Source organism: Arenibacter aquaticus, assembly GCF_003957295.1.
Classification (GTDB): domain Bacteria; phylum Bacteroidota; class Bacteroidia; order Flavobacteriales; family Flavobacteriaceae; genus Arenibacter; species Arenibacter aquaticus.
Map to the genome: position 1 here is coordinate 749,729 of NZ_RQPJ01000002.1, position 115,343 is coordinate 865,071.

At 40.8% G+C, this 115,343-nt stretch carries 77 protein-coding genes (2 of these 77 running past the window's edge); 30 read left to right on the forward strand and 47 right to left on the reverse strand.

The genetic code is table 11. The features are described from left to right. The 4 genes from EHW67_RS06035 to EHW67_RS06045 form a co-directional block, all read left to right on the forward strand. Positions 1–57: the 3' portion of a sulfite exporter TauE/SafE family protein gene (locus tag EHW67_RS06035; RefSeq protein ID WP_126161455.1), read on the forward strand. 699 nt of this gene lie to the left of the window's left edge; the window shows 57 of its 756 coding nt (coding positions 700–756); its start codon lies off the left edge, out of view; the stop codon is at positions 55–57. Between the two features lie 354 nt (positions 58–411). Next, positions 412–2,220, forward strand: a complete 1,809-nt coding sequence (locus tag EHW67_RS06040; RefSeq protein WP_126161456.1) for a hypothetical protein — start codon at positions 412–414, stop codon at positions 2,218–2,220. Between the two features lie 133 nt (positions 2,221–2,353). Beyond that, positions 2,354–2,494 carry a ribbon-helix-helix domain-containing protein gene (locus EHW67_RS20340; protein WP_158285080.1) on the forward strand — a complete coding sequence of 47 codons (141 nt, stop codon included), beginning with the start codon at positions 2,354–2,356 and terminating at the stop codon, positions 2,492–2,494. Between the two features lie 31 nt (positions 2,495–2,525). Beyond that, positions 2,526–2,813 carry a type II toxin-antitoxin system RelE/ParE family toxin gene (locus tag EHW67_RS06045; protein ID WP_126161457.1) on the forward strand — a complete coding sequence of 96 codons (288 nt, stop codon included), beginning with the start codon at positions 2,526–2,528 and terminating at the stop codon, positions 2,811–2,813. A gap of 307 nt (positions 2,814–3,120) precedes the next feature. On the opposite strand, the gene EHW67_RS06050 is transcribed toward EHW67_RS06045, so the two are convergent. The 6 genes from EHW67_RS06050 to EHW67_RS06075 form a co-directional block, all read right to left on the reverse strand. Further along, positions 3,121–4,212 (reverse strand): alkaline phosphatase family protein, encoded by a 1,092-nt coding sequence (locus EHW67_RS06050; protein WP_126161458.1) that lies wholly within the window; start codon positions 4,210–4,212, stop codon positions 3,121–3,123. Between the two features lie 24 nt (positions 4,213–4,236). Beyond that, a complete protein-coding gene (locus EHW67_RS06055; RefSeq protein WP_126161459.1) occupies positions 4,237–5,832 on the reverse strand; it encodes a fibronectin type III domain-containing protein in 1,596 nt (531 codons plus the stop codon). A gap of 58 nt (positions 5,833–5,890) precedes the next feature. Further along, on the reverse strand, positions 5,891–7,255 hold the full coding sequence (gene pbfA / locus EHW67_RS06060; protein WP_126161460.1) for a (R)-1-hydroxy-2-aminoethylphosphonate ammonia-lyase: 1,365 nt from the start codon (positions 7,253–7,255) through the stop codon (positions 5,891–5,893). A gap of 93 nt (positions 7,256–7,348) precedes the next feature. Then, positions 7,349–9,064, reverse strand: coding sequence for an alkaline phosphatase family protein (locus tag EHW67_RS06065; RefSeq protein WP_126161461.1), 1,716 nt, complete (start codon positions 9,062–9,064; stop codon positions 7,349–7,351). Positions 9,065–9,320: 256 nt separating this feature from the next. Further along, on the reverse strand, positions 9,321–10,802 hold the full coding sequence (locus EHW67_RS06070; RefSeq protein ID WP_126161462.1) for a SusD/RagB family nutrient-binding outer membrane lipoprotein: 1,482 nt from the start codon (positions 10,800–10,802) through the stop codon (positions 9,321–9,323). A 13-nt stretch (positions 10,803–10,815) separates the two neighbouring features. Then, entirely contained in the window at positions 10,816–13,959 is a 3,144-nt protein-coding gene (locus tag EHW67_RS06075; protein ID WP_126161463.1) for a SusC/RagA family TonB-linked outer membrane protein, read from the reverse strand. A 100-nt stretch (positions 13,960–14,059) separates the two neighbouring features. On the opposite strand from EHW67_RS06075, the gene EHW67_RS20345 reads away from it, so the two are divergent. Then, the gene (locus EHW67_RS20345) at positions 14,060–14,233 is read left to right on the forward strand and encodes a hypothetical protein (protein ID WP_158285081.1); all 174 of its coding nucleotides are present in this window, start codon (positions 14,060–14,062) and stop codon (positions 14,231–14,233) included. 356 nt (positions 14,234–14,589) lie between these two features. Here EHW67_RS20345 and EHW67_RS06080 read toward each other — a convergent pair whose 3' ends face one another. The 13 genes from EHW67_RS06080 to EHW67_RS06140 all read right to left on the reverse strand — a co-directional run bounded on the left by EHW67_RS06080 (position 14,590) and on the right by EHW67_RS06140 (position 29,755). Next, positions 14,590–15,870 carry a DUF5690 family protein gene (locus EHW67_RS06080; protein ID WP_126161464.1) on the reverse strand — a complete coding sequence of 427 codons (1,281 nt, stop codon included), beginning with the start codon at positions 15,868–15,870 and terminating at the stop codon, positions 14,590–14,592. Between the two features lie 190 nt (positions 15,871–16,060). Next, complete coding sequence (locus tag EHW67_RS06085) at positions 16,061–18,559, reverse strand: heavy metal translocating P-type ATPase (protein ID WP_126161465.1); 2,499 nt, start codon at positions 18,557–18,559, stop codon at positions 16,061–16,063. 74 nt (positions 18,560–18,633) lie between these two features. Beyond that, complete coding sequence (locus EHW67_RS06090) at positions 18,634–19,197, reverse strand: helix-turn-helix domain-containing protein (protein ID WP_238389854.1); 564 nt, start codon at positions 19,195–19,197, stop codon at positions 18,634–18,636. 128 nt (positions 19,198–19,325) lie between these two features. After that, positions 19,326–19,973, reverse strand: a complete 648-nt coding sequence (locus EHW67_RS06095; protein WP_158285082.1) for a carbohydrate-binding family 9-like protein — start codon at positions 19,971–19,973, stop codon at positions 19,326–19,328. A gap of 161 nt (positions 19,974–20,134) precedes the next feature. Continuing rightward, positions 20,135–21,148, reverse strand: a complete 1,014-nt coding sequence (locus tag EHW67_RS06100; protein WP_126161467.1) for an LLM class flavin-dependent oxidoreductase — start codon at positions 21,146–21,148, stop codon at positions 20,135–20,137. Positions 21,149–21,243: 95 nt separating this feature from the next. Then, on the reverse strand, positions 21,244–21,882 hold the full coding sequence (locus tag EHW67_RS06105) for an HAD family hydrolase (RefSeq protein ID WP_126161468.1): 639 nt from the start codon (positions 21,880–21,882) through the stop codon (positions 21,244–21,246). Positions 21,883–21,913: 31 nt separating this feature from the next. Then, positions 21,914–22,921 carry a Gfo/Idh/MocA family protein gene (locus EHW67_RS06110; RefSeq protein WP_126161469.1) on the reverse strand — a complete coding sequence of 336 codons (1,008 nt, stop codon included), beginning with the start codon at positions 22,919–22,921 and terminating at the stop codon, positions 21,914–21,916. 42 nt (positions 22,922–22,963) lie between these two features. Next, positions 22,964–23,803, reverse strand: a complete 840-nt coding sequence (locus EHW67_RS06115) for a glycerophosphodiester phosphodiesterase (protein ID WP_158285083.1) — start codon at positions 23,801–23,803, stop codon at positions 22,964–22,966. 54 nt (positions 23,804–23,857) lie between these two features. Then, on the reverse strand, positions 23,858–25,144 hold the full coding sequence (locus EHW67_RS06120; RefSeq protein ID WP_126161471.1) for a DegT/DnrJ/EryC1/StrS family aminotransferase: 1,287 nt from the start codon (positions 25,142–25,144) through the stop codon (positions 23,858–23,860). A 49-nt stretch (positions 25,145–25,193) separates the two neighbouring features. Further along, positions 25,194–27,767 (reverse strand): glycoside hydrolase family 2 protein, encoded by a 2,574-nt coding sequence (locus tag EHW67_RS06125; RefSeq protein ID WP_126161472.1) that lies wholly within the window; start codon positions 27,765–27,767, stop codon positions 25,194–25,196. Between the two features lie 11 nt (positions 27,768–27,778). Continuing rightward, on the reverse strand, positions 27,779–28,012 hold the full coding sequence (locus EHW67_RS06130; RefSeq protein WP_126161473.1) for an uS11 family ribosomal protein: 234 nt from the start codon (positions 28,010–28,012) through the stop codon (positions 27,779–27,781). A gap of 17 nt (positions 28,013–28,029) precedes the next feature. Further along, positions 28,030–28,245: a hypothetical protein gene (locus EHW67_RS06135; protein WP_126161474.1), complete on the reverse strand. Its 216-nt coding sequence runs from the start codon at positions 28,243–28,245 to the stop codon at positions 28,030–28,032. Between the two features lies 1 nt (position 28,246). Then, a complete protein-coding gene (locus EHW67_RS06140; RefSeq protein ID WP_126161475.1) occupies positions 28,247–29,755 on the reverse strand; it encodes a sodium:solute symporter family protein in 1,509 nt (502 codons plus the stop codon). Positions 29,756–30,223: 468 nt separating this feature from the next. On the opposite strand from EHW67_RS06140, the gene EHW67_RS06145 reads away from it, so the two are divergent. Together EHW67_RS06145 and EHW67_RS06150 are read left to right on the forward strand one after the other, a co-directional pair. Further along, entirely contained in the window at positions 30,224–33,583 is a 3,360-nt protein-coding gene (locus tag EHW67_RS06145; protein ID WP_202911911.1) for a SusC/RagA family TonB-linked outer membrane protein, read from the forward strand. Positions 33,584–33,604: 21 nt separating this feature from the next. Further along, entirely contained in the window at positions 33,605–35,308 is a 1,704-nt protein-coding gene (locus EHW67_RS06150; protein ID WP_126161476.1) for a SusD/RagB family nutrient-binding outer membrane lipoprotein, read from the forward strand. A 104-nt stretch (positions 35,309–35,412) separates the two neighbouring features. On the opposite strand, the gene EHW67_RS06155 is transcribed toward EHW67_RS06150, so the two are convergent. From EHW67_RS06155 to EHW67_RS06190, 8 genes are all read right to left on the reverse strand, one after another. Then, positions 35,413–35,619 (reverse strand): YgaP family membrane protein, encoded by a 207-nt coding sequence (locus tag EHW67_RS06155; protein ID WP_126161477.1) that lies wholly within the window; start codon positions 35,617–35,619, stop codon positions 35,413–35,415. Between the two features lie 19 nt (positions 35,620–35,638). Then, positions 35,639–35,944 (reverse strand): carbohydrate kinase family protein, encoded by a 306-nt coding sequence (locus EHW67_RS06160; RefSeq protein ID WP_126161478.1) that lies wholly within the window; start codon positions 35,942–35,944, stop codon positions 35,639–35,641. Between the two features lie 116 nt (positions 35,945–36,060). Further along, a complete protein-coding gene (locus EHW67_RS06165) occupies positions 36,061–39,258 on the reverse strand; it encodes an efflux RND transporter permease subunit (protein ID WP_126161479.1) in 3,198 nt (1,065 codons plus the stop codon). A gap of 305 nt (positions 39,259–39,563) precedes the next feature. Next, the gene (locus EHW67_RS06170) at positions 39,564–40,643 is read right to left on the reverse strand and encodes an efflux RND transporter periplasmic adaptor subunit (protein ID WP_126161480.1); all 1,080 of its coding nucleotides are present in this window, start codon (positions 40,641–40,643) and stop codon (positions 39,564–39,566) included. 72 nt (positions 40,644–40,715) lie between these two features. Further along, complete coding sequence (locus tag EHW67_RS06175) at positions 40,716–42,020, reverse strand: TolC family protein (RefSeq protein ID WP_126161481.1); 1,305 nt, start codon at positions 42,018–42,020, stop codon at positions 40,716–40,718. A gap of 588 nt (positions 42,021–42,608) precedes the next feature. After that, positions 42,609–43,613 carry a Tll0287-like domain-containing protein gene (locus tag EHW67_RS06180; protein ID WP_126161482.1) on the reverse strand — a complete coding sequence of 335 codons (1,005 nt, stop codon included), beginning with the start codon at positions 43,611–43,613 and terminating at the stop codon, positions 42,609–42,611. A gap of 18 nt (positions 43,614–43,631) precedes the next feature. Next, positions 43,632–43,904, reverse strand: a complete 273-nt coding sequence (locus tag EHW67_RS06185) for a heavy-metal-associated domain-containing protein (RefSeq protein WP_126161483.1) — start codon at positions 43,902–43,904, stop codon at positions 43,632–43,634. 46 nt (positions 43,905–43,950) lie between these two features. Next, positions 43,951–44,376, reverse strand: a complete 426-nt coding sequence (locus EHW67_RS06190) for a rhodanese-like domain-containing protein (protein WP_317126850.1) — start codon at positions 44,374–44,376, stop codon at positions 43,951–43,953. Between the two features lie 482 nt (positions 44,377–44,858). On the opposite strand from EHW67_RS06190, the gene EHW67_RS06195 reads away from it, so the two are divergent. The 6 genes from EHW67_RS06195 to EHW67_RS06220 all read left to right on the forward strand — a co-directional run bounded on the left by EHW67_RS06195 (position 44,859) and on the right by EHW67_RS06220 (position 52,226). Then, a complete protein-coding gene (locus EHW67_RS06195) occupies positions 44,859–46,082 on the forward strand; it encodes a hypothetical protein (RefSeq protein ID WP_158285084.1) in 1,224 nt (407 codons plus the stop codon). Between the two features lie 20 nt (positions 46,083–46,102). Further along, complete coding sequence (locus EHW67_RS06200) at positions 46,103–46,798, forward strand: formylglycine-generating enzyme family protein (protein ID WP_158285085.1); 696 nt, start codon at positions 46,103–46,105, stop codon at positions 46,796–46,798. 33 nt (positions 46,799–46,831) lie between these two features. Next, a complete protein-coding gene (locus tag EHW67_RS06205; RefSeq protein ID WP_126161486.1) occupies positions 46,832–49,174 on the forward strand; it encodes an alpha-glucuronidase family glycosyl hydrolase in 2,343 nt (780 codons plus the stop codon). A gap of 1 nt (position 49,175) precedes the next feature. Further along, entirely contained in the window at positions 49,176–50,108 is a 933-nt protein-coding gene (locus EHW67_RS06210) for a dihydrodipicolinate synthase family protein (protein ID WP_126161487.1), read from the forward strand. A gap of 155 nt (positions 50,109–50,263) precedes the next feature. After that, a complete protein-coding gene (locus EHW67_RS06215) occupies positions 50,264–51,172 on the forward strand; it encodes a dihydrodipicolinate synthase family protein (RefSeq protein ID WP_126161488.1) in 909 nt (302 codons plus the stop codon). A 61-nt stretch (positions 51,173–51,233) separates the two neighbouring features. Beyond that, complete coding sequence (locus EHW67_RS06220; protein ID WP_126161489.1) at positions 51,234–52,226, forward strand: Gfo/Idh/MocA family protein; 993 nt, start codon at positions 51,234–51,236, stop codon at positions 52,224–52,226. A gap of 37 nt (positions 52,227–52,263) precedes the next feature. Here the strand turns inward: EHW67_RS06220 and EHW67_RS06225 are convergent, their stop codons facing one another. The 14 genes from EHW67_RS06225 to EHW67_RS06290 form a co-directional block, all read right to left on the reverse strand. Further along, positions 52,264–53,709, reverse strand: coding sequence for an SLC13 family permease (locus tag EHW67_RS06225; RefSeq protein ID WP_126161490.1), 1,446 nt, complete (start codon positions 53,707–53,709; stop codon positions 52,264–52,266). Between the two features lie 2 nt (positions 53,710–53,711). Then, a complete protein-coding gene (locus EHW67_RS06230; RefSeq protein ID WP_126161491.1) occupies positions 53,712–54,515 on the reverse strand; it encodes an aspartate/glutamate racemase family protein in 804 nt (267 codons plus the stop codon). A 93-nt stretch (positions 54,516–54,608) separates the two neighbouring features. Beyond that, positions 54,609–55,502, reverse strand: a complete 894-nt coding sequence (locus EHW67_RS06235) for a BPSS1187 family protein (protein WP_126161492.1) — start codon at positions 55,500–55,502, stop codon at positions 54,609–54,611. Positions 55,503–55,570: 68 nt separating this feature from the next. After that, positions 55,571–56,434 carry a creatininase family protein gene (locus tag EHW67_RS06240; protein ID WP_126161493.1) on the reverse strand — a complete coding sequence of 288 codons (864 nt, stop codon included), beginning with the start codon at positions 56,432–56,434 and terminating at the stop codon, positions 55,571–55,573. A gap of 55 nt (positions 56,435–56,489) precedes the next feature. Continuing rightward, on the reverse strand, positions 56,490–57,428 hold the full coding sequence (locus tag EHW67_RS06245) for an MBL fold metallo-hydrolase (protein ID WP_126161494.1): 939 nt from the start codon (positions 57,426–57,428) through the stop codon (positions 56,490–56,492). Positions 57,429–57,602: 174 nt separating this feature from the next. After that, positions 57,603–59,633 carry an amidohydrolase family protein gene (locus EHW67_RS06250; protein WP_126161495.1) on the reverse strand — a complete coding sequence of 677 codons (2,031 nt, stop codon included), beginning with the start codon at positions 59,631–59,633 and terminating at the stop codon, positions 57,603–57,605. Positions 59,634–59,655: 22 nt separating this feature from the next. After that, positions 59,656–60,798, reverse strand: a complete 1,143-nt coding sequence (locus EHW67_RS06255; RefSeq protein ID WP_126161496.1) for an FG-GAP repeat domain-containing protein — start codon at positions 60,796–60,798, stop codon at positions 59,656–59,658. A gap of 84 nt (positions 60,799–60,882) precedes the next feature. Beyond that, a complete protein-coding gene (locus tag EHW67_RS06260; protein WP_126161497.1) occupies positions 60,883–62,883 on the reverse strand; it encodes an amidohydrolase family protein in 2,001 nt (666 codons plus the stop codon). Between the two features lie 58 nt (positions 62,884–62,941). Next, on the reverse strand, positions 62,942–64,090 hold the full coding sequence (locus tag EHW67_RS06265; RefSeq protein ID WP_126161498.1) for a dipeptidase: 1,149 nt from the start codon (positions 64,088–64,090) through the stop codon (positions 62,942–62,944). Between the two features lie 168 nt (positions 64,091–64,258). Then, on the reverse strand, positions 64,259–65,659 hold the full coding sequence (locus tag EHW67_RS06270; protein ID WP_126161499.1) for a RagB/SusD family nutrient uptake outer membrane protein: 1,401 nt from the start codon (positions 65,657–65,659) through the stop codon (positions 64,259–64,261). 15 nt (positions 65,660–65,674) lie between these two features. Next, complete coding sequence (locus tag EHW67_RS06275; RefSeq protein WP_126161500.1) at positions 65,675–69,013, reverse strand: TonB-dependent receptor; 3,339 nt, start codon at positions 69,011–69,013, stop codon at positions 65,675–65,677. Positions 69,014–69,135: 122 nt separating this feature from the next. After that, on the reverse strand, positions 69,136–70,203 hold the full coding sequence (locus EHW67_RS06280; protein ID WP_126161501.1) for a FecR family protein: 1,068 nt from the start codon (positions 70,201–70,203) through the stop codon (positions 69,136–69,138). Positions 70,204–70,336: 133 nt separating this feature from the next. Beyond that, positions 70,337–71,002: an RNA polymerase sigma factor gene (locus EHW67_RS06285; RefSeq protein WP_126161502.1), complete on the reverse strand. Its 666-nt coding sequence runs from the start codon at positions 71,000–71,002 to the stop codon at positions 70,337–70,339. 413 nt (positions 71,003–71,415) lie between these two features. Continuing rightward, the gene (locus EHW67_RS06290; RefSeq protein WP_126161503.1) at positions 71,416–73,632 is read right to left on the reverse strand and encodes a DUF7133 domain-containing protein; all 2,217 of its coding nucleotides are present in this window, start codon (positions 73,630–73,632) and stop codon (positions 71,416–71,418) included. Positions 73,633–74,091: 459 nt separating this feature from the next. Between EHW67_RS06290 and EHW67_RS06295 the strand changes: the two genes are divergently transcribed. After that, entirely contained in the window at positions 74,092–78,270 is a 4,179-nt protein-coding gene (locus EHW67_RS06295) for a hybrid sensor histidine kinase/response regulator transcription factor (RefSeq protein ID WP_126161504.1), read from the forward strand. Positions 78,271–78,406: 136 nt separating this feature from the next. Here EHW67_RS06295 and EHW67_RS06300 read toward each other — a convergent pair whose 3' ends face one another. Further along, entirely contained in the window at positions 78,407–80,191 is a 1,785-nt protein-coding gene (locus tag EHW67_RS06300; RefSeq protein WP_158285086.1) for a RagB/SusD family nutrient uptake outer membrane protein, read from the reverse strand. 38 nt (positions 80,192–80,229) lie between these two features. Next, positions 80,230–83,472, reverse strand: coding sequence for a SusC/RagA family TonB-linked outer membrane protein (locus EHW67_RS06305; protein WP_126161506.1), 3,243 nt, complete (start codon positions 83,470–83,472; stop codon positions 80,230–80,232). Between the two features lie 846 nt (positions 83,473–84,318). On the opposite strand from EHW67_RS06305, the gene EHW67_RS06310 reads away from it, so the two are divergent. The 16 genes from EHW67_RS06310 to EHW67_RS06385 all read left to right on the forward strand — a co-directional run bounded on the left by EHW67_RS06310 (position 84,319) and on the right by EHW67_RS06385 (position 111,423). Then, complete coding sequence (locus EHW67_RS06310; RefSeq protein ID WP_126161507.1) at positions 84,319–85,791, forward strand: sulfatase-like hydrolase/transferase; 1,473 nt, start codon at positions 84,319–84,321, stop codon at positions 85,789–85,791. A gap of 126 nt (positions 85,792–85,917) precedes the next feature. After that, a complete protein-coding gene (locus EHW67_RS06315; RefSeq protein ID WP_126161508.1) occupies positions 85,918–87,903 on the forward strand; it encodes a glycoside hydrolase family 97 protein in 1,986 nt (661 codons plus the stop codon). A gap of 14 nt (positions 87,904–87,917) precedes the next feature. Then, positions 87,918–89,585: a sulfatase family protein gene (locus EHW67_RS06320; RefSeq protein ID WP_126161509.1), complete on the forward strand. Its 1,668-nt coding sequence runs from the start codon at positions 87,918–87,920 to the stop codon at positions 89,583–89,585. Between the two features lie 345 nt (positions 89,586–89,930). Next, complete coding sequence (locus EHW67_RS06325; protein ID WP_126161510.1) at positions 89,931–92,732, forward strand: heparinase II/III domain-containing protein; 2,802 nt, start codon at positions 89,931–89,933, stop codon at positions 92,730–92,732. Positions 92,733–93,497: 765 nt separating this feature from the next. Next, the gene (locus EHW67_RS06330) at positions 93,498–95,159 is read left to right on the forward strand and encodes a metallophosphoesterase family protein (protein WP_126161511.1); all 1,662 of its coding nucleotides are present in this window, start codon (positions 93,498–93,500) and stop codon (positions 95,157–95,159) included. A gap of 11 nt (positions 95,160–95,170) precedes the next feature. Then, positions 95,171–96,334, forward strand: coding sequence for a Mur ligase family protein (locus EHW67_RS06335; protein WP_126161512.1), 1,164 nt, complete (start codon positions 95,171–95,173; stop codon positions 96,332–96,334). Between the two features lie 32 nt (positions 96,335–96,366). Beyond that, positions 96,367–97,176 carry a tail fiber domain-containing protein gene (locus EHW67_RS06340; protein ID WP_126161513.1) on the forward strand — a complete coding sequence of 270 codons (810 nt, stop codon included), beginning with the start codon at positions 96,367–96,369 and terminating at the stop codon, positions 97,174–97,176. Beyond that, entirely contained in the window at positions 97,169–98,680 is a 1,512-nt protein-coding gene (locus EHW67_RS06345) for an SGNH/GDSL hydrolase family protein (protein ID WP_126161514.1), read from the forward strand. Before EHW67_RS06340 ends, EHW67_RS06345 begins: the two co-directional genes overlap by 8 nt. Positions 98,681–99,677: 997 nt before the next feature. Further along, a complete protein-coding gene (locus EHW67_RS06350) occupies positions 99,678–100,880 on the forward strand; it encodes a DUF4861 family protein (RefSeq protein ID WP_238389855.1) in 1,203 nt (400 codons plus the stop codon). Between the two features lie 74 nt (positions 100,881–100,954). After that, positions 100,955–102,208 (forward strand): glycoside hydrolase family 88 protein, encoded by a 1,254-nt coding sequence (locus EHW67_RS06355; protein ID WP_126161515.1) that lies wholly within the window; start codon positions 100,955–100,957, stop codon positions 102,206–102,208. 9 nt (positions 102,209–102,217) lie between these two features. Beyond that, entirely contained in the window at positions 102,218–103,531 is a 1,314-nt protein-coding gene (locus tag EHW67_RS06360) for a sugar porter family MFS transporter (protein ID WP_126161516.1), read from the forward strand. Between the two features lie 24 nt (positions 103,532–103,555). Next, positions 103,556–104,917, forward strand: a complete 1,362-nt coding sequence (locus EHW67_RS06365) for an alpha-L-fucosidase (RefSeq protein WP_126161517.1) — start codon at positions 103,556–103,558, stop codon at positions 104,915–104,917. A 169-nt stretch (positions 104,918–105,086) separates the two neighbouring features. After that, positions 105,087–106,463 (forward strand): right-handed parallel beta-helix repeat-containing protein, encoded by a 1,377-nt coding sequence (locus EHW67_RS06370; RefSeq protein WP_126161518.1) that lies wholly within the window; start codon positions 105,087–105,089, stop codon positions 106,461–106,463. 101 nt (positions 106,464–106,564) lie between these two features. Continuing rightward, positions 106,565–109,339 carry a heparinase II/III family protein gene (locus EHW67_RS06375; RefSeq protein WP_202911912.1) on the forward strand — a complete coding sequence of 925 codons (2,775 nt, stop codon included), beginning with the start codon at positions 106,565–106,567 and terminating at the stop codon, positions 109,337–109,339. A gap of 15 nt (positions 109,340–109,354) precedes the next feature. Further along, positions 109,355–110,578, forward strand: coding sequence for a putative glycoside hydrolase (locus EHW67_RS06380; protein ID WP_126161519.1), 1,224 nt, complete (start codon positions 109,355–109,357; stop codon positions 110,576–110,578). Between the two features lie 110 nt (positions 110,579–110,688). Continuing rightward, the gene (locus EHW67_RS06385; protein WP_126161520.1) at positions 110,689–111,423 is read left to right on the forward strand and encodes a DUF6250 domain-containing protein; all 735 of its coding nucleotides are present in this window, start codon (positions 110,689–110,691) and stop codon (positions 111,421–111,423) included. Positions 111,424–111,613: 190 nt separating this feature from the next. Here EHW67_RS06385 and EHW67_RS06390 read toward each other — a convergent pair whose 3' ends face one another. The 4 genes from EHW67_RS06390 to EHW67_RS06405 form a co-directional block, all read right to left on the reverse strand. Then, positions 111,614–112,690 carry an ABC transporter permease gene (locus tag EHW67_RS06390; RefSeq protein WP_126161521.1) on the reverse strand — a complete coding sequence of 359 codons (1,077 nt, stop codon included), beginning with the start codon at positions 112,688–112,690 and terminating at the stop codon, positions 111,614–111,616. Beyond that, entirely contained in the window at positions 112,680–113,660 is a 981-nt protein-coding gene (locus tag EHW67_RS06395) for an ABC transporter ATP-binding protein (RefSeq protein ID WP_126161522.1), read from the reverse strand. The genes EHW67_RS06390 and EHW67_RS06395 overlap by 11 nt, the downstream gene beginning before the upstream one ends. Next, the gene (locus EHW67_RS06400; protein WP_126161523.1) at positions 113,660–114,808 is read right to left on the reverse strand and encodes an NEW3 domain-containing protein; all 1,149 of its coding nucleotides are present in this window, start codon (positions 114,806–114,808) and stop codon (positions 113,660–113,662) included. The genes EHW67_RS06395 and EHW67_RS06400 overlap by 1 nt, the downstream gene beginning before the upstream one ends. Positions 114,809–114,872: 64 nt before the next feature. Beyond that, positions 114,873–115,343, reverse strand: the 3' end of a protein-coding gene (locus EHW67_RS06405) for a DUF4340 domain-containing protein (protein WP_126161524.1). The gene runs 495 nt beyond the window's last position; only the last 471 of its 966 coding nucleotides appear in the window; its start codon lies beyond the right edge, outside the window — the gene reads right to left on this strand; its stop codon occupies positions 114,873–114,875.

Consider the following 115,343-nt stretch of genomic DNA (forward strand, 5'->3'; position numbering starts at 1 on the left):
CGTAAAATGATCTTGGTCCTAACTGCACTGGGGGCATTTCTCATTTTGTTTAGGTAGGGAATAAAAAAAAGCTGATGCAATGCACCAGCTTTTCAACTAGACTAACTCAAACTAATACTAACTCAAACTTTTCACCACAAAAATGGCAATTAAAAAGTGCCTGGAAGTTAACTAAACTTGATGTTAACATTACCAAAAATAAAAGCCACCACCCCAGAAGCATTGGAACCCTTCCCCAACAGCCCAAAAGCTGTTTAAATTTTTCTCCATTTCCTGATAATTATCATATTCTAAGAACGCATTTCGTATAAAATTTGCCGATTCATAAGCGGGCCCAGGTTAAAAGTAGTTACCCACAATTTTCTATTTCCTAGAACGACTACTGCCTAGGGTCTCTCAAAAAATGATAACATGACACAACATAGCTTTCATATCCCGGTAATGGGAATTGGGTTTACCATAGACACCCCCCTAAAAGTATCACATCTTGGTATTGATTCGGTTATTTCATTGGTTGATGACATCCTAATTGAAAAATTAAGGAAAATGTACTGCGAAAAATTAGAGCTCCCCTACCAAGAGATTTCGGACAAGATTGAAGATTTTAGGGCCAAAAGAATTAGCAGTTACCTCAACCTGGTCAATGATGCGGCACACAAAAAATTTGAGGAGCTGGTTAATTCTGCCCATAACAGAGGTAAAGAAATAAAAGAATATTTAAGCCTCCTACCCAATACCTCCCATTTAAAAGTAGAATTTGAGAAACTGACATCCAAGGATTTTAATGCCAATGAAATTAAGAAATGGGCCAAGGAGAATTTGTCCATGGGTAGTATAGATGTCAATATTATGACCAAGGTGGACAAGGACAACTATACAAAAAATGACAAATTACCAACCGAATTTAATGATGCCCATGCCGCTTTGCGCGGATATGCTATGAGCAACCTCAATTCCTCCGTTATTCTTTCTGCTGGAATGAACCCAAGACTATACAGTTATCTGGAGAATTTTGAGGATTTCTTTCCGGATGAAAACGGCAATATAAAAAAGAAAATAGTCTTAAAGGTCAGCGACTATAGGTCTGCCCTGATCCAAGGTAAGTTTTTGGCCAAAAAGGGAATTTGGGTATCAGAGTACCGTATAGAATCCGGACTAAATTGCGGGGGACATGCCTTTGCCACGGATGGCTACTTAATGGGCCCCATCATGGCCGAGTTTCGGGACAACAAAAAAGCGTATATAGAAGAAATTCACGACATTTTAATTCCCGCACTTGCCCAGAAGGGCAGAAGTTTGCCCAAGCATAATCTATCCTTAAAAATAACTGCCCAAGGAGGTGTTGGTACGGCTGAGGAACACCAATTTTTAATAGATCATTACAAGGTAGATTCCGTGGGCTGGGGAACCCCATTTCTTTTGGTTCCGGAGGCCACTACCGTAGACAAGGCTACCTTGGAAAAATTGGTAGAAGCAAAAGAGAAAGATCTTTACTTAAGTGATATATCACCCTTGGGCGTACCCTTCCATAACCTACGTGGAAACACCAAGGACATGGAAAAATTAAAAAATATAGACAAGGACAGACCCGGAAGTTCCTGTCCAAAGAAATTTGTGGCCCTGAACAAGGATTACACGGACAAAGGGCTGTGTACTGCATCCAGACAGTACCAACATTTAAAACTAAAAGAACTGGATGAAATGGGCTTGGCTGAAAAAGACTACACTGACAAATTCAATAAAATAACGGAGAAATCCTGTACCTGTGTGGGGCTAGGCACCTCTGCGCTCCTAGCCTATGGCCTGGATACCAAGACCGAAGGTCCAGGGGTATCTATCTGTCCCGGCCCCAATATGGCCTATTATTCCAAAATAATGACACTTAAAGAAATGACAGACCACATCTACGGCCGTGCTAATGTTATTGTCAGAACCGATAGACCCCATATGTTTATGAAGGAACTTGGAATTTATCTGGAATACCTTAAAAACAGAATTGCCGAATCCCAAGAAAGCATGAATAGAAAACAAGAAAAATACTTGTCAAAATTCATACATAATTTAGAGAATGGCATTACCTATTACCAAGGTTTATTTAACAACCTTAATGGGCAATTTAAAAATGCAAAGGATACTGTTTTGTCTGAATTGTCCAACAGTTTAAAAACCTTGGAAGGTTTTAAACAAGATGTAGAGGCGCATTCTTTGTCAGAGGTGTAACATTGCCCTTTAAAAATCAATACAGCAGAATCGTGATTTTTAATTGTAAAATCAAAGAGTCATCACTTGTCGATGCCACTTCACAGCTATAACCGATACTTTATCTTTGTTGAAAATATAATAAACAATTGTATTGGATTATTGTAAATTAATAAAACTAATATCCGTCATAGTTGTATGGAACCTAAACATGGTTGAAAAGGGAAGCTTTGCCAATGATAGCGAATATATGCGGCATCTAATACGTATGGACGAGGAGCGCAATAGGGAATAATTAATTACCAATGTAGCTATACAGGAAGGTTATGATAGTGGCCTTAGCCCCAAGATCAGATCAGTTGACGAGATTATCCAAGCTGCAAAATATAGACGATCGGACAAAGCCTAAGGAAAACAGCATGCGTAGATATGCTTTATCCTACAGGGCTGACAATGATCTGGATGATATAACTGATTATTCATTAGAAATTTGGGGCGAAAACCAGACACGTGATTATCTTTCCGGATTGGCACAATGTTTTCAAGCTTTAGCAGACAAACCAGATCTTGGTAGAAGTACTGCTGAATACGCCTCGCCCCTAAAAAGATACTAATATAAATCCCATACAATACGGAAACGGGCATTTTAGGTCAGAGACAGGATTTTGAGCGCCATCTATAAACCTTCTTACTGCGTTGATTTTTCTAGATGGAGATAGAGATTTAGTACTATCCCATAATCATGTCTACTTTAAACTTGATTGGCCGTAACAATAATGGTTGTAATCCATTTGCTCTAATTCAAATTTTAATCACGGTGCCGCACCCACCAAAAACAGGGGCTATCAGTTTTAAACTATTGGGTTCCTCTCCCCTAAAATTATTGATCCTTTTGCCTGTATTCCTGGTACTACCCATATTTCAATTAAGTGGAACTGCTTGAGCACTAAACTCGGGCTTTTTTAGTCTCACCCCCAATTTTTCAATAACTGTAGGGGCTACTTGATTGGTATACAACTGTTCCTGGGAAGTGATCTCCCCCTGGGCGCCAACACCTTTACCAAATGCTACCAACCAAACCTCATCAGCACCTTTAATATCTCCCCCATGGCTTTTCCAGGTTTTCAAGGGTTGGGTACCACGTCCGTGGTCTGTAGTAATTATAAAGGTGGTATTGTCTTTGTAAAAATCATCCCCCTGTACAAACTGCCACAATTCCTTGATCAATCCGTCCGTATTATGGGCCGATTTTAAATAGGCCTCATAGTCCCCATCATGGGCAAAATCATCGGTTTCCCCGTAGGAAATATAAAGCAATTTAGGTCGACTCTTTTTCATATGCTCAAGGGCATAGTGATGTGTAAATGCATCCAACCTTACCGATCCCCATGGGCTGGGTATTTGGGGCTGTAGCTGGTTTAAAAATTCCTCACGAGGAGTCAGGTTAGTGCCCTCGGCCAGATCAAATCCGGCATTTACCGGCACTCCTGAACGCTCTTCGTTAACGATAAACGGAAATACGTCCCAACTGCCAAAAGCGGCCACTTTACCCTTATAGGCCGATAAGTTGTTCACCCTTTCCAATATGGTCTTATTGGGATTGTTTATTTTGCTATTACTGCTAATACGTTTATCGTCTGCACTACCGCTTAGAATTTCATTATATCCAGGGTATGAGAACCACATACTATTGGTTAAATTTACTTTGCTACCCTTTGTCCTATTACCGTGCAATTGGCCTATTTTGGAAACTTTATTCCAAAAAAATGGCATTAAAAGCGCCCGGCGTTTTTCGGGATCATTATCCCAGAAATGGGATTTTAAGACGGTAGTATCCCCAACATAGGTCTTATTGGCCACCAACAAAGGATCGGCCCCGGAAAAGAGTTCTTGCCACCGGAAACCATCCAAAGTAATCAATATTACATTGGGAGCCTCCTTGGTCTGGGCCAAAAGTGGGCCAAAAAGACCAAAAAGCATTACACATAGAAAGGTGTGCACAGTATTCTTCATTTCTAGACTATTTAGGAATAATAATTAATTGTTGGTTTTAAAGGTGGCTGTATTGGACCAGTTGCTCCAATTTAGGTTTTGATCCCGGTACCGCACCCGCCAATAATAGGTGGTATTGGGCTTTAGCCTATTGGATTCTTCATCCGTTAGATCATCATCTTTTTGTCTATTTTCCTTGTAGTACCAATTTTCATATTGTTTCCAGCTATCAAAAATGGGCTTTTTAAAATCTGGACTCATACTTATCTGCCAATGTGAAGCAGCATGGAAAGCATTGCTAAAGTCGCTATTAAACTCTCCTGCCTTCAGAGTTGCACCCGTAAAACTTACCGTTTCGTTATTTGGTGAGATGGCCTTGGGTGAACTTGGCTTTCTTTCATTTTTGAAGATTACGATACTATCCCTAATCTCGTTGTTTCGCTCCATTTTTCTATTGCCCTGACTTATTCTCTTGATGGTGAACTTGGGATCTTCCTGACTGGCATCAACTTCCACCATAACAAAGCCGTATTCGTCCTGGGTCACGGTAAATTCGTCATAGTCCCTACCTTCAAATTCGCCCCAATTATCAATGGCGCCACCTGCCGAGGCCACATTGATCCACAAGTGCTTATGGTCTTTGGACTGCCCTCTGGAATAACCGTGGGTATGCCCAAAAAAGTGAATACTGGGCTTGCCAGTCTTGGTCGTAAAGGCCTCTAAAAGGGCCACTACTTTTCCTGTAAAGTCTTCCTCTCCAGGAATCCACAATTCTGACTTATGGGGGTGGTGCAGTTGTGCGAACACAAAATCTACCTCCTCATTTTCTGCCGTTTCATCCAAAAGTTTTTTCAACCATTCATACTGATCCCTACTGTTATTATAGCCATCATTGGAGTTGAGCCCAATTATCCTGGTATTGCCATAATCCTTGAACCACCAGTGCTCGGCATAGGCCGGGGTACCATTTTCGGGAAGGCTGAAGTATTTAAAATAAAAGACAGAATTTTTCTCATGGTTCCCCAGTACGGGATATACGGGCACCTGGGAAAACAATTTTTCGGCTGGGTTAAAAAAATGTTCCTTCCACTGATAGTACTTGGTACCGTTCTCTACCAAGTCGCCCGGTATCATAACCATGGCTAGGTTGCTAGGCAGATTACCCCCAAACTCCTTTTCCATATATTTCAATATTCCGTCATTGACCACTTCGGAGAATTTATTGGGATTATTATGGTCTATTTGCATATCGCTCATGGCCACTATTTTGAAAGACTCATTATCACTGGCGAATGGAGGGGTCTTAAATTGGAATATGTCCGACCTTATCTTGCCAGTTTTTACCCGATAGTAGTATTCCGTAAAGCGTTCCAAATCCTGTATTTTCACCTCATGGATCCTGGAATCGCTAAAATTGACATCGTAGGCAATTCCCTTGCTCTTTTTACCCAATTTTGGGGTTGTTCCCCACTCCACAATACTTTCCTCACCCTTGGAGGTTTCCCACATCACCTTAATGGAATGGGGCTCTGCATCCTGTAGATAGGGTTGAACCAATAGTTCTCCTTGAACACTTTGGGCCAGCCCTATAAAATGATATGTCACGGCCCAACATAATACTACTGCACTTTTTATTTTCATTTATTTATATTTTGTGTTTCTCTAAAAATCTAATCAATATAATTTGCTGCTTAAGTTATCAGGAATGTATAGCTGCCAAACTTTCATCCAAAATATTTAAGGCTTTATTCAGCTCCTTTCTGCTAATGGTAAGCGCTGGTGATAATTGCAGTACATTCCCTGCCGACACCTTAAAACTAAGTCCGCGTTTTAAACATTCATACATTACCTTTTCGGCCTCTTCAATGGCTTTTTCCTTTGTTTTCCTGTCCTTCACCAGTTCCACACCCCATAACAGCCCCATACCCCTGACCTCTCCAATAAGCGGATACTTGAGTTGCATGGCATCCAATGCCTTTTTTAGGAACGCCTCATCGGCCTTTACCTTCTCCAAAAGTCCTTCTTCCTCAATAAAGGTTATGGTAGCCAATCCTGCCACGGCCCCAATCGGACTTTTTTCATGGGTGTAGTGCCCCAGGGAAATATCGGCAAACCTGTTGTACTCATCCCTAGTAATCATTGCGGCCTGGGGAAATAGACCTCCTCCCAATCCTTTTCCGATACACAGAATATCCGGCTCAATCTTATAATGCTCAAAAGCGAACATTTTACCAGTTCTTCCCAAGGCAATTGGTATTTCATCCAGTATCAACAAAACACCGTACCGGTTACAAAGCTCCCTCGCTTTTTTCCAAAATGATTTTGATGGCAATTGAACGTCCGTATTGCGAATGGTTTCGGCAATAAAAGCTCCTATATCGCCTTCTTTGGAAAAGACATACTCTAGGTATTCCAAGCATTTTTTCTCATTCCCCTCAAAGATCCCCCTGTAGGTAACGGGTGGTGGTATACGCTCCACCCCGGGCATCAATGGACCCATAGACTCCCTAAAAACAGCCTCGCCACCAACGCTAATAGCGTCTAAGGAAGCTCCGTGGAAAGAATCCCAAAAAGATACCACCTTGAATTTTCCGGTCACGGCCCTAGCCAATTTTAAGGCAATGCCTATAGCCGAACTACCATTGGGCGTTAACAAAACCCGATTTAAATCTGAAGGCGCCAAGGATGCCAATTTTTCGGCAAAATTGATAGCCTGGACATTGGTGTATCGACGCGGTGAAAAAGGTAGGGTTTGCAATTGCTGCACTATATTCGCAATAAGACTAGGATTGGCGTACCCCACCTGGTGTACATTGTTCCCGTGAAAATCCAGGTATTTTTTTCCGGATATATTTTCAATATAGGGCCCTGAGCAAGACTGCAAAACATCTAAACAAGGGGTGCTCATGGATTGGTGCAGAAAAAACCGTGCATCCCTATCCAATATATGTTTGGTATCCTCATTGATCTCAGAACGTAACCACGCCTCCCTTGCCGGAGAGGCATTTATATCCCCTTCGGTCTTTTTGTTCTCATCCATATTGTTTAATTCATATTGCTCCATAAGGTTTATGACATTCTACAAATTACCTTTTTCTTCCTCTTTTAGTTTACCAAATAAAAAAAATTAAGGTTTCGAGAGCTGGCTTCATACCATCTATTTGAGTATTGTGGTGGGTAAAACTTGTTTGGGAAGGGAACTGGATTTATAATCAACATTTAACCAGCCACTACCTCCACCATTGAACCACACCACCTCTAAGGGATATGTACCTGCTTGTAACAAAATACTGCCATCCCTTTCCATTACGCCATGATCTCCATCGTTATCAACCACCAACTCCTTATTGATCCATAATTTACTGCCATCATCAGAATTGGTATAGAACGTATACCTATCCTCCTCCTTAATTTGGATCGTAGTACTAAACTTTACTACCGTATTGGCTTTTATTTCTTCCTTTACCTCATCGGAAGTAATTTCAAAACAAGTTCCCCTTGCATCCGGTCTTTTATTGGCCAAACTGGGAATACTCTTTAGGTTATCAAGGTAATACACCTCATAGGAAATAGGAGGGTCTTTGTCCTTTTCCTTAATTCTAAAAAAAGCTTCTGATACCGTGCTTATAATATTTCCGTCTTTGAAAATGGCACTTTTAACAACCCCATTTTTGGTTGTATTGATGGGTTGGGTGTACAGCGCAGCGCTATTATTGGGCATGGAACCGTCCAAGGTATACCTTATTTCACCTGATGGGTTGGGGTTCTCCATCCTTATTGTCGCCTGTCTATCAAAAAGTCCGCCTGCCTTTTTGTTCAACACTGGCTTTGGATATATGGTTGGTGGATATACCCGTATGGTCAAAGGGTAATCATCCTTAACTTCAAAACCTTCAAAGGCATCCTTAACAGGCTTGCCAATACAAGCCAAAGGAAGATCTATCCCCAAGGCATAGGCAACTGTAGCTGCATTGTCATATTGATACACCGGATATTTAAGCACATGGTTCTTCTTTACTGATTTTCCCCATAGAATAAATGGAATTTCTATTTCCTGTAAAGATTCCCCTCCATGTCCTTTGCCCAGTCCACCGTGATCGGCACTTATGATGACCAGGGTCTCTTCTTGCATTCCAGAGGCCTTGATAGCTTGCATTACTTCGGCTAGCTTGGCGTCTGCTTTTTCAACGGACTTATAGTATTCCGGACTCCCGTGACCGTACTCATGTCCGGCGTGATCTATATGGTCAAAATGCACAAAAGTGAAACTGGGCTTTTTCTCTTTTACATAGGCACTGGCCAAGGTAGCTGTTTCATCTTCGGTTGCTGCATTTATGTCATAATCCAAAGCTGATTTTTCAAACAGTCTTCCAAATCCGCCCCAATCATAAATGGCTCCTATTTCCGCATTCTCTATTTGATCATCTATCAAACGAAAAATAGTAGGAAACAAAAAGTCCTCGCCTTGGGTAACGGTTGGCAATACAAAATTGTTTTTTTCCCAACTATTGGAGGTAATCCCATGCTGTTCCGGACCGGCACCCATAATCATGGATGCCCAGTTGGTACTGGAGCTTGTTGGTAGAACCGCCCTGGCATGCAGGGTGGAGGCCCCTTCAGACCTAATTTTGTCGAAGGTTGGCGTATTGGCCTTTGCCAATCCGTCTGGACTCAATCCGTCAAAACCAATAACCACCACATGCTTTGCATTGGGCGTATTTTCCTGGTGTTTTGTTCCGCAGGAAACTATTAGCACCGTCACCATAAAGATCAAGGCTAGTCTTGGCCACACCTTTTTTGGGAAATGTCCCAAATAAAGGCATGTTACACCTTTAAAATACCTGCCGCAATACGCTAGATTGATTCCTTTCATTTGTTAAACACTTATTTATTTTTCACCAAGGGATTTTACGCTAATATAGTGAGCCTAAGGTAAGTTAAATATTTATTAATATTAAATATTTGTAACTATAACTATAATTTTAATCATAAAATTCCTAGTCTAATTTAAGGCTTGGAACTAGACCCATGGAGCTTACGGGTAAAGGAAAACAAGCCGATTAAAAAATATAGATATACTTTTTAATCGGCTTACCTAAGATCCTAAACTTTTCCCATTATGCACGGGGTTATTGCAACCACCATGTTATTTCCCTGATCTTATCGTTACCGGTACCAAACTGGGATTCAATAGCCGCGGCCACGTTGGCCGTGTTATTTTCGTATTCAGAGTTTGGATATATCCATCTTGTTGGAGGCGTAGCATCTGGAAGTTGCACAAAAGCCGGATAACCTGTTCTTAGGTGATCAAAATACGCCCTCCATCCAGTTTGTAAGAAGGAGGTAAGGTATTTTTGGGTCAAAATAAGTTCTAGTTTTTCCTCTGTGGAAAGTGAATTATCAAAAGCTACCAAAGGCCCAGCAAGGTAAGTCTCCGCATCACTTTCTTCTACATATACCTCATAGTTCTTGGCATAATCGTTATAAAAGCTAAAGGAGGCCTTAACACCATTTTCATAATGAACCATGGCATCGGAGCTTATCCATCCGCGAACCGCAGCTTCTGCCAAAATAAATTCCAGTTCCCAATACCCCATAAGGTTATGTGGTTCGTTGGTCGGATCGGTGGTATATCTCAAATTCACCTTGGAAACATCCCCGGCAGCAGCCTTGTCGTTCACTTCTGCATAAGGTGCTATAGGGTCACCCCCTTCGTAAGCCGAAAAATCATCTATTGCCAATCCGCCCTCCTTGGCGTTCTTGGTCTGGCCACAGTAAATAAACAATCTAGGATCCTCTCTGTCCTGCAACCTTTCTATAAAAGTTGCGGAGACATACATACCGGAACCATAGCTACTGGAGTTAAATTCTGAATACCTACTACCCTCTTCATCCAAAAAGACCAACTGACCGTTATCCTCATTGGACTCCATTATAGGCTCATTGTTGTAGATGCTTGCGAAGGTACTTATGATATTAAGGTCGGCATCACCTTCCTTTTTGGAAAGCGTCATAAGTATCTTTAACCTAAAGGAATTGATCAATTTTTGCCATTTTACCGTATTACCACCGTAAATAACATCCCCGGCAATGATATTGGTATTCCCCTCCAAAAGATCATTGGCTTCGGACAATTCCTGTAAAATGCCCATAAAAACCTCCTTTTGGGTGTCATATTTAGGCAAATACTTCTCCTCTGTCTCACCTTTTAGGGCTTCACTATAGGGAATATCACCAAAGGTAAGGGTAAGGTTATAAAAGTAATAGGCCCTAAAAAATTTGGACAAGGCCACATATTCATCGCTCCCGATACGTTCTGCTTCCTGCATCATTTTGGTAACCTCTCCAAGCATATTATAGTCATCAAAACTTGCACGGTTCCAGTTGTAATATTGGTTATTGTTTTCCCCATCGGTCTGTACCAGCATACGGGTGGCGTACAATGCCCCTGTTCCCTGCACCTGAAAAGCACTACTTGCAATATTGGTCAATAATAATTGCGGATGGGTTTCACTAACATTATTCGGATTATCGTTTAATTCCGTAAGGTCCTGACATCCCCAAAGGACTGCCAATACGACTAGGCTGTATAAAATTCCTATTTTTTTCATTTTATATCTATTTCTAAAATTTAACATTAGCTCCGATACCAATATATCGGGTAGAGGGGTCTTGCAAATTATTATCATTCCCAAAATCCGGATCAATAATATCAGCTTTCTTCCATGCCAATAAGTTATATCCACTTAGGGTGACATCCAGGCTTTTAACACCATCAATATTGGCCAATTCGGTGATATCGTATTTAAAGGATAGCGTTCTCAATTTAAAGAAACTCCTGTCAAAGATATTGGCAAACTTTTCACTTTCCTTATAGGTCACTGCCGCTCTGTACGGATAGTTTTGTGACCATGTCTGCCAGCTTACGGCGGTGGTATTTTGTGAATAGGTCCTGGTGTCGGAGATTACGTCTCCATTAACGTCCTGAACCAATTCTCCCCCGGTAACCTGAACCCCGTTGGGAACGTAAACCGGTTCTCCGGCCGCATATTCTGCGTCCCTGTACTCGGTAGAATTTGGATGTTTACCACCCCACCACATTTTCTCCACGGTCAAGGAGCGGATTAATCCTCCCCATACGCCGTCTATACCTATGTTTACGGTAAGGTTCTTATACTTAAAACTATTCTGAAGGCCTAGGGTCCAGCTTGGATCATTATGTCCCAAAAGTTGTGGGTAATTATCTCTAATGGGCAGTCCGTTGGAACCCAAAATCAAATCCCCGTCGGCCGACTTCTGCCATACGGTGGCATAATAACTGTCTGCCCTATCATTGAGCCTAAGGTTATTATAGGTAGTATTGTCTCCGTATATTTCTGTGATTTTCTGTACTTTTCTACTCCAGTTGGCCGTAAGGTTCCATTTAAAGTCGTCCAAAACTATCGGTTTGGCATTAAGCACTAATTCCAATCCATTGGTGGTATATTCATTCCCATTTACCTTTCGGTTTTCAAAGCCCGAAGTATTGGAGATGGGAAGGTCAATGATCTGATTGGTATCAACCACATTATAATAGGTAAGGTCCAAAGCCAACCTATTTTTTAAGAAGGCTGAGCTAAGCCCCAATTCGAAGGAATTGGATGTTTCCGGCTCAATATTGGCATTTACCAGGCCATTGGGATACTGCAGCTTAACATTACCTCCAAAAACACCATTATTGGTATAGTAGGCCTCTGTTCTATAGGGGTCCAGATCACTGGATACCTGTGCCCATGAACCATATAACTTTAGATAATCTATAGCTTTTGGCATGGTAACAAAATTGGATACTACGGTACTGGCCGAAACCGAAGGATAGAAGTAAGATCTATTCTCTACGGGCAGGGTAGAAGACCAGTCGTTCCTGGCTGCAGCCGTTAAGAACACAGCATTATAAAGGTCTACACCCAAGGTGGCGTAAACACTATTGGTTGCCCTTTCCTGTAAGTAGGTAGTTGCCGCCACATTGCCACTGGTATTGTTAAGGCTATAAACAAAGGGTACCACCAATCCATCTGTGGAATTGTACTCCTGTTGGTATTTTCTATAAAAAGTGGAGGCTCCGGCGTTGACATCAAAGGAGAGGTCATCACTCAACTCCTTTGTATATGAGGCCAAGACATCATAGTCTACGGTGAGCCTTTTGGAATTCCATGTTTTGTAATCCCCTTCCCTGGCATCACCATAATTTAAGTAGGTCTTAGGACTTTGTCTGTCCTCAAAAATATCCTGTATTACCGCAGAACCCCTTCCCTGCAAGTTTAGGCCTTCGGCTATATTGTATTTCAGAACCATTTGCGCATTAATAAGATCGGCATCATATTTCTGGTTCAGTTCGTTTGCAGCAAAGTATACGTTATTGTACCAGGCATAGTTAAAGTTAGCCTGTCTATATCCCTCCTGTCCGGGAACATACATATGCTCTTCCAATTCCTTGCCGTTAACATCATCGCCCATCCATATTAATATGGTATACATATGGTTTTTTGGACCGTAGCCATGACGAGGATAATTGGGAGAATACACTTTGTTATAGGATAACTTACTGTCCAAGGTAAGCGATTTGGACAGGTTAGTGGTCGATTTAAAGGTTAACCCCCCTGTTTTAAGACCAGAATTGGGAACCCTGTCCTTTTGATCGGAATAGTTTCCGGACAAACGGAAAGAACCTTTTTCTGATTTGCTGGATACCGAAAAGTCGGTTGTGGATATATACCCTGTACCCAAGAAATCCTTTAGGTTGTTGTGATATTCCCAAGGAATTGGAACTCTGGAATAACGCGATTTATCATCATATTGGGTTCCGTAAACATCACCCCACCAAGGAATAGTTTCCCCAGTTTCACTATCCAATATGGGACTGTTCCATTGTGATACCATTACCCCAGGCTCAAACTTTGGACCCCAGATCATATCTCCATCGGAAATACCTCCATCCTTACCGTCCCAGAACTCATATTTTCCATTGGAACCATTACCGTACTCGGTCTGTGTTTCCGGGAATACGGTAAACCCAGCCGAAACCATGGTATTGTGGGAAACACTAATTTCCAAGCCGTCTACCTTGGCATTTTTAGTAGTAATCAAAATAGCTCCATTTCTACCTCTAGACCCGTAAAGTGCCGATGCAGTTGTCCCTTTTAATACGTTTACATTCGCAATGTTATTGGCCGACACATCAAAGAAGTCGGTTTCAACGGGTATCCCGTCAATTACGATCAGTGGCGATTTTCCCCTGAGGGAAAAGCTGGGCTTCTGAAATAATCCAGTGGGGTTACTCACTGTAAGACCTGCAACCTGACCGGTAAAAAGGTTCCCAACATTGGGGGCACTGATTTCCTCAATTACCTCAACATCCATTTTCTGGGTAGCATAACCAATCTTTTTCTCTGCCCTGGTTATCCCCAAGGCCGTAACTACCACTTCATCCAGTTTTTGATTGTCCGGAAGAAGGGTTATTTCTGCCGAGGTTTTGTTGGCAGTAGAAATCTCTGTGGGAATATAGCCTATATAAGAAACCACTAGAATTTCATTTCCTGTGGTCAAATTTATTTGAAAATTTCCATCAAAATCCGTAGCCACTCCGTTTGCACTACCTTTAACAACAACCGATGCACCGGGTAAAGGCACTTTGTTCTCATCCAATACCGTCCCCGAAAAAATTCCCTGGGAATGGCCCATGACAAATGCAAAAAATGCAAATATCATAACAATACTAGTTTTGTTCATTTTTTAGTGTTTGTAAAATTTTTTGATTTTTTTGATAAGCGCAAATATCCCTTGGGCAGGTTAACAGAACCATCATTAAACATTAAATGATTGCAATGAAATGCCTTTATCTGTTAACAAAATGTTAGCGGTAGATGTAAAGGCGCAAAAAGTAGGAAAATGCATTCGTTCTGATTTTTCCCAAGAAAATGACCTTCCTCTGGGCCAAGGTGTCAAGGCATTCCTGAATCAATTGAATTTCAACCTCGAAACAACTCCCGGTACTATCATGTAGACCAATGATGAAAAGAACCACAGCTACACAATAAATTTTCAATACTTCTGTGTATAGCTTCTACATAGACATATAATTTATTTGGTTAGGTTATTTGGTCATTAAATATATGTCAACTTTCTATAGGAAACCTACGGTTATTTATACCAATACTATAATATTTTAACCTTTTGTAGCCAAACTTTAGGTATTGGGCTGTTATACCCCATAGTCTTAGGAATTGAGAACTTTTTAAATGCAATGGTTAAAAAATAAACAGCAGCATTCATTTTCCATCCGCTGATGAAAACAGAACAATAGGTATAAAACAACAATTTAAAAAATAATGGGAGTTGGGGAGGAGGGTGAAGGTATTGCTATACCAACTGTATGTCCGATTCTTTTAATCTGGTTTTCCTGTATTTCCTTTTAAAATAAAATAAGGAAACCAGGCAGATAATTGCACCCACTACTGCGATCAAATAAGTGCTGACCATGAAGAAATTGAGCCATGAAAGTTGACTCTGGCCAAAGTTCTTATACAGCAGCACGCCCATACTCCCCAAATAGCCAAAAGCGTCCGCAATATAAATAAGGTAACCGGCATTGCCCCTAATATTAAAGGTAGCTATCATCCTATCAAAAAAGATACAATTGAAAGGCACATAGCAGATATAAAGTCCAAAACCAACGCTAACCATCCACACTAAGGGGGACATAAAGGCCATTTGGAACAACCAGGTGGACAACCCTATAAAAATAGTGCCGAAAAGCAATAAATAATGATAGGACACAAAGGCCTTGTAGTTATTTTTTATCAACCCAAACAGACCAACAATCAGCAATACCAATACAGCAATGGGAACTTCCGATACCGTATACACGGCCGCATCGCCCTGAAATCCCAAGGCATCCCAGATTTCACGTGAAAAATTATCCCTGAAATCGCGCAGGGCCGTTAAAAAGGTATAGAACAAAACCAATACTACAAGTGGAAAAAGGTAGTTTAGAAAAACTCTTTTTCGGTCTTTTCCGGTCATTGGGACCCGTTCTGTTCTCAGCTCCTTGTCCTCTTGTGAAGGTGGAGGCAGTTTATTTAGTAACCAGGCAAAGAAAACAAAGGGAACAATAAAGATAGCTCCGGTAACCGATGGCATCCAAAATTGGGAGACCCCTACGTATTCCAGAACCAACAATCCAACAGATTTCACCGCCCCGCTGGATACTATAAAACTGGAGCATAGCGCCACGCCTAAAAATTCGGTAAATTTTCTTCCTTCCAAGTAGGAAAAGACAATTCCCCAGACCATTCCCAAGGGGATCCCGTTAAGGAACATAAAAATCAAATTATAGGGGGCAGGAGTAAGGGCAAATAAAACAAGGCTGGCCTCTGCTAAAAATATAAGCCCCATCAAATAATATATCCTTTTGTTGGGCTGCAGCTCAGAAATAATTTTTATTCCAATAAACTTGGAAAGCATATATCCCAGCACTTGGGCAATAATCAAAACTATCTTATAGTCCACACCTGCAAAGGAAAGTCCTTCAAAGGTTGCCACGGTAAAAGGCTTGCGAAAGGCGTACATACAAAAGTAAGTGCCAAAGGATGCAAAGGCGCCATACAGCAAAAACGAAATATCTCTTTTTCCTAGCTTCAAAAAATTGGTTGGTTTGGTCGGTAAATTTTTATAAAAGGTAAATATTCTAAACCAAAATTCCCACTTTTTGAGTTGTAAATGAACTATTAAGGGTTATATCATGTTTATCTAAAGATTAAATAAAGGTAATATAGCTGTTGAAGCCATATATAGTCTGTCCACAATTTTGGTTTTCACCATATAAAGAACCCTAAATACTTGCCTTCCTTAACCTAAGGGCATTACCAATGACCGAAACCGAACTAAAACTCATTGCCAGGGCGGCTATCATGGGGGACAGTAACAATCCAAAAAACGGATATAGTACCCCGGCGGCGATAGGTACACCAAGGGTGTTGTATACTAGAGCAAAGAATAAATTTTGCTTAATATTCCCCATCACCTTATCACTCAGGTTGCGGGCCTTCACTATCCCCTGTAGGTCTCCTTTTACCAAGGTAATGGCGGCGCTTTCAATAGCTACATCGGTTCCCGTTCCCATAGCGATGCCCACATCACTTTTTGCCAATGCAGGGGCATCGTTGATTCCATCTCCGGCCACAGCAACAATTCTTCCTTCTTCCTGTAGTCTTTCTACCTCCTTCAATTTATCTTCCGGCAGCATACTGGCCTTGTAATCGCCAAGATTCACCTCCTCGGCAACCGCTTTGGCAGTTTCCTTATTATCGCCGGTAAGCATTATTACCGATATTCCTTGAGATTGCAATTCTCCAATGGCATTTTTACTACTTGCCTTTATTTTATCGCTTATCACCATATACCCTACGGCTTTGCGATCTATAGATAATATGGATACCGTTTTTCCCAGGCGCTGCTGATCGGCCACCTCTTTTTCCAACTCCTCAGAAATGCTGGCATTGGCTTCTTTCATCATGGCCTTATTGCCCAATGCCACTTCCTTACCCTTTACATTGCCCATAACGCCTTTTCCGGTAACCGACTCAAAATCCTTGGTCTCTATGGCCTCTACCTGCTGTTCCTTGCCATATTTCACCGCTGCTTGGGCAAGTGGATGTTCACTAAATTGATTTAGTGACACAATATATTGTAGTACTTCCTTATCTGTATACTTTTGGGATACTGCCCCAACCTTTTCTACCGAAGGTTTTCCTGCAGTAATGGTTCCGGTCTTATCTATAACCAAGGTATTTACACGTTTCATTTTCTCCAACGCTTCGGCGTTCTTTATGAGTACCCCGGATTGGGCACCCTTGCCCACCCCTACCATGACCGACATGGGAGTAGCTAGACCCAAGGCACATGGGCAGGCGATAATTAATACGGCTATGGCGTTTACCAAGGCATATACATATCTAGGTTCCGGTCCAAATGCAGCCCATACCACAAAAGTAAGCACGGAAATAAGTACTACTATGGGCACAAAATAAGCAGAAATCCTATCGGCCAATTTCTGAATGGGTGCCTGACTGCGGCTGGCCTTGTTTACCATCTCTATAATCTGTGCCAATAAGGTATCCGAACCTACCTTTTGGGCCTTCATTATAAAGGACTGGTTGCCATTTATGGTGCCGGAACTAACTTGGTCACCTTCCATTTTGTCTACCGGAATGGGTTCTCCACTAATCATGGATTCATCTACCGAGGTCTTCCCCTCATGGATTTCCCCATCTACCGGGATTTTGTCCCCCGGCTTCACCCGAAGAAGGTCCCCTATTTCAATTTTATCTATTGCGATCACCTCTTCCTTTCCATCAACCACCCTTACGGCCTTGTTAGGGGCCAATTTTAGCAGCTCCTTTACGGCGTTATTGGTTTTACTGTGAGCCCTGGCCTCCAATAATTGGCCCAATAATACCAACGTCAGAATAACCGTAGCTGCCTCAAAATACACGTGTACCGTTCCTGTATGGGTCTTGAACTGAGAAGGAAAAATATCCGGAAAAAGCATCCCAAAAACACTAAATAGCCAGGCAATACCAGAGCCGATCCCAATGAGGGTAAACATATTTAAATTCCATGTCTTCACAGAACGATAGGCCCTTTCAAAAAACATCCATGTAGCATAAAAAACTACCGGTATGGAAAGCCCTAACTGTATCCAGTTCCAATATTTTATATCCCACAAATCATAAAGTGGGTTATTGGGAATCATTTCGGACATGGCAATGATAAAAATAGGAAGAGTAAAGGCAAGGGCAATCCAAAATTTCCTTAGCAATCTATCATAGCTTTTTTGTTCTGCCGAAACATCGGCCTTCATAGGAACAAGTTCCATACCGCAGATGGGACAATCCCCTGGCTCGTCTTCCACAATCTCCGAATGCATGGGACAGGTATATTGCGTACCACTATGGGTGTTCATTTTTGCCTCCTCCACCAGGTCCATACCACAAACTGGACAGTCGCCGGGTTGGTCATAGGTTTTATCACCTTCACAATGCATAGGACAATAAAAGGTACCGCTTCCGGTATTTCCCGACTTTTGTTTTTTAGGACCATGATGTTGGTGTCCATCACCGGGGATGGAAATCCCATATGCGCCACCATCATCTTCAAGGGCTTTTTTAAATGCTGCAATAGGAATATGCTTTTCCGATTCCACTATGGCTTTGGACTTCTCCAGATCAACAGATGCCTTTGTAACCCCTTCCACTGCATTTAGCGTATTCTCAACATGGGCACGGCAACCATTACAGGTCATGCCGTGAATATCATAGGTATGCTTCATCTCCATCTATTTTTTAACGTTAAGTAAAATTAACGATATAGTTGGGGAATACTTTTTACAATTATGGATATTCCTTACATAATTTTGTCAAGTGGTTTTCTATCCCACTGTTGAAGTTTTTTATATTGGCCCATAGCCATTCCCGTAACCGATTTAAATTGTGATGCCAAATGGCTACTGCTCTTATAATTAAGCCTATAACCAATTTCAGAAAAATTCAACTTATCCATTTGAATAAGCTCCTTGGCTTTTTCAATTTTTAGGTGGATATAGTACTTTTCTATAGTAATACCCTCCTTCCTACTAAACATTTTACTCAATACCGAATACTCCTTGTTTAACCTTTTGGACAAATACTTGGAGATATTGTCCACCTCGGCCAGGGTATCGTTATTAATGGTACTGATGAGTTCTATTTTAATATTTTCAATAATCATTTCTGCCGTATCCCTCACCCATTCAAAACCGTTGCTCTTAAGTATTTTTTCAATTGCGGCTTCATCGATATCTCCCTCATCCTTAAAAGTAATCTCTCCCAGTTCTATAGCGTGTATGCTTATGCCCGCCTTTGCAAATTCCTGTTCCAAAAGCGTTTTACATCTATTGCACACCATATTTTTAACGAGGAGTTTTTTCATCCAAATAGAATTTAGAAATTATCCCTGAGTAATTATTACGGCACAGGGCTGTAGTTGACAAACTTAAGTTAAGTAAAAATAGTAAGTTAATGGTACCTATTAAGTAACGGGTTATTATAATTTATGCCTTATTCAAAAACCAGATTCCCAAAAAACTCTGGCCTGTGAAAGTCGGGGTTTTCTGTTTTAATGGGATTCCAACTTAAATAGTGGGGCTCTGAAGTGGCGTCCCCGCACTTGTAAAAATTGCCTTTGGCGCTTAGGCCTTTTAGTTTAATCCCCGGGTTATGGCTAAGAGTATTTGCAGGTATTACAACGGTCATTTCCCAAGAGTGATCAGCTGTTCTTTCGGTAAATACCTGTGTTCCCAAGGAGCTTTGAACCCTAATGGAAGCTTCTATTGTTTCTGGAGCCAAAAACTGTCGGTCGCTTCTTCCCCCTCCAAAAGCCAAATGGGTAGTCCCAATACAATTAAACTCAAAATTATAATAGTTCCCATCCCCAAGGGGATCAAAAAAGAATTCCACACAGCTATCTTTATGTACGGCCCCATTGGTATCTGCAACGGTAGCCATTATACTCTTTTCCTCTACATAGTACTTTAACCAAATTTCATTGTTGCTATGGGCAATCCTAAAACTTACAGCGGGCATGTAGGAGTAGTTGTCCCAGTTGAGGATGTTGATGGAGTGAATGGCAGCCCGTTCTTCCAACAATTGAGATACCTTATCAATACTTACCCCCTCATAACCATTAATTTCTTTGACCTTAATCACCTTGTCACTGTTTTGAGTTTTTAATTTACAACCAACCGCTACCAGAAAAAAGCATAGCATGGCACATATACTTTCCCGCATTTTGTACAACCTTAGATGGGACCAAAGTAATCAGAATTTATAATGTGTTACAACAAACAAGGGATAAGGTTCCAAAATTTTTATCCGTTAAAAAGGCTTCCCACTATTTCGTACGATTTTAGTCGGTCTTCATGATCATAAATATGGGAAACCACCATTATTTCATTGACTTGGGTGGCTTTTAAAAAGGCCGAAAGCTCTTTTTCTACGGTCTCTCTAGATCCTACAAAACTATAATACATCATTTTTTGTATCTGAACCTTTTCCATTTCGTGCCATAGTCCGTCCATACTTTTCACTGGTGGGGGCAGGGGTTTTCTGGTATTCCTAATAATACCCAAGGCCAATTGTTGAAGACTGGTCTCCAGATGTCTGGCCTTTTCATCGGTTTCCGCTGCTATTACGTTAACGCAGGCAATGGTGTAGGGAGCCCCACATTGTTTGGAAGGTTCAAAATTTTGGTGGTATAACCTTAATGCATCATGTAGGTGGGTGGGTGCAAAATGGCTAGCAAAAGCATAGGGCAACCCCTTTAACCCAGCCAATTGGGCACTAAAAGTACTGGAACCCAACAAATACAAGGGAATATCCAAGCCTTCACCTGGTATGGCCCTCACCGCGGCATTGCTATTTTCCTTGGCAAAATAGGTTTGTAATTCCCCGATGTCCTTGGGAAAATCGTGCACGGTTTCGGAACGATTTCTTCTCAGTGCCTGTGCCGTTTGTTGGTCTGTACCTGGAGCCCTTCCCAAGCCTAGATCTATCCTTCCCGGATAAAGAGTCTCCAAGGTCCCAAATTGCTCGGCAACGATCAAGGGAGCATGGTTGGGCAACATAATGCCCCCGGAACCTACCCGGATAGTCTTTGTTGCCTCCGCTACCTGACCAATTAAAATAGGCGTTGCAGAGCTAACCAAACTCTCCATATTGTGGTGTTCGGAAATCCAAAATCGTTCAAAGCCCAAGCTTTCCGCATATTGGGCCAATGCCACACTCTTTTTAATGGATTGCCTTGGAGTGGATCCCTCTGCCACTGGGACAAGGTCCAAAACAGAAAATTTTATCTTTTTTAGATTACCCATATACTCCTTCATTTTCTTTTCTTTAGATGTATAATAAACCCCAAATCTAGGAAGGGGGTAAATACTGCAAAATTACGAAGTATGAAGTCATTGGCTGCAGCCAAACCTTACAATATATCCATTAATTTGGTGATTTTAGAAATGGTATGTATTGCATTGGGAACCTCACCAAAGCCATATTCCGCAAAAATAAAGGGTATATTGTTCCCCATGGCAGCTGTATAATCCCCTTGGGTATCCCCAACATATACGGGCTTGTCCACACCATTTCTCTCAATAAGCATTTTGATGTTCTGTGTCTTGGACAAACCTGTATCCCCTGAACATTCAAAATCATTAAAATAAGTGGCCATACCGTGGTATTCATAAAAAGCCTCTATGTATCCGGCCTGACAATTGCTCACAATAAACAGATTATATTTTTTTCCAAGCTGCTGCAGGGTGTCCTCCAAGCCAGAGTATAGCTTTGCTCCCGATGCTTTAATGTCCATAACCTCCTGTTCATAACAACTATTCATGACCTCATGCTGTTCTTGGCTACTTAGGTAAGAAAACAATTTTTTCCCTACCAGATCGTGCTGCATGCCCATAATGCCTTGTATAGCCTCCTTGGAGATTGGGTCCTTGATACAACTGAACCCATTTAATGCCTTATGCCAGGCCTTGACACTCATTTCCATGGGATCCCAAAGGGTGCCATCCAGATCGAAGATGATATTTTTAATATTGGTGGAAAAATTAGGCATCGGCTTTTTTTAATATTTTGAGGTAGGCCTCTTATACCAAGTTTACTACCTCTCCAGTTTTCGCCGATTGGTAGGCGGCGTCCACAATATCCAAAACCATTTGCCCTTCTTCCAGACCAGGAAAAGGCTGTTGCCTGGATTTAATACAATCTATAAAATGTTCCATTTGACGGGTATAGATTATTTGGTCGCAATGATCCTCCCTTTTTGGAAGCTCTGGCGCTGTTGTTACCGTGCCTTCGCCCTCTTTCATTTTTAAAAAGGTAGGAAAGAGATTGGCATATCCCTTGGTGCCGAATAGGCTGGTACTGGCCTCAGGTCCGTCCATGTGGGGGTGCCACCATCCACTTTCTATTATACTTTCCGTGCCATTGTCCCAGGTGATGACCAAAATAGCCGTGTCGTCCACGTCATAATCCCCAAATTCGGTTGAAATTCTGGCATATACCTTTATTGGTTTTGGGTCGCCCAAAATATAACGTACCGCATCAATGGCATGAACGCCCATATCGGCCAAGGCACCGCCCCCTGCCAATTCCTTTTTTGTGAACCATCCACTGGGGCCCCAATTTTCATGTATACCGTATCCCTTGGTCTTAAATATTTTCCCCAACTTACCAGAAGCTACGGTATCCTTAATGTACCGGGTATCCGTATCAAATCGCCACATATGCCCCACCATTACCAGTTGTTGGGCAGTATGTGCCACCTCTGCCATTTGTTGGCCTTCCTGGGCATTCATTCCCATAGGCTTTTCCAAAAAAACATCCTTGCCTTTTTCTAGGAAGGCAATAGCATAAGGCACATGAAACTGGTTGGGAGTACTTATGATAACTCCGTCTAAGTCCGGATTGTCCAATAGTGGCTCTATATTGTTCAGCGCCTCCTTGATATTGTATTTTAGGGCAAATTTCTCTGCATTTTCAAGATTCTTGGATACCACGGCCACAATTTCAACCTCCGGTATTGTCTGTAACCCACGGGCATGATAATCGGAAATAAATCCTGCACCAATTAGGGCTATTTTTACTTTTTTCATAATATTGAATTAAATATCCCCTCAAGGACCATAACATATTCCCTATAATGTTTCTTTCTTTTCACGGCCCATATTATTATAGGCCTCGAGCATTTTTTGCAAATGATCTGTCAATATAAAATCTACCCCTGCTTCCAATAAGGTCTTCACTTGACCTACCTCTTCGGCATGGAAGTAATTTACGCGCACCCCACGCTCTTTCAGTCTTTTTAGGTCTTGTGGGAGGTTTAGGCCATCTCTACTGCTCTTTATCTGAAGAAAAGGGAAACCCTTTTCTATGGTAGTGCTTATATAATTGTCCCTACTAAGAGTACGTTCCATATTACAGATCATGATGTGGGGGCTTATTTTTCTTACCCCTTTGGCCGCCTCCTCATTACAGGCTATTACCCCCTGGTGTATTCTATCTGCCTGGATCACAGCTTTGGCCGTTGCCGCTCCCAATTCTTCATCTCCCTTTAAATGAATATTAAGCCAAATATTTACTGGCATTATCTTAAGAGCCTCCTTTAAAGTTGGGACCTTTTCCCCTTTAAATTTTTTGGATTTCCATTTACCGGCATCCAATTCTTTTATTTGAGCTAGCGTTAAATCACTTACCCGACCCTTACCATTGGTGGTTCTGTTAACCGTTGCGTCGTGCATGATGACCAATTCATTGTCCTTGGTCATCTGAACATCCAGTTCTATCATATGGGCTCCCAATTGAATAGCTTCCTTAAATGCAGCTAGGGTATTCTCCGGATGGGTCTCATTAGCCCCTCTATGTGCACAAATGCCATTTTTAGGCATAGGATAGGGTCCTGAAAGGCCCGAGAAATTTTGAGCCGAAGCAAGGCTAGGGCACAACAGTAAAAAAACGAGACCTATGACTGTTTTCATTGTATTCATTTATCCATTGTAAGAACCATAAAGATAGCCATAAGGAAGTATTTGTTAATCCATTAACTCTGCAGCATGGGTATAAATCTTTGTAATGGCCTGGGCCAGCAGGTCCATATCTGCCTTGGATCCCATTAGGACCTTATGGTGTACACAAACCGACTCTTCCTTGAATATTCTCTCACAGACCGGCAGTGAAAATCTCTTGGGGTCAATGGCTTTCCAATAAGCTTCGTTTAGTTTATGCCTAGCAGGTTTGGTGTGTGGCACGTATAGGGAACAATTGTTTAAAGGCTCGTAGCTGGCGTCTACAACAATGCCCAATTCTGCCTCTAAGGCACTTCTAAATTTTTCTATAGGCAGCCCCTTAAATTCCTCTTTGTGATATCTAAAGGCAAAATTAAAGTATGCCTTTTTGGTTTCTCTTTTATCGCGTTTTATGGGTGATACCCCTGGAATTTCGCTGAGCAGGCTATTTAAATACTCCCCATTGGCATCCCTTGTGGCGTTTTGTGCCGGCAGGCGCTTAAGGCCTTCAATTAGGATAGCGGCTTGGAATTCGGTAATCCTAAGATTCCCGGACTGAATAAAATTACCGTCATCATCCCCATAATCGCCAGCCCCTTTGTCTACCTCCTCCGTGGCATCTGGCTCCGGCCTTCTTCCACAGTTTCTAAGGGCATCCAGTTTTTCGGCCAATTCAGAATTATTGGTGGTTACAGATCCACCTTCCCCAGCAGTCAAATGCTTGGACAACTGATAGCTGAAGCTACCAATATCCCCAATACTTCCTGCTTTTTTACCGTTCCATTCCCCGCCGTGTTTATGGGCACAATCCTCAATAACATATAGATTGTGTTTTTTGGCTATGGCCATAATAGCGTCCATATCTGCGAAGGCCCCGTATAAATGTACCGGGATAATAGCTTTTGTTCTGGGTGTTATGGCCTTTTCTACCTCTTTGGGGTCTATACACCAGCTATCCTCACAAACATCTACCAATACCGGAACCGCATTGACATCTATTACCGTTGCAGCCGTAGCCTGCCATGTAAGTCCAGGCACAATAACCTCATCCCCAACACCTACTCCCACTGCCTCCAAAGCCAGTTGCAAGGTAACAGTACCATTTACGGTACAAATGGCATGCTTCACTCCGGTAAACTCGGCGAAGCGTTTATTAAATTCGGTTTCTTTTGGGCCGTTATAGGACCAAACCCCACTATGTAATACATTGATAAGGGCAACTTCTTCCTCTTTGCCCCAAACCGGCCATTGTGGCCATGGGTTTTTGGAAGTATCCCTACTTGGAGCGCCCCCATTAATAGCTAATTTTTTCATACAGTACTAAATTGTATTCTGTTCTTACAAAATATTATCGGGTTACAGCCTACCCTAGGTTCCAACCTTCTATATTTAACTGCGCCTCACCGTCATATTCAAAGGTGGCGGTAAGCTTACGTTGCTCGCCCGGAAGCAGGGATAAAAAATTATCATCCCAAAAAATGGGAAGTATCAATTCTCCATTCTTTTTCTTCACGACCTTTAGGTTGATCAAAAAGGCAATATGTTCGGTGTTATTTTTAAGGACTACTTCCAATTGCTGATTACTCCCATCCCGATCAAAGCTATGCTCCTCCTCCAACTCAATTATGGGCAGGGTATTCAACTGTGTAAAATCAGCGTACTCCTTACTGGGAGTATGGAAAGCAAACGGCCCCAAATCGGCATCATAATCCAATACCTCCTCCTTTGTGGATAGCCAATAAAAATTATTGCCAATTTCTTCCTGTTCCGTATTGTACAATCTAAGGTCTACAAAATAAGTAGTGGTGAGGCCGTCCAATTCCGTCAATCCATAAATAGACTTGGATGAATCCGGTTCCAAATTTAAAGTAACCTGTTCGTCCAAAAGGATCTCGGATTCTATGGAATATACGCGTATGCGCGCCATTAGATCCTTTACGGGATACAAATGGTCGTTTACGGCATATATTTTATTGTCCCCATAATTGTAGATAAGGTTCAGGGGAGCACATGCCTTTTGTGTAGCGTAAAGGGCCGCAGTAGGATTAAGGTAATAATCGTACAATTGCCAATACATTTTTGGCCAGGCGGCATTGAGCATCCACTGCACAATTCCCGTGGCTTTCTTTTTTTCTACCTGAAAGGCTTCGAACATGGGCCGCATAAGCTCATAATTCATGGCCTGGGCCTTCTTATCAAATTCCTCCAAGGAGTCCGGTGCCCCATAGCGCTCCTCAATGGCGGTTGTAAACCTGCTTAAATCCGAAAATTCATACCTGCCGCAATGGTAGTCCCAGGATTTGCCCATGGGCCACAACTGTTCCTCCGGTATCATTTTTTTTAAACTCTCCAACTGCGGCACTTGGGCTCCCGGCCCCGTTTCCGTATTAAAGCCATAGGCGCCACCAAATTGGGTATCGGTGAACCAATATACCGGAGCGGTATAGGCATAGGGACCCAGCATTTTTACCCCTGATGAGCCACTAATTTCACTAATAACATCCTCGCTCCCTATTACGTGCTGGTCACTGCCTACACCTCCGGTCGAATTTAAATACGGCCTGGTAGGGTCATATTTGGCAAAGGTATCAATATACTTCTGCTCCAATTCCGTAATGGGTACCTTATCACTGGCTACGGTCCAGACAAAGATGCTAGGGTGATTGCGCAACCATATTAGCTGATCTTCCCAAGCCTGGGCAACATGAGCTATATCCTCAGGCTTATAGACCCCTCCAAAACGTTCATTTACCGGAACGCCCATATGGATCTCATGCTCCCAATGGCAGCTCCAGCCAACCATCAGTAAAATACCGTATTCATCACAGAGGTCGTACAATTTATGGTCTTTGCCCCAAAATCCTTCCAAACGAATACAATTAAGATTCATTTGTTTTACATATTTCACCTGTGCCTCTATGCTCTCATCGGTATCCATTAACAGCATATCATCTGTCCACCCGGCTCCTTTGATCAATACTTTTTGGCCATTTACCTTATATCCCCTGTGAATATCGTTTAACCAGTAATCCTCTATTTCTCGGATTCCAAATCTCGTATGGGTTTCATCCAGTACCTCCTGGGACTCCATAAATTTCAATTCCAGATCATACAGGTCCGGATTCCCTAATTGTACGGGCCACCAAAGTTTGGGCTCCTTAAAATGAAGGGCTGGAAACTCGCTACTCAAAAAACTGACCTCTTGCTTCGTATTGGGAGCAAGAGTTACTTTTTTACCAAAGCTCTTGGAACCAATATTACCTACTATTTCACCGCTAATGGTCTTGTCCGAATAATTTTTCACTTCTACCGATATGCTAACATCGGCAGCCTGTAAGCTATCTAAGTCCACTTGGGTCATTACAAATGGTTTCTCTAAACAAACCCCACCATGCAGATGTAAGGTAACGGGCCTAAAAATACCCATATTGCCGTCTGGTGGAGACGGGTTCCAATCTACAAACCCAATACTAAAATCCCCGGGTTTGGGCGGTATTACCTCTATGGCCAATACATTGGTACCTTCTTTAATTTGCTTGCTAACATCAAAAGAAGTTATGCGAAAGGCCCCGTCTATATCGCTGCTATTGGCTATAAGTTCACCATTTAACCACACATTGGCCTTATAGTTAATACCGTCAAAATTTAGGCTTGCATAATTATTGGCCTGTTCTTCCGAAAGCTCAAAGCTATTGGTATACCACCAAGGCACTTTAAACAAATGGGTAGGGATTTCCTTTAGATTTTCCCCAAAGTAGGGATTGCTATAGGTATTGTTATTTACCAAGGTGCCCAATACCGTAGAAGGCACCTTTGCAGGAATCCAGTTGGTTGATAGGGATGCATCCGTAGATAAGATCTCACCCTGGTCCGTAACTTCTTTAGAGCTTTGAATTTTCCAATTATCCGATAATGTCATACTGAAGGATTTGTTCATTCTTAATAGGCTTATAGTTCCTTCTTAGATTTAATTTTCTTTATGGTCCTTTTTGCCTTCCACATCATTCCCCCGCCAATAGATATTAGTATTAAACCAGCGACCATATCGGTCATATGTTCTACGAATGTTTCGGTAAAGATCATGGCAAAAAGTACAATAACCCCAAAAACCATAATGAAAAATCCAAGAGCATTATTAATTTGAGCGGCCTTTAAACCCGCATTTATTTCATTTGTCTCCATACTTGTTTTTTAAAGGGTTAAAAATGATTATAAATAGATGCCAATATAGAAAGTACGACAATAGACCATAGTTTTAAATTGTTCCACCAGTGTCTATCTTCCTTGGCAATGCCCTCGTAAATATACTCCGTGGGCAATAACAGCACTAATAGACCTATTAGTGCATACATTGAAAGAAATATCATTTTTGCAGTTTCTTGCGAAACCCCGGAAAGCCAGTCAAAATTGAACATATTACAGTTTTTTATTTTCCACTAAAATTTTAGAACGAAACACCAAGCCTTTAAGTTGTTCTTCGGTGTGCTTTTTGGTAAGCAAACTTACTACCACATTGACTATAAACCCTAATAGGAAAGACCACCAGGAAATATAGAGAAACGGATCTTCTATGGTAAAGAATTGTTCCTTAAACACATTTAGGTAAATGGCAAATCCAATACCAATGACCAATGCCGATAGGCCACCCCATTCTGTAGTTCGTTTCCAGAATATACCCAATAGGAGAATGGCAAATATTGGTCCTTGGAAATAGGACATAAAGGTTTGTATTGCCACGTAAATTCCAGGGAAATCGCTGCTAATAGGTGAGGTCGCAACTCCAATAAGCAAGAGCACCAGGGTCGTAATCTGTCCCACTTTTAAATAGTGCTTATCATCTGCCCCCTTTTTAATAAAAGGCTCGTAGATATCTTTTGTAAACAAAGTAGCCGTTGAATTCAACAATGAATCCACACTGGACATAAGACCTGCGAAAAATGCGGCGAACATTAATCCCACCAAACCTGGGGGCAGAATAGATTTAATCATCATAGGAAGTGCTTGGTCCCCATCGGCCAATCCGGGATGAACCACGACTGCCATAAGTCCAGGAAATAGCACTAAAATTGGGATAAACATTTTAAGGGCAGATCCAAAAATCATACTCGCCTTGGCGTGCCATTCGTTCTTGGCCGTAAGACAGCGCTGCACAATAGACTGGTTCCCTATCATGTAGGCATTGGCCATAACAAATGTTAGGCCGAATAAAATTCCAGTCCATGGAAAGGGCGATTTAGTATCCTGAGGTTGGATAATATCAAAGTGGTTGCGATACTCTGGTCCCATAGTTGAGATCTTCTCTACCATGTTATCCCAACCTCCCACTTCGTAAAGACTAAGAAAAACTAGGGCAAAACCTCCTATGAACATTATTACGAACTGTACTACATCGGTCATAATTACAGCCGTAATCCCTCCAAAATAGGTGTATAGACCAACCACGCCAGCAGTGGCAACAATTGAAATCCAGATGGGCCATCCCATAAGAACATTTAATAACACCGCACTGGCCCAAAAAAGAACCCCTAAATCCAAGGCAAAAAACAGTATCCAGGTGACCGAGGCAATGGTCCTTACTTTCTGATTGTACCGTCTCCCCAAATACTCCGGTATGGTATACATACCCCCTCGCCAGAAATAAGGAATAAAAATAAAAGCCGCCAACAACATGGCAGGAACAGAACCCACCCAGTCAAAATTACCAACAGAAATACCATATCTATATGCCTGTCCCGAAACCCCAACGAAATCCAAAGCCCCTATATCCGAAACTACAATGGACATCCCGATAGCCCAAAAAGGCAGGCTTTTACCCCCTAAAAAGTAATCCTCGGAATTATTGACAAATTTTTTGAAATACAGCCCCAGTAATAGCATTCCTACTATATAGGCTATTACTATAAAATAATCTATCCCTGCTAGCATTGTTTGGTGTTTTGGTTATTTACGTACAAATTAAATTGAAATAGCGGGGATTGAATAAGTAAATCTTATTTCATTTACATGATATTTTAACACAAGTGCAGGTTTTTTACCTAATTTACCGTTATTAAAGTTAAAATTGTAGCAGTTTCACCCTTGCCATTTCACAAGCCATACTTATTACTTATATACGGTATAAGGTAAATGCTATATGAATAGGTATTTCCAATTTAACAATATGATATAATCCCTCAACTTCTTCCGCGCTACAAAACCATGCCGTTTACAATAGGATAATATTCTTGCTAAAAATCAAACATATCTTAACCTAAATTTTCCCAAATCTTAATATTCACCCTAAAGGTGGTAAGATTCCATAAGTATCTAATAAAATACTATGCTTTTTGACGATAATTTTACAATAGATTTGTTAACTAACTCATATAACCCAACCAATTAATAGAGATAAATATGAAAAAAAGAAGCTTAAAATTTATGACGTTCTTTTTGTTCAGCATGGTCACAGGAATCGTGTTGGCACAACAAGGAGTAACAGGGGTCGTCACCAGTGATGACGGAGAATTACTACCGGGGGTATCCGTGGTAGTTAAGGGAACTACCAACGGTGTCACCACCGATTTTGATGGAAATTATAGTATAACGGTACCTAACAGCAGCTCTGTTTTGGTCTTTTCCTATTTAGGAATGGAAACCAAGGAGGTATCCGTAGGCAACCAAAGCACCATAAACGTAACCTTGTCCACCTCATCCGAGGAATTGGATGAAGTAGTGGTTACCGCACTGGGTATTTCCAGGGAAAAGAAATCCTTGGGGTATTCTGTTAGTGAGGTAAGTGGGGATGACATAACCACTGTTACACAGGAAAATGCATTGAATGCATTGAATGGTAGGGTTTCTGGGGTTCAGATTAATTCTACCGGTGGTACAGGATCCACTGTAAGTGTAATACTTCGTGGGGCCTCTTCATTAACTACGGACAACCAACCATTGTATGTAATTGATGGAGTTCCACTAAGCAGTAGCCTTACCAACGTAGGAACCGTAGGTAGTGGTGTTGCCGTGGATTACGGTGGCGGTATTGCCGATGTGAATCCAGACGATATTGAAAGTGTCTCTGTACTTAAAGGACCTAGTGCCGCTGCATTATATGGTTCCAGAGGGGGTAACGGTGTTATTTTGATTACCACTAAATCTGGTAAAAAGAGTAAGGGCTTAGGTATTTCCTTTAGTTCTAGTAATGTGTATGAAACTCCATATAAGTTCTTGGAAAAAAGCAATCGTTTTGCTAACGGTAGTAGGCCAGATCCCAACACTTCCCAAATAGATGAAACCTCTTCCGGCTGGGTAGGTCCTGAATTGGATAAGGGGTTAAGTGCAATTCAATGGCCATATACCGCTGAAGAAATAGCAAGTGGTGTAGCCAATGCAACACCTTTGACTTCCAAAGGACGGAACAATGCCAAAAATTTCTTTGAATCTGCCATAACTTCAACCAATACGATTGCTATAGAAAACAATACCGATCGTATGAATTACCGTTTGTCTTATACGAACATGATGCATGAAGGTTTTATTCCAAATTCGGATTTAGAACGAAACAGTTTAGCTATCAACAGTACCTTTGATGTTACGGACAAATTAAAAATCACCTCCAGTTTAAAATATGTTATTTCAGGTGCGGATAACAGACCATCAACCACCGATAGAAATGCAAATCCACTACAGGCACTATATGACATTAACCCGCATATTGATATTCGTGATCTGGAAGATTATTGGTTAGTAGAAGGCCAGCTTCAGAACGCACCTTATAATTTTGGTGATGACCCATCTGATTTTGAATACAACAACCCCTATTTTATGGCCTATGAAATAAACAACGGCTTTGAAAGAAAGAGGTTGTATGGTAATTTTCAAGCAGACTATGCGTTTTCCGATAAATTTTCCCTAATGCTGCGCTACGCCTATAATGATAGTCGCGAAGTAAGGGAAACCAAGATATCCAGTGGTTTTAGCAGGGAGCCAAACGGCGCCTATGGATTGGTAAACCTGGATGGGGTAGAAAGCAATGCTGATTTTTTACTTACGTATAAGGATAAGTTAAATGACGACTTCGACTTTAGTTTATCAGGGGGTGGTAATATTAGGAATGTAAACAATGGAGTTGTATCTACACAAACCAAAAATGGGGGCTCTGGTTTAGTTATACCAAACCTATTCCTCTTGTCCAATATAGCAGCCGACAATATTGATTATAATGAAACCCAATCCAAAGAACGTGTTAATAGTTTGTACGCCTTAGGTAATATTGGCTATAAAAATATGTTGTTTGTAGATGCAACGCTTAGAAATGACTGGTCCAGTACCTTGCCCGAAAGCGATAACGACTTCCTATATCCCTCAGTATCAACAAGTATATTACTGAACAATATGTTCGATATGGGCAACAAGGTATCTTTGTTCAAGCTAAGAGTAGGTTGGGCGCAGTCCGGTAACGATACCAGCCCGCACAATTTATTTTCTATCTTAAGCAATACAGGGGATTGGGGCCCTGCCTCACAGTTGGCGGTAGCTTCGGCCTTAAAGAACGATAATATTGAAGCCGAGCTTAATACTTCTACGGAATTTGGTTTTGACTTATCGCTTTTCCAGAATCGATTGAATATGGATTTCACCTATTACGAATCGAACAATGAAAATCAAATATTCCAAAAATCACTTCCAGTATCTTCCGGTGCCAGCACAAAACTTTTTAATGCAGGTAACCTGAACAGTAAAGGTTTTGAAGCCAGTTTGGGTGGTAAGTTAATTCAGGGTAATGAATTTAACTGGAATATGAACCTAACCTTTACAACCAATAAAACCATTATCACCGAATTGGCCCCAGGAACAGATTATGTTCAGTTTTGGAGCCAGGCAAAAGGAGGTGCATATACTTGGGTAGGTGAAGAAGTTGGTCAGATTGTTGATCGTGATTTTGTTAGGGTAGACGACCCCAATTCAGAATATTTCGGCTGGCCTTTATTGGACGATGAGGGTTGGGAGAACAGTGACCGTACCTTGTCCGATGAAGATGGGAACAGGGTTGCTCCGGTTATTGGCAATTACAACCCAGATTTCAACATAGGGCTACAAACATCCCTACAGTACAAGAATTGGAACCTATCCATGAACTTTGACTGGAGAAAAGGTGGACAGTTTGTTTCCCAGACCATGAGGTATTATGAGTCCGATCTACAGACAACCAGATGGCTTAATAAGGTATTTGATTTAAGTGATGTTGGCGATATCCCAACCTATATTAGAGATAATGCTGATATATTTTTATCGCCAGATGGTGAGTTTTACCCACTTGTTGGAGGACCAACTGCTGAAGATGGTGGTTTTCCTGTTGATGGTTTAAATGACGGCGTATTTTTACCAGGGGTCATAGGTTCCTATGATGACCAAGGTAACTTTATAGCCGACCAAGAGAATATTGGTGGACCAGGTACACAATACCATACCTATGGTGACAACTACGCTTGGGATTTTACCAGGGCTTCAACCTTTGATGCCGATTTTGTAAAACTAAGACAGATTTCTCTTGGCTATACCTTTGATAACAAAATAGCCCAGAAAATAGGAATGCGTAATTTATCACTATCGCTGTTTAGTCGTAATATTATCCTATGGACCAAAGCGGGAATCAACATTGATCCAGAATCTGCCTTCCAGAATTCTCAGGGCAACCTGTCCCAAGGGGTTGAGAGATATAACATTCAGCCATGGGCAATACCTGTAGGTCTTAAACTAAACGCAAGTTTCTAAAAATATTAAAAAAATAAGGATATGAAATTAATACAAAACATAGCTATCAGATTTCTATTGGTTCCATTATTGCTTGTAGTTTCCTGCGATAACGACCTTGCTGAAATCAATGAAAACCCAAATGGAATAGAGCCCAGTATGGCCGATCCAAATTTGTTGATGAGTACTGTAATGACAGGCCTAGCAACAAGTACAACCAGCAGAGGATATGCCAATGATACCGGTAATGCTGCACAGTATACCCAGCGCGATTCATGGTCCAGCAACAGATATGATTGGGAAACTGGTTCTATATGGTCTTCCAACTACGGATTGTTAAGAACCAATAAAGTTGCCTATGACAGAGCTGTAGAACTTGGCTTGCCTTTTCACGAAGGGGTTACCTTGATATTGAAATCAATGCTGTTTGGAAATTTAACCGACTATTACGGTGACATTCCTTATTCTGATGCCTTAAAAGGTACTGAAGCAGAAGGAGAACTACCTGCTTATGATACACAAGAAACAGTATATAAGGGTATTATAGCCGATTTGGAAACTGCTTCCAGTCTCCTAGGTGCTGACTCCTATGAAGGCGTGGTGGAAGATCAAGATGTGTTTTATGGAGGTGATGCTTCCAAGTGGCAGAAATTGGCCAACTCATTAGCCCTTCGTTACTATATGCGATTATCAGAAAAACTTCCTTCGTTTGCTGAAGCTGGGGTAACCAGTACGCTTTCCAAGCCCTTGATCAGTGATATTGATGATGAACTTGTGTTGGCTTACATAGGTGGTACATCTAATCAATCATGGCCCAATAGTGGACAGTTTGGCACGGCTTCGGATTTTCATAGGGTAAAGCCATGTACTACTATGACCGATAAACTAAAAGAGTTGGAAGATCCAAGAATTGACATCTGGTTTGCACCTGTGGAAGTACCTACCAAGGTTGTTCCTCCTGCTGAAGTTCCAGGTGGAGGACCTGTGGCCGAAGTAGATGGCATTCGTTATATTACAGATGAGGTCTTGGTAGACGAGGATATCTTAGGTAACCTATATGCCATTTACTCCCCAGATACCTATGCCGCAGAATTGGAGGCCGGTAAAAAATTAATTGATACCAGCAGCGTTTATGTTGGTTTACCGGTTGCTGTGAGTAGTATTGACCCTTATGAGTACAATTACAATGCCGATGGTTCAAGAGGGGGTACAAATGCATATGTATCTTTAATGAATGAAGTATTCAACCAAAAAGATGATGGAGGCAACCTTTTAAAAGCAAGACTGTTCTCTTATGCAGAATTGTCTTTCTTAAAGGCAGAAGCAGCAGTAAGAGGCTGGGGTTCCGATGCGGAAGGAAATTATTTGGAAGGTATTAAAGCCTCATTGGAAGTATGGGGTGTTGGGGATACCTACAGCGATTATATTACCAATACCGGTGTTGCTTTCAACGGAACTTTGGAGCAGATCATGGAACAAAAATGGATCGCAAATATGTTCAATGGCGATGAAGCCTACTTGGATTGGAGAAGAACCGGGCTTCCAGATTTAAGCGCAGGACCCTTTGCCAGAGAAGATGTAATGCCACTAAGGTTCATTTATCCTAGTGATGAACTTAACATAAACACCACCAATTATAACGCTGGAGCCGCTTCTTTGGAAGAAACCCCATATAGCACAACAGATCCTAATGACAGCCCGTATGCCAGACCATGGATTGTACAAGGCGTTAGCACACCTTGGTAAAAAGTTTGAGTTTTATTTATTGAGTTTGAGTTAGTTTTAAAATACCCTGGTTGCCCAGGGTATTTTTTTCTATTTATAGCCAAACCCTCTAAACTATTAAGCGTTTATACGGTACAACTGTCCCCATCTTTTCTAACTCCCAGCTTAAATAAAATCTTCTCCATAAGACACCATTGGGTAAAGGCAGATTGAAAAAGGTTGGCCCCAACAAAAAGGGTAAACCATAACCAATTTATGTTTACATAAATTGCCAATACTACACTTATCACTATAAAGGATCCGGCAATTGCTCTAATATATCTGTTGATCATAATATAATTTTTAAGGTTACTAAATGTATTTTTCTATAGGAACCACCACCGCCCTTATAGGGTTGTTGGATTCCAAATTAATATTGAACTCTGAAATAAGTTGAAAAAGGATTTCAATATTTTCATCCGTGGTAAAGGAAAAAAACAGAACAGATTCTACCCCTCCCTTTTCAGTAGGGAACCAGTTTGATGCCATTAGCATCGTAGCCGGATTTTTATAGCCATCTATATCCGAACCGCTGAAGTTCTCTATCTTGGCTTTTTTAAACAATCCAAGGATGTCTTTGGAGTACTCTTCCACAACAGTCACAATAAGTAGTTTCATAATGTTGAATTCTGTGTTTATGTTTCTAATAAGCACTTGGGAGATGCTCCCTTAAGCCCCTTCAAGCATGTCCCGGACATATTCTTGGCAATAGCCACCGTCCCAGCTTACTATAGTTAGTTATAATTTTTTCTTTCAATCATATAATACACCAATGGCACAACCAGCAGTGTTAGCACCGTAGATACAATGGTACCGCCCATTAAGGATATGGCCAGCCCTTGAAAGATAGGATCAAAAAGGATTACAAATGCCCCTATCACCACAGTACCTGCCGTTAATAAAATAGGGGTGGTCCTTACGGCACCGGCCTCAATTACAGCTAGTTTTAAGGGAGTTCCCTCTGCCAATCTCAGATTGATAAAATCTATCAATAAAACCGAGTTCCGTACCATGATACCGGCCAAGGCAATCATACCAATAAAGGAAGTAGCCGTAAAAAAGGCATCCAGCATCCAATGCCCCAACACAATCCCGATAAGGGACAGGGGTATGGCCACCATCATTACAATTGGGGCCTTAAAATTCTGGAACCATCCCACGATCAAGATATAGATAATGATGATCACACCCAGAAAAGCCAATCCCAAATCCCGGAATACCTCTAAAGTTATCTGCCATTCCCCATCCCATTTTACGGTGTAATTGTCCTCAAAATCGGGTTGTTTTATATAGAGTTCATCTATGGAATAGCCCTTTGGCAAATCCATGGCCTTAAGCTTATCGGTCATTCCCAAGATGGCATACACCGGACTCTCCAATTCCCCGGCCATATCGGCCAGTACATATACCACCCTTTTCTGGTTTTTTCTATAAATGTTTTTGGCCCTAGTGGTTTGTTCAATGCTTACCAAATCTGCTATAGGAACCATATTACCATTTCCATGTTCCGATTTTACCTTTAATTGTGCGATGTCCTGAATGGAAGATTTCTCCTTTTCATCCAAAGCCAGTATCAACCCAATTTGATTGGAGGCATTTTCATCATACAGATTGGTCACCGCCCTTTCGGACAGGGCCATATTCATTGTATGTACTATTTGCTCCGGAGCCACCCCATAAAGCATGGCCTTTTCCCTGTCTATGATGAATTCATATTTTATCTGATCGGCTTCTACCATCCAATCTACATCCACCACATCCGAGGTGTTTTTCAATATCTGTTGTACTTGGTCCGCAATATCTATCTGTGTATCGTAATCAGGACCATATATTTCCCCAACAATGGTAGATAAAACCGGAGGGCCTGGTGGTACCTCAACAATCTTTACGTTGGCGTTGAATTTTTCTCCAATCCGCTGTATCTCCGGACGCAAAAGACTGGCTATCTCATGACTTTGGGCACTTCTATCGCCCTTATCTACCAAATTCACCTGAATATCGGCCATATTACTACCGCCCCTCATGTCGTAGTGACGTACCAGACCGTTAAAGGTGATAGGGGCAGAAGTGCCCACGTAACTTTGGTAGTTTACCACTTCGGGACGCGTATTTAAATACTGGGCAATTTCCCTAGCTACTACCCCAGTGCGTTCCAGGGTAGTGCCCTCGGGCATGTCTATGACCACCTGAAACTCGTTCTTATTATCAAACGGCAACATTTTAACCGCTACAGATTTGGTAAAGAACATCCCAATGGACCCCAATAACAACAAAAATGTAATTCCTAAAAACAACCAACGCTTCTTCTTGCTCTCTATCAAAGGACTTTCTAACTTGTGGTATATTCTGTAGATTATAGTTTCCTCCAAGGGCTTTTCTTTCTTTTCCTCTCCTTTTTTATCCTTCTCCCTTAGGAAAATATACCCCAAATAAGGCGTAATGGTAAGGGCAACAAAAAGGGACAACAGCATAGCAATAGAGGCCCCTATAGGCATTGGGGACATATATGGCCCCATAAGACCCGATACAAAAGCCATTGGCAATACAGAAGCTATTACCGTGAAAGTGGCCAAAATAGTAGGATTCCCAACTTCATTAATGGCATACAAGGCAGCCTGCTTAAATGGCAAGCGCTTCATTTTAAAATGCCGGTGCATATTTTCCGCTATAATAATGGAATCGTCTACCACAATACCCGTAACAAAAACCAAGGCAAACAAGGTGATACGGTTCAACGTATAATCCAACATATAATAGCTGAGCAAGGTTAGGGCAAAGGTGATGGGGACCGATAAAAATACTACCAATCCACCACGCCATCCCATGGCCAACATCACTACCAAGGTTACCGCTATAATGGCCCCTATAAGGTGCATTAACAACTCCGATACCTTATGGGAGGCCGTTTCCCCATAATTTCGGGTAACCTCCACATGCACATCATCCGGGATAAGGCTTTTCTTAAGGTGTTCTACCTTTTCCAGAATAATATCCGAAATCTTCATGGCATCCGCACCTTTGCGCTTGGCTATGGAAATAGTCACTGCAGGGTACTCGCTTTTGTATGTCTCCCCTTTTTCACTTCCCTGCCCAAAACCTAGGGACACGTATTCCTTGGGTATTTCGGGTCCGTCCTGTATGCTTGCAATCTGCTTTAGATAAATGGGACGGTCCTGTTGTACCCCAACCACCAAATTTTCCACATCGGCAGCAGTTTCCAGAAACTTGCCGGTGGTTACCATAAATTCGGTATCGTTCTTGTCAAAGGTACCACCACTTAATTGCTGGTTATTGGCCTTTATCATCTGGGCTACGGAAAGGAAATCCAATCCGCTTTCCGCCATTTTATCCTTGTCCAATACTACCCGCAATTGACGATCGCGTCCCCCTATTTTTTTGGTAGCGGAAACATCGTTTACCTTTTCAATTTCATCGGTAAGTTCCTGGGCAATTTGCTTTAGTTGGTAGTCATCGTAGTTCTCGCTCCATAAGGTGAGTCCCAGCATGGGAACATCGTCTATTGCCCTTGTTTTTATCAATGGAAAGGTTACACCTTGTGGCATAATATCCATATGCTTGTTAATCTCATTGTAGAGTTTAACAAAGGAACGTTCTATATCCTCGCCCACATAGAACTGCACAATAACCATCCCCTGCTCTTCCATAGAGGTAGAATACACATATTCTACACCCTTAATATTGGAGATTAATTTTTCCAAGGGTTTGGTCACCCTACTCTCCACTTCGGTGGGACTCGCCCCTGGGTAACCCACAAAGATATCAGCCATAGGCACATCTATCTGAGGCTCTTCCTCCCGTGGAATCAGAAACGAACTGTATACCCCAATGACCATGAATACGATCATTAAAAGAACCGTTAACTTGGACCCTATAAACGCTTTGGCAATTTTGCCTGCTAATCCTTCTTTCATCTTTTGCTTATTGTTTTTTTATTTGGGCGTTCCCTTCGCCTATTCTTTTGTGTTTATACCTGCAAGGTTTTGTCCTGTCTTGGGCTTTTACCTACAAGGTCTTGGAGACCTTGCAAGATTGGTGACCTTGCAGGATTCGGTGACCTTGAACCCCTGCAAATTGGAGATCTCACATGAACATCATGCAGGATGGCTCAGGTCGGGCTTTCCGCTTTTACTCCAGCTCCTTTTTAGCCTAAATCCGCTAAAAAGACCTGGGGTAACCGCTGCAATCCCTAACGCTAACCCCTTTATTGAATCTTCGTTTACCGAATACTTATTTTGGCCCCATTGTACAACTTCCCGTCGGCAGATAGTATGTACGCTTCCTCAGCGGATAGTCCGGACAATATTTCAACACTATCGCCATAAGTCCTGCCCAAACGCAACCAGCGCAATAGTGCCGTATTGTTTTCACTTACCGTATATACTCCGGATAACTGACCATTTTGCACCACGGCATCCAAAGGAATAAGTACTTTGTTGGTATTCTTCTTTTTTACCGTTGGAAATTGAACTGTAGCATACATTCCGGAGAGCAGGTTATACTCGGTTTTGTCCAGCATCACCTTAACCATATACTGACCTCCTGTATTTTTTGCCGATGTACTCACCTCTTCCACTTTTCCCTTAACGGCTTCATTAAGCGTTTTGATCAAGACCGTTACTTCCGATCCGGATTTAATCTGAAGAATCTCCGATTCTGGTACCATGGCCAATACTTGAAAATCCCCAGGGCTTTCTACTTCCAATAAGGGCATTCCAGGATTTGCCATATCCCCAACCTTTATAAATTTGTTGGTCACTACACCGTTAAAAGGAGCCCGTATATTGCTATAAGAAAACTGTGCGTTCACCTCATTCTTCATTTGCTTGGCCGCTTCCAAGCGTGCCTTGGCCATGTTATAGTTGGCCGAAATGTCATCTACTTCCTTTTGGGAAGCACTGTTCTCCTTAAAAAGGGCAGTATACCTGTTGTAATCTTTTTCGGCTATGTTAAAGGCCGCTTTTGCCTCGGCTATTCCAGCATTTACCTGGGCCAGTTTGGCAGAAAGATCAGCATTGTTAATACTTATCAATAGTTGCCCCCTACTTACCTTATCCCCAACCTGTGCATATATCTTATCTACATAACCCATCATACGGGTACTGATATTGGCACTGTTCACCGCCTCTATTTTTCCACTGGCGGTTAGGTAGGTACCACCTTTCTGTTCAGAAACCGTATTCACCTTTACCGTAACAGCGGGAGTATTATCCAGCTCCACTTTTTTGTTATCATTCCCACAACTACTAATCGTCATGACTAGGGTGATGAGCGCTACTGTGTATAATTTTGTTTGCATGATTTTCGTTTAATTTTTAGTGCTGTATGCACATATTCTGTTTTGCTTCCTTTGAGTTATGGCCTAAACCTATTATTCCTTGGTTAAATATTTTACATAGGCCAAGGCGTAGTTATAATTATAAATGGTGGTATAATACTCCAATTTCTTTTGGGAAAATTGTGTTTCCGCATTGAGGAGATCGCTTGTTTTCTCCAAGCCCTGTTCAAATCTGTTGGTACGTATGCGCAGGGATTCTTCCGACTGTTGCATGGCCAGGGAGGTAAGCTCCAAATTATTTTTGGCATCTTGAAGCAAGCGCATGGCCCTATTTAATTCTACCTGACTTTCCGCCTTATATTGATGCAGTTCCAATTTGGATTTTTCGTATTCGGCCTTACTTTTTTGAGTTTTTCCAAAACGTTTGCTGCCTTCAAAAATGTTCCATTTTAATTCTGCCCCTATCAAATATCCATTGGCATTGCCCTGAAATATTTCATCATCGTGCAATTCGTAGGTTCCAAAAGCATTTAAGCTAGGAAGGAAACTCATTTTATCTGCCCTGTGCATTTGTTGGTATGCCTCAGTGGACAAGGCCATAGCCTGTACGTCCTTTCTATTTTCGGGCAATCTTTCCGTAAAAATATCGCTGACCATTAGGGTCAAGGAATCCGATGGCCGTAAAAGACCATAGTTATCATCGTTCATCAAAACCGACAGCTTATTGGAAACATTATGGACATTGCTCTGGGCGTACTGCAACTGATTCTCTATTTCGGTAAGCCTAACCTCAACGGCCAGGACATCCGATTTTTGAAGATACCCCTGTTTAAAACTATTTTCGGCCAAACGCCTATTTTCATTGGCGGCTTTCTTTGCCTGTTCCAAAACGGTGACCGACTTATACGCCAATTGTAATTGCATATAGGTCTTTTCTACCTCTAGATCTATATAGTCATTGGTCCTATCCGCCTTTAACCCAATAGCATTCAATTTGGCCTTGGCCGCCTTGCGTTGATATATTCCGTCCAGATTCACCAAAGGCTGCTGCACTACTATACGTGTAGCATAATCCTGTATCTGACTGGGGTTGTTCAATAAAAGGGGATTAAAATCGGCTTGGGTCAAAATTTCCTGGTTCAATTTAGAACCAAATGCCATCAAGGGATTGGTGGTCGCTATTGCAGTATGGGATACACTTATATTGGGCAAAATCACCACATTGGACTGATTATAATCTCCCTTGGCGGCCAACACATTCTGTTGGGATATTTTTATGGTATTGTTATTTTCCCTCACTTTTTTAAGCACTTCCTCCTTGCTGATCAACACGCTTTCCTGAGCGTGCACAAAGGACAAGCTGCCCAAAAATGAAAGTATGTATATGATATTCTTCATGTTGTATGTTTATTTAAGACAAAATTAGGGGGAGGAAAAGGATTGCACAGTAACCAATGTTACCCACAACTGTAACCAATGTTACCGAGGAAAAAAATCAGTGATCCTATAACAACACACATATTGGAGTTCCAACTGTTCCTAGCTATTTTAGATTATTGGGGTATGGCCTTCCTAGGCTAAACATTGTGGCTCATAAGTATCCCCTCAAAATTCAAGGTCCTTGCCAAAACCCCCAAGGTGTTTATAGGGATGGTATTGTAGGTTTTGCTGTACTGTTGTGATGGCAGCATTGATTGAGACTTTAATACAATGGGCAAAAAAGTTGCATGAAGTGGTTCACATAGGGCAACTCCAATTTTTTTGGGGAAATTCCTTCCTTATTTGCCCAAGTATTAATGTATTTGGAAAGGGCCTAGAGTATTTGGTTGGAATAAGGGTGGGGAAAGAAAAATAATTGCTGCCAAGCAATTAAATGGAGCAATCCCATGAAATAAAATATCTACACAGCGTACAACCATCCTATAGTCCCTGCTAAACCCCTATACAAGTATGGTCCATATCCTATTGCCCATTGGCGCAACTATCTTACTTATTCTCGTTGAACACCACGCTCCAGATGCCACGCACCTCATTTGCGCTATAGCCAATAGCCTTATCGTCTGGATATAATTTTTGGAGTACGGCCATAGTAGAGGGTTTAATCTGCTCCACAGGTTTTCCATGGCATTGCAGGCAAATGGCATTGGTGACAATAGGATAATATACATTTACCTCCCCCTTGTGGGTCTTTACAATAGGCTCTATTTTCAAGCCCGCAGCAAGCTGTTTTTTAAAGGATGCTATATATTCCAATTCTTCACTATTTGCGCTATTGGCCATATTTCTGGGTTTATCGGTGACCCTTTTTATGATGGCATTGTTCATTAAAGATATACTATCGGTGAGCTTTAGGGCCTGTAGGTTACAGAATTCCACAGCGCCTCCCGTACCCCTCTCCTGAATGGCTTTCATTAAATTTTTACCCAAGGCCGACTTTGCACTTTTGGCATAGCCAAGACCCTGGTTACCATATATAGATTGGGCTATTTCCTGACGATCACCCTTCATTCCTTTCCCATTGCCTTTTCCATTTTTATGTTCTTTCTGAAAATGGTCATCAAACCATTCGGGCTTGGGAATTTCATTTTCGTACATATATTCCGCTATCTGCACAATGGTCTCTTCGGGATAGGGCTGATAGGGCATTATTCCGAACCGCTTCAAAGCTCCTGGCATTTTTGATTTCTCAATTTTTGGTTCGTTTATCCAATCTACCATAGCCTCAATGAACTGCTTTTTGGTAGTCGTAGCATATAAATAATGCTTCTTAACCGCAACCATGGGCGGAGCAAGCATGCTGGCCTCGGAGGCTGTGGGACTGTGACATAAATAGCACTCCCTCTCAATTATTTTTTTACCTGGGTGTGTAGTTGCCTTATCACCGGTCCCTTCTTTGGATGTGGTCTCAACCGGTTTATACTCTGTTTTTTTGGCATCCTTACAGCCCGCAAGAGTCATTAAAAAGATTGTCAAGAAAGCTAAATATTTCATACAGCTTATTTTTTTAATTTATTCCTTTATCAACCTACCCGTTGCACAGCTAAGAAAAGATTTGGCCCTATCTCCTAGGCCATTCTTCGCGTCCACAGTTGGATATCCCAAGGCTTTAAGTTTATCCCTTAAATCTTGGGTGGCGGCAACATTATTGGATTCAAAAGTTACCGTTCCCAAGTCTACATCCACCATAACATCTGTAATATTCTCCAATTCATATAATTTGGTGGTAATGGTCTTTGCACAACCCCCACATTTTATATTTTGAACACCAAGTGTCAATTTCATAGCATTAATTTAAGACAAATATTAAAATCTATTAAGCTATCGGTAATTATCTCCAACGCATATATCCTCCCTTGAGGTCATAAACTTTTTCAAAGCCCATCCCTACCAATTTACGAGCTGCTCTCTGACTTCTTGCCCCTGAACGGCAATAAAGGTAAACGGGCTCTTCTCTCGGCATTTTTTCAAAGGATCTTTCAAAGTTCCCAGCATTAAAAATATCAATATTTATAGCATTTTTTATGTGACCCGCTCCGTATTCATTTGGAGTGCGTACATCTACAAGAAAAACCTTTTTCCCTGATATTGCCTCTGAAAAATCAGATGGATCTAATATTTCTATTGTATCGGATTTCTCTTTACTTGTTCCGAAAAGTGTACTGAAAATGGACATATTTTTTTGTTTAGATTTTTTGATAGGGAATGTTAAGAAAAGGAAACTGCCACCTTTTGCGGTGACCGTTTCCTTAAACAACCAACCAAAACATTTAATACGGTAAAGATACTACAGGGACGAAGTCCGCACAGCAACCTTTGTTACATTCACAATCCACCCAAAAGTCACAAGGCCAGGCATTTCCTTAAAAATTTGACGGTTTATCGGCTACCAACACCTATGGTAATTTTGTTAAAGATGACTACTACACCATACCCCTAAACTATCCTGAAAACAGCTCATTGATTGGGACCTTGGACCTTGGCTTTAATAAATATTACTCAATGCACATTATATATTAACCCTAACCAATATTTATTTGGTTTTATTGATTAAAATAAGTTAATATTATTGTATTGTTTAGCACAGTTGATCATCATATACATGTTTAACACCTAATAAAAACCGCAATATTAGAAGGCGTATTGCCCTGATGATCCTTATGCTATATAGATAGTTTGGCACCATAATAATCAAAAAGACCCATACCAGACATGTTTAACCAATATTGTACAAAGGCCATGCACAAAAATGTATTAATACCCTTGGTTTGGGTTTACTTATTTTTTCTTTCTCCCCAACTATTTTCACAAAAGGTAAATGAGTTTCCCAAAAAAACCGACCCGCTGCACAAAAAGGTGGCCATGTTTAATGAATTAATGCTTGGCAACCATTGGAACGAAGGAGCTATTATGCAACATGTAATCTTCCCACCTGCCGGATTGGACAGGCCTATCATAGGCTCCCAAGCCGATTGCCTGGACCCTACATCAGAAATGCTGGCCGCTTATTCCCATAAGTATGCCATTACCAAAAACCCCAAGGACAGGAAAATAGCCAATGAAATTTTTCAGGCCATATTGAAATTGGAAAAGGTAACGGGCGTGGAGGGCTTGGTAGCCCGTAGTTTTAACCAAACCAATGAACCGCTATGGCATGAGGAAGTATTTTGGTACCATGAATGGCATCAATCTACTTCCATGCCCGGTTACCGTTGGCTGGGCGATTTAAGTGCCGATAAATTCACCTCCATTTTCTATGGAGTGGGGACTTTCTGGGAACTCTGTGCCGATGCGGCATACAAAGAGAAAGCAGCCGCCCTGCTGGACCGATTTATAGGGCGGGTAGTGGATAACAATTTTAAACTTACGGACCTGGATGGAAAAATGACCTTATGGGGCAACTTTTGTCCCAATCTCCCGCACCAAGAACTCAACTCCCTGGAAATGCTGGCCGCCCTAAAGGTAACCCACCATATTACAGGCAAGGAACGCTACAATGCGGCCTACCACATGCTTATAGACCGCTATCACTATGACGACCACCAAATAAATTCCAAAATTCTATTTCCCAAGGAATGGCGAAATGTAGGGGACGACTACCACGCTGCACGTTCTCTCTACATGCTTATGCGATTGGAGGACGACCCCAACCTACTTAACAAATACCGTATGAATCTTAACAGACACTGGTACGATTGGAGGGATATAGAATTTACCTGGGAAAGCAATATTTGGTTTCTAATGGTCTATAAGGTACTTACGGGTGAGGATATCTTTACCGAAGAGAAAGAACAGGGCATTAAGGATATGTGGGGGTTTGACCGTAATACGAGGGAATTTAAAATTCCTCAGAAAGATGGAAGTATTAAATTGGTAAAGGCGGAAGAGGAACGCACTGCCGCCGCTATGATTAGAAACTATTGGTTTGGGAGGTATTACGGTATAATTGATGAAAAATGGTAATCACAAATAATAAGATGCACATGAAAACTTTTTTATCATTGCTAAGCTTGTTGGCACATTCACTTTTAGTTGTTGCGCAGGAAGGGCCTACCCCTCCAGAAGGAATGGTCTATGTCCCAGCAGGGGAGTTCATTATGGGGAGTACCTATGGCGACCCGGATGAGCGGCCACGGCAAATTGCGAGTACCAAGGCCTTTTTTATTGATAAATATGAGGTGAGCAATGAAGAATTTGCTAGGTTCGACCCTTCTTTTAAGTTTCCCCCCGAAAAAAAGAACAATGCCGTAATTGTCACCTGGTCCCAGGCCGATGCTTATGCTAAATGGGCCGGAAAACGACTTCCTACGGAGAAAGAATGGGAAAAAGCTGCCAGAGGCACAGATGGTCGTGTTTTTCCTTGGGGCAATACCTATGATAATACCTATGTAGTTTGGGACCAAAAAGAAACTCGCGGGGCTTCCATAGCCAAACCTGCAAGTCCATATGGCTGTTATGATATGGCTGGAAGCGTATGGGAATGGACTTCGGATTGGTATAAACCATACCCCGGAAATACCGTTCCCATGGAACAATACGGTGAAAAATATAAAGTAATGCGGGGAGGGTCCAACTTTAACAACCATTCCTTTATACGTACCTCACATCGCTATTATGTATTGCCCGAGAAAATACACGTATACCCCGTTGGCATACGATGTGTAAAGGACATTGATTAACACTTTGGGATGCCTTAAAATAAATGATTTAAAATGAAAACAAGACTAAATAGCTGGTTGGTATGTATCATTGCTACTACTCTACTGGCCTGCACAGAAGAAAATCCTAAAATCCTGGATCTTTCCCAAGCCAACATTATAATATCGCCCCAGATCAAAACGCCCGTGCAGGAAACTGCCGGCAATATTCTTGTGGAAGAGATTGAAAAACGTACCAAGCTTCAACTGCCTATAAATACTGATGGGAACTCCAAAACAAATATTGCGCTGGTCTTGGCCAGTGAACAGGAATCATTCGGGTTAAAAGTTCCTATTCGGGAAGGCCAAGATATCCCGGAATTAAAGAAAGAGGGATATCGCATTTTACATGAAGTGGAAGGCGACAAGAACACGCTATGGATTATAGGGGCAGACGAGAGAGGCATCCTTTATGGCATTGGCAAGCTCCTGAGAACGGTTAAAATGAGTGAGGGTAGAATTACCTTGGCGGCCAATACAGATTTTTCGGAAGCACCGGAATACGCCCTACGAGGCCACCAGTTTGGATATAGGAACACCGCCAACTCATGGGACGCTTGGACTGTAGAGCAATTCGAACAACATTTTAGGGAACAAATACTTTTTGGAGCCAATAGCTTTGAGAACATCCCCTTTCAAGAACCCACATCCAGCCCGCATTTTAAGGTAGATCCGCAGATCATGGAAGTGGAACTAAGCAAAATCTGTCAAAAATACGACGCCAATTACTGGGTGTGGACACCGGCACCGCATGACTTGGCCATAGAAAATGCCCATGAAGAAGGACTCGCAGAGCAAGAGGCCTTCTATGCACGTTGCCCCAGATTGGATGCCGTCTTTGTTCCCGGTGGCGATCCCGGGGAAAACCACCCTTCCCTTTTAATACCATACCTAAAGGATTTACACGGCATATTGAAAAAATACCACCCCCAGGCAGGAATTTGGGTTTCTTTACAGGGCTTTAACAAAGAAAAAGTGGACTACTTCTTTAAATACCTGGAAGAAAATAAGCCGGACTGGCTCAAGGGGCTGGTCTATGGTCCTAGCAGTCCGCCAATAAAACTGGAAAGAGAAATGTTGCCCAAAAAATATATGCACCGTTTTTATCCAGACATCACCCATACCGTACGCTGCCATTATCCAGTGGAAAATTGGGATCAGGCCTATGCCCTTACCCTGGGCAGGGAACCTATAAACCCCCAACCACTTATGTACACTAAATTATTTAACAGGGACAGCCCCTATACCGATGGCTTTATTACCTATTCGGATGGTTCCCATGATGACGTTAATAAAGTACTTTGGAGCCAATTGGGATGGGATTCCCAAAAAGATCCCAAAACCATAATACAGGAATACACCCAGTTTTTCTTTGGACCAGGCGTGGCCAAAGAAGCGGCCACGGGTATTTTTGCCCTGGAAGAAAATTGGGATGGCCCCATTTTGGAAAACAAAACAATAAAAGAAACCTTGGCGTTATGGAAAAAATTGGAGGAAAGCCAACCTAATCTGGCCAATAACTGGCGATGGCAACAACTTATCTTACGCGCCTATTACGACGCTTATATCCAAGACCGACTTGCCTACGAAAAAAGCTTGGAGGCCGAAGCGTATGACATACTGGCCAACGCAAATACTATTGGGGCAGAAGAGGCTATGAACCGGGCCATGCAACATCTTAAAAAAGCCGATACCCATAAGGTGTCCCAGGACCTAAAAGAAAAGGTGTTTGTGTATGGCGAAAAACTATACCAATCTATAGGCGCACAGACCAGCGTGGAAAAATATGGGGCCAGAAGTGCCGAAAGGGGAGCTATACTGGATTTTATAGATCATCCGCTGAACAATAGGTGGTGGTTGGAAGACGAGTTCAAAAAAATAGAAACCCTAAAAACTGAAAAAGAAAAACTAGCCCGATTGGATTTTATCAGAAACTATGAATTTCCGGGAGAAGGCAGTTTTTATGATAATATATCCAGTGCCGATGCAAGACATGTAACCTCCAAAACCGATGATGCCATAGACTTTCTTTGGGAAAACGATGGTCTAAGTAGAAAACGCCTATCTACCCAATTGTTCCAATTTACCCCCACCTTGGAATACCGTGATTTGGACCCAGCTTCCAATTATCTAATTCGTGTATCCGGTTATGGAGAGGCCCTTTTAAGAGCCAATGGACAACGCCTAAAACCTACCAAATATGAAAAAGGATTTGAAGAATTTAAAGAATTCCCACTTCCCAAGGACTTAATAAAGGATGGTCATCTAAAAATAAGTTTTGACAAGCCCGATGAGGAACACCTAAACTGGAGAAAACAATCCCGGGTAACCGATGTATGGCTTATAAAACAACAATAAAATGTTGGCCAAAAAAGAACTCTATCCGCTAAAAGGAATTGTTACAGTGCTCAATACGCCGTTTACCAAGGAAGACCGCGTAGACCTAGAGGCATTAAAAAACAATGTTCTAGAGGCATTAAACGCCGGTGTCGCCGGTATACTGGTGCCTGCTATGGCTGCCGAAGTGTACAAATTGTCCTATACAGAACGTCTAAGCCTACTGACCGCGGTTTTGGAAACTGTAGGTGATAGGGTTCCCGTGATTGGAGGTGCCGGGGAACCGGATCTATACAAGAGCAAAGAACTTGTAAAAGCCTATATAGATATGGGCTGTAAAAATATCCTCTTCCAAATCCCATTTGTCAATGAAGAACAATTTAATGCCCATTTTATGGAATTGGCCCAGCTAGATCCGGACATGATAATGCTTCAAGACTGGGATGCCAACGGATATGGCCTTTCTGATGCACTTATTTGTAATTTGTTTGAAAAAGTACCCGCATTTAAATGTTTAAAAATTGAAACCGTTCCTGCCGGCCCAAAATATTCCCGTATTCTGGAACTGACACATGGTAAACTTAATCTCAGTGGGGGCTGGGCCGTTACACAAATGATGGAAGGGCTGCAAAGAGGTGTTCATGCCTTTATGCCTACAGGCATGCATTTCATTTACACGGCCATCTATCAATATTTTGAAGAGGGGAACATTGCAGAGGCCGATGCCCTATTCAAAAAAATAATTCCGGTCTTAGCGTTTTCCAATCAGCACCTGGACGTATCCATACATTTTTTTAAGCGCTTATTGTATCGCCAAGGAATCTATAACACCCCCAATGTTCGTAATCCTATTCTCCCCTTTGATGCCCTGCATCAAAAATTGGCAGACAAACATATAGACAGCATACTAAGTCTAGAAAAGCAAATCAAGGCGCAGAAGACCAAAAATTCCTAAAATTGGATATATCCCATTAAAAATATCCCAACGGGCATACCTATAAAACGACCTGATAAAAAATACAATGGTCAATATATTATCTGTTTTATATAATATTATAGTGGTGCACCGCTGGCTTTTAAGGTTTCTTTGTTACGAACTAAAGAATACATATGGCATTAGAATTAAAGGGGATTATACCCCCCATGATAACTCCCTTAACGGCAAATGGCGATTTAGATGAAAAAGGTCTAAAAAAACTTATAGAACACCTCATTGCTGGTGGGGTACATGGTATTTTTCTGTTGGGCACCAATGGTGAGGCACCAAGTCTCAGCTATGCCCTGCGCAAAGAGCTAATTACCAAGGCATGCCAATACATAGAAGGTAGGGTTCCTGTATTAGTAGGAATAACCGATACCTCCTTTAGCGGTTCCTTGGATATTGCCGCCCACTCCAAAGAAGCAGGTGCAGATGCTGTGGTGGTAGCCCCGCCCTACTACCTTCCCATTTCCCAAGCAGAAATGGTAGACTATCTGGAACGTCTAATTCCACAACTGCCCTTGCCTACCATGATGTACAATATGCCAAGTTGTACCAAACTACATCTTTCGGTAGAAACCTTAAAAAAGGCCCAAGAATTAGGCGCTGTAGGCATTAAGGACAGTTCTGGGGATATGTCCTATTTCTATTCCCTTGTTGAAGCCTTTAAAGAAACTCCGGAATTCTCCATCATAGTGGGGACAGAAATGTTCTTACCAGAGACCATACTATACGGTGGCCATGGGGCGGTGGCCGGAGGAGCCAACTTTTTTCCAAAACTCTTTGTAGACCTATACAACGCCTCTAAGGAAGCCAATACAGAAGAAATTAAAAAACTGCGGGAGCAGGTATACTATATAAACAATACCATCTATCGTGTGGGGCAATATACCTCCAGAATAACCAAGGGCACTAAATGTGCCTTATCCGTAATGGACATCTGTGAAGACCATATGGCAATGCCCTTACAAAGATTTGAAACCAAGGAGCGAGAAAAGGTGAGGCATTATTTAGATCAATACAATAGTCTAAGGGTCTAGGCAAGGGCATCCCTTTTAAAGGCCCTTGCCTTGTCAGCAGCTACATTTTTAAATGCCAAATATGAGCAAAACAATAAAATGGGGTATAATGGGTACCGCCCATATCGCCACAGAACAAGTCATTCCGGCCATTCTAAATAGTCAATACGGACAGGTGCACGCCATAGCCTCCAGGCATATCCAAAAGGCACAAAAGGTATCTGAACATTTTGGAAATAAAGTATGGTATGGCTCCTATGAGGAATTGTTGGCCGATGATGATATTGATGCGGTATACATTCCATTGCCCAATCATCTACACGTGCAATGGGCCATAAAGGCCTTGGAAGCGGGCAAACACGTTTTGGTAGAAAAACCCATTGGGCTCTCTAGTACGGAAGCCAAAAAATTGTTGAAGGCCACCCGCAGACACCCACATTTAAAGGTAATGGAAGCCTTTATGTACAGGCATCACCCACAGTGGATAAAGACCAAGGAACTAGTGGACCAAGGAGCAATTGGTGACATAAAAACAATACAGTCTTCCTTCTCCTTTTTTGAGGACGATCCCAAGAGCATTGTAAACAAAAAGGAATGGGGTGGTGGCAGCCTTATGGATATAGGCTGCTATTCCATTTCCCTGTCCCGATTTATTTATGGCTCCGAGCCCAAAAGTATTGCGGCGATCATAGACTATCACCCGGAATTTAAAGTAGACGTACTGGCCTCCGGTATACTGGAGTTTGAACAGGGCACGTCTATTTTTTTCAGCTCTACACAATTGGCAGACAATCAACAAGCACAAATTTTTGGTACCAAAGGAAATATTAAATTTGAATGGCCCTTTAACCCACCTACAGACAAGCCTTCCAAAATATGGGTCACCATAGGCGATGATTGTAAGACCATTGAATTTGAGACCTGCAATCAATACAGCCTACAGGCCGACCTGTTTGCCTTGGCCATTATAAACAATACCCCGGTGCCCACTCCCCTAGAGGATGCCATCTATAATATGATGGTCATTGAAAAAATGGAGGAAAGCAATAAAAAGGGGCAGCGGATAACGATGTAGGCCCCTTTTATAAAGCATCACGTAGTCTGAATGACTCCTATATAGTTAAATCCCAAATCAATGGAAGCAGGTAATACACGAAAATTGTTAGCAAAACAATAGACAGTATATTCAACCAAAATCCCTTTTTAACCATGTCTTGCATTTCCAGGTATCCAGCGCCAAATACTACGGCATTGGGTGGTGTGGCAACCGGCAGCATAAAAGCACAGGATGCGGCCAATGTTGCCGCTATCATTAAGTAATAAGGGTGAACGTTAAGAACAGGGGCCAGGGAAACCAAAACAGGCAATAATATTGCCGTGGTGGCTATATTGGAGGTTATCTCGGTCATGAAATTCACTATGCTTATCAAAACCAACAACAACAAGACAAACGGCAATACCTCCAAGGCCGACATCCTTTCTCCGATCCACAGTGCCAAACCACTTTCATCAAATCCTACTGCCAAGGTCAATCCCCCTCCAAAAAGAAGTAGGATCCCCCAAGGTAATTTCACGGCATCTTCCCATGATAGTAAATTTTTACTTTTTTTAGATGTTGGTAATAAAAACAGTATTATAACAGCGGCCATCGCTATAATGGTATCATCCATAGCGGGCACTAATTTTTGCAAAAGAAAGGAACGCGCTATCCAAGCAAAAGCCGTTAAGGCAAATACCACCAAAACCATTTTTTCCTCATAGCCAAGTTTTCCCAATGCTTTGAGTCGCAATGCAATCTCTTTTCGTCCTCCCGGAAATTCTTTTTGTTTAAAGCTAAAGGCAAAATGGGTCAAGTAATACCAACACAAAAACAACAAGCAGATTGCAATGGGAAACCCCAGAACAAACCATTCCGAAAAGGTAATTTCCTTTCCAAAAGTGGTTTGTACCACTCCCGCCAAAACCAAATTGGTGGGCGTACCAATGAGTGTTGATATACCACCTATAGAGGCACTATAGGCAATACCTAGCATTAAAGCCTTGCCAAAAATTCTATTTTCGTTAACCTCGGTTTCCGGATTATCATTCAGTTGGGCCACAATGGCCATAGCAATTGGTAGGATGATCACCGTAGCAGCCGTATTCGAGATCCACATAGACAAAAAAGCCGTGGACAGCATAAAACCCAGTATAATATTTATAACATTGGTGCCAATAAGATTAATGATGGTCAACGCTATCCGTTTGTGGAGATTCCATTTTTCAATGGCAATGGCCAGAATAAAACCGCCCATGTATAAAAAAATGTATTTGTGTCCAAAGGAAGTTGCTGTTTCAGACAGACTCAGGCCTCCCGACAAAGGAAATAGGATTAAGGGCAACAAAGCCGTTACATAAATAGGAATTGCTTCGGTAATCCACCATATTCCTACCCAAGCAACCGTTGCCAAAACCCCTTTTGCGGAAGCGTTTAAACCCTCCGCCTGAAAGAAGAATAAAACATAGAAAAAAGTTATAGGCCCCAGAACACGACCAATGGTTTGTTTAGAAATTTGCATAGTTATTTTTTTAAGATATAGTCCACCCCTGCTTTTGAATGGATCTCTGTAGTATTAAAAACAGGAACATCAAGGTCTTCCTGAAAGATCATCAATGGAAACTCTGTACATCCCAAGATGATTCCTTCCGCCCCTTGATCTATGGCTTTATTAATGGTCTCCATCACATACTCCTTTGATTGATCAACTACATTGCCATAGGTAAGTTCTTCTTGAATAATCCTGTGCAATTCCTCAATTTCCGCTTTCTCTGTTGGAACCATTACCGCAATACCATTGTCTTCAATCCTTTTGGTGATAAACGTATCTTCCATGCTATATTTGGTCCCCATAAAAAACACCTTTTTCAATCCTTTTTTGTGAATGGCCTTAGCAGTGGCATCTGCAATATGTATGATTGGGAAATCCAGTTTTTCCTGAACGGAATTGAACACTTTATGTGGGGTATTTGCACAAAAAAGCACTGCTTTGGCACCTGCCTTGTTCAGTTTTAAGGCACCGTTCACCAGCATATGTGCTATGGAATCCCATTTATCCTCTATTTGAAAACGATGAATTTCCGCCTGGTTAAGAGTATAGACCAATAATGGAGGGTTGGTATTATTTCCATAATGATCGTTAATAGATTGGTTTATAGTACTGTAATAATCTACTGTGGAGTGCCAAGAGGTTCCACCAATAAGTCCCAACGAATTCATTTCCGTATCCTCATTTTGAACGTTTGTGTTCTCCTGCAATTCTGTTTTTGTATGATTATTGCAAGAGATAAGACCTAAAACCAAGAGGCCAATAAGGTAATTTTTCATAAACAGCTTTCTTTTAAATGGTATCGCAAAGACGATATAACCAATGTTTTATCTTTTGTACAAATTGGAAGGTGAAATCTATTGGCTGGAAACCTAATTCCCTCTACCTAACATCGCAATCCATTGATCTTTATACCCTTCGTTTCTAACCCCATTTGAGTGTGCTTTTTTTCCTTTGGGAACCTCCAGATCAAAGGCATGGATATTTTTTTCAGGAATGTTCATTGCCATATAGGTGTCAAGAATGGTTGCTGCAGTTGGCTCTTTAACATGATAGGTACCATACCAAAGATCTAGGGGGGTTACACTAGTTGTAAAATACCAATCTGCTATTCTGCCTTTTGCAGAATAATCCCATCCCCCAGAGAAATCTATTACCCTTGCTACACGCTTGCGCTTTGCAATAAATGCCGCCATACCGCCACCTTGGGATTGACCGGCCAGCGCAATTTCTTCCCATTTGAGTTTGCCATTTTCCAAATAATAGTCCCAATTCCCTTTTTTGTCATGCTCCGAAAGATAGACCAATAGTTTGTTAAGCCTATTTACAATGGCGTCATAGGGTTCATCATTGATCAGGCTAAAGGTAGTATCGCCATAAACCCTTCTATTTCTAAAATCCTTGGCGCAATCTGAATTAGCTACCAGGTTATCACCCTTACATATTTGAGCTATGGCAGGAGTGTTGATATACGATAAATTTATCACGTGATACCCCTGCTGAACTGCCGTATAAAACAATTTCTTTGGGCCTCTTGTAGCTATACCATTTGTCCCTGGTAAAAAAAGTAGCAGTTTCCCTTGCTTGGCAGAACCATCGTACACTATAAAATGTGGGGTATCTGCAGTGGTAATCCTGGCATCGGTTGTTGATGGCTTTATAGTTAAGACAACATTTGGTTCCGGGAATAGGGCAGCATCCTGGGCATGGATAGTTGTGAAGATCATCAAATTAATAATCAACAAAAGTACATATGGTTTCATCATGCTATTATAGTGAAAGGGATTTAACTTCTATTTAGGGTTGCAATACTACCAATAAGATGCATTAAGGTTTAGATTTTTACCAGTTCATTCCATCTATCAATAAACTTACTACAGGCCGATATCATTCTTTTTGTATCGTCCTCTCCTCTTTCCAAGGTTGCTTCTTTAGGGTCCAATTCTCCCCAAACTCCTGTTTTGGTCATTTCAATGGTCGAGGTTTTTTTACCCGTTTCCTCTGCTTTTAAACCTTCGGCAAGAAACAATAACTTAGCCGTAGGTTCTTCTTTTATGACGTCGGGAACCATTTTTTCCAAATGTTCGGGAAGGGTTAATTTTGTAGCTGTAGCTTTCTCCAACTGCACCAAACTAGGCATTAAGTACATAGAATTGGATGTCTCCCCTGTACCGGCATGACGGTCCAAAGCCTTGGCCTCCTTTTTCTCGGCAGCTTCCAGAAAAGGTTTTATTGCCACACTATAATCAACTGCAACAGCCGAAGTTTTTTGATTTATTTGGTCTACTAAAAAAGTTGTGACGGCGGTATTTCCCCCATGGGAATTCATTAGTACAAAACGTTTGAAGCCATGCTTTATCAGGCTCTCTACCGTTTCCATATGTACTCTTACAATGGTTTCCGCACTCAAGGTTATACTCCCTGCGAAGGCCATATGATAAGGGGACTGCCCAGCCAATAATACCGGCGCCACCAAAATATCGCGCTCTTGGGCAATTAATTTGCACAGTTCCACTCCGTTGATAAAATCGGTGCCAATAGGCAAATGACTAGAGTGCTGCTCCAGTGCCCCTATAGGAATTATTACCATATCTGACTTTGTTAGAAAAGTTTCCACCTCAGGAACCGTCATATGTGGTAGATAATTTTTAACCTTACTTTCTTTCCAAAGTGGATTGGTTTGCGCTTTTGCGGACATACAAATAATATTTTATAGTACTTATTAGTAAATGTTTCTTGTAAAAATGAGCTACTTATTCAATCGTTATTGCTTCTAAATGCTTGGGAACAATAACATTGGTATTAGGGGAAACCGCTTTGACCTCCTCTATAAAAGGCTTCACTTTTTTCTCTATGGCCGCTTCCTGGGAATAACCATAGGGTATTCTAAAATTATCCCAATGTGCGGGTATAACCGTCTTTGGGAAACCGGTAAGTGTTAATAACCGCTCCGTGTATTTATAGATCTCCAGTCGTGAAAGGTTAACTCCCGGCAACAGTACATCCGGTCTGAGTCCGGCTACCTCCCTTTCCAAAAAATTCATTGATCCAGCGGTAAGAATCTTATGATCATTAATACGTACCAAAAACATAAGCGAACCTCCTTCAATAAATTCCTTCACTTTCAAAGGTACCTTTAAGGCGTCCGGATCTGTATAAGTTTGTGATTCAAAATAACGTTTATCACCTAAGGCAGAATGAAGAGAGGGAACTATCCGAACCGAAAAATTTTCGAACTGATAATCTTCACCGCCTTTTACCCTGATCAATTGCTTTTCCGGAACACCATATGCCCTTAAAATTGTGCAACAGGTTTCTGTGGCAATGACCACGGCACCTGTTTTTTTAGCGATATAGGGGACATCGGCCAAATGATCTAGGTGGGAATGGTGCACCAAAATATAATCGGCTTTTTTAATTACCTTATTTATGGCAACAGTATCCGGCACATAAATGTCCTCACCATCAAAAATTCTACGAGAATCCCCTATACCGTAAAAACGGGGGCTACCTTTCAATTTAACTCTGGAAATATAAGGATCGACAAGTATAGTGGTTTGGCCATCTGTCATTTCCCAACCTGCAACACCAAGATAGGTTAGGTTGAGCTCCTGTCCATAACCGTTTTGTATACCTAGCCATAAGCTAGCTATCAGTAAAACTTTGCAAATTGATCCTTGTATAACCTTCATTACAATCTTCTATTTTGTTTTGGCCCTTAACTTCCACAGTCATTTCTACCTCAACCGTTTGTACTTTGGGCAAGATAGCTACTGGATTAAGCGCAGCAGGAAGTTCTAAATTGATTTCTTGCAATCTTAATTTCGGATCTCAATTCTGGTACAGAGCCGATTTACTTCCTTTGTTTAATCGTTTTTAGCCTTAAAATCTGCAGCATGCCAAAGCGGTTCGCTCTTATAATAATTTCCATTGGTCAATACCGAGGAAACCGTTCTTACATTGCTAATATCTTCCAAAGGATTTTTGTCCAATATGGCGATATCTGCCTGCTTCCCTACTTCCAAACTACCGGTTTCGGCATCCATACCCATTGCTCTTGCAGGAACAATAGTTGCCGTTTGAAGTGTCTCAAATGGCGTTAATTTTCCAAGTTTATGATAGGTTTCCAATTCCAAATACAGACTGAAAACAGGTACCACATTATCCGTTCCTGCCATAATGGGGACACCAGCATGAAAGAATTTACCTAGGATCTCCATTGTTTTCTCAGTATTCTGTTGGTTTAGTTTAGCTCGCTCAGGACTAACCCCAGACCTAAAATACTTCCCTTCAAATAGTTCATAGGCTATTCTAGGTGCATCTGGCTCTATGGTCTCCAAAGGATCTCCCGCCAAAACATTTCTAGCAACCGTAATAGCAATTGTTGGGTCTAAAGCTGTCTTGTGTTTCAATAAAAAGCGAGTTGCTTTTTCTATTTGGGCGTCACTTACCTCATTCTCCAATAAATAATTGCCTTTTAATTCCTTCATATCCTTATCAGGAAATAATACCGACAAAATCCTGGAACTATGACTTAACATATCCATTCCGCTTTCAATGGCAGGTACTGCGTTACCCACTGGATTGGGAATATGCCCTGTAGTGGTAATACCACGTTTGTGGGCCTCATCAGCTAATACCTTAACCACCTCCGGCTCTACGGAAGAATATATTTTTATTTGTTTGTAACCATTCTTGAAATACATATCCACTACTTCCTTGGCCTCTTCCACATTGGTAGCCCTAATGACCCCATTTCCTTTTATCCCGGCACCATCGGTCATACCTGCCAACAAAATATCGGGCCCCAAAGCCCCATTTTTAGCAATAGCATCCCTAAAAGCGGTGGCGAACTCCAATTCGTTCCCGTTATCTCTAATAGTAGTTACACCTCCTGCCAAGTAGGACGGAGCCCATTGTACCTGATTGGAATGTGCGTGCATATCCCATAGTCCTGGAATTAAGGTTTTACCGCTTACATCAATAACTTCTGCATTTTCTGGAATATTGACCGCTGCGCTCTTTCCAATAGTTCTTATAATTCCATTTTCAATGATCAGGGTCATATCTTTTTGGGTGTTTCCACTTACCCCATCAACTACATCTCCGCCAACCAAAGCTTTTACAGCCGCCTGATTGCCTTTAAGGTCCTCAGTGTATTTGTTCAGGGCAGCCATCTGTTCCTCAACATTACCGGCAATAAATAGCGGTTTTGCCTCCTCATACCCCTTCCTGATCAACTCCCTAATTTGGGTATTGGCCTTAACAAGGGCTATTAAATTATTGGATTCATCGAGCCATATGGTACGTCCTCCCCAATTAATTCCCTCAACCACGTATCTGTTTAAGATTACTTCTTTTCCTTTGATAAGCGCCGTATCCTTTTTCCTGAAGTTGATAGACACTTCTCCCCTAGGCAGGGTTTTGACGCTTCCCTTGATATCATTGTTAAAATAATAATGGTACAACATCATTTCCATAGCAGCAGGGATGTTACTGTGCAATGGGAAAAAATTGGTCTTTTCGGTTTTTACCAGGTCATGGTTAAGTTCCCATATGGAAACCTCATCTGCAGCTACCTTTACCTTTAGTTTGTTTACGGTGTCATTGGATGTAATCCGCCTATTTTCATAATAGGTAGGTGTCAAATCCATTTTAAGATGCATTTCAGCTTCAACTCCGGTTACCCTACCTCTTTCATTTTCTCCTTGAAGCGACTTAACCACTATGGAGTCTGAATTAGAGGTTATGCTATAGTTTTCCTCCCCAATCAAGGATTGTCTTCTGTAGACCAGGAAGCTACCTTCCTCCTCCATATTTTGCCATTTGGAAGGCGCGGTTGAACATCCGCATACCAAGGCCAATAATGTTAATTTTAGAATAGATCTTAATTTCATGGTAAATAATTATTTGGAATTATTAGTTGCCTTTTTTCTTTTGATTAAAATAATATTGGTTCAATTCATCGGAATTACTTTCAATAATATCCAGTCTCCCGTCACCATTTAGGTCTGACGTTAAAATATCGTAGGTGTTAAAATTTTCCTCGTTTAACTTTATGGACTCCCACCTTTTGCCTTTACCCTTGTTCATAAAGACCATGTTGGGCTGATTATAGTTGCCGATCACTATGTCTAGATTACCATCCAAATCCATATCTCCCAGGTTCACGGCAAAGGAGTTGCCATTTAAGGCATCATAAACCACACGCTTGGTATACTTAAGTTTTTTATCCCCAAAATAAATAACGTTTGGAGCTCCAATATTGGCTGTGATAATATCTAAATAACCATCATTGTTTAAATCGGCTATGGCTACAGACCTAGTGCTGTCCTTACCGGTTCCAAAGCCAATTTTTGTATTAAAATTTAAGTTGCCGTCATTAAGATAAATGGCATTTTGCTCCCCATCCGGTGTCTTGTTCCGCTCACTTTCCCTGTTGGCCAACACCAAATCCATATGACCGTCACTATTTATATCTGCCACCTCAACATCAATAGTAGAATCGTTTTTTGTCCCAAAACCTATGGAAGGGGCAAAATTCCCCTTACCATCGTTTAGGCATATTTCATTTTCCCGCCCTCTATTGGTAATCAAGATATCGGCATCGCCATCTTGATCAATATCGGCAACAACAATATTTCGTGTAGGGGCGTATGCTATACCATAGCGGGGACCTTTGGTAAAATTCCCTTTACCATCATTGATAAAAATATAATTAGGAGCCATATCGTTGCCAACGGCTATATCCAAGTCACCATCATTGTCAAAATCGGCCAATTCTGTAGAATAACTGGTTTCGCTTTCATCGCCCAAAAGTTTTGCAACCGTAAATATTCCACGCCCATTATTTATAAAAATTCTATTCTGGCCGGGCCAATGTCTACCGTTGGCAACAACCAAGTCTATATCGCCATCTTTATCTATATCTCCCGCACCTATGGACGCAGTTCTTTCTTTGAGTATCCCTAGTATAAGTCGCCCACTGGATTTAAATTCCATTGTTTGGGAATACATAGAAATCATACAACTTGAGAAAAAGGAAAGAATAATATATTTCATGTTTTTTAATGTTAGTTCGTTTACCGCTCTATGCCTATAAGTAGCGTTTTACTTATTTGTAGACATATAATGACTGTTTATTTTTTATTTAAAGTGTTCTATTCCTCTAGATCTATACAACTCATCGGCGTAGAACAGCTTACCGTCTTTCATGGTCCATTCTACTCGGCGTATATCACTTATATTGTTTACTGGATTACCGTCTACCAAAACCAGGTCTGCCCCTTTTCCCACAGCTATGGAACCGTATAAATCTTCCACTCCTGTTATTTGGGCCGATTTTATAGTTGCCAATTTTAATACCTCATGCGCAGGAATACCTGCCTCTACATATAGTTCCAGTTCTCGATGGTATAAAAATCCGGGAAGTCCGTCCGTACCAGGAACAATGGCTACACCTTTTTGGAACAAATCATAAATTACGGCCAACATTTTATCATAGCTGGCCTTATATCTCTTCAGTTTTTCGCCTTCGTTGGGCATGCCCCCTGCGTAAAAGCTACGCTGGTAGATTATAGGAAACCTATTTGCAACTGTGCTATAGGTAGGACTTGGTTTTCCTTTCTGAGCAAGAAACTTGTTTTCAAAAATGGCAGCCGTTGGGTCTATAAGGATATTTTTGTTACGGAGCAGCTCTATAAAATCTACATACTCCTTAGCGTTAAGATCAAGGTCGGCACCGTATTGCGCAGGCATGGTAAAACGCAATGGCGTCCTGGTATCTATGGTATCCGATAGGAAATTAAGGAACAACATGTTAATATGCTGAATTTCATTATACCCTTGATTTATGGCTTGCTTGGCATCCATGAAGGCCGGAATATGACCACTTACCCGCATTCCAAGTTCATGTGCCTTTTTTGTTAATGGTGCCACCCATTCCGGTTTAATGGAACTGTATAATTTTATCTGCTGATACCCTAAACGTTTATAGTCTTGGATCTCGGCCAGTCCTTCCTCCAGGCTCTCAATTACATTGCGTTGATTGGCAAAGGGTCCCGGGCCATCTATTATACCACCGAAGGTTACAATATGCGGGCCAAGGATATCATTACTTTCAAACTGTTCGGCCAATCCTTTTAAATGCTTATTGTTAGCCAGGTCGCGCACTGCCGTAACACCGCCAGCAAGGTGCAGCATTCCCCTAAATTTATCATTGTGGGTATGCATATCAAACATACCCGGCATAAGTGTTTTACCCGTTCCATCTATCAATGTGGCATCCTTGTCCAACACTATTTCTCCAGTGCTGTGAATGGCCTTGATCAATTTCCTTTCTACAAGAACATCCTGATTGTAAAGCAGTGATCCAGATTCTGTAAATACATTCACATTCTTAATCACAACCTTATCCACATTATGGGTTAGCGTTTTGGCAATCGCAATCAGGCTTTCATCTTCAATACCGTCCTGTATACCTTTCATCTCCTGACGTATAGGACTAAAATCGGTTCTAATTATATGCAGGTTGCCCGATATTTTAGCTATCATCTCATCGCCCAGCATCCATATATAAACAGGGTTTAGATCCAGGCCTTTTATGGACAAAAGTTCTACCGATGTACCATTGGAGAGTTCCAAGGGAATTTTGTTTATTAATTCGGCCTCGCCTTTGGGATACAATGCCACTTTCCCGGTTTCGGATTTTAGAGCCAGTTGGGCCAGAATTTCATAGACTGCCGGTGAGCCATCAAAACGAAAATAAAGTTTATCCCCATTGAAGTCGCCCGTAGAAGTGCCCATCAAGTTCTGAGTTACGGCCGTGCCTGCATTGCTCGAAAAATTTTCCTCAATGGAAACCTTGGAATAATTGATCCCTTTTACGGTTTGGGCCACTATAAAATTATCATCGTTAAGGGAGATGACTTCTTTGTATTCCGGGCCTCGGCCTCTATCGGTGTAAGTGTAATAAAACTCAAAGCCATTATCCTTAGTCCTCCATTTTTCATAGGTCCCGGCCAGACTTTCCCGAAACACCACATCGTAAACAGTTTTTTCCGGACCGTTACCATCTAACATATCCAGTTCCTTACAACTGGCCATTAAACCGATTGAGGAAAGAAGTATAAGGATAGCGTATTTCATAAATAAGGATAATAGGGCAATGAGATTGATATAATTTTTAAAGCGTTATAGCAGTTTATTAGGGTTTTAGGGTCTCACTATAGAAGCGAAGCCAATTTTGACCCAATATTTTTTCAATATCACCAGTACTATAGCCTCTTTTGTCCAATAGTCTGGCAACGTGACGAAAACGATCCGGGGTATCCAGTTCAGGAATCCACGGTGGCCACTGAACCTTATAGGAAGGTTTAAAACGTGTAAGTCGCGGCACATACCAGTTTTCACGGGTTGCCCCGGTTGCTTCCAATCCTTGTATGGCAAAGTCGGACGCCAATCCTACATGGTCTATGCCACCAACCTTAACAGCATGATCTATATGATCAACATATGTTTCAAGGGTGGTTTCTATTCCTAGCTTCGGCCCAATCATATAGCCCAGACAAATAATACCCATTATACCACCCTTATCGGCCATGGCACGGATCTGTTCATCGGTTTTTGCACGGGGATGGTTCCTGTGCAAGGCTTCGCACATAGAGTGATTTATGGAAACAGGGGATTTACTATGTGCAATGCCCTCATTGGTAGTTTGTTCACCACAATGGGATAAGTCTATTATAATTCCCAACTCGTTCATACGATCAACCACCTCAAGACCAAAATCTGATAAGCCACAATTTGTTCTTTCTGTACTTCCGTCACCCAATAAATTGCGTTCATTATAGGTTAATTGCATCCAGCGCATTCCCGACTCATAAAGAGTGTCCAAATTTTCTATGGATTTTCCCACCATGGTAGCATTCTGGAAACCCAACATAACGGCAGCCTTGTCTTCTTTCTTGGCCTGGATATAATCTTGACTACTGGTAGCAAGTATAAGTTGGTCTGGGTTCTCCTTAATAATCTCTTGCCATGCCTTAAGGTTTCTAAGTCCTTTGGCCAAATCCCCGGAGTCTACAGAAACATTGAAGCCTGTGTAGCCGGACTGGGCCAGGGCTTTGAAAGATTCCTCATTCCAGTTACGTCCAATGATAAGTCCGTCGTTAACTATGGCCTTGCTATAGAGTTCATCAATTTTATCATTTTGAAGATGGGAAAGTAATGCTGTGGATTTATCGGAATTGGAATCGATGGTTTCCATTATTGATGAAAGTGCTTGTAGGGATTGCCCAGGTAAAAGGGCCCCTAGCGATAGAATTTTAACTAAATTTCTCCGATTTGATATCATAGTAATCCATTATAATTGAAATTATATGCTGTGTTGAAATAGCACACCCCAAGCCTATATGATTGTACAAATCAAGGCTTATTATGCTTAATAATCCCTGTACACACATTGGGACCGCAGCATGGCTTTCCCAATGTGTATAACAAGAATTTTACCGTTGACTAAAGGTTAATAACCTGGGTTTTGTGTAATATTCGGATTAACATCTGTCTCATCCTGTGGTATTGGCAAGATATTGGTTTCATCACCATAAGGTATAAAGCATATGCTTGCGGTACACTCATTTCTAACAATATCTTCCTTTCTTCTCATCAGGTCCCAAAGTCTGTGCCCTTCAAAACATAGCTCCAACCTTCTTTCCTGCATAATTTCATCTATAAGCGATTCTCCGGAAACCGTAACACTTATTGCAGTTGGGAGTGCTCTCTGGCGAACCATATCCAAGTCTTCCTGAGCTCCTGAAATATTGGTTCCTATTTCCGCTCTGGCTTCGGCCCTAATCAAATACACTTCTGCCAAACGCATCACCTTTGTATTATTGTAGCCCAAAACATTAGGATACTTATCTACCCTATAAGGAGCATAATCGCCAGCTAAAAGAGGATCTTCCTTAAAAACTTGCAATCTGGCATCCCCATCATCGTACAAGGATACCACATCATTGGATGGCAAGTAATCACCATAGCCTTCTACCACATACATTGCAGATATACTGTTTCCCCCTTGGTTATCAGACTCGGTCATCGATATTTCAAATATGGATTCTGAGTTGTTATCCTGTGTCCATAGCGTTAAATAATCGGCATTGTCCACTAAGTCATAACCTGCCTCAATAACGTCGGTAGCCATAGCTTCGGCATTTGCCCAATCTTCCTTGTACAAGTAAACTCTGGACAACAATGCCTTTACCGATGTAGCGGATAAGGTGTTGGAGTTTCCGCTTCTAGACGTATCGTCCATAAGGGAAATGGCCGTGGTCATATCAGAAATTATTTGATCATACACTTCTTTAACCGTATTTCTTTCAGGCTCCAAGGTAGGGTCGAATTCAAGAATTAACGGCACTCCTAAATGACTTGCATCAGCAGTGTAAGTATAATGTTGTGCAAACAACTTTACCAAATCAAAATAAACCAAACCTCTTAAAGCATAGGCTTCACCTAAAATATGGTCTTTTTTATCCTGTGATGTAGCAGTTACCTCTATATCTGAATTGATAATATTATTCAGTGCGTTATTGGCAAAATAAAGTCCTGTCCATAAAGCACTTGCTTGGCTGTCCGATACACTTTGTACGTGTTGTGCATAATCTACAATCCTATTGGCTTGTTCATTCTGCTTTACGTCATCGGCCAAAACGTCCGGGATCAAAAACATATACCTACCATAGTAATATGCTCCTGAAATCTCGTTATATACCCCGGTGATAGAGGTCTCTAGATCTTCTAAGTTTGTTATAGCTTCCTCATCAGAAACTGCATTCTCAGGGCTAATGTCTAAAAATGATTCTGAGCATGACATGAAAAGCCCTATCAGTATCAATAATATTATTTTATTATAATTTTTCATAAGTCTTTTTTTTATTTACAATTGAATATCTAAGCCTAAAGAGATGGTCTTCATTGCAGGCGTCATTCCGTTATAATTTCCATTTATGGCCTGTTCTGGATCTATATACAAGTCTTTATCTTTTGTAAATGTCAAAATATTGGTACCTCTGGCATACATCCTTATAGAATTAAGGTTCAGGTAGGATGTAATTTTTTCTGGAAAATTATAGGCGAATGTCAAATCTTTTAAACGCATATAACTTCCATCATATAACCATCGTGTAACATTTGCCTGGTTACTTCCTGATTGACCTCCCCAAACGAATTTTGGAAACAAGGCATCTGTTTTTCCTTCAACCCATCGGTTTTCATACAAATAAGTAGCGGTACTTCTTGGTGCCAACCTTCCATCACCCAAGGTTCCCCTTGCCCTACCATCAAAGAGGTAGTTGTCGTAGGAGTACATAAAGTTGGCGTTTAAACTAAAGCCCTTGTAAGAGAGAGCCGTATTAAACCCACCAAAGAAATCCGGAGTGGCCGATTTACCAACCATGAAACGCTCTGCATCTCCAATATCATTGGTTATTGTGGTCCTCGTGGCATCGGTATAATACAATGGATCCCCATTGGTCTGATCTACCCCGGCCCAGTCATACATATAGAAAGATTGGAAATCCTGTCCTACTTCTCTTCTAAAAGCACCATCTGTATAGTCTTCTTCCAGCTTGGTAATTTCATTTTTAATCAAGGTAGTATTGACTCCTAGACTCCATCTGAAATCATTTTTATTGATGATTTCGGCATTCAAGGTAAGCTCCAAACCAGAATTGGTCATTTCCCCATAATTTTGGGTAAGTTCTGTAAATCCGGTAGTTTGTGAAATTGGCACATCCAAAATAAGATCTGAAGAAACTCTATTAAAATATTCAACAGTACCATTTACCTTACTGAAGAGTCCAAAGTCCAACCCAACATTAAAGTTTTCCTGTGTTTCCCAGGTAAGATCCGGGTTACCAAGTTGTAAAGGACTCCCTCCTGGTGACCCGTCATAATCTTGGCCATAGTTGTACAATCCTAGAGATGCAAAATTACCAATGGCGGCATTACCTGTTACCCCAAATGAACTTCTTAACTTAAGTAAATTGACGAATGAAATATCGTCCATAAAGTCTTCTTTGGCGACGTTCCAGCTAGCACCAACCGAATAGAAAGTACCATATCTATTGTCTGCACCAAATCTTGAAGATCCATCGTTCCTAATACTGGCAGAAAGGAAGTACTTGCTATCAAAATTGTAGTTGGCTCTCAAAAACATGGAACTAAAGGTATATTCAGATCTATTTCCACCTACTGAAAATTCGGCCGAAGCACTGCCCAAGGTTTTAACTATATCATTAGGAAAATTTGACCCTGAGCCCCAATGTGATTCCCTAGTAGTTTGTTGTGCCTCATATCCACCCAAGAAATTAAAAAAGTGAGTGTCTGCCAAAGCAAAGTTATAGTCCAAGGTATGTGTTCCTACCCATGTTTTGTTGGTAGTAGTTGCCTCATAGGCATAACCGTTATAGTCCAGTCCAGATCCATAACGTCTGTTATAATATTGGGATTCGTTTATACTAAGTATATCAAAATTCCACTGGGTTCTAAATACCAAGTTCTTAAGGAAGTTAACAGAAAGGGCCAAGTTATCAATGATTCTTGATGTCTTGGTCTCCCAAAGGTCATCTCCACTTAAACTACCCACAGGGTTACTGGCAATAGGAAAGTAATTGTTATGTTCCGCATTGTACTGTCCGTCCTCATCGTAGATAGGAATAAGCGGAGACAGCTCCAAAGTATTTTTAAACGGGTTGTTCCAAGAACCGGCATCTGGGGCCGTACTGGATGTAATATCCGAAATAGAAATATTGTTGGAAATGGTTATATAGTCACTGGCCTTGTATTCTAGATTGGCACGTGTACTAAATCTTTTGAAACCGTATCCTATAATATAACTTTCTTGGTCCATATACCCACCAGACATAAAGTATTTTACCTTATCCGTAGCACCTCTAACGCTCAAATCATAGCTTTGTGTAACACCGGTACGGGTAATGGCATCTAACCAATTGGTATCTGTTGGCTCACCGGTTGAAGGGTCTATTTGTTGCGTAAATCTGGAATCTAGCCTTGCTTGCGCTTCTTCGGCCGTATCGCCCTGATTTATATAACCTTCTAAAAACAATTCTGTGTATTGAGCCGCGTTCAATGGCTTCAAGATGTTTTTTGAAGCCTGGGAATTAAACCCGGTAAGTGTTTTAAACTCAATGGTTGCCTTACCTGTCTTTCCCTGTTTTGTAGAGATCAAAATAACCCCATTTGCCCCTCTAGACCCATAAATTGCTGTTGAAGCTGCATCCTTTAAGATACTAATGCTTTCAATATCATTAGGGTTTATGGATGCCATAACGTTGGAGCTGGCTCCATCGTTATCATTGGTAGCCTGACTACCGGCCTGAATGGGAATACCATCTATAACGTACAAAGGCTCACTGGATGCATTGATAGATCCAATACCCCTAATCCTAATTTCGGTATTGGAACCTGGGGCCCCATCAAGAGCCGATGCCTGAATACCAGCTACACTACCCCTAAGGGATTGTTCAAATGAAGAAGTGGGCGCCTGCTCCAACTCGTCACTTTTTACTATACTAACAGAACCTGTTAGGGCTTCTTTTTTCTGCGTACCATAACCAACTACCACCACTTCACTAAGTGCTGCTGCATTTTCCTCTAGCACTACATCTACCACAGACTTGTCCCCTACTGGAATACTCTGGGTCAACATTCCTAAATAAGTGAAGACCAACACTCCATCTTGGGGAACCATAATACTATAGTTACCATCAAAATCTGTTTGGGTACCCACAGTGGTACCTTTTACTAGAATATTAACGCCCATTAAAGGAATCCCATCAGTATCCAAAACGGTACCGGTTACTTCCTTTTCTTGGCTTGCTTCTTCTTTTAGGTTTAAGGACGTTTTATTAACATCTATCCCAATCTTTCTAACAACAATTTGATTTCCATTTATTTTATAGGTCAAATTGGTTTTTGAAAAAGCCTTGTTTAAAATGGTAGATACTTCTACGTCCTTTAAGTTTAAGGAGATTTTTTTGTCTGTACTTAAGACATCATCCTTATAAAAGAAGTAATAGTCACTGTTGTTCTGTATTTCTTTAAAAAATTCCTCAATGGATAAATTTTCGATTTCGACATCAATTCTGCTCTGTCCTATTGCATAGTTTCCATAAACTGAGGATAGTCCTATACTAATTAACAATAAAAACATTCTCATAAGCGCAAGGATACCTTTACTTAAAGTTTTTTTCATATTTTTGATTTTGGTTTTTTAATGTCACCATAAGCTGGTGATATTGACTTAATTACACCAGAAGGTGTTGCCGCATCTTCTGGTTTTTTTTCTAATACTTGAAATAGGTTGTTTTTAATTCATTAGCTACTTGGGTTAATTATTATTTTATCTTCCGAGAATTTATAGTTCACATTTGTACTCGCCTTTATATTTTCCAATACGGTATGGATGTCTTCATTTAGGTTCAGTGTCCCTGAAAAGGTTTCTTTGTCCTTATCTTCATATTCCACATCAATATCCACATTGTAATATCTTGCTATTCTTTTAGTGATGTAACTTAGGTCGTTGTTCTTAAAGATCAACACCCCTTCCCTCCATAAAAAATAGCGGTCTACATCCACTTTCTCAGAAAGAATACTTTTCTTTTCTTTATTATAACTGGCTTTTGTACCTGGGATAATTTTCATCTTTTCTACATGGTTGTCTGTAGTAGAAGAACTGGTTTGATAACTAATTTGAACGCTACCGCTTTTTAAAACAGTATTAATGACCCCCTCATCTGCGTAATCGGTGACACTAAAAACGGTACCCAACACCTCTATTTCCTGACTATCGGAAATGACTACAAAAGGTTGGTTTTTATTATGGGCCACATCAAAAATTGCTTCCCCCTCCAGATATAGCTCCCTTCTTTTTCCATTAAAGGCAGCAGGATATATAATTTTAGACCCAGAATTTAACCATACAATAGTACCATCCGATAGGGTAACCGTGGATCGCTTACCATAAGGCACCAACAGGGTATTATAGACTACTTTATCATCATTGGTAGTTTCCTGATTGATTTCCGTGGTACTGCCCAGTTTAACTTTTTCCCCTGTATTGGAATAGTTAATGGTAGCAGTATCGTCATCTACTTGCAGGTTTTTACCCTCGCCCAGAACAAGAACTACCTCGTCCGTACTGTTTACATCTAGCTCTTTTGAAGCTTTTGCAAAATCTGTTATGGAAGTTGATGGAGCACTAAAGAAATAGAAACCAAAAAACGCCATAAATGTCATTAACGCGGTTACGCTGGCTGCTATGTAAAAACGCTTTCTTCTAATTGCCAACCTGTCTATGGTGGTAAAGATCCTATATTGCAGCGCCATTTTTTCCGACTCTGTGATGGGCAGTATTAATACTTTATTCGATTTTATTTTTTTCATAGTTATTTTATTCGATAATAGCTATTGAAACTCATTTCCCTGTTAATGTTTTAAAGTCTCTTTAGTGTTGTGCTATGTACTTGGCTTTTCTAAACAAATGCCGGTTTGCTTTTTTGGTTTGGACTAAATACTTTTAAAATTTTAATTTCCTTAGTGATTTTAAGGCCCTATAAACCGAGGTCCTGGCGGTTTGAACCGACACTTCCATTATTGCTGCTATTTCCTCAAATGACCTATCCTGATCAAACCTAAGGAACAAGATCTTTCTTTGCTTTTTGGTCAAGGTCTCCAATGCTTTTCCCAATTTCTCGTTCATTTCGGAGGTGTTTTCCCGACTAATAATGGATTTCTCGCAGGAATTGGTATGGTTCTTCTGATCAAAATCAGTTATAAACTCAAATTCATCCAAAGAAACCGAGACATTTTTGGTCCTATACCTTTTATTAATTTTTCGTTTCAGGGACTTAAAAAGGTAGGATTTAATATTGTCTGTCCTAGACAGGTTTTTTCTATACTTGAACAAATCAACAAAAAGGTCGTGTATACAGTCCAATACATAAGCCCTGTCCTTGGAGTGGTACATTCCATAGGAAAATAAAATATTCACATATTTATTATAAAGCTCTCCCAAGGCCAACTTATCCCCTTCAATTAATCTTTCCCAAATTAGGACCTCCTCTTTCTCTTCAACAAATAAGCTCCCAGCGTTAAATTCTTGGGCTTGATTAAAAATCTGATCTTCGTCATTCGAATTTTTTTCCGCTACTAAAGCCAATGCCAATTCACCATATTCCTGCATAAGATTTAAATTTATTTTGCGAAACCACCACCTAAAACATCGATGCTTCTATTATTACAAGTACGATACTTTATTATTATAGACACCTAAATTCAAGAATTACTGAAAAAAAACAATATTCAAAATTAGAGGGGGTCAAATCTATTATTAGATAAAATGAATAGCCTAAAATTGCGCTTTTAATAAGGCCTTGGACACTGAAGTATATACTGAAGTAAATAATGAAAAGGGGGGATGGTATTATTTTTTTGGAATAAAAAGAATTGCAATTAAGGGGCTACCTACCAAAGATCATATAGATTGCTCTGGAAGATTTGGGTCTTTGCGGAAAGTTGGAGAAAAGGTTATTAAAGGGACAAGGAATACCTGTATAAGTACCACACGTCCCTTTTTATATTATTTTCAACTCTATGCTATTTCAACAGTTCTTCCAATGTCCAATAGTTTTTCCTATCAGCATTTTTTTCTCTTATTTCGGCTACTTCCCTTTCACGTACCCATGAGGTACTGTTCATGGTACGAATGTAAGAAGCTACTTGGCTAATCCACTCATCATCGTTGGAGCCCATGGGTAGCATAATACCATATTCCTTGCCATCTATAGGCCCGGTAAGTCCGTTTAGAAGAATATTTACCAAGACCTCCTTATCGCCCTTCACCCTAGGTGATCCTATTAAAGGTGGTGCTATCAAGGAATTTTCACCATTAGGAACCCCTTTTAAATCCGGTCCATGACAGGTTACACAGGTCTGCATATATATATCGTAGCCGGCAAGTGCCGTCATTTTATGAATTCTACTACTGTTGGCAAGGCGTTTCTTGAATTTCAAAAATTCGGAATCCTTGGCTTTTATTCCCAAGGCAATGGAAGCCGTTATCACTTCATTATCCCTATATTGCTCTACTATGGAACTTGATAGCTCCTTGGCCTGGGTACTTTGGGAATAACCCAAACTCAATGCCAATTGTTTTACCACATTAATATCAACATCATTTTGCAAAGGAGCCAATGCCTTAATAATTCCATTATCGTCCTCCTTCAAAAATGCCTCACTTAATTTTATTGCCGAAATTCGGACCCTATAATCCTGGTCATTCAACTTTTGGAGTATCAGGTTCCTGTCCACAATACCAAGTCCTTCCAGGGTCCATAATGCATGGACTCTTTGAAGCGCATAATCCTTATCCCCAAAGTTATCTGTCCAAAATGACTCATTGTCCATGGCAATTTCCTTGAGCTTGGGAACAACTCCCATATCCCCCTTTAAGATAATCAGCTTTTGTGCCGTATTCCTATACCATCCATTGGGATGTCCTAAATACTCTACCAATTCCTCCGCGGATTTATCCAAAAGTTGAGGCTTCCCACTAGGTTCTATCTCCTCATGAACAATACGATAAATCCTTCCTTTCCCAATATTCTTATCCAAACCTTTGCGAAGTATAACCGGTCTTAAATGACTGCCTTCCCTTGTCCAGTTCCCTTCCTGAATAATACCACGGTACATGTCTACAATGTAAAGACTCCCATCAGGTCCGGTTTTTGCCTGTACAGGTCTAAAGTTCAAATCTGTAGATGCTAAGAACTCGGCCTCATCATAGGCATTGTACAATACTTTTTTTCCGTTCTCATTTTTTACTTTTGCCCTACGTATCAATCTCCCCACGGGTTCAGGAATAAAAAGATCCCCGTAGGCGGATGGAGGCAATTTATGACCCCTATAAATTTCTTGTCCGGCCACCCCGGTAAACTTATTAAGAGTCCCATCTGCCTTTAACCTTAGTTTGGCACCCCCTTGGACATCAGGTGTCCCCACCACTGGCCAAGGTTCCATAAAGCCCTCCGAAATTTGCCCTTTAGGGTTAAATTCCCCATATATTGGAGGTATCTGAAAATTATAAGCAGCTATTTCTGATCCTGCAGAAGAATAGTACATATTTCCCAGATCATCCTGGGTCAGGCCCCATTGGCCACCGGAACCACCTACCAAGGAATCTACCTGAATACCATCTTTATTAAACCTAAACCGCAGTGGGTTATAGGTGGTATACACCCAATTGTCAAGGTTCCAAACCAAACCACTCTGTTGGTGCTCCAGGTTTCCGCCCCTTCTTTTTGGATTTTCATAAACCCTGATCTTTTCATCGGCCACCCCATCATTATCCGTATCCCTATAGCTCCATAGATCATAGGAATAGGTTTCATTTACAATAAGGCGGTCATCCAGCGGCAAAATCATCCTAGGCAATAACAAACTGTCAATAAATACAGTACTCTTGTCCATTTTTCCATCCCCATCCAGGTCTTCCAAGAGTTTTATCTGACTATAAGGTTCATCTTCCCCATCTGCATCCACCGTTTGCATATAGGTATCCATTTGGGCCACATACATCTTACCGTCCCCATCCCAGGCTATGGCAACCGGCTCATTCACCATAGGTTCTGATGCTACCAATTCTATCCTATACCCCTCGGGCAAGTAAAATTTTTCCAGACTTTCTTCAGGAGAAAGAAAGTCGGATGGTGCTTCCCGTACAATTTCGGGTTTCACATAAATCTTATCCTTGTATTCCTTTTTTCCACAACTCACAATCCCCAAAAAAAGGAGGCTCACCCACAACATTCTCATAATCAATTATTTACAGTTTGTTTACTTTTTTTATTCGCCCAATTTAATCTTTTTCACACTATAAGGTCCTTTTCCTGGCTCGTTTTTTCTTTGGTTATTTCCAACCCTAAGACATCATCCAAAGCATTTGGTTAAAATTCCATTGTGGATAACATGGATACCTAGAATAACGTTTTTAGCTAAAATTGCTCTTTATAATAAGAGTCCGGAATGCCCTATCATCACTCATACAGACCTTGGCAATTAGGTACATTGGCCATGTTTAATAATATATGTTAAAATAGATGTTGGACGGACATTATATATAAGAAGGAGGTTAATGCCATTAATGTATTGATTTATATTTTTGTGCTTATCTTGTATTGTAAAGAACTCGCAAGCCCAGCTTGCGATATCACAATACTATATTTTCAATTTCATAGGCTTGGCCAAAAAGTTTTATAACATCAACAGTAAATAATGATCATACGTATTTGTACATTTTTTTTGGTTTGTTGCCTGCCCTATTCAGTATGGGGACAGTTTAAGAATCTCAAATTTGAAAATTTAAACACCATTGATGGTCTCTCAAGCAGTACATGTACTACTATTTTTCAGGACAGTGATGGGTTTATGTGGTTTGGCACCATTGACGGTCTAAATAAGTATAACGGTTATGAATTTGAAATATACCGTTCTATATTAAACGATTCAACTTCTATAGGCAACAACAGAATCAATACCATAACAGAGGATAAATTTGGCAACCTATGGGTAGGGACCAGCAACGGCCTTAATTTTCTGGATAAAACCACCTATAAGTTTCATCGCATTAATTTATACGGCGATCAATCCCTTTCCAAAAGTCCCAGAAAAATAATTAATGACCTGTTATATAGCCCAGAGTCCAATAACCTATGGGTAGCCACCAATAATGGTGTCATTAAAATAGACCTAACCAATAATCCCGGCTATGGACACCCGTTAGAGATATCCTATTATTTAAATGAGGCCTCCAATCCCAATACCCTGGACAACAACAGTGTAAATTTCATAATTAAGGACCGTAAAAATGCCTTATGGTTTGTTACCAATGGACAATATTTAAATCGCTACAACCCCCAAAAGAATAATTTTGACAGGGTGCATATTAATGTCTCCGAACCCTATGAACTTAACCACATACCAAAAAATGTGTTTATAGACTATAATGACGATTTTTGGATAGGCAACAATTTATCCAATATTATATTGTGGTCCAGGGAAGATAACAGTTTTTCACATCTTTCTTTGGTTGAGGGCGATATACCAGTACGGGATTTTTATCAAGACAAAAACGGCACGGTGTGGGTTACCACAGACGGGCATGGGCTTTTCCTTTTTAATAAGGACGAAAAAATTAACATTCAAAATATTCTTAACGATCCTTTTGATTCCTTTTCACTACCCAACAACAAGCCATCGGTAATCTACCAAGACAAAAGTGGCATTTTATGGATAGGAAGTTATGATAAGGGTGTAAGCAAACTAGACCCATCTAAATATTCCTTTGGCCACTATTATTACCAACCAAACAATGAAAAAGGGCTCAATGAAAAGATTGTACAGGCTGTTTTGGAGGACTCCAAGGAACGAATATGGATAAGTGCCTACAACGGAGGGCTAAATCTATTTAATGAGGAACAACTATCATACACACATTATAGCCATGACCCCAAAAACCCAAATTCCTTAAGTTCCAACAAAATATTATATACGTTTGAATCTTCCGATGGCGCTATTTGGATCTGCACCTTGGATGGTGGAGTAAATAAGTTTAACCCCGAACTCCAGACGTTTAAACGTTTTGTCCATAAACCTGCGGATCCTAATTCTATTGGCGAAAGTTCTGTATGGACAGGAGTTGAAGATGACAAAAACAGGCTTTGGTTTGGACTAAGGACAGAAGGGCTGAGCTTGTTAAATCCCAATACCGGACATTTCAACAATTATAAAAATACAGTTCAAAATGAGAACGGACTAGCCAGTAATTTTGTTTTCTGTCTTTTTATAGATTCCAAAAACAGGTTGTTAATTGGTACTTCACTCGGCTTAAATTACCTGGACCTGGATCAATTGGAGGAATACGCTCCTGAACAGATCCAATTTCAACAAATCCAGGCCAATGGTATTGAAGGCACAGGTATTAATTATATAACCGAAGACCATGTGGGAAATATATGGTTGGGAACAGACAGCGGAATCTTTAAGTTGGATGGTGACTTAAAACTCATAAAGTCCTACACCACCAAGAACGAACTACCCAACAACCTTGTTGTGGGCATTAAAGAAGATGAGAGTCATAAGTTATGGATAACCTCTAAAAGTGGACTTTCCCTACTAAACCCCAATACGGATCAATTTAGGAATTTTAATGAACACGACGGACTACAGGGTTTGGAATACCAGAGCAAGTCTATTGAAAAGTTGCATGACGGACGTATCCTTATAGGGGGCATCAACGGTTTTAATCTATTTGACCCCAATAATTTTGGTCAACAATCCGTACCAAAACTTAGTCCACAGCTTAGCAGTTTTAAATTAAATAACACCGATATATATCCGGGCGATTCCATTAATGGGAGAGTACTGTTAAACAAATCGATAAACGAGACCAAGAAACTCTCTTTAAATTACAATGAAAATTATATCTCATTTGAATTCGTAGCCCTTCATTTTGAAAACCCTGAGCTGATCCAATATGCCTATAAAATGCATGGATTGGATGATAGTTTTATTGATACGGGGAGCAATAGGGTGGTTAACCTGTCCAATTTAGAGCCTGGTAATTATATTTTTGAGGTTAAGGCCTCTTTGGATGGCCAATGGGACAATGCCGATTCTTCCAAAATAGCATTAGAGATACTGCCCCCTTTTTGGAAAACCTGGTGGATGAAAATTATTTACATAATTGTGGGAGGCCTATTGTTTTGGGCATTGATCAATTACTATACGCTACAGGTAAAGGCATCCCAAAGAAGTGAACTGGATCAAATGAAGCTGGAATTCTTCGTGAATGTTTCCCACGAGTTTAGAACGCCATTAACCTTAATACTTAACCCGGTAGACAAAATATTGGGAAGTGTATCCGATTCCGATCAAATTAAAACTTCTGCCTTAACCATTCAGAGAAGTGCAAGAAGGCTATTGCACCTTGTAAACCAATTATTGGATTATAGAAAAATGGACGTGGGCATGTCGCCCTTACAATTGGAACAAGGTAATATTATAAAATTCTGCGAGGATATTTTCTCCCTTTTTGTGCCCTTGGCCGCTAAAAAAGACTTGGATTACAAGTTTGAATCCAATACCCAAAAAATAACCACTCTTTTTGATTTTGACAAGGTTGAAAAAATAATCACCAACCTCATTTCCAATGCAATAAAATTTACCAAAAGGGGGGGCACCATTACCGTCATGGTCAACAAAAAATCATCCAAGGGCAATGGAAAACGTTGGTTTTGGTCAAAGAAGGAGCGATTAAAGGACTATGTAGAAATAGTAATTTCGGACAATGGGGTGGGATTGGAAAAAGAGCAACTAAAAAATATTTTCAGCCGTTTTTATCACCCGGACAGTACCACAACCGGAACGGGTATAGGTTTAAACTTTACAAAAGCCCTGATAGAGATCCATGGGGGAGAGATTACAGTAGAAAGTCGGCCTAAAAAGGGGAGCACCTTTACCGTTAAACTGCCCATAAATCTGGATTCTGAATGGGAAAATGTTGAGAATGTAAAAAATGAATTCCTTATCAATTCCATGAATGCCGTAGACTATGAAATGAGTATTGTTAATGATGAGTCTTCGCCATCTACCAAAAAAGATTTAGTTAGTGATTCCAAACGGTCTACCATCCTGATTGTGGAAGATAATAGCGAACTGCGCAAGCACCTGGTCAAGGATTTACAAAATGATTATATAATTAAGGAAGCCGCCAATGGGGTCAAGGGATTAACAATAGCCCAAAAAGCCTTTCCTGATCTAATTATCAGTGATGTAATGATGCCCAAAATGGACGGTTTTGAGCTCTGTAAGGAAATTAAGACCAACTTTGACACCTGCCATATCCCGGTATTGTTGCTCACCGCCCGAAGCTTGGATAACGATAAGGTAGAAGGGTATAAGAGCGGTGCCGACGGCTACCTGTCCAAACCTTTTGTCACCAGTGTTCTAAAAGCCAGAATAAGTAACTTATTGGCTGCCAAAAATAGACTGCGGGAACGGTTTTCGGAAATAGGCGGTTTAATCCCCTCTGCCGAGGTGACCACCAATAATATGGACGAAGTTTTCTTGGACAAGGCCACCAAGATCATCCTGGAAAACATAAACAATGTAGATTTTAAACAGGAGGACCTCTCCAAAGAACTAGGAATAGGTAGGTCCCAGCTTTACCGCAAAATAAACTCGCTCACCGGCAATAACCCCAGCTACTTTATACGCAGCATAAGGCTTAGATATGCTTCCGAGTTATTGCAGGCCAAACAATATACCATAAAGGAGGTAACCTATATGAGCGGATTTAACTCTACGGCCTATTTCAGCAAAACTTTTAAAGAACTCTTTAATAAGACCCCAACGGAGTTTATGGAGGAAAAAGAAAAGGCGGGGGAGAAGTAGAATCCTTGAGAGGTGTACCCAGCTGAAGTGGGTGTAGTGCCATATCTGCCTTAAGGGGCTTGATATTAATAAGGCCAAAAAAAGCAGCCATAACATATGTCATGGCTGCTTTTAACAAACTAACTAAAACCTATTTTTAATACCCAGGGTTCTGAAGTAATTGATCATTTAAACCTGTTTGGGATGTTGGAAGCGGGAATAAGTAATTATTTCTGGAAAAATTACGAATCGATGAAGGCTGAACTATGACAGCTCTTCTAGGACCAACTCCTGTTGTGGTGGTTCCTTCTCCGAAACCATATGCAGCTGGATCATATAAGGCAGTATTTCCTTCGTAAGCAGTACCTTCTATAACAGCACCATATATGGTTTCACCTAATTCTTCCTCGGCAATTCCCCATCGTTTTAGGTCATTAAACCTTGTTGCGCTCTCTGCATAAAGCTCAATGGTACGTTCCCTTCTAATTTCTGTTCCTATGTCCATTCCATTTACCGTTAAAAAAGTATTACTAATTGGTGGTAAACCGGCCCTGGCTTTCACTAAATTGATTGACTCATTCATTTGGGCATCCGAAAGGCTTCCATTTAATTCGTACAAGGCCTCTGCATACATTAAATATACTTCTGCCAGGCGTATAAAAGGCATGTCATAGGCTTCAGTTGTTGTTGCCCTGTATGCCTCATCGGTACCCCATTTCCAACTCATGAACTTTGAATTGAAATATCCAAAATTATTTGTTCCATTTAATGTTACATCTCCGGTTTCCGGTATCTCTCCAAGATTTTTGTGGTATGTAAAATAAGCCCTCATCCTTAAATCCCTGTTCTGGAACTCATCTTCTGTATTGGCATACCCCATAAATCTTTGTGACTGGTCTATTGGCAATCCATCATCGCACAAGAACATATCCATCATTTTCCTACTGGGCTTTACCCTTCCTTCAAAAACATGACTTACAAGTGTCCCTGCTTGTCTAAAAGTAAAATCGTACTTGTTATAAAAAATGAACTCCTTATTGGATGCCTTATCAAAACCACCGGGGTTAGACCCACCATCTTCTAGGTTGAACAAGAAATTTGAACTCAAATTATCAAGGGCATCGTTATGGTTCCAAAGCTCATAACCACCTTGGTCCATGACCGTTTTTGTTAAGGTCACAACCTCCTGTAAATAGTTGTTTATATTGCCCGTATCAAATCCAGCGCTACCAGCTCCTGTACTAATACCATCACCATCGGTAGTATCTCCAACATATTTCATCCATGTTGCCTCATGTAATAAGACTTCAGCTTTAAATGCCATGGCTGCCCATTTACTTATTTTTCCTTTATCAGAAGAACTAATTTCCTGTTCCGCAGGTAAACCGGCAATGGCATCATCCAAGTCGGCTAAAATTTGGGCAACCACTTCATACCTACTATTACGTGGCCCATATAATTCTTCCGAATCAACATCTAGAGGTTCGGTTACCAAGGTTACACCTCCATAACGTTGTACTAAAAAGAAATACTGCCAGGCTCTATGAAATTTGGTTGCCGCTACGTATTCTGCTATGCTTCCTTCCCCACTATATTCCTCTGCTCTTGCAAGTAAAAGGTTCATATCCCTAATAGCCGAGTAGGCTCCGGAATAATAAGAATCAGATTCTGGTGCTTGGGTGTCCCCCCTGCTATAAATTTGCATATCACTATCTTCTGTATAACCCACCAAATCGGAACCGTGATCGGCATATATTCCTTGGTCTCCCCATCCAATCAAGTTTGTATAAAACCTGTTTGAGCCTGTTAAAAAATGTTCGGCCTCGGTATAATAAACTTCGTCCGTAATGGAGGCTGGTGGAGCTAAATCTATAAATTCGTCTGCACAAGATGCAAAGAGTACCATAACACATGGTAGTACCTTATATATTATATTTTTCATTTGTATGTTTTTTAATTTAAGTATTAAATATCTATGCCTTAAAGGGATACTTTTAGACCCAATGCCCATGTACGCATAAACGGATATACGCTGTTATTTGAACTGCGTTGAAATTCTGGGTCATAACCATCCTTTACAGTGGTAAACTCAAATAAATCATTTCCTGAAAAATAAACACGTACTGTGTTAATAGGTGTATTCCCTATTTGCAACCCTTTAAAATTATAGCCTACAATAAGGGATTTTAACCTAACATATTTATTATTCTGTAAAATATGGTCTTTACTTCTATAGTTCCATCTAGATAATCCACGTTGGGTAGTTAGCCTAGGAAACTCGGCATTGCGGTTATCTTCTGTCCATGTTCTGCCCAACCATGTATTGGATTGGTTCTGCCATTCTGCTTGAAAAGGTTGTGCAAAATAGCCTTCCCTGTATATTTGATGATCCAAGGCACCTTGGAAAAATGCACTGACATCAAAATTCTTGTATTTTAAATCAAAATTTAAACCATAAACATAATGTACGGCCGCATCTCCATGATATGTTAGATCTTCGTTATCAAGACTTCCATCCCCATTGGAGTCTACTACAATCATATCCCCTGGGCGCAAAGCATCGTTTGAAGATTGGGCCGGCAATATACCTCCAGGGTTTAGACTGGCATAATAGGCATCAACTTCAGCCTGGCTATCAAAATATCCATCTGTTTCCCATAAATAAAATGAGTTGATTGGTTTTCCTAAAATGTTTCGTGATCTATCTGTATCATTGAGGTTCTCATAAATAGTTTGAGCCCCGTCATATTCCGTAATTTCATTTCTGGAATCGCTCATATTGGCGCTTATGGTAAAGTCTAAATCACCAACTTTCCCTTGCCATCCCAACATGGCTTCCCAACCTTTGGTCTCTAAGGTACCTATGTTGGTGAATGGAGTTGCCGTACCAAGTACATCTGGGGTAATACCCCTAACAAGCATGCCCACATTGTCTTTCTGATAAAGGTCCAAAGAACCGAACACCTTATTGTTAAACAACCTAAAGTCTAAACCAATTTCTTTTGAAATAATACGTTCCCATGTGGTAGTGTTACTAAATAGACTACTGGCCCTTGAAGTTGCTTGTTGTCCTGCGTTGGTTTCGCCAAAAACAGTGGTACCAAAACTAACTGTTGACAAATAGCCAAAGTTCCCAATACCGGAAGTACTCCCCAATTCGCCATAACCACCTCTTAGTTTTAAGAATGATACAACATCGCTGTCTTTAAGAAATTCTTCCGCACTTAAAACCCAACCCCCGGAAATACTACCATAATTAGACCATTTGGCACCTTCTGCAAATCTTGACGATCCATCCCGTCTACCTTGAAGTTCTAATAAATATTTGCCGTTATAATCATAGTTTACACGTCCTATATATCCGAAAAAACCCCAGCTACTACCCCCTCCGGAAGTGGTAACAAGTTGATCTGTAGCACCTAAATTTATATCGTACACACCATAATCAACAAAGCCATTTCTCCTCATGTTGTACTCATTTAATTCATTTTTCTCTGCTTCTATGGCCAATAATCCAGAAAAATTATGATCCCCAAAGCTATTGGTGTAATTTAAAACTCCTTTGTAGTTCTTATAGGTAATATTACCGTCATTCCTATCCGGTCCTGTTCCTTCTTGAATGTAACTTGTATTATTTATATTATTGGAGAAACCACCGTCCCAACTATAAAGTGGAACAGAAACCGCATATGCCTGATATTCGCTGTTTTGCCTGCTAATGGCATAAGATCCCGTAAAATTGAAATTGTCCGTGAATTTATAAGTTGCCTGTGCCGCTATTTTAAACTGCTCAACAGCTTTATTTTCCCGGCCTCCATCTTTTACTTGCGCCACTGCATTTCTATCACCTGTAATATTAACACCCCCAAAATTGGCGTAATATTGTCCATCTGGGTTATAAGTAGGAAACAAAGGTGCATCCCATGTAGCAGCCTCCCTGGCCAATCCTGAGGTTGGTCCCGAAAATTTATTGTGCAAATAATTAATATTGGTATTTAAGCTTAGTTTATCGCTAATATCAACACCATAGTTTAAGGAGAAATTATATCTATCGGCACTATCATCGGCAACTTTTAAACCACCAACATTTTCGTCATAGCCCGCAGAAATACGGAAGTTACTTTTTTCAGTACCTCCAGATACACTTATGTTATGTTGACTAGAGTAAGAGTTACCGAACATTTCATCAAATCTTGGAGCATTTCCCAGCCATATTCTACCATTAATAGGTAAATCATAATATCCTTCTTCTCCTGCAGCAATTCTATCTACTGTTTCCAGGTCGTTCCAAAAGAAATAACGAGGTGGTTTCCCAGAAGCTAAATCTTCTCTGGCTGCCGCTGCATAAAGCTGCCCATATTCAGACATAGTGGGTGATGGTGGGCGAATACCTATAGTTCCCATACGGGTAATTGTACTGATATCGACCTTAACATCACCTTTACCCTTTTTTGTGGTTACTAGAATTACCCCACCAGCGGCCCGTGAACCATAGACGGAAGCAGAACCACCTTTTAAAACACTTATGTTTTCAATGTCATTTGGGTTCATATCATTAAAAGAAGAAGAATTTATAGCGGGAATACCATCTATAACAATCAGCGGCTCTATTCCATTTATGGAAGAAGCTCCCCTAATAAGAAAATTAACACCTTCGTCACCGGGTCTTGATGAAGTACGTGTAACAACCAAACCAGGAGTTCTACCCTGCAGTGCCAAAGCCGGACTACCCACTGCCAAATCTTCAAAAGCTTCAGCTTTTACCTGCTCTATAGAACCGGTTAAAGTTTCCTTTTTTGCAGAACCATAGCCTACTACCACCACCTCATCCAAGGCACTCACATCAGTATCCAGTGTTACATTTATTACGCTGTTGGCCCCTACTGCAATTTCTTTGGTAGCATATCCCATAGAGGAAAATACAAGAACACTATTGCTGGAAGGGACATTAATGGCAAAATTACCATCGAAATCCGTAGTGGTTCCGTTGGTAGTTCCCTTTACTATCACATTTACCGCAGGGATGGGCATCCCATCCTCAGAACTGCTTACCGTACCTGTAATGGTCCGGTCCTGGGTCTTAGCTACATTCAATGGAACCCCTTCCACAGCCGCAATACCGCTGGCCAATAACTCAGGGCATCCGCCGAGTAATAAACCTACTATTAGCAGTAATCTGGTAGCTTTCTTTAAACTAATTTGTTTGTTTTTTTCAGTTATCATAAAGTTTCATTTTAAATGGTTGTTTGCTAGTTATTATTGAATTAATCTGTTTAAAATTTTGATGCCCGGATTTTGCATCAAAATTTGTTAAGCCAATGTTAAAAAGAATTAAGGGCCAAGAGTTTAAATTATGATGCAAAGGGTATAAATTATTGCTCATTAACGCCTCCCAACCCTCTAAAACAGGGAGCTTATTAAAAAAGCTTAAAAAACATGCCCTAAAACAACCCTGGGCCGAACTTGTATTTTTACCTATTTATAAACTGTAAATTTGCCCACTAAATAGCCTCAAGTTTAGTGTGCTTTTCCACTAAAAAAATAAGGTAGGCCAACCAAGTTTTTTGATAAAAAATGGCTTCGAACTCAAGTAGATTTTGAATAAAAATCCCAATTACCATACATTTCTTCCTCTTTCCGCTGTTTAAAATCACTGAAATTGCCCCTTTTTGCTTTTTAAGTTCTTAAAAGGAAGTCCACTTGTAATTTCTACCCGCCTCTTATACGGTTTGTTGTAAACTTACCTTAAGCCAATGGCTTAAATAAACCTGTAGATATAAAGACTAACTTTATGTTGTCCTTCGGGAGAAACAAAGGGTTACCATGGGGGCTTATATTTATTTTTTGGCCAAAATGAGTTATAGTTTATATCTTTTGAACCATAGCTTATGCCCATTTACTAAAACTCTGATTAAAATTGTAATACAAAAAAGTCTCAGTATTGAAGAGCGTATCACTTTAGAAATAGTACGCTCTAAACAAGTGACTTTTGTTTATTGCCTTATGGGAAATACGAGCAAAAAGTAAAAAACAAGGCCTTTAAGTATGGAGAAACTGAAACTTTACAATATGAGAATTTTAGTATTTGTTTTGGGGATATATTCCCTAATAATAACATCCTGCAAATCTACCCCCGAGGCCGTACAACAACTTGGCAAATCCAAGCCCAATATTGTTGTGCTGCTGTGTGACGACCTTGGTTATGGGGATCTTTCCTCCTATGGCCACCCTATTATTAAAACACCCAATCTGGATAAACTAGCAGAATCTGGTATTAAGCTTACCAATTTCTATTCTGCCGCTCCTGTCTGTTCCCCTTCCAGGATAGGTTTATTAACAGGTAGGAGCCCCAATAGGGCCGGCTTGTACGATTTTATTGTTGGTGGCCATAAGGAAAGGGACGATTTAAAAGATCTGGTGCATTTGCAAGCCGAGGAGGAAACCATTCCACAGTTACTTAAATCCGCAGGATACAATACTTGTTTGGTAGGTAAGTGGCACGGTAGTTCCTTGTTCAATTCCGATGAACAGCCACAACCGGACCACTTTGGGTTTGAGCATTGGTTTGCTACCCATAACAATGCTTCCCCAAGTCATAAAGATCCAAAAAACTTTGTCCGCAATGGGGAACAAGTGGGTAAACTGCAAGGTTTTAGCAGTCAGCTGATCGTTGATGAGGCCATACAATGGCTCGACAAAAAAGAGGGAGAGAATCCTTTCTTTTTGGAGGTTGCCTTTCATGAACCCCACGAACCCATTGCATCTCCGGAAGCCTTGGTGGAAAAATACCTCGAATATACCGATACGCTTGAAGAAGCGGAATATTTCGCAAATGTAGAAAACGTAGATATTGCCGTAGGCCGATTGCTGACCTATTTAAAAAATAACGGCTTGGATAAAAATACCCTTGTTGTATTTACCTCGGACAACGGTCCGGAAACCCTAATGAGATATAGCAGGGCAAAGCGTTCCTATGGTTCCCCGGGCAATCTAAAAGGCATGAAATTATGGACAAACGAAGCCGGTTTTAGAGTGCCATGTATAATAAATTGGTTGGGGAAGGAAACTTATAATGGAACTTCGGACGCCGTAGTTTCCGCTTTGGATTTTTTACCAACTTTTTCGGAATTGGCCGGGGCCGGTTTACCAAAGAAAGAATTGGATGGTCAATCTATCACCTCATTTTTAAGTACAGGGACTGTTACCCGTAGCAAACCCTTGTTATGGAGTTTTTACAATGCCCTTAACCAACATGTAATTGCCATGCGCAGCGGGGATTGGAAAATAATGGCCCAACTAAAAAGCGAAGATGGTTATCTCCCAAAAATCCTAAATGTTCACCGTGGGAACGAGGCCTTGGTGAAAAATGCCACCCTTAGCGATTTTGTTCTGTATAACCTAAAGCAAGATGTATCTGAAACACATGACCTTTCCACAAAAAAACCTGAGGTTCTTGAACGGTTGAAAAAAGAACTACAGCAGGAATATACGGCCCTTTTAAACGATAGCCACATTTGGGAAAGACAGCAGGGCAGCCAGTAATTTTAAAAATCCGTTGTTAAGGACTGTGAGGCGCTAGGAAAGTACAAAGGATAAAAAAGTAGTGCTGCTTTAAGTGCCACTGACCAATTTTGAAAATATTTTAATTAAAGCAAAACAATAAAGTTGATGAACCTATTATTTAAAAAGTGTAGTCCAGTATTCCTATTATTAATACTCTTAAGTAGTTGTACGCAAAAAGAAATTATAGAATTATCATCACCGGATAGCTCTAAAAAAATAGTGTTTTTGGAAGACGAAAATCAAAACGACCTCTCTTTTTCGGTGTATTACGGTAAGCAAGAAGTTATTAAAACCTCAGTTTTGGAATTACTTTCAGAAGAGTTGAATTTTTCGGGAAAAGTATCTGTAGAAAAATTGGAGCATACTACAGAAAACACTACTTGGAACTCAAGATTTAGTGAATTGAGTAGTATTCCCAACCATTACAATCAAACAAAAATATATTTACAGCAGGGCAGGGCAAAACTAAATCTAATTGCAAGAGCTTATGATGAAGGGGTTGCTTTTGCCTATGAAGTTCCTGAGCAAAAGGGTTTGGAAGAAATAGGTTTAAGTGAAACTATTCATTACAACTTTTTAGAAGATTACCCCGTTTGGTCCACTCCCAAACGGGAAAAAGGAATGTTAACAGCGCAGGGGGAATATAGTAAAATCCCTTTGTCCAAATTACAAAAAGGGGCAGAACGTCCATTGTTAATTGAAATTGGTGATAGTGTAAAAATTGCCTTGGCGGAAGCACACTTGGTAGATTATGGTCGATTAAGTTTTAATAAGGGAAACTCATCAAAATATAGCATTGTGTCTTCCCTTGATGGTAAAACAGACGAGCAAAAACAAGATACCATTACCGGAGCCGTGATTGCAGAGAGCAAAGTTGAAGGCGCTAAGGTGCATAAAAAACTACCTTTTAGATCCCCATGGCGAGTAATCATGATGGGGAGGAGTTATGGCGAATTATTGGAGAACAATTACATTGTCCAAAATTTAAATCCACCTTCGGAAATAGAAGACGAATCATGGATAAGCCCAGGAAAGGTGCTTCGAGAGGGCACCTTAACAACTCAAGGCGGATTTGCTGCTATCGATTTTGTAGCCAGCCATAATATGCAATATGTACATTTTGATGCAGGTTGGTATGGGAATGAGATGGACAATGCTTCTGACGCCACAACGGTTACTTTAGACCCCAAACGCTCTAAAGGTCCGTTTGACATTGAAGCTATTTGTAAGTACGCCGAAGAAAAAGGCGTTAAGGTTATGCTGTATGTAAACCGTAGGGCTTTAGAAAAACAATTGGACGAGATATTGCCCTTGTTCAAGGAATGGGGTGTTTCTGGGATTAAATTTGGTTTTGTACGTGTGGGTGACCAAGATGCAACTGCCTGGATGCACCAAGCCATAAAAAAGGCAGCCGAGTATAAAATGGTTGTGGATGTGCACGATGAATATAGACCTACAGGGTTTTCTAGAACCTATCCCAATCTGCTGACTCAGGAAGGTATCCGTGGCGATGAGGAAACCGTACCCAATGAACATACTTTAATAACTATGTTTACCAGAATGTTGGCAGGAGCGGCCGATAATACGGTATGCTATTATAATAAACGTGTTGATAAAATGGGCTCGCACGCCTCTCAATTAGCCAAAACGGTTTGCATTTTTAGTCCCCTACAGTTTTTATATTGGTATGATAAAGCTCCGGCAGCCCCGGTTAAAGACGATGGACTGTGGGGAGATACCAAGACCATTGGAAATGAGCCGGAATTGGAGTTCTTCAATAAGGTGCCTACCACTTGGGATGAAACCAAGGTATTGCAGGCTAATATTGGAGAAATAGGTGTGATAGCCCGTAGAAAAGGCATGGATTGGTTTATTGGGGGCATAAATGGCAAAACTTCACGGCTTGTAGAAGTAAGTTTTTCCTTTTTAGAACCCGGTGCAATATATAAGGCCAAAGTATACACAGATGATAAAACGGTTAAAACCAGAACTCAAGTTAAAATTGAAGAAATAGAAGTTACCACCAATTCAAAATTAAACATAGACCTGAAAAGCAACAATGGCTTTGTTATGCACATCACTAAGTTATAATCCAAATTAAAACGATGAATACAAAATCTGTATCAAAATTACTGTCCCTGTTTCTAGTAGTAGTAATGGTTTCCTGTAAGTCTAAAGAAGCTCAGCAAATAGTAAAAAAGGAATTACCTGCCCAACGTCCCAATATCATTTTTATGATGTCTGACGATCATGCCTATCAAGCTATTAGTGCCTATAGCGACCATTTAATTGAAACGCCCAACATTGACCGTATAGCAAATGAGGGTATTAAATTCACCAATGCCTGTGTGTCCAACTCCATTTGTGCGCCATCAAGAGCTACTATTTTAACTGGTAAACATTGTCACGTACACGGAAAAGTAGATAATGTATTTCCTTTTGATGAATCGCAAACCACCTTTCCGCAGCTTATGCAAAAAGCAGGTTACCAAACGGCCATGTTCGGGAAATTGCACTTTGGAAATAACCCCAAGGGTATAGACGAGTTTAAAATTTTGTCTGGGCAAGGCCAATATTACAACCCTGATTTTATAACCAACGAGGGTAAAATTACGGTTGAAGGTTATGTGACCGATATAATCATGGACATGACTTTGGATTGGTTAGAAAACAGAAGGGATGAAAACAAGCCGTTTATGTTGTTCTCTATGCAAAAAGCACCACATAGGGAATGGTTGCCAGCACCCCGTCATTTTAAAGAATATACCAAAAAATCATTTGTAGAGCCGGAAACTTTGTTTGATGATTACGAAGGAAGAGGCACAGCGGCAAAAACTGCCGAAATGAATTTATTAACACATATGAATTGGGCGGGCGATTCCAAGCTTTACCCTGAAATGATGGCCCAATTAGGTATAGAAGACACATCCGGTTGGGATCTTGAAGCCTTTGAACGTGAGGTGGGACGTATGAATCCTGAGCAACGTGCAGTTTGGGATTCGGTTTACAGGCCTATGATGGAAGACTTTAAAAAACAGTATCCAAATATGAACCAAACGGATTTGATGAAATGGCGCTACCAACGGTATATGCAGGATTATTTAGGATGTATCGCTTCGGTTGATGAAAACGTTGGACGCTTGTTAGATTATCTAGAGGAAACAAAATTAGATGAAAATACCATTGTCATTTATACCTCTGACCAAGGTTTTTATTTAGGGGAGCACGGTTGGTTCGATAAACGCTTTGTATATGACGAATCGTTTAAAACACCATTGTTAATTAAATGGCCTAACGTTATTGAACCCGGAATTACCAATACGGAAATGGTCCAGAATTTAGATTTTGCACAAACCATTTTAGAGGCTGCCCATATAGAAGCTCCGGACGATATGCAAGGTGAAAGCTTAATTCCGTTGTTATTAGGAAACGATGACCAATGGACCAGGGATGCCGTGTATTACCATTATTATGAATACCCGGGCATTCACATGGTAAAAAGGCACTACGCTATCATTACACAAGACTACAAATTGGCCCATTTTTATTACGATGTTGACGAATGGGAACTTTACGACCGCAAAAAGGACCCTAATGAAATGACCAATGTGATCAATGACCCCGCATACGCCGATGTAGTCCAAAAACTTAAAAAGCAACTTGCAGACTTGCGAGAGCAGTATGGTGATAGTTCGCAGTTAGATCAAGAAATATTGAAGAAATATCTTGAAGCACAGGAGAATCCCAATATAGAAACCGTTCCCCTACATTAATTAAAAACCAAGCCAACAAGCAAATACCCTATGAAAGTTACTCCATCAATACTTTTATTACTATGGTTTATGCTATTCAGCTTTTCCATAACTGCCCGGGAACCGTATAGTTCCCGGCTATTGACAGCGGTAAATCAAGATAGTCAAGTCTAACCATATCAAATAGAAAAGCATTTTTGGGCCCATAGGTAATGGAATAAGGTGTTAGAGGAAAATATTTTTTGTAATGGAGCTGTAACCAACCCTGAGTGCATGCTCCCAAACAGCAAGTGCCATGCCCAATGTTAGAAAGTCTTTTCTAGAGAATAACCAGCAAGATATACGCTAAAAAATCAAACCAAAAAAATGAGTGGAATAACCAAAATAGCATTACTAACGCTTTGTCTTTTTTTTTGTTCAAAATCAATATTAGGGCAGGAATCAAGTCACCCAAGGGTATATATAACGGATCAGGAAAAAGCAGCCTTTGTAAAATCGATAGAGGGGGTTGAATGGAAAAAAGCTCTGGTCCATAAAAAGAAGGAAAGGCTTAAGAAGTACCTTGAATATTGGCGCAATGACCCGCAATGGCTGGTTTCCAGGTTACAGATGAACTGGAAGACCAAACACAGCAAGGTTTTCCTGCAGGGGGGCGATTTTTCACATTCGGAGGGTACAGCTCCCGTGCCTACGGTTAGATATTCCGGTACCCGCGAATGGGCAACAGACTATGTTAGGCCCAAGCTGGAAGATGTGCAGCCTTATTTAGACGATTCACGAGGGCTGTTTTTGGAACATAAGAAAACAGGGAAAATGGAGTGGGTACACCCTTCCAAGTCCGGCTTTATAATTGATAAAACCAATGAACAGATAATGGACATTGTGGCCGATGCCGCCTTTATGTACTGGCTCACCGGGGAAGAAGAATATGCCGCTTTTGCCTCGCCGGTATTTTTCACCTATATGGAGGGCATGTATTATAGGGATGCCCCCATAGATTTGGAAAACTCCAACCAACAAAATATTTCAGGGCTGGCAACTTTTGAGGTAATACATGAGGGCATTGTGGTTTCCCTGGTAACCACCTACGATTTTCTGTACAACTACTTTAAGGAAAATAATAAAAACCTGGAGACCTCCGTGGCAGTGTTTCAAAAATGGGGTGACCAAATTATAGAAAAAGGCATCCCGGATAATAATTGGAACCTTTTTCAGGCCAGGTTCCTTACTTATATCGGCCTTGTTCTGGAGGAAAATAGCCGCTACAAAAATGGCAAGGGACAGCAATATTTTCTAGACCACACCTTCCACATTTCCACCGATAGGCAAATAGCCATTAAAGAATCTCTCTTGGTCTATGATCAAGAAACAGCAATGTGGCCTGAAAGTGCCTCCTATTCTGTTCATGTGATTACGACATTTTTAAGAATTTTCACCTTGTTGGACCATGCCACCAACAACAATGAATTTTCCAATTACCCCATTGTGGAACGGGCCGCCCTAGCTTCTTTTCAGTATTTATTTCCCAGTGGTTATACGGTAGGCTTTGGAGATTCCCATCATAAAATATTACCACCAGAGAATTATGAACTTTTAGTGGCTAACTATAGAAAATACGGGCAAGACGAAAAAGAGAAATTGATATCCGGCCTCTTATCAAAAATGATGGTCGGGGGGCTGTACAATCGTAAAGCAAAGGGTTTCTTTGAATTGTTCTTTTACGTAGATACCCTAGGTAAAGAATCCTCCTCCGAAAGTACTTTACATACAAAAAAACTTAGCTCGCCAACCTTTTACGCACCCAATGTAAGCATGGTCAACCAACAGATGGGAAAGGGTAAAAATGCCGTAATGGCTTCCACGGTAGGTTCCTTTGGCAATCATGCCCATGCCAATGGTATTTCGTTGGAGCTATATGCCAACAACTACGTATTGGGACCGGATATGGGACGGGGGCCAAGCTACTGGCATCCGGAACACCGGGAATTCTATTCACGTTTTCCCGCACACAATACGGTAGTAGTGGACGGCCAATCGGACTATGCCGCCATGCGGACCTACCATCCTTTCCTTTTGGAAAATGTGTATCCTAAACCCGGTGAAAGGCCCTCCTTTGATAAGGTTACCTTTACCAAGGTTTCCTTCTTAGAGCCCAAGACGGTATCGGATCAACAACGTTTTACAGCTATTATAGAATCCAAGGTACAACAACCCTATATCATAGATATTTTTAGATCTAAGAAGCAAAAGAAGGAACATCAGCGGCACGAATATATCTACCACAATATAGGTCAGACCTTAAATATATACGATGCACAAAACCATCCTATGGATATGACTCCCACCGGGGATTTATCCTCAAAGCATGGAGACCTCGTAGGTTACGACTACTTTACGGATAAGCAGAAAACAATTAGTTCTGCCGATATTAAGGCATTGTTCAGCTTACAGAGCAAGGGAAGACCAAATAATTTCATGAAACTATGGGTGAAAGGGAGTGAAAATCAGACCGTATATAAGGTAAATTCACCCAAATCCAACGCCCTGAGTGAAGGTACCGCTCCCGTAGAAATATTAGGTAAACCTACCCCTACCCTAATTCTAAGAAGGGATGAGGCCGCATGGACCAATCCCTTTGCAGTGGTCTTCAACCCATTCATGGAGGGCGAAACAAATCCCATAAATACAGTAAACTTTTCCTCCTTGGCAAACTTCCCAAATACTCAAATTATAGAGGTACAGCTTAACGATAAAATCACCTTTGATAAAACGGTAGTCAATGCCTCTGAAAGCGATATAGCAAGACAGGGGGAATTTTATCAAAAAGGATTGTTGTCCATTGTGCGAAAGACCAGCAATCAGTCCCACCCCATATTTATGTTTTTGTCCGGAATGGAAAAATTTGAGTATCAAGGATGGGATATCGTTTCGTCTGGCAAACCATTTACCTTTTCCCTTGAAAAAACGGAGTCTGGATATATTATAGCCAATGATAACCCAATAACCATAAACATGCCTATGCCCAAAACAGGAAAGCAAGCGGAAATACTGTTGTACCAAGAAGACAAGATTGTTGCCCGCAGAAAGGGAACAACCAATAGAAACAATACAAATCAAATTGTGTTTAAACTTTCCAAAGCCTACGATAAGGCAGTAATTGTGTATTGATCCAGGGCAGAATATAACTGCCCTTGCCCTTCCCTTTAAAATGCTTTTTAGTCCTGTATTAGTAAAGTCATTGGTAAACCGATACCCCTATATGATAAACAACCAAGCTTGCCAATATATTCCCTGTCTTAGGTAAGAATTATCAAGATATTGAGCAGCTTTGTCATATTGTGGGCAACAATTGGATATCATCATACGTCCAATATACTTCCATGTAGAGAATTAGTATGAAATATCTTTTCACGACTTTAAATAATCCTTTAAGAGATTATCCTATAAATAAGAACCTTATATAATGGTATTGCAAAAACTGGGAATGCATCTTGTTTTATTTTTAATAGATGAAAATGTATACGGAGAACATTGCCTTATAAAAGACTATATAATATCATAGTTTTTCTTTGGTTTCTCTTCTCTAGATATACGAGTTTCTACCACTAAGTTGTTAACATTAAAAAATAGAGCTGAGAATGTTCTAACTCTCTTCAAAAAGTTACGTCTTGACCAATTAAAATGTTCAACCCCTTTTTGACTCCTTCATAAGATTATAAACCACTCATAATTAATGACTTAAAACAAGCCGTCGGTGCGATTGAGAGGTCAGTTATGAATAATTTGAATCAATCCATACAATTAAAGTCTGGCGAGGGGTCTTTTCTTACTAAATTCATGGAAGACGAAATTCCACTTTGGAATTAGTTGCAATTTACTTAATAGTCGACATAGTCCCCTCAATTGATAAGAACCTATTTAATTAATAAAATCATGTCCATCATTACTAAAAACTTTGTAAAGCACATCGGGTTACAATATAATCTGGGAAAAAAGAGCGATGATATTCCAATATTTGAGGTCTTATGGGAACTATTTCAAATAGGGAACAAGTATCGAAGAAAGAACAAAGCCTTAGTTAAAAAAAGCCTATTTACAAATTACAGGGCGTTAATTGCTTCTATGTTGAATTCCTCATCTCTAAAGGAATATCCAGGTAGCACCTTCGATGACGTTATTAGATTACATGACGTTAGTAATTCTGTATTTAAAAGAATCAAAACAATCAAATTCTCTTCAAGAGAAACAATACCCATAGGACATGTTAGAGTTAGAAATCCTAATCCTCCTTCAGTAAATCCTTTTGGTCGAAATCCGTTTACTAGAGAGAATACGGTTGGGCTTGGTTCTAGACCACAAAATTTTGTGATTTTCTCTGATCATCATATGACTGAGAAAGGGCATCGACACAATTACTTTGAAAAGAACAAAGAATTATATAAGGAACTTTTACGCTATTACGCTGACCATGATTTCGGATTAATTGAGAACGGAGATGTCGAAGAGTATACCATTTTTGAGCCAACAATTAAAATTGCAAATGGATATAACGAACTTATTGAAAAAGATCCTGACAACATTAGGGAAGAAGTATTTGGCGAAGATATTGGGTCTGTAAATTGGACGAAGCTCAAAGAGCAGCGAACAAAAAATCGCAAAAAAATTTTACCGAAAATAATTCGAGATAATGTTGAACTTTATAATTTAATTCATAATCTTTTTGCAAAAAAAGGCCCCAATTATTACTCTAAGGTAACTGGAAACCACGATCCCTATCTTACGCCAGAACTAGTTCGACTATTACCTCCCTCCTATCAGGATAATCTCTGTGACGCCGTTAAAATATTTCACAATCCGATAGGCGAATCAACAGATTCCTATCTCAAATATTTTGTAACACACGGGCATCAGTTCGATTCTTCAACATTGCCTCAGCATGCTTACGCTATGGGTGAAGTCTTTTCTGAAACTTTGGGTTGGACCATCCAAGGTGCTGATCGAATTTGGGATGGAATTAAAACCGAAACTTGGCGCAACCCGAATAAAGAAGCTAATTTTCGCAATGTTTTAGCCACTGCAAAAGCAGATGACAGCCCAGAAAGTATTTTTAGTGGGTTTGCACCTGGAGCGGATAGTGTTGCCGAGTTTATTATAGAAGATCTTATGCAAGGCCACGAAATTGCTTGGGAATACTTTGACAACACGAATAAGGCTCAAGCCTTTTCATCTGAAGTAATGACAGGTGATGAATATTTTAAAGTACGTCATTTGTCAGAAACCAAATTGGTGCAACAGTTGCACTATTGGTATGCGCATTCTGATATTCGAGATTGGCCGAGTAAACCAAAACTTATTATCGGTCACACCCATGAGCCCCGTTTACATCCTCGAATAAAAACCAACGAAGTAACAACAGCACCGCATTACTTAAATACGGGGTCAGCCGGTAGGTTTGAAAACTTAATTTGGGGATTAGAGATAACTCAGGGAACTGAGAAGATAGTCTCCTGGACGATGGATGGAACTAAAATGGTTCGAAATCATTGGAAAGCTAATAATGTAGGTCAATTAGTCAAAGAGGACTACCCATTATAATCCTTTAATAAATGAAAATAATTGCCATAACCGGAACCAACGGTAAAACAACCACTCTGCATCTTGCACATCAGCTATTACAAAGCTGTGGGTATCATGTAGCTTCTCTTGGTACCCTTGGTCTACAAATCAATGAAGAAATGAATAAAGAACCAGTGCTATTAGGCTCTAATCCCATGGGCTCTATTATAGAGGAGATTCAATATTTCTATGATGTTGATTTTTTTCTATTTGAGGCTTATAGTGCTGGCTTGAAAACTAATATATACAAAGACCTAGAAGTGAATATAGCCCTCCTCACCAATATTACTAAAGATCATATCGATGTACATGAAAATTATTCTAAATATAAATCTGCAAAATGCAGCCTATTTCATAACTCACTAAAAAGAAATGGTCTTGCTATCTATAGGGCAGATGACCCTATTGCTGGTCGCATTGATACCATATGCAAAGTCAATGGGAATCCGACAAGCACATTTGGTTTTCATAGCCAATCCACCCTACAATTACTGAACTATACCAGCTCTGAGAATCACACCAATGTTAAACTTAAATTCCACGGCAAAACATTTTACACAAATTTACCTTTTGTTGCTAAACCAAATATTTATAATTGGCTGGGTGCATTTCTACTTTGTTCGAGCTTAGGAATATCGAAAAACCAACTTTTGTCCCACTCCAATTCACTTCTACTTCCTGAGGGTAGATTTGAGATTGTTACTCAATTCAAAGGAGCCAAAGTCATAGTGGATTTTGCCAACAATCCTGCTGCTCTTGAGGAGATTTTGAAATGGGCTAATGAAAATCATAATGCCGCTATTCATCTTGTTTTTGGTGCAAGCGGAGGAATCAAACAATACCAGCGAAAGAAAATGGCTACTATTGCTAACACTTACGCTGATAGGGTATATATAACTGATGATAATCCACGAGAAGAAATTCCAGACCACATTCGAATGGAATTAAAACAATATTGTAAGTCGGGTGTAATAATACCTGATCGCAGATTAGCCATTCAAAACGCCATGGATCAATTACAAAAGAATGATGTGTTACTGATTGTCGGCAAGGGGCATGAAACATATCAAGAAACCAATGAATTAAGAATTCCCTTTAATGACAAAGATGTGATTATAAAATATGCCAATTCATTTACCACAGCTTTGGCCTAAATAAATCGAATTACTAATAATAAACAAACATTATGGCAACTGACATCATATTACAGGACCGTGAAATTGAATTTTATACTAATCATTTCGGGGTCAAACGAAGTAAGGCAGCAAATGCACATGTAAAAATGGTGCTGAGTCCAAGACAACAGAGTGTTAATTTAAGCTTGGGCGATGGAGCCAATCTCTCCGGAAATTTATTATTGGGGAGTACAAAAATTTCTGAAAAGCATGGAGTAATAACCAACAAGTCTGTCAAGTGTGCTAAGATCTACAGTAATAGAGCAGATATTGGAGAACTAAATGTTTGTAAAGGAATTAATGAAAACCTTAGGAACGGAAAGGCCAAGATTTACGGTAAACCGAACAAAGTAGCCATTATGCTAGATGGTGAAAAAGAGAGAGTAGGAATAGGTACTAGTAGACCCAGTTACAGTTTACATGTAGAGGGCACAGTTGCAGGCAGAGGTCCTTTTAGGAGTTTATCGGATGGTCGATGTAAAACTGATGTCCAACAAATCCAATGTAGTATCAATACACTTAAGGCGTTGCGTGGAGTAAAATTCAAATGGAAAGAGAATGCTTTAACCGGAAGCAATCCATCAAAAAATCAACAGTGGGGATTTGTAGCGCAAGAGGTTGAGTCTATAATACCAGATCTTATTTCTAAAGACAAACAAGGGCGGCGATCACTTTCCTATTCATCAATTGTACCTATTTTGGTTGAAGGCATCAAGGAACAACAGCTGCAATTGGAGGCACAAACTGATAGAATAGCCAAATTAGAGCATCGACTTAAAGCTATTGAAGATATGCTCTACAAAACGAATATTCATGCGTAGAGTAGTTGTAATTGGCGATTCATCGATGTGGGGGCAAGGGCTGCGTGAAGATCAGAAGTATGCCTTTCTCTATGTAGAAAAACTTCGAGAACAAGGCTTCGATTATGAATTGGACCCAAAAGATTTTTTAGCGCATTCAGGTGCTATAATTGGCGATTTTGGACCGGAAGCTCTTACCTCCGAAGGACTTCCAAAATTATTAGCCACAAGCAATCGGACAGATCATTCTCAGTTGGCCCCTGAAGTCCCAACAGATTATCCTAGTATTTATAAGCAAGTAGCAGATATTTCCGATCCAGAATCTGTTTCTCTATTAGTTATGAATGGTGGTATGAACGATGTAGGTATGATGAGTGCAGTTAATACTGATGCTGAACATTTTCGTAAAAATGTCCATAAGAATATTCGACAAGTAGCAAAAACACGTCTGAAAAAGTTAATGGAACGGATAGTCAAAACTCTACCTAACGCCCAAATAGTGTTCGTTGGGTATTACCCGGCTTTAGGTCCGAAGTCCCGATTACCTATGCAATTTTATCAGCTTGTAGGGGCCGCTTCCGGTTTGGTGGGCAATATTGGGGTAATACCGGCTTTCTTATTAGCTAACGACAAAATAGAAGATTTCAAACGACAAGCATTGGAATTGCACCAAGGGTTTCAGGTTCAAGCTAGTTTGCAAATTGCTGAGTTTAATAGCATAAATAAGACAGATGTTTTGTTTTGTTACTCAGGCTTTGAGGAAAAAAATGCCATTTACGGAAGTGGCGTTTCTTTTGTGTTTGCACCATTGGATTCAAGTGACCCAATAGTTCATGAAGGAAGGAGAGTTTATTGTCGGATAGCCTATGACTTCGATACCACTCATTTGAATGATACAGTATTATCATTTGATATGGAAGAATTAAGCAAAGAAGAAATTGCCTACGTTATTTGCACCCAGGCATATTTACTCCATCCCAATGAACAAGGAGCTAAGCGATATGCCAAGAGTATGGAGAAGATTGTCACACCTTACATTAAATTTAGCTTACGCGAAAGTCTTTCACAAATCACCAATGGGCAATTATCTATACGTCAGGCTACTTCAAAGTTTCGATTTCATAAGCATGCAGTAACCAAAATCAAGATGTTGCGTGAATTATGTTGGTTGCATACTATAATTGTACAATTTGATTTGAATTTACAGGTAGCACCTAGTGATCCAGATATATTCCCTAGTGAAGGATTATTTGATTTAGGATGGGGTCAAGAACGATTGCAATTATCCTTGCTTGGTCCCAATACACATTTCTCGAAATATGCAATAATGGAGTGTCATGGAGAACGGAAAATGAATGAAATTACTCAATTTCAAATCTTCCTTCCTCTAATTAATCCTACAATAGTATTTCGATTAAATCTTAAATTGTTCGCTAATGGCTACGAATTGGCTAGGTCAGAATTAGCTCACGACTCATTTGTAAAAAGAGGTGATTTTTTAACTTGGCGTGTGATGATTAATTAAAGATCCTTTTTTTAACTAAAAAAACTGAACTAAGACTTTTTATAGGAAGTGTTGTTGTAGAAAGTTTTCTATTTCAGAGTAAATAATTAATAGTCCAAAAGTTACAACACCCTTTGCAATCAGACCTATATAAAGCCTCAGATTAGGCTAACATATGATGTACCATAGAACAAAATTTAAATTAGTGAGAATAATTTTGTTGAAATTAAAGCCAAGCTAATTTAGATAACCATATATTTTGAATTAGTGAATTGAGTTAATATTGAAGGTATTATTAGTACAATAGGTACTTTCATAATAATTAAGACTTCTATTGATGAGGACCTTGGTAAACCGATACCCCTATATGATAAACAACCAAGCTTGCCAATGGCCCTAATTTGGTATTCCCTGTCCCAAGATTTATATAAGGACCTATTGGGCCCTGACCACAAATTAGTTTTGGAGGATTATTTAAAGAGATCATTGGGTAAGAACCATTTGGCCCTGGTAGGAATTCAATTTAAAAATGCTTGCATCCAATACTGCATGTGGCACATTAAGAGCTAGGATATGAACAAGTTGACACTATAATATAGGGGCATTGTTTACCTTACATAGCAGGGAAAGACTCAATAATTTTATAAATCAATGGCTAGACAGAAATGATAACAAGGCCATTAATAAGGTGAATTCATGCAAAAGCAAAGCGCTGAGCCAAGGTGTCGTTGCATATTTTCCTTAGCATTTTTTATTATCACCATAAACAAACGAACTATGGCAAAAATTAACCACCAACACTGCTAAAGTCCCATAAAACCTGTGGAATATAGCCTTAAGAATCATAATTTATACCCTTTGAATCATATTTTATGCCTTCTAAATTACAATCTGGTTAAACTTGTAATGGCATATTTAAGTGGTAGCACCCTAGGCGCACCAGCCACTAAAACACAGAATATTTTAAACAATTTAACACCCTGGGACCCTGTTCCCAGAAAAAAAACAAAGAACGCTTATGAAAATAAATGGTCCTGCAATCCAAATCAGGAGCTATATGCTAATAGCCCTTGTTGCTATTTCCTGTAATAATAAAACAGCAGATAAACAATTGGTGGTACAGGTAAAAAACGAGCTCAATTTTGCCCGTTCCGAAGTGGTTTCCTTACCACCTCAAAAATTAGGTGCCTTTCTGAAGGGCCAAAACAAGGAACACCTTAGGATACGTAAAGAAGGCACTACCAATTATATTAGAACACAATGGATAGATTACGATCTAGATGGTACGGACGATGAACTATTGTTCCAGGCCCAAGTGGCACCCAATGCTGTCTCCAAGTACCTTTTTTCCTTGGACAGCACCCAGCAGGTCCCGGAAAGTGAGGTGGTGGCCTATTCGCGATTGGTGCCGGAGCGTACGGACGACTATACATGGGAAAACGATAAAGTGGCCTTTCGCACATATGGTCCTACAGGCCAAAAAGAGGCCTTGGAAGGGGTGCCGGGAAGTACGCTTTCCAGTGGTATAGACCTCTGGTTAAAACGCACGGATAAATCCGTTATCAATAAGTGGTATTCAGAGCATTTAAAAGCCCCCGGCTATTACCACATAGATCATGGGGAGGGCTATGACCCTTACCATGTGGGAGCTAGCAGGGGTACTGGTGGCATAGGGGTATTTGAAAAGGACAGCCTTTATGTTTCTAAAAATTTTACCGATGCCAGAACCATTGCAGCTGGACCCTTACGTACCGTTTTTGAGTTGGATTATGCTTCCTGGAGCCATTATGGTCTAAAGGAAACCAAAAGAATAACCTTGGACTTGGGCAGTAACTTTTCAAAATTTGAAATTGTTTATTCCTCGGAAAAGGAAGTGCCCAACATTACTATAGGGATTACGCTGCACCAAAACAAAGGAGAGGCCAAGATAAATGAAGAACTGGGCTGGTTCCGTCATTGGGAAAACATAGACGGAGCCCATGTAGGGGAAGGCATTGTACTGGACCCTACTATTGTAGATACGGCAGTGGTCCATAAAAGCAATACAATAGATCAAAGCAATTTATTGATCGTTACCAAACCAAAGGGCCACCTCACCTATTATGCGGGCTTTGCATGGGAGAAGAGCGGACAGGTTTCAAAGGTGGAGGACTGGGATAAAATGCTCCTTGAACAGTCCAAGATCATTGCCACTCCCTTAGAGGTACAGTTAGGGGAGTAACCAACCCAAACAAAACTAAGTGCCATTAATGGGCAATTATTATCAGTCTAACAGAAACAACTAACCGTTATATAATGACAAATAGATTATCAATAATAGCATCAATAAGCCTACTTGCCTTTGTTGCTATAGGTTGTGGCTCCAAAAAGCCACAAAAAAGCAATTCCAAGGCCTTGGATATAGAGCAACAACTGGCCTATTGTGAGCGCCAAGCTACCAAAACCTTGGTCCTAATTCCCAACGACTCCAAGAGCATACCAAGAAATATTGCGCCAGATGGCCAGGAATGGCGTTTTGTAAACTACAAGGATTGGACCAGTGGATTTTGGCCTGGTACCCTATGGTATTTGTATGAAGGTAGCGGTGACAAAAAATGGATAGAGCCGGCCAATCACTACAGTAGGTACCTTGCCCCGCTCTCTGTTACTCCTGCACTGGACCATGATCTTGGTTTCCAAGTATACAACAGTTTTGGAAATGGATATAGGCTTACCGGAAATCCTGAATACAAGGAAATCATCCTAAAAACCGCAGATACCCTTGCCACCCTATTCAACCCCAATGTGGGCACCATTCTTTCCTGGCCGCGGGATGTACCCAATATGGAATGGCCGCAGCACAATACCATTATAGATAACATGATAAACCTGGAACTTTTGTTCTGGGCCTCAAAGAATGGTGGGGATAGCTCTCTTTATGATATGGCCGTTAGCCATGCCGATGTGACCATGAAAAATCATTTTAGACCAGATTACACTTCCTATCACGCCGTAGTTTACGACCGGGAAAGCGGTAAAAAGATCAAAGGGGTTACGCATCAAGGGTTTGCAGACAATAGTATGTGGGCCCGTGGTCAGGGATGGGCCATTTATGGGTACACCATGGTATATAGGGAAACAGGGGATACCAAGTATTTAGATCATGCACACAAGGTGGCAAAAGTATACCTAGACCGGTTGCCAGAGGATTTAATTCCCTACTGGGACTTTAACGCCCCCAATATTCCCAATGAACCCAGGGATGCTTCGGCCGCCGCATTGGTAGCTTCTGCACTTTTGGAACTTGCTAGCTTTACCAAGGATATAAAGTTGTCTGAAATATATGTTGTCAAAGCCGAAAAAATGCTGAAGGAACTATCAGAAAACTATCTCAGTAACGATAAAAATTCGGCCTTTCTATTACATTCCACTGGCCACAAACCTGCCGGAAGTGAAATAGATTATTCTATTAATTACGCGGACTATTATTACGTAGAAGCCCTATTACGATTAAAAAAGTTGAAAATGGGGATTCCTTTTAAGAAATCGCTTATAACCCTAGGAAAATAAACCAATAATATGAACAAAAAACTATTATATACCGCCTTTGTAGTGGCCATGGCCGGATTTCTTTTTGGCTTTGATACTGTTGTTATTTCAGGGGCTGACCAACAGTTGCAGGAATTATGGAATACTTCAGACCTTTTTCATGGTACCTTTGTAATGTCCATGGCCTTATGGGGAACCGTATTAGGTGCCATATTTGCGCATATCCCCTGTAATGGAATAGGAAGAAAAAACACACTGTTTTGGATCGGGGTATTTTATTTTGTCTCCGCTTTGGGTTCCGGTCTGGCGACCGATCCTTATATATTCTCCTTTTTCCGCTTTTTGGGCGGCCTAGGGGTTGGGGCTTCAACAGTGGCCGCACCCACCTATGTCTCTGAAATTGCCCCTGCCAAAAATAGAGGAAAATTGGTGGTACTATACCAATTTAATATAGTGCTGGGTATCTTAATAGCCTTTATATCCAATTATTTATTAAAGGATGTAGGGGCACAACCATGGCGCTGGATGGTAGGGATAGAGGCCTTGCCCGCCCTGATCTATGTATTGGCCATTAGCAGTATCCCCAAAAGTCCACGCTGGTTGGTGGATAAAAAGGGAGATGTGGAAACGGCAAAAAAAATACACCTGGAACTCACGGGTTCCCAAATGGACCTGGCCAAGTGGTCATCTCCCGAGTCCACGAATACGCCCCAAAAACCCTTGTTCAACAAAAAATACCGCTTTCCATTGCTCTTAGCGTTTCTAATAGCTTTTTTCAACCAACTTTCGGGCATAAATGCATTTCTATATTATGCCCCAAGGATATTTAAATCTGCCGGATTGGAAGAGAGTGCATCCCTATTGAGCAGTATAGGAATAGGGGTCACCAATTTGCTGTTTACCCTATTGGGCTTGTACCTAATAGACAGACTGGGAAGAAAGACCTTGATGTACATTGGCTCTTTTGGCTATATTATTTCCCTTGGTTTGGTGGCTATGGCCTTTTTATTGGATTGGGAGGGCATTATGGTCCCCATTTTCCTATTTCTGTTTATTGCCGCCCATGCCATTGGACAGGGTTCCGTAATTTGGGTGTTCATATCGGAGATATTCCCTACCGAGGTAAGGGCGCAGGGACAGTCCTTTGGTAGTTCTACCCACTGGGTGCTGGCGGCCCTGATTACCCTTTTTATGCCCGTTGCCATGGCAGGCCTCTCCAGTCCAGGATTTGTGTTTCTGTTCTTTGCGGCCATGATGGTCCTCCAATTGGTATTCGTACTATTTATGATGCCGGAAACAAAAGGCAAAACCTTGGAAGAACTACAAGAAAGTATATTAAAATAATCCCTAATAATAAACCTATATAAAATGAAAACCTTAAGAAAATCAATAGTGGCCATCATAGCATTTTTTGCGCTGGCGAATACTGGCCATTCCCAAAATCTGTCCAACAAAAAAATACTCTCCGATGATGAGCGGATGGAATGGTGGCGCGATGCCAAATTTGGGATGTTTATCCACTGGGGGGCATACTCCATTATAGGTGGCGAACGTGGTGAGCAAATTGCAGGGGGCGGTGCCGAATGGGCCATGGATAAATTGGACTATACCATTGAGGAATATGAAAAATTCCCTAAAATGTTCAATCCTGAATTGTTCAACGCAGACGATTGGGTAAAAATGGCCAAGGATGCCGGTATGAAGTATATTGTTATTACCACCAAACATCATGATGGCTTTTGTCTTTGGGATTCAGCGGTTACCAACTATGATATCATGGACACCGCTCCCTTTAAACGCGACATCATAAAAGAATTGGCAGAAGCGTCAAAGAAACAAGGAATTAAATTTGGGGTGTACCACTCCATAGTAGACTGGCACCATCCACAGGCTCAGGGAAATTTATTCCCCAATTACAACGCGGGACAAAAAGACCAAACTGTGGTGAATCCTGAATTTCCCAAGTATTATAAAAACTATCTAAAACCACAGGTAAAGGAGTTATTGACCAAATATGGGGATATTGACGTTGTTTGGTTTGATGGGGATTGGATTGCCGATTATACCACAGAAATGGGCAAGGAGATGTACAGTTTCATCAGGGAGCTACAGCCCAACACCATAATCAACAACAGGGTAGACAAAGGTAGAAAGGGAATGGAAGGCATGGACAGGGAAGGTAATTTTGCCGGGGATTTTGGTACCCCTGAACAGGAAATTCCGGCTACTGGAATAGACGAGGACTGGGAATCCTGCATGACCATGAACGGTACTTGGGGCTATAAGCCAGATGATACCAAGTGGAAAAGCAGCGAAGACCTTATTCAAAAATTGGTCGATATTGTTTCTAAAGGCGGTAATTTTCTATTGAATATAGGGCCTGATGGCTATGGTAGGTTTCCTGCCCAAAGTATTAGGAGATTAAAGGCTATGGGAGAATGGACCAATGACAACGCAGAAGCAATTTATGGTGCCACGGCCAGTCCGTACGATATGCCGCAATGGGGCCGATATACCAAAAAAGATGGTGTTGTATATGCCCATGTTTTTAATTGGCCAAAAGATGGTAACCTAATGATCAATAAAGACATTAAAGTGAAAAAAGCTTCTATATTGGCGGCACCCCAAACCAATATCAGCTCCAGTAAAACACCCCAGGGCACTGTGCTACAGTTGCCACAGGAAGCCCCGGACAAATCTGTGAGTGTAATTAAGTTGGAAGTGCAATAATTCATGATTTAATATTTTACCTTAAACCAATTAAGGAGCACTTTCGTTTTGGTAGAGGAAGGAAATCCGTCCTTTATTGATACAATAGATGGCTCTGGAGCAATTGGACAGAATACGGAGACATAAAATAAGTGGATCCCATTAAAAAGTTAACCTAAATAACATTCACATGAAATATTTTAAACTTTTATTTTCCCTTGTATTCCTGTTAATCATGGCTACATCGTTTAAAATAGGTGTAGTTGAAAATGATGTGGTTCTGGTAAACACCCTGTCAGAATTTAAAAAATACCTTGGGAAGGATAATGTGAAGGTTAAACTTGCTGCTGGAAACTATCAAATTGACGATGCCCAAAAAATTAGGTTCTTGGAATTTACGGGCAACAATGCCCATTTTTATCTTAGCGGTGTACGGTTCATGGTAGATTCGAAGCTATTTAGTCGAAAGGATTTAGCCTTAAGCGATGATGGTAACAGTATGTATTGCGCCATAGAGGTTTCCGGAAAAAATGTAACCCTTGAAGGTCTCTATATAGAAACCTACGGAGGACAAGCGGGCAGACAGAGCAAAAACAAAATCTTTAATGTGGTAGGGGAAGATGTTACCCTAAAAAACATTGAGGTTCGTACAGCAGGTTCCAGTCCTTGGGGCTATGGAAGTCTTTATGGGATTGGCGGCAATAGCGGTGTGCGTAAGATGAACGGAATCCGTGTAGGTTATCCCGCAAAAAATGCAAAACTGATAGACTGTAAAGTACATATGCGGGCCATGGGACATGCCATTTTTATACAAGGAGCAGAAAACACATTAATAGAAAACTGTCATATAGATGGGCTTCTGAGAACTACCGATGCAATTCTTTCCGAATCCGCGGGCTATGCCTTTGACAAAAATTTTTATGCAGGAAAAGGCGGCTATGTAGAGGGCACTATGGTAGGGGAAGATGGTAAGATTCTAGCTGGGGAAATCATATCCCTAAGCGAAGATGGTATTCGAATGTACCCTGAATATAACGGACATAAAACCAAGAATACAACCGTTAAGAACTGCAGTGTAACAAAAATGCGAAGGGGCATTTGCACCGGCCTAAGTACTTCAGGTGACAAAATAATAGATTGCGTGGTGCGGGATTGTGTGGCTACTGGCTTTAACGTTGGAAATGCCGATACACTGATTAATTGTAGCGCCGATGCCAAATATGCCGAAGCCTTCTGTATCCCGTATACAAATGCGAAAAGTGCCTATGTGGAAATGAACATTTTAGATAGTAGAGGCGGTATTGCCAATAACTTATTGGCAAAAATCAACGGGGCAGGCCACCATGTAATTATAAAAACTTCCAATCCAGATTTCATTCCTGATAACATGGACATAAAACTGTCTGTGTGGGAAGGATATGGAAATTTTAATAAGAATGCCAATATGCATGCCAGCGATATTAAACTGGATAATAAAACAGCAGCAAGAGTACTTCTTTATCCCGGAACCAAGAGCAAGGATATAAAAAGTAAAGGCGAAGTGAAAGATAAAACCTCCATGAAATAATTGCTGCCACATGATGCTTGCAAGGGCATTGGTTTGCACAAAATAAGGCTGTAGATGTAAATAGACTAGCATAGTAAAGTGCATTAACAAATAAAAACACAATGAATATCAATACTTCTAGAACCGCCCATTATGCAATTAAGGCATACGTATTGCTTTGTGCTTTAATGGTGATCCATACGCCTTTGCTAGCACAAAATACCTCTAAAATTCCCTTGCCATCTAATTTGGAGCAAGGGTATCCACGGTTGTACATCACGGAATCAGAGAAAAAAGACTTGCAAAAAACAATACAAAAAGAGCCTTGGGCAAAGGCTGTTTTAGAAGGAGTCCACCAGCGCATAGACCAGCATGTAAAACGGCATATAAATGATCCAGAGTGGATGGTTTCCCGCCTACAAATGCATTGGAAAACCAAGGCGACCAACATATATGTGGAGGGCATTAACTATTCACATGCCGATGGGGAAGCTCCGGTGCCTACGGTGCGTTTTGTGGGATCCAGGGATTATACCACTCCCTATGGAAAACCAAAATTGGAGGACATTTTACCGTATATGGATGACCCTAGAGGGCTGTATCTGCCCAATCGTTCCAAAGAGGGGCATCCTTTTGAATGGGCAGAGCCATCCAAAACAGGGCGAATTATATATTCCATCAACGAGGAAATAATTGGGTTGGCCCGTGATGCCGCTTTCGTTCATTGGCTAGAAAATGAAAAGGAATACGCCCAATTTTCCTTTGATATTTTTCATACCTATATGGAGGGGATGTCTTATAGGAGTGAGCCCATCGACCTACTCAACGGCCACATTCAGACCCTTGTAGGGTTCACCAATTTTCAGGTGATTCATGAGCATGTTTTGATCTATATAGCCGAACTCTACGATTTCCTGCATCCGTACATCGAGGCAAATTATCCTCAGCACATTGCCATGTACGATACCACCATTAAACGATGGACGGACCAGATCATAAAAAACGGCGTACCTCAAAACAATTGGAACCTGCACCAGGCCAAAATTATTCTCAAAGCCGCCATGGTTTTAAAAAGCAACGAATTTTATGAGGACAATAAGGGGCGTGAATATTATATAGATTACATCCTAAACCTTACCTCGGGCCGCCAATGGTCGCTGACCAAATTCTTGGATTACGGTTATGATAAGGAAAATGGTGTATGGGCAGAATGCCCTGGATATTCCATTGGGGTAACCAAGGATCTCACCAATTTCATTGAAGATTTTAACAACACCTTTGACCACAACATATTACCCTATATGCCGGTAATGGAGAAGGCGGTTAGGATGTTGCCCCAATACTTATTCCCCAATGGGCAAACAGTGGCTTTTGGGGATAGTTATTACGGCCCATTGAGCACGGAACCCATGAGCGATATGATTCGTATAGCCCAGAAAAACAACAACAAGGAACTAGAGGCCGACTTTACCGCCTTGTATCGCTTGTTTGCCGATGATAAACAGGCCGAACAAAAAAGGAACCCCAAGGCAAACATCAATTCATTTTTTGCGAGTAAGCCCTTGGAAATTAATACAAAGTACAAAAAAGGCAATATTGAGGATTACATTACCCAAACCTTTTATGCGCCTAACGTGAGTTGGCATGTACAACGTATGGGGAGTGGCAAAAATGGGATGATGGTTTCCTTGAACGCCTCTTTGGGAAACCATATGCATGCCAACGGAATTAATCTGGAACTATATGGAAAGGGTTTTGTGCAGGGAGCCGACCCCGGAAAGGGTGCCGGGTATTTACAGCCTATTTATTTGGAGTATTATTCCCAATTTCCTGCGCATAATACGGTGATGGTAGATGGTGTGTCGTCCTATACAGAAATGCTGAGCTACCACGCTTTTGATCTCATGGGCCAATATCCTAAATCTGGACAAAAAGACGGCTATTATCCGGACATTACCTATTCGGACGTTTATTTTTTGGAACCCGAGACCCGTAGTGACCAATCCCGTTTGGTGAGTATTGTAAAAACAGGAGAGGAAACGGGTTATTATGTGGATATCTTTCGTTCAAAAAAACAACGTCAGGGCGATAAGTTCCATGACTACTATTACCACAATCTGGGGCAGAGCATGAAAATTATGGATGCCGATGGCAATGCGTTGGCACTTACACCAAGCGAGGAGATGGCCTTTGCCGGTGGTCACTTATATGCCTTGGACTACATGTGGGACAAGAAATCGGTAAAGCTGGAAGATGACTATCAGGCAGAATGGAAAATAGATATGCCCGAAGGGGAAGAAGATATTTTTATGAATTTATGGATGAAAGGTACCCAAGGCCGGGAAGTGTTCTCCATTAAATCGCCCCCCAACAAAGCCTTTAAAGGAAACCACGGATTACCCTATGAGGTTGACAAGGCTCCTTATTTAACCTTAGCGGCCAGGCAACACGGTGCGGCTTGGGAGCATCCATTTGTTTCGGTATATGAACCCTATACCTCGGGCGAAGGAAAAAGTATCAGAAAAATTTCAAGCTTTGAGGATGAAAACGGAAACAAAGAATTTGTGGGAATTAAAATTACCCATAAATCGGGTCGTGAGGATATGGTCTTTTCATCGGCCAACCATCAAAAAGTAACCTATAAAGGAATGGCAACCAATGCTACCTATACCTTGATAGGCAACGAAAAGAACGGGGATTGGGTAATTTTTGTGGGTAATGGAAAAGAAGTAGTGGCCAAAGGATACAGCATCAGCGCCAAGGAAACGGGAAATGTGGTATTAAAAGAACAAGACGGGAAGTTATTATTACATAACGAAGTACCTGTGACTATCACCCACAAGAATTCAGCAAAGCAGTTTAGTACTGGGGCCATCCGTAAAATTGTATTGGAATAAAATAAAAATATATAGATGAAAAAAAAGGTACCAGTCAGGATTCAGTCCCTTAAAACCCTAAGTCTGATATATTGTTTAATTAACGTGAGTCTCTGTACTTACGCACAACAAAAGTCATCCCTACTTATAAGTGATGGTTCCCGTTTTAAATCCAAGGCCTATTTTCCAAAATTTAGTTGGGAAACTACGCCTATGTACTATCATTTTGGTGATATTGATCGGGTATTATTAGCTGAAGAAGTTAAATTTATTGCGGATAGAACGGCTTTCATTTGTATAGAAAAATCACATGCATTTCACATGCTTGGTGACGCTGTAATGGGAACAAAGCACGAAGTGGAAGCGTTCCATACAATAAAACCGGAGTCCAAAATACTCTACTATTACAATTCCTATGTTGCATGGCCCTTTACCCAATTCAATAAAGATCTTACTCCTGAGGGCATCGCTAAAAACAAAGAATTGGCCAAATTTTTGGCCGTAGATCCAGAGACCGGGAAACTCTTGGAAAAAACCAATGGCCCAGCATTTTCTTACTATTTTGATGCCTTAAATCCTGAATTTCGGAAATGGTGGGTGGCAGCGGCTGTTGAAGGTGTGAACATCTCCGGAGCAGATGGTATTTTTATTGATCGTATGAACGTGGATGAAAATGCCGGTTACCCTGAAAAGGACTTGGCAAAAATATCAAAAGCCAAAGGTGACATGATGGCTGCATTAAAAAAACAATTGGGACCCAACAAAATAGTGGTTGGTAACAATGCGGCCAACACCGAAGATGTTTTTCCTTACTGTGATGCCTTTATGTTTGAGCATTACAATGCAACTGTTACCAATAAGGAGCATCTACTAAAAGAATGGGAGGATATGATTAGAATTGCCAAGGCGGGAAAAATATCTATTTATCGTTTCGGTGCCAAAGGAAAAGGCCGAAACGATATAACAATGGGAGCCACAAAAACAGATGGAATTGAAAAAAAGTCTAAGGATCAATTGGAATATTACCATGCTTGCTTTCTGATTGGGGCACAGCCCTATTCCTATTTTCAATGGAATTGGGGTTGGAATTTGGAGGATGGAAACCTAGTAGACTATCCTGCCCTACAAAAGCCATTGGGGAGCCCAAAAGGAGCTTTTAAGCGTGAAAAACCTGATGGATGGATATTTACTCGTGAATTTGAGCATGCGAGTGTTTGGGTCAATACGGAGACAAAGAAGGCTAAAATTACTTGGCATTAGGAAAACTTTTTCTGAACTATTGCTGGCACAAAATATTGTTTTGGAGGAACCTTACAGTTTGTGAGGTCTAAAATGCACTTGAAACATAAAACCCACAACTATATAATTTTATGAAACAAACTATTCTATCACTCTTGTTAAGTATGTTGTTCTCAATGGCCTTCTCCCAAAAAAAAAAGAAGGTTGTTATCAAGGATACCCTTGTTGTGGAAGCAACATTGCTCTATGAGGAACATTTTGAAAACGGATTGGAGGATTGGCAAGAAGAGCAAATGCCGGGCGGCAAGGTTTCCAATACGGATGGAAAATTGGAAATTACCGATGTGGCCGGCTGCACCATTTGGTTTAAAAAAGAATTGAAAGGCCCCATTATGATCCAATATGATGCCTATGTCATAGATGAAGGGGGACCCCAAGACCGGGTTTCCGATCTAAATTGTTTTTGGATGGCCAAAGACCCCGAAAACCCCGATGATCTTTTTGCCAATTCTGAAAATCGCGGAGGAAAATTCAGCAATTATGATAGCCTTAGATTGTATTATATGGGGGTAGGCGGACATGACAATAGCAAGACACGTTTTAGAAGGTATACGGGCAATGGAGAAAGGCCATTATTGGCTGAGCATGACCTTTCAGAACCCAAATACCTGATAAAGCCAAATAAGGTCACAAAGATCAAGATCATAGCCTATAACGGAATTATTCAGTACTACCGCGATGGCCAATGCATTATTGATTTTTATGACCCCAATCCCTACAGCAGTGGTTATTTTGGTTTTAGAACGGTTAACAACCATATGACCGTGGATAATTTTACGGTTTTTAGGTTAACGCCCGGGCAGTAGCTATGGTCCCAGCAGCTATTTTATATGGGCACCCATTGCGTTAGTGACCGCGGCGGCATCCCCGCAGCAAAGCAAGGGATATAGCCAAGGGCCCGACCGACGCAGGAGGGAACGCCCAAAAACAATGGGCGAAACCCTTTAAACTATTCAGCACATACTTTTATAAAACTACCTGCCCAGAAATAAATCCCTATCCCCTGGATCGTATTTCCCGCTTCATAAAAACTACATAGGAAAGCAGGAAACAAAGTAGTGTAAGGGACAATAAACCGGTAAACTGTGGCCAGACCAACATAATGCTCTGTCCCAAAGGCAGGGAACTGGGTATGGCTCCCTGCAGCTGCTCCATGCTAAGTGGCCCCAAACTACGTATGGAAGGTACCAAAATAGCGGAGGTAATCCCATCGAACAGCTCATTGGGCATGAACTGCCCCAGATAGAACTTTAATTTTTCATAGAAGTAAATGGCTCTGGGGGAGGCAAACTGTGAGGGTTCATAGGCCTTTATGATCATGCTGGCTATTAAAGGATAAAAAATGGTACAAAACAACCATGCCGCTATCCCCAACAAAGCGGAAGTGGCTGATTGTTTAAAACGGACCGAAAACAAAATAGCAAGGTTCAACCAAAAGGAAACATAGACAATACTAAGTACCGTATACACCATAATCCGCATAAACTCTTCGGCCGTGGGCGGTATTCCTATTGCTATGAGCCCCGATCCCAATACCAGAAAACTCAATGTAAAAAACATAACACTGATCACGATTATGCCGGCCAAGAATTTAGCATTAAGAATACTATCCCTGGGGATGGGTTGGGCCATAATCCTACTCAGGGTTCCCCTTTGCTGTTCAGAACTAATGGCATCGAACCCCAAACTTATTCCAAACAAGGGGCCCAGGAACCCCACAAAACCAAAAAAAGGCGGCAAGGTACCATTGGATTTTGTAAATAAGTTCAGGAAAAAAAAGTTATTTCCTGAACCATCTGCCGTAATGGCCTTCATGCCATCTGCCAAAGTAGCAAATAATGTTCCTAAACAGGCCAATGAAATAAGGACAAATAGAATTATAAAACGCCAGTTCCTAAAATGGTCGGAAATTTCCTTTTGTACCATGGCCTTGAAAGGAGCCCATGGAAATTTTTCCTTGTTGGTTGCTGTATTGTCATCCCGGAACACCAAGGAGCGCAGCTGGGCAATCCCAGTGCGAAATTGTAATTCGTTCACTTTTGATATACTTGTTCTTAAGACTTTATTTTTCATGTGCTTGACCTTCTTGAAAATATTGATAATAAATATCATCCAAGCCATATTCCTTTTTACTTAGGAAATTAAGCCCGTATCCCGATTGTACTACTAGTCGGGACAGTTCAACCGTTACGTCCTTTTGGGATTCTATAACAAATTGATTATTGTTCAACTCCACTTGGGCCACCCCTTTTATCTGCTTTATTTTTTGGACCAGCTCCTTTATGGACAGTAGCGGTTCTGCCGCATCTTGTACTGCTGTGGATATAGCCCCTTCCAGGGTAAAGGTATTTTTGGAAAATAGTTGCTCTGCCAAACTACTGATTTTACCTTCTGCCAGCATTTTACCTTTAACAAATATCCCTACCCGATCACATACCTGTTGAATCTGGTGCAAATGATGGGAAGAGAACAAAACGGTCATGCCTTTTTTTCTACTTAGGCGAACAATGAGTTGAAGAAACTTTTTTACCCCTTCAGGATCAAGTCCCAGGGTAGGTTCGTCCAAAATAATTACCTCGGGGTTTTTAATGAGCACATCAGCCAGGCCAAGGCGTTGTCTCATTCCTCGGGAATAAGTGGCTACCTTATTATCCTTGACATCTTCCAGGCCCACCTCTTGCAATATCTCCAAGGCCCTCTCCTTGGCCTCTTCTTCTGGGATGTTGTTTAAACGGGCCACGTACATAAGATTCTGTAATCCGGAATAATCGTTGTAAAAACCAACATCTTCCGGTAGATATCCTACTTTTCTTTTCACCTCCAAGGGGTAGCGGCCGCTGTCTATTCCACACACCTTTACACATCCTGCATCCACTTCTGTGAGCCCCAGGAGCATAAGTATTGTGGTAGATTTCCCTGCACCGTTTGGCCCCAGAAGGCCAAAAATTTCGCCTTTATCTATGGACAGGTCCAAGTTGTTTACCGCTATATGCTCTCCATACCTTTTGGTAAGTCCCGTAATATCTATACTCTTTACCGCCATTACCTTCTGCCGTATTTCTTAAACAGGTAGTAAATGGCCCCCAAGGTGCCCAGAATAATAAAGATTCCAAGCCACCCCCATAACAATGGGGTCTTTACCTGTACCCTTAAGGATGCCGTTGATGAGGCTTCCGGGGTCTTGGCCGTAATTTTGGGTAGATAGTCGCCTGGAATGGCCTTATCGGCAGCCTTAATTGTAGCCTTTACCTTTGTAGCTCCACCGGCCTTGATCATGGGAATAGTGTCTGGTTCCATGGAAATTTCCCAATCCTTGGGTTTGGAATAGCTAAAGCCAATATTTCTCAATTCACTGGAACCTGTATTTCTTACCAATAGTTCCATGTGTTTTTCCTTTCCAGAAGTAATACTGGAGCTCAATAATCCCGTAGGAGTGGTAAGTTCCAGATCATAGGACCCTTTTATGACCACCTCCAGTTCCAAATTGGCAGTGCTAAACTTATTACTGGCCTTTATGGGTATTTTATAGGAACCGGATTTAACTTGGGAGGAAGGCTTTACCTCTACTGTAATATTGGTAGTTTTCCCCGGCGCTATCTCCACTGCAGTGGCCTGTCTCCCATTGGGTTTAAAGGCCACATTCCAGCCCCGTGGCGGCGATGCCAACAAAGAGTAAAGTTGTTTTTCACCGGTGTGATTTTTTAGTTTAGTGGAAAAATTAAAATTGGATTTGGAGTGCCCTTCCATATTAATCTGATCCGAGCTGAACTCGGTCTTAAAAGTCCCTTCCTCCGACACGTTTACCACTATGGGCAGCACATCGTAATTCTTGGCAACCAACCTAATATTGTATTTGCCCTTATCTACCTTTAAGGGTACATTTAGGGTTAAGGAAACCGTTTTTTTCTCGCCGGGCAACACAGCGATCCGCTCTATGGAATAACCTCCGGCCTTTAAGGTGGCCTCCCAGTCTTCGGGAAGGCCAGACAGGCCAATTGCTACATCCTTTCTCTGATTCCCGTAGTTCTTGACCTCCACGCTATAATCAATGGATTCCCCCGGAGGTACAGAAATATGGGTATATGGGGTATATAGCATTATGCCATTTCCGGCCTTGGCCCCCTGGCTATAAAAGAATAAAAAGCTGCACAAAAAGAATAGGTTCTTTAAGTATGGTAGTTTAGATTTCATAAAAAATGGTTTATAATTTATAAAAGGTTAAAAGTTTAGACCAACCAATGGCCTGTATTCTATTTTATTCATCTTTATTAGATTGAAAATACTCCCTGTCCACAAACAAGCGTTTAAACAGTCCTACGGAATCGCTTTCCACAAAAACCTCTGGGTGTTGGGAAGAGTTCAGGACAAATTTGTTTTCCTCAGCCTTGGCATAGGCCCTCACTACCACCTCATCCATATCTTGCCCCCTAATAGTGAGGGTATAAAGGGGTTTATCTTTTGGGCTAAAACCATCAACAAACTGGGAACTGTTCTGCCTAGCCAGCGAATTGAGATATTGTGACACTTTTGGCGCATCAGATTTGGTGCCGGCAATGGACCAAAGAGAATCTACTTTCCTAAGTACAAAGGCCTCCCCATCTGCGGCATTAAATTCCAATTCCTTGAGCTTTTCCTTGTCTAGCTTGAGAAATTCCGAATTCCTCCAACTGTTGAACGGGCGATTAAACGTATTGGGCAGTCCGTTTTCCAAGGCAAAGGTTTCGGG

What these genes read in the sequence shown, in the direction of transcription:
- EHW67_RS06275 (WP_126161500.1), bottom strand. Translation starts at nt 69,013, where the DNA reads ATGAAAAAAACTTTAAGTAAAGGTATCCTTGCGCTTATGAGAATGTTT.
- EHW67_RS06150 (WP_126161476.1), top strand. Translation starts at nt 33,605, where the DNA reads ATGAAATTAATACAAAACATAGCTATCAGATTTCTATTGGTTCCATTA.
- EHW67_RS06250 (WP_126161495.1), bottom strand. Translation starts at nt 59,633, where the DNA reads ATGAAATTAAGATCTATTCTAAAATTAACATTATTGGCCTTGGTATGC.
- EHW67_RS06090 (WP_238389854.1), bottom strand. Translation starts at nt 19,197, where the DNA reads ATGAAAAAACTCCTCGTTAAAAATATGGTGTGCAATAGATGTAAAACG.
- EHW67_RS06285 (WP_126161502.1), bottom strand. Translation starts at nt 71,002, where the DNA reads ATGCAGGAATATGGTGAATTGGCATTGGCTTTAGTAGCGGAAAAAAAT.
- EHW67_RS06355 (WP_126161515.1), top strand. Translation starts at nt 100,955, where the DNA reads ATGACAAATAGATTATCAATAATAGCATCAATAAGCCTACTTGCCTTT.
- EHW67_RS06215 (WP_126161488.1), top strand. Translation starts at nt 50,264, where the DNA reads ATGGCATTAGAATTAAAGGGGATTATACCCCCCATGATAACTCCCTTA.
- EHW67_RS06235 (WP_126161492.1), bottom strand. Translation starts at nt 55,502, where the DNA reads ATGATGAAACCATATGTACTTTTGTTGATTATTAATTTGATGATCTTC.
- EHW67_RS06055 (WP_126161459.1), bottom strand. Translation starts at nt 5,832, where the DNA reads ATGAAAATAAAAAGTGCAGTAGTATTATGTTGGGCCGTGACATATCAT.
- EHW67_RS06365 (WP_126161517.1), top strand. Translation starts at nt 103,556, where the DNA reads ATGAAAACCTTAAGAAAATCAATAGTGGCCATCATAGCATTTTTTGCG.
- EHW67_RS06260 (WP_126161497.1), bottom strand. Translation starts at nt 62,883, where the DNA reads ATGAAATACGCTATCCTTATACTTCTTTCCTCAATCGGTTTAATGGCC.
- EHW67_RS06380 (WP_126161519.1), top strand. Translation starts at nt 109,355, where the DNA reads ATGAAAAAAAAGGTACCAGTCAGGATTCAGTCCCTTAAAACCCTAAGT.
- EHW67_RS06310 (WP_126161507.1), top strand. Translation starts at nt 84,319, where the DNA reads ATGAGAATTTTAGTATTTGTTTTGGGGATATATTCCCTAATAATAACA.
- EHW67_RS06225 (WP_126161490.1), bottom strand. Translation starts at nt 53,709, where the DNA reads ATGCAAATTTCTAAACAAACCATTGGTCGTGTTCTGGGGCCTATAACT.
- EHW67_RS06085 (WP_126161465.1), bottom strand. Translation starts at nt 18,559, where the DNA reads ATGAAGCATACCTATGATATTCACGGCATGACCTGTAATGGTTGCCGT.
- EHW67_RS06400 (WP_126161523.1), bottom strand. Translation starts at nt 114,808, where the DNA reads ATGAAATCTAAACTACCATACTTAAAGAACCTATTCTTTTTGTGCAGC.
- EHW67_RS06375 (WP_202911912.1), top strand. Translation starts at nt 106,565, where the DNA reads ATGAATATCAATACTTCTAGAACCGCCCATTATGCAATTAAGGCATAC.
- EHW67_RS06070 (WP_126161462.1), bottom strand. Translation starts at nt 10,802, where the DNA reads ATGAAAAAAATAGGAATTTTATACAGCCTAGTCGTATTGGCAGTCCTT.
- EHW67_RS06325 (WP_126161510.1), top strand. Translation starts at nt 89,931, where the DNA reads ATGAGTGGAATAACCAAAATAGCATTACTAACGCTTTGTCTTTTTTTT.
- EHW67_RS06100 (WP_126161467.1), bottom strand. Translation starts at nt 21,148, where the DNA reads ATGAAGGAGTATATGGGTAATCTAAAAAAGATAAAATTTTCTGTTTTG.
- EHW67_RS06220 (WP_126161489.1), top strand. Translation starts at nt 51,234, where the DNA reads ATGAGCAAAACAATAAAATGGGGTATAATGGGTACCGCCCATATCGCC.
- EHW67_RS06135 (WP_126161474.1), bottom strand. Translation starts at nt 28,245, where the DNA reads ATGTTCAATTTTGACTGGCTTTCCGGGGTTTCGCAAGAAACTGCAAAA.
- EHW67_RS06205 (WP_126161486.1), top strand. Translation starts at nt 46,832, where the DNA reads ATGAAAACAAGACTAAATAGCTGGTTGGTATGTATCATTGCTACTACT.
- EHW67_RS06045 (WP_126161457.1), top strand. Translation starts at nt 2,526, where the DNA reads ATGATAGTGGCCTTAGCCCCAAGATCAGATCAGTTGACGAGATTATCC.
- EHW67_RS06155 (WP_126161477.1), bottom strand. Translation starts at nt 35,619, where the DNA reads ATGATCAACAGATATATTAGAGCAATTGCCGGATCCTTTATAGTGATA.
- EHW67_RS06340 (WP_126161513.1), top strand. Translation starts at nt 96,367, where the DNA reads ATGGCAACTGACATCATATTACAGGACCGTGAAATTGAATTTTATACT.
- EHW67_RS06165 (WP_126161479.1), bottom strand. Translation starts at nt 39,258, where the DNA reads ATGAAAGAAGGATTAGCAGGCAAAATTGCCAAAGCGTTTATAGGGTCC.
- EHW67_RS06350 (WP_238389855.1), top strand. Translation starts at nt 99,678, where the DNA reads ATGAAAATAAATGGTCCTGCAATCCAAATCAGGAGCTATATGCTAATA.
- EHW67_RS06115 (WP_158285083.1), bottom strand. Translation starts at nt 23,803, where the DNA reads ATGAAAACAGTCATAGGTCTCGTTTTTTTACTGTTGTGCCCTAGCCTT.
- EHW67_RS06175 (WP_126161481.1), bottom strand. Translation starts at nt 42,020, where the DNA reads ATGAAGAATATCATATACATACTTTCATTTTTGGGCAGCTTGTCCTTT.
- EHW67_RS06075 (WP_126161463.1), bottom strand. Translation starts at nt 13,959, where the DNA reads ATGAACAAAACTAGTATTGTTATGATATTTGCATTTTTTGCATTTGTC.
- EHW67_RS06110 (WP_126161469.1), bottom strand. Translation starts at nt 22,921, where the DNA reads ATGAAAAAAGTAAAAATAGCCCTAATTGGTGCAGGATTTATTTCCGAT.
- EHW67_RS06050 (WP_126161458.1), bottom strand. Translation starts at nt 4,212, where the DNA reads ATGAAGAATACTGTGCACACCTTTCTATGTGTAATGCTTTTTGGTCTT.
- EHW67_RS06180 (WP_126161482.1), bottom strand. Translation starts at nt 43,613, where the DNA reads ATGAAATATTTAGCTTTCTTGACAATCTTTTTAATGACTCTTGCGGGC.
- EHW67_RS06290 (WP_126161503.1), bottom strand. Translation starts at nt 73,632, where the DNA reads ATGAGAATGTTGTGGGTGAGCCTCCTTTTTTTGGGGATTGTGAGTTGT.
- EHW67_RS06370 (WP_126161518.1), top strand. Translation starts at nt 105,087, where the DNA reads ATGAAATATTTTAAACTTTTATTTTCCCTTGTATTCCTGTTAATCATG.
- EHW67_RS06295 (WP_126161504.1), top strand. Translation starts at nt 74,092, where the DNA reads ATGATCATACGTATTTGTACATTTTTTTTGGTTTGTTGCCTGCCCTAT.
- EHW67_RS06300 (WP_158285086.1), bottom strand. Translation starts at nt 80,191, where the DNA reads ATGAAAAATATAATATATAAGGTACTACCATGTGTTATGGTACTCTTT.
- EHW67_RS06265 (WP_126161498.1), bottom strand. Translation starts at nt 64,090, where the DNA reads ATGATATCAAATCGGAGAAATTTAGTTAAAATTCTATCGCTAGGGGCC.
- EHW67_RS06065 (WP_126161461.1), bottom strand. Translation starts at nt 9,064, where the DNA reads ATGAAAGGAATCAATCTAGCGTATTGCGGCAGGTATTTTAAAGGTGTA.
- EHW67_RS06125 (WP_126161472.1), bottom strand. Translation starts at nt 27,767, where the DNA reads ATGAACAAATCCTTCAGTATGACATTATCGGATAATTGGAAAATTCAA.
- EHW67_RS06315 (WP_126161508.1), top strand. Translation starts at nt 85,918, where the DNA reads ATGAACCTATTATTTAAAAAGTGTAGTCCAGTATTCCTATTATTAATA.
- EHW67_RS06270 (WP_126161499.1), bottom strand. Translation starts at nt 65,659, where the DNA reads ATGAAAAATTATAATAAAATAATATTATTGATACTGATAGGGCTTTTC.
- EHW67_RS06170 (WP_126161480.1), bottom strand. Translation starts at nt 40,643, where the DNA reads ATGCAAACAAAATTATACACAGTAGCGCTCATCACCCTAGTCATGACG.
- EHW67_RS06130 (WP_126161473.1), bottom strand. Translation starts at nt 28,012, where the DNA reads ATGGAGACAAATGAAATAAATGCGGGTTTAAAGGCCGCTCAAATTAAT.
- EHW67_RS06390 (WP_126161521.1), bottom strand. Translation starts at nt 112,690, where the DNA reads ATGAAAAATAAAGTCTTAAGAACAAGTATATCAAAAGTGAACGAATTA.
- EHW67_RS06140 (WP_126161475.1), bottom strand. Translation starts at nt 29,755, where the DNA reads ATGCTAGCAGGGATAGATTATTTTATAGTAATAGCCTATATAGTAGGA.
- EHW67_RS06230 (WP_126161491.1), bottom strand. Translation starts at nt 54,515, where the DNA reads ATGAAAAATTACCTTATTGGCCTCTTGGTTTTAGGTCTTATCTCTTGC.
- EHW67_RS06320 (WP_126161509.1), top strand. Translation starts at nt 87,918, where the DNA reads ATGAATACAAAATCTGTATCAAAATTACTGTCCCTGTTTCTAGTAGTA.
- EHW67_RS06240 (WP_126161493.1), bottom strand. Translation starts at nt 56,434, where the DNA reads ATGTCCGCAAAAGCGCAAACCAATCCACTTTGGAAAGAAAGTAAGGTT.
- EHW67_RS06395 (WP_126161522.1), bottom strand. Translation starts at nt 113,660, where the DNA reads ATGGCGGTAAAGAGTATAGATATTACGGGACTTACCAAAAGGTATGGA.
- EHW67_RS06195 (WP_158285084.1), top strand. Translation starts at nt 44,859, where the DNA reads ATGCACAAAAATGTATTAATACCCTTGGTTTGGGTTTACTTATTTTTT.
- EHW67_RS06280 (WP_126161501.1), bottom strand. Translation starts at nt 70,203, where the DNA reads ATGAAAAAAATAAAATCGAATAAAGTATTAATACTGCCCATCACAGAG.
- EHW67_RS06145 (WP_202911911.1), top strand. Translation starts at nt 30,224, where the DNA reads ATGAAAAAAAGAAGCTTAAAATTTATGACGTTCTTTTTGTTCAGCATG.
- EHW67_RS06245 (WP_126161494.1), bottom strand. Translation starts at nt 57,428, where the DNA reads ATGAAGGTTATACAAGGATCAATTTGCAAAGTTTTACTGATAGCTAGC.
- EHW67_RS06200 (WP_158285085.1), top strand. Translation starts at nt 46,103, where the DNA reads ATGAAAACTTTTTTATCATTGCTAAGCTTGTTGGCACATTCACTTTTA.
- EHW67_RS06360 (WP_126161516.1), top strand. Translation starts at nt 102,218, where the DNA reads ATGAACAAAAAACTATTATATACCGCCTTTGTAGTGGCCATGGCCGGA.
- pbfA (WP_126161460.1), bottom strand. Translation starts at nt 7,255, where the DNA reads ATGGAGCAATATGAATTAAACAATATGGATGAGAACAAAAAGACCGAA.
- EHW67_RS06040 (WP_126161456.1), top strand. Translation starts at nt 412, where the DNA reads ATGACACAACATAGCTTTCATATCCCGGTAATGGGAATTGGGTTTACC.
- EHW67_RS20345 (WP_158285081.1), top strand. Translation starts at nt 14,060, where the DNA reads ATGCCTTTATCTGTTAACAAAATGTTAGCGGTAGATGTAAAGGCGCAA.
- EHW67_RS06330 (WP_126161511.1), top strand. Translation starts at nt 93,498, where the DNA reads ATGTCCATCATTACTAAAAACTTTGTAAAGCACATCGGGTTACAATAT.
- EHW67_RS06210 (WP_126161487.1), top strand. Translation starts at nt 49,176, where the DNA reads ATGTTGGCCAAAAAAGAACTCTATCCGCTAAAAGGAATTGTTACAGTG.
- EHW67_RS06345 (WP_126161514.1), top strand. Translation starts at nt 97,169, where the DNA reads ATGCGTAGAGTAGTTGTAATTGGCGATTCATCGATGTGGGGGCAAGGG.
- EHW67_RS06185 (WP_126161483.1), bottom strand. Translation starts at nt 43,904, where the DNA reads ATGAAATTGACACTTGGTGTTCAAAATATAAAATGTGGGGGTTGTGCA.
- EHW67_RS06385 (WP_126161520.1), top strand. Translation starts at nt 110,689, where the DNA reads ATGAAACAAACTATTCTATCACTCTTGTTAAGTATGTTGTTCTCAATG.
- EHW67_RS06305 (WP_126161506.1), bottom strand. Translation starts at nt 83,472, where the DNA reads ATGATAACTGAAAAAAACAAACAAATTAGTTTAAAGAAAGCTACCAGA.
- EHW67_RS06255 (WP_126161496.1), bottom strand. Translation starts at nt 60,798, where the DNA reads ATGAAATATATTATTCTTTCCTTTTTCTCAAGTTGTATGATTTCTATG.
- EHW67_RS06160 (WP_126161478.1), bottom strand. Translation starts at nt 35,944, where the DNA reads ATGAAACTACTTATTGTGACTGTTGTGGAAGAGTACTCCAAAGACATC.
- EHW67_RS06120 (WP_126161471.1), bottom strand. Translation starts at nt 25,144, where the DNA reads ATGAAAAAATTAGCTATTAATGGGGGCGCTCCAAGTAGGGATACTTCC.
- EHW67_RS06335 (WP_126161512.1), top strand. Translation starts at nt 95,171, where the DNA reads ATGAAAATAATTGCCATAACCGGAACCAACGGTAAAACAACCACTCTG.
- EHW67_RS06105 (WP_126161468.1), bottom strand. Translation starts at nt 21,882, where the DNA reads ATGCCTAATTTTTCCACCAATATTAAAAATATCATCTTCGATCTGGAT.